Source organism: Aquirufa sp. 5-AUSEE-100C1 (assembly GCF_054558655.1).
Genome location: NZ_JBPXKO010000002.1, coordinates 115,343 through 230,685, shown reverse-complemented (window position 1 = coordinate 230,685; position 115,343 = coordinate 115,343). Strand labels below are relative to the sequence as shown.

Here is a 115,343-nt window from a genome sequence, read left to right as displayed (position 1 = left end):
AACTTATTCCCAGGATGCGGAAGCTTAGGTTTCTTGTTATATTCCTTTTTTCCTTCAGCAGCTTCGCACAAGTTGATACGCTTACCAACGTCGAAGTTCGAGCCTCCCGGCCCGAATTCGGCAAACAAGTCTTTTACCCCAGTGCCAATCTCACAAATCTCGGCGGTAATCTACTCGATGTCTTAGCGAACATTCCATCTATTTATGTAGCTGGAGACGGCAGCATTCAATACCGGGGAAGCCAAAGTTTGACCATCTATTTTGATGGGAAACCGTCGGGGATATTGTCCTCCTCGCGCGCTAATGCGTTAGCCCTTTTTCCGGCTGATCGGATCGAATCGATTGAAATTATCTCCGCCCCCGGTGCGAAATATTCCGCCGAAGGAAGTACGGGGATACTAAATATAGTCTTGCGGAAGGGTGGAGCTTCCCAACAAGTTCAAGCCAATCTCCAATGGGGAACCCATGACCAAATCGCGCTTTCCACGCGCTACGGAAATGGCATCAAAAAATTCAATTACTTCTTCGATTATAACTTCAAACAATCCATTCGCGATAATTACCAGTCACTCTATCGCGAGAATCCGAGCCCCTTTGGTTTCTCCCAAATCAATCAGGAGACCTTTGAGGTTAATCGGGATTATAACCATGCCATTCAAGGCCGAATGGAATATAGCCTAAATCCACGTTGGAGTTTAGGCGCTCAATGGATTGGTCGTTTGGCATCGGATCATAACGATGAAAAGCGCTTGAATCGTTCTCAATTCGTTCGCGCGCCTGACCGCTATTACATTCGAGATGCCGACAAACGCGGAGAAGATCGCGGGATGGATATTTTAGTATCCCTGCGTACTGTAGAAAAACAAAGAACCTCGGTGAACCTGGATTTCCTTTGGATACGGAATCAGGGTACCGACCAAAATGATTTCTTACAACGCTATTTTTATGAGGGCTTCGATACCCCAAATTCGAATATTGCGAACCGCATAGAGCAATCTTCTGCGATTAGTTCGAATTATACGTTGCTTTTTCAGGGAGATTGGGAGACGCAATATTCGAAAAAACTTCGCTTGGAATATGGTTTTAAAGTGACTGAACGACTTTTTGATACCGATTTTCGCTACGAGCGTTTACGGGGAACTTGGGAGCTGGATACAAGACGTAGCAACCAGTTTACCTATTTGGAACGCATTCAGGCAATCTATGGGTCAAGCCGATGGGTGAATAATTCCTGGGAGATCCAAGGGGGTTTACGTTTAGAGGCAACGCAGGCGAATTTGAATTACGTCCAATTGTTCCCATCCTTTTCGGCAGAGAAGCAAGTAAGTAAAAACCAACAAATCGGTCTGCGCTTAAATTCGCGCGTCAACCGGCCGTCGTATAAAGCCTTGAATCCCTTTATTTCCTTCGCAGATCCACTGAATTTGCAATCGGGAAATACGATGCTCCAGCCGGAAAGAACCTACTTGGTAGAAATCGAACATTCGTATGACCAAGGTACTTTTCATACGACGAATCAATTGTTTTACCGACGGGTCAATCAACTGGTAGGCCGGGTGAGAACTTTTCTCGAAGGGGATACGACCTTAACCCGCTTTGAGAATATTTCACATTCGAATACCTTGGGTTTTGAAAATATCAGTTCCTTTAGCCCCACCAAAAACTGGAAGGTCAACCTGACGAGTTCGATTTATCAGACCGACTTGCAAGGGGAAGTAGCCGAGATGAATTTGAACCTGAATCGCTGGAGTTGGAATGCCCGTTTGAGTCAAATTTGGAATTTATCGAAATCAATTTCCGTCCAACTGAGTGGGATCTACCAGTCGGCCCAAATTCACCCACTCGGAATTATTCAAGGATTTTACACAGTGGACCTTGGTGTTAAAAAGGAATGGAAAACGTGGGTGTTAAATGCTCGGGTGAACGATATCTTTGATACCCAACAAACCTTTTATGACTCGCGTCCTTTTGGTTATGTCAACGATTTGTTGAAGAAAAAAGAAACCCGAATTTTCTATGTAGGAATTGCCTTTAAACTGGCTCCTAAGAAAAATTCGGGTTTGAAAAATCGGAAAGCTGTCAATGAAGACGAGGCCGGGGAAGAGGATTAATTTGCTCCTTTGACACGTCCTTTTTCGGCATCTAAACCGGTTGACCGTTGACGAGCTCCTTTGATGGAAGCATTGCCAAATCGGTACGTAAAGTTCAAACGCACAACGCGTGAGTCATTTCTCGGTTTAACCAAAACGTCCAAGTCGGCATATCTGATTTTTACCTGCGGATTCGAGGTATACAAGATATCTTGTGCATTCAGACGAATAGTCGCGCGTTTCTTCATGACGGTTTTCTGAATACCCATATTAAGCGATCCTCCCGCACCGAAAATAAATGCACCTTCTAAACCGCCCGTGAAATAATTTCCACCTATTTCTAATTTAATATCCTTCGGTAAGGTAAAGGTATGGTTGCTCGAAATGTAAAATTGGTTATTTACGGGTGCAATAGCCACTGCGGATATCGTTCCAATTAATTCGGCACGATTAAAGTAAATATCTGAATTACTTGTCCACCATTTATTGATCGGTAATGGAAGGGAGACACCAATGCTATACGTCGTCCGTTTCGCTAGATTCGCCGTCGTTTGGAAGGTCTTGCGAGTTTCAGCTTCTTGCTTCAATAACTGGGTAATGACCTGGTCCGTATGGCTATAGCCAAAGGTCGTCGAAATGGCTCCCATATAGGTATGGGTGAATTCCAACGAGTTGGTCAATTGAGGCATCAACATCGGATTTCCCACGTTGTAGGTATAGTTGTCGAGGAAAAAGACAAATGGATTTAGATCGGAATAGCCAGGGCGGTCGATGCGCCGACTGTAATTTATCCCCAATGTATGCTTTTTAGAGGCCTCATATTGTAAGAAGGCGCTTGGGAATAATTGCAGGTAATCGCGGTGAAAGGTTTTGTCGGGCTCGCCGGTGTAGGATTTAGAGGTTCCATCGGCCAAGGTCCATTCTCCTCGAAGACCGATTTGGTAGCTCCATTTTCCGATGGCTCTTTCGGTATTCAAATAAACGGCATGGATTTGCTCCGTGTATACAAATCGATTGCTTTGGCCCGTTAGAAAATTATAGAATTCTGCCAGATTCGATTTCGCTCGGAATTGTAAATCATTATCCGTGCTTACCCAGGATGACTTCATTCCCATTCCCCATTTGGCCTTCAAGAAGGAAGGAATCACATAGTCGGATTTCAAGGAGTATTGGCTAATAAATGATTGCGATTGGGTGCGTAATAATGAATCGGGTTTGATCGGCAGGTACAAGGGGTTCACGTAGCGGGAGCGGTAGTTATTCCGACTGTCATCTACGAAGCGCGCATGGTCTAAATCGATCGTTAATTCCCGACCTGTAGAATCATACGTATGCTTGAAGTTGAAATTTGCTGCATAGTTGTAGAAAGGATTTTCCAAGGAATTGTAGGTATCCAAACGCGATAACACTTCATTGCGGTTATTCATTTGAACGGTTTGGTTTAACCCATCTGTCAATTGATTGTGGTTGTATCCACCGGAAACCAAAATACCCACCGTCGTTTTAGGTGAATAGTACCAGTCGACGCCACCTTTTAATTGAGAGCTTTTGTTTTGATTTGCATATTGAAAACTTTGTTCCCAGTTCTCTTGTTGGGCCGTAAATCGTCGCATCAAATAATTGCGCTCCATGTTGGGACGATTGACGACCGAGGCATTCCCAAACCAGTTCCATCCGTTATTGCGGTAGTTGATGTTGGCCCCCACCGATTGACGAAAAAAGAATCCTTGTGCCAAGGTCGCATTCGCGGACCCGTTCATGCCGATGTTGGCATTCTTCTTTAATTTAATATTGATGATACCACCGGTTCCTGCCGCATCGTAACGCGAGGACGGATTGGTCATAATTTCCAACGTAGAAATTTGATCCGCTGGGAGGTTGCGTAAATAATTCGCTAAATCATTTCCGGATAGGTAGGATAGTTTTCCATCGATCATGATGCTAGCGCCTGATTTTCCCCGCAAGGAAATGTTGCCGTCTTTGTCTACGATCACCCCAGGTGAGCGTTCCAATAATTCCATCGTCGTATTTCCGGCGGCCATCGCGGAGTTCTCGACATTGACGATCGTTTTATCCAGTTTTTTTTCGATGAACGGTTTCGTGGCACGCACCTCTACTTCGGCTAATTCACGGGAAAGGCTGACTAAAGTAATTACCCCTAGATCAATGTTTGATTCATCCGTCAGGGTAGGCAAACTTACTTTTTGGGGTGCGAAGCCCGTGGACTGAATGAGTAAAAAATAGTTGCCCGCTGGGATTTTATTGATTTTCCCCAAACCATTCTCGTCGGTCAAAAAACCTTTGTACAAGGTAGAATCGGGTAATTTTTTCAGGAAGGCACTCGCGAAGGGGAGATCTTGTTTGTTGGAATCTTTTAATTGGAAACTCAGGCTATTCTGGGCAAAAAGAGCGTTTGAAAAAAGAACTAAGAATACTAAATAACGCATATTGGCGGATTGAATAATTTAATTGATGAAAAATAGCAGATGCAAATTCCATCGAATCCGTTGCATGCCCAAGGAGATTGGGATGAGTGGCAAAAAAAAAGCCTGAATGAATCAGGCTTTTTTAAAAGAATTACAAAGGTCTCAATCGGAAGACCATGCCGGGATTTTCGGTTCCGACGTAGAGGAATCCATCGACGCCTTGCTCGACGTTTCGCATCCGACCGATGTTAACTAATACTTTTTCTTGTGTGATTACTTTGTTGTCTTTGATGACACAACGATTTAGGTAGTTGAAACGAAGCGATCCAACCATCAAATTACCTTTCCAAGCTGGATACTTGTCGCCTACCACAAAGGTTAAACCCGATGGGGCGATGGATGGAATCCAGTAGTTGATCGGTTGTTCCATGCCTTCTTTCTTGGAGATGGCCGTGATCGGTTTTCCATCGTAGTTGATGCCATAGGAGATAACAGGCCATCCGTAATTTTTACTAGCTTGAATAATATTAATTTCATCTCCTCCTCGTGGACCATGTTCGGTTTCCCAAATAGCACCTGTGAAAGGATTTAAGGTTAAGCCCTGCGGGTTCCGTTGGCCGTATGAGTAAACCGTCGGGTTAGCCGATTTGGCAAAAGGATTATCTGCCGGAATGCTTCCATCATCTTTGATGCGGTGAATCTTTCCGTTGTCGTTGTCCAAAGCCTGCGGGAATACTTTTTCCATGCCACGCTCGCCGACGCTGAAGAAAAGGAAACCTTTTTTATCGAAGGCCAAACGAGAGCCAAAGTGGTGGAAAGTTTTCGTATATGGTTTTGCTTCAAAGATTTCTTGCGCCTCCACCCATTGATTGTTTTTGATTTTACCGCGAACGATGGCTGTCGTAGTTTCGGTTTGACCAGCTTCTGTTCTGAATTTTGAATAGGATAGGTAAATCCAGCCGTTTTGCTCGTATTGTGGATGCAGGGTGATATCCAATAAGCCCCCTTGTCCTTTCGCCATGACAGCCGGTGTACCTGTGATGAGCGTTTTGTTTTGTTTTTGGTCAACCAAGTACAATTTACCCGCACGATCCGTAATTAGGTAATCTAGTGATGGCAATTGTGCAAATCCCCAAGGGCTATCCAAGCCTTTCGCGATCGTATCTAATTGAACCGTCATGCCTTCCGATTTGAAAATATTGCTGGTTGGCTTGTTCGCAAACTTATATTGCTCCACGCCCGCCAGGTTTTCCAGGATCAGGTCGGCTAGTTTTTCGATTTCCTGCGGACTTAGGACTTCTTTCCAAGTGGGCATACCTAATTCGGGATATCCATTCGTGATGCTAGCGATGATTTGCTCTTTTTTATTGCCGTGTTTCCACTGGCGGTCTACAAATGCCTCCACTTTTTCTCCGTGGCAGGAGGCACAGTATTGCGTATAGGTTTTCTCGGCAGGGCCGTCGATGGCGACTTGTTTCGCCGGGCTTTTGCGAAGCGACATGATGGAAACGGCGCTGATGGATAGAAGGGCGAAAAGGATAATTCTTTTTTGCATGGTAAAGGGATTTTAATCTAGGCTAAAGGTAATTATTTTTTAATTAGGTGTTAACCTGATATCCGGATGGATTGTTTTTTGTGGAGATGCGATACTTCGCGTCTTTTTGTTTTTTTGTAGAGACGCGATACTTCGCGTCTTTTTGTTTTTTTGTAGAGACGCGATACTTCGCGTCTTTTTGTTTTTTTGTAGAGACGCGATACTTCGCGTCTTAGGTAGTTAAATGATGGATTGACTAGACGCGAGGTATCGCGTCTCTACAGGTTTTTATGGGGATTGACTAGACGCGAGGTATCGCGTTTCTACAGGTTTTTATGGGGATTGATTAGACGCGAGGTATCGCGTCTCTACAGGTTTTTATGGGGATTGATTAGACGCGAGGTATCGCGTCTCTACAGGTTTTTATGGGGATTGATTAGACGCGAGGTATCGCGTCTCTACAGGTTTTTATGATGGATTGACTAGACGCGAGGTATCGCGTCTCTACTATATGCCTCTGAAAATATTTTGGTCGCAGTTTTTTGTATCTACATCGTAGATTTTTTGTCAAAGTGAAAATTACCTTTATTATTGTATCAAATTATTACAATAGCTAAACCTGTAAACATGAAAAAGTTATTTTTAGCATTAGGCCTCTGTCTAATGGGCGCTTGGAATGCGAATGCGCAAATTACCTTAAGCAAAGAGGTGGCCGTTGTGCCAACCGAATCCGGTCAGGTACGTGGTTACGTACATGGTGGAATTTATACGTACAAGGGAATTCCTTATGCGGAAGCGAATCGTTTTGAGGCGCCACATAAGCCAAAAGCATGGAGCAATGTGCGTAGTTCCTTAGTCTATGGTCCGGTAGCACCTTTGTTGAACCCAACCACCCAAGTACAAGATGAATCGGAATTCGTGTTCGATCACTCATGGGGATATACGAATGAGGATTGCATGCGTATCAACGTTTGGACTCCGGGAATCAAGGATGGTAAGAAGCGTCCAGTGATGTTTTGGATTCACGGGGGTGGATTTACGGCAGGTTCTGCGGAGGAATTGAAGTCCTATGATGGAGAGAATTTAGCGAAAAAGGGGGATGTAGTTGTCGTTTCGATTAACCACCGTTTGAATATTTTGGGGTATTTGGATTTGTCGGCCTATGGCGAGAAGTATAAATATTCGGCCAACAACTCCGTATTGGATATGAAGGCGGCTTTGGAATGGGTGAAAGCAAACATCAGTCAGTTTGGTGGAGATCCGTCGAATGTGACGATTTTCGGTCAATCGGGTGGAGGCGCGAAGGTAAATACTTTAATGGCTATGCCATCTGCCAAAGGTTTGTTTCACAAGGCAATTAATCAGAGTGGGGCATTCCGCGGAACGATGTTGGATAAGTCGACAACCCAGGCGATTACCGCTGAGGTCTTAAAGGCATTGAATATTTCGGCGTCTAACGTGGATTCCTTGCAAAAGATTCCATTTGATAAATTAGCCAGTGCAGGGAATAAGGCCTTGCAAGTAGTGGCGGCGCAATTAAAAGCGGCAGGAAAACCCGTTGGAGGATTTGGTTTGAGTTGGGGCCCAAGTGTCGATGGTGATTTATTGCCCTATCAATTGTTTTCGGATGAGGCGATGAAGTTATCGAAAGATGTGCCATTACTGATTGGAACAGTGAAGAACGAATTTATGCCTTCTTTGATGCGCAATATGTCCAATGCGACCCAAGAAGAAGTGGAAGCATACCTGAAGAAAACCTATGGTGAAAAAGCGGAGGCTGTCAAAGCTGCTGTTCGTAAGGCGTATCCGAATGATACCAAACCCTCGGATTTAATGGACGTGGATATCATGTTCCGTCCGGGTGCTGTGGTTCAGGCGAATTTGAAGTCGGCCTTAAACGCTGCCCCTGTTTACATGTATTTATTTACTTGGCAATCGCCTGTGATGGATGGAAAATATAAGTCGATGCACTGTTTCGAATTACCTTTCTGCTTCAATAACATTGCGCGTTGCGAGAACATGACCGGTGGAGGCAAGGAGGCGTATGCCTTAGCGGATAAGGTGAGTCAAGCTTGGATTAATTTTGCTCGGATGGGTAATCCGAATCACAAGGCCTTGCCAACTTGGCCAGCGTATAATGCTTCGGCTACGCCAACGATGCATTTGGATAATAACTGTGTGGTCAAACCCCAATTGGATAAGGAGTTGTTTGAGTTGACAGCAAATTAAATTAAAAAGAGACGCGGCATTCCGCGTCTCTTTTTTTGTTTTTTGTAGAGACGCGATACTCCGCGTCTCTTTTTTGTTTTTTGTAGAGACGCGATACCTCGCGTCTTAGGTAGTTGTATGATGGATTGACTAGACGCGAGGTGTCGCGTCTCTACAGATTTTTATGATGGATTGACTAGACGCGAGGTGTCGCGTCTCTACAGGTTTTTATGATGGATTGACTAGACGCGAGGTGTCGCGTCTCTACGTTTTTTTTAGACGCGAGGTGTCGCGTCTCTACAGGTTTTTATGATGGATTGACTAGGCGCGAGGTGTCGCGTCTCTACGTTTTTTTTAGACGCGAGGTGTCGCGTCTCTACGTTTTTTTTAGACGCGAGGTATCGCGTCTCTACAGGCAATTCGCAAACGAGATTGCGTATAACCTAACAATTCAAGGTATGTGTCCGATAATATTTAGATTCATAACTAAACAGATGTGCTTAGAAATAATGAATTGCCCTCACGCGATACAACTCATTCTTTCGAGCTTCGCGGTAGCTACCATCGATGAATAATTGCAACCAGGCAATGGTTTGATCCGTAATGGTTTGCCCTTGGTATTCGGTCGAGGACCAGTAAAGATCCGTTTTATCGATTCCTCCTATCTTATCAGCCTGTAAGTAGATTTGGTGTAATTCATCCTTGCTAGGCAGGAACCAATTGGTGTATCCGGCATAGGTATAATTTGCGCAGAGCCGTGCGGCGGAGTTTGGCGTATTACACATTCGAACGATTTCGGCGGAATTGGCAAGGCCTGCACCGATGTATTCGTTGCGTGCTTTGGTGATGAATAATCCGGGACATCCCCAATACGTCGATGTGGATACATCTTCTGGGCTTACCACAAAACCATGTTGTTCGCCCTTGACATAGCCTGGGTCATTCTCTTTGAAGAAATAGGCAATGATTCCGCCTTGGTGAAAATCCCCTATTTTTAAGGTCGAGGTGATTGGCGTCGCCGGTTGGCCCGGTACCGTGGGAGTCACCGGTGCGACTGGCACACTGGAAAGCGTTTTAAATGTGATTGGGGTACCATAAGAGACGCCTTTGGTATTGATGGCATAAGCCACGATATAATAGGTCTTATTTTCGGATAGGTTCCCCAGGAAATAGGTAAAGGGCCCTTTTCCAATCGCCACGGGGTATTTCAGGTTTTTGATGCTTGGGTTGGGGACAATGCTCACACAGAATCCTTTTTCAGTCACTGCCGTATTTCCTTCCGACGTCACGGATCCTGTCAGCACTGCGCCACGAAGACCTATGTCGGTTACCGAAACCGTCTTAACCGTTGCATACGTGTAGTCGCCGGTGGTAAAGGGGATGGGCGCTCCATAGGCCGTTCCTTTTTTGTTTGTGGCGAAGGCACGCATGTAATATTGGACGTTCGTCTTTAGATTGGTCACGACTAAACGATAAGCGCCGACATCCCCAGGAATAATGAACTTTTGGCAATCATTCAGTTCTTCGATGCCCGGGCAGAGTAGGAAACCACGTTCTGTGATGCCAGATCCACCGTTGTCAAAAACTTCCCCTTGAAAATTAGCTGTTGCGTTGGTCACCTCATTGACGTTGATGCTTCCTACTTTGGGTAGGCTGAAATTACCTGTTTTGAAACTGAGAACTTCTCCATAGGAAATCCCCAGTGCATTGATCGCGTAGGATTTAACATAGTAGGTCGTATTTTCATTGAGTCCATTGAGAAAATTATCGAAGGGGCCTTCGCCTTTTCCCGAAACAACTTTGTAGTCTTGAATGGTGGGGTTGGGGGAGATGCTCCAGCAAAATCCGCGTTCAGTAACTACTTTTCCGCCGTCGTAGCTGACGATACCGCCTACTTGACAGGAATTGATGTAGACGTTTTTGATTTTGTCTGTACTAACTTCCGGTAGGGTATATTCTTTGGTAGTAAAGGTTTTAGTCAGTCCTAGGGAAGTGGTTTCTGAATTTTTGGCAAAAGCGACGAACGAATAGAGCGTTTCAGCACTTAGGCCGGTAAGGAGGACGGCAAAGTCACCTTCGCCCGGGCTGGCACTCACTTTGTGCTTTAATAGTTCTTCGGGTTTATTATGATCGGCATAAAAAAATCCACGTTCCGTTACGCCCAGAATGTTTTCAGCGGCATTGAATCCTTGAAGTGTGACGGTAGTTGCACGGGGATTGATGGCCTCCTTGGTTTGTACGTTCGGGGCAATGGGAAGTGATTCCTTTTTGCATGACACAAAAAGGCCCAGTAGGCTTAGCCAAAAAAATAATTGTTTAGAACTAGGTATACCCATAGGTCCTTTGGCATTTCGCCAAGGAATATTTGAGCAAAACTACGTAAAAAAAATATTTAATGATGAATATCAGGTCAGACCAACGCTATTTAACAAATGATAAATAATAAATTTGTCTTGTTGTATTTATTTGCAATTGAAGCTTCGTCATATGAAAATATACGTTGGCTCCGTGTAAAGATAAATTAGAACTAGGATTACGGAAATCCTCCCCGAGATTCAGGGAGGATTTTTTATTTGATATTGATAAACAGTTCGCAGATGTTCACCGACAAGGCTTTGGCTATTTTATATACTTGAAAAATACTCGTATTTATATGACCTAATTCGATTCTACTCAATTGAGTATATTCCATATTAGCCTCTGCAGCGAGATTTTCGATTGTCAAGCCCTTCTTGATTCGGATTGTTCGGATATTCAATCCGACCAACTTACTTATTTCTTTTTTGCTTGATTCCATGCCACAAATTTGACATAGTAGATTTAGCCTTACAATGTCAAATCTGTGGCATGGGAATGGGTGGTTTGATTGCTAAATATATTCCAACTAAAGAATTAGCTTTTATTTTCTATTAACTCGATCAATAACTTTGTATTTACCTGACTGTTTAAGCTATACGTTTTCGATCTTCGATCAAGTTCTGTTGACTGTCTTTCTATACATTCATTTATGTTAAAAATCATTTTGAGCTTCATATTTAATTCTTTTAGGAATAAGTGCCTACGTTGTCTTTGATTTTCTTTAGAGAGTTTCTCTATTCGTAGGATTTCATTTGTTTCACCCACCGATAGCTCATCGTTTTCGCTTTCTAGTAGGCGTTTTATGAATCTGACTTCGAGGATATCAAAGTAGATCGAAATGGTGTTTTCTAAACCAGAGGGATTTGAAAAATGGGGTGTTTTTTCTGCCCACTGTGGAGATGTTTTCTCCTTGTTGACTTCGCCCTTTTTGAATTTAAATCCAAAAGTTAAGCCTACTGCGAGTGCTAAAATTGCTGTTACAAATATTTCCACGTCTTTAATCTATTTTGTTAAAGCTTCTATGCTTGGCTCTAATCTAATATGTCATATTTGCTATAATATGTTATATCAGTTATAACAATACATAACTTATTTAACGGTCAATAATTTAAATTTTGGTACAAAAAGTCATTTATGTTATAATGGTTATTGATGTATTATGTCCCTCCTGATTTATTTCCTTTGAAGTATCTAGTTATTCTTGATTCCCGCCAAGTCTTCTAATGCTGGCTCAATGGGACTCAGGACGGCGAAGCCGTGTATTCCTAGTTCTAATTCTACTATTTAAATCGCTGCGCATGTGTTCTAAAAATTTAGTACTTCTCTTTGTACTACTACTTATTTTGAGTTCTTGCGGTATTAACCGAGAGCTGGCTTACTTCAAAGGCCAACAAGACACAACCCTCGTGATGGCTCAACATTCCTTTGAGCCGACTATCCAACAAGGTGACATATTATTTATAGGTATCAGCAGTTCTGATCCCACCAGTTCAGCGCAATTCAATAGTGTGAACGCAGTTCCGGCCAACAATGCGGCGGGAGCTAATTTTATGACACAGAGTGTTACGCCAGGCTTACTGGTTGATAATCAAGGTACTATACAATTGCCTAAAATCGGTAAGCTACATGTAAAAGGACTGACAAAATCAGAGCTCACCCAGCAAATTCAAATTGCACTTATTCCATTTCTGAAGGACCCGGTTGTTAGCATTCGTTTCATGAATTACCGGGTGACGGTTCTTGGGGAAGTAGTTCGTCCTATGACGATTAGTGTCTCTAACGAGCGTATTTCCATTTTAGAAGCACTAGGTATGGCTGGAGATTTAACCGCCTATGGTAATCGTAACAATGTTCTAATTATACATGAAAATGAAGGAAAGAAAGAATTTCATCGTGTCAATTTAAACCGGATGGATTTATTTCGATCCCCTCATTTTTACCTACAAAGCAATGATGTGGTTTATGTAGAGCCTAATAAGGCAAAAGCCTTCTTAGGAAGCGAAACGTCGGTCTATCTGCCGGCAATCATCAGCAGTGCGACGCTTCTCGTACTGGTTATCAACAATTTCTTTAAATAGTATTTCATGCAATCTGAATTCGATGATTCATTTTCAGTGAATCAATCTCAGGACGGCAATTTGTTTACCCAAATAGCCCAAACCTATTTACCCTTTTGGCCCGTTTTTGTAATTACCCTTTTCTTAAGTGGGGTAGGAACCTTCTTTTACCTGCGATATACCATTCCGGTTTATCAGGTCAATGCCAAATTACTCGTGAAAGATGATAAGAACGGGGCGGGTGCTGCACAGATGTTGGACGCCTTTGATATTTTCGGAGATAAAAAGGTCGTGGATAACGAAATTGAAATCATTCAGTCCAGTCCTTTGATGGATCAAGTAGTTCGTGACTTAAATCTATATACGACACAAATCCATCAGGGGAACGTGATGGATAATGAATTATATGGGCGAAATGCACCGTTAAAAATCACGGCTCTACACAAGGATTCCGTAGAACAAGTTCGTGAGGCGATTCCTGTGGAGATTAGTTTTGCCGAAAAGCGCTTTAGTATCCGGGGTAAATCTTATCCCTTGGGTTCCTTTGTTCGGATTAATGGCCAGCGGTTTTTGGTGGAAAAGAATCCCAATTTTATTCTACCTCGAAATGCACCTAATCCTTTTCCGATTTTACTGGAAACACATTCGGTTGGGCAAGTTTCCAATTCTTTGCTTGCTTCCTTGAAAGCGGAGGCGAGTACAAAAAAATCAACGGTTATCTACTTGAGTATGGAAACTACCGTTCCTGCCAAAGGACGGGATGTGTTGAACCAGCTGTTTAAGGTGTATGATGAATTTGCGATTGAGGATAAGAATTTAGTGGCTAAAAATACCTTGCGATTTGTGGAGGGTAGATTAGGCATTGTCTCCAACGAGTTAGAACAGGTAGAAGAAAACATCAAGGATTACAAGACCCGTGAGGGAATCGTGAATATAAGTGAGCAAGGAAAATTATTTCTGGAGTCGGTCAAAGAAAATGACCAACGAATTTCAGAGATCGGAATACAGTTGTCGGTCTTAGCCGATATCGAATCCTATGTGACGGCCAAAAAACCAAGTACTGCGGTCGTCCCTTCTCTGATGGGAATTAACGATGCAACCTTGGTTCAGCTCTTGACTAAATTGTATGAGACTGAATTACAATTGTCACGTGTCTCGAAGGTAACCGGTGGACAGTCTGATTTGCAGGAACAATTGCGCGATGAAATTGCGGCGTTGAAGCCCTCGATTTTAGAGAATTTAGGAAATATCCGGAAGAACTTGGTGACTGCTCAAAATAATTTACAAGGGAAGTTGAAGGAAAGTAATTCGATGCTCGGCGAAATCCCATCCAAGGAAAAGGCTTTGGTGGAGATCAGTCGGCAACAGGTAATTAAGAACACCATTTATACCTTTCTTCTCCAAAAGCGAGAGGAATCCGCCCTGTCATCCGCATCGGCCATAGCGGACAGTCGGGTAGTGGAACCCGCCGTGGTATCCGAATCTCCGATTAAACCCAAGCGAAACATTATTTACTTGATTGGATTGGCGATTGGATTGGGATTGGGTGTCTTGTATGTCTTATTTAAGGAGACGTATAACCCGAAGGTCTTGTTCCGCTCTGATATCGAACGACGTGTTCAGGCTCCGATACTAGGGGAGCTGGCACAAGGGGAAGCGGATCAACACATCGTAGTGAAGCATGGACAGCGGACAATCTTGGCGGAGCAGTTTCGGATGTTACGGACCAACTTGGCTTATTTGGGTTTGAATCAGCCCAAAGGCAATGTCATTCAGGTGACCTCATCGATTTCGGGGGAGGGGAAATCCTTTGTGTCAGGAAATTTAGCGGCTACGATAGCGTTGACAGGTCGCTCGGTTTTGATCATGGAGTTGGACTTACGTAAACCCAAGGTGCGACAATATTTTGGGTTGGCGAAGGGAGTCGGAGTAACGGATTATTTAATTGATTTGACCACAGAAGATGAGATTGTTCAAGAGGTTCCAAATGTGGAAAATCTTTACTTGGTTTCTGCGGGTTCGATTCCGCCGAACCCGACGGAATTATTGGGTGGAGAGGCCTTTCAGCAATTGATGGAACGATTGAAAGAACGTTTTGATTACATCGTGATGGACACCGCACCGATCTCCTTGGTGACGGATTCGCAGGTACTAGCCCATCATGCCCAGGCAACCCTTTATGTATTGCGTCATAATTACACGACCAAAAATTATTTGGATTTCATTCAACAGCTCTTTGTAGCGAAGAAATTCAATCAGTTGAACCTAGTCTACAATGGACTCAAGCCGCGTGGAGTGAAGATGTATGGGAAGGGGTATGGATATGGATACGGTTACGGCTATGGATACGGTTACAGCTATGGATATGGATACGGTTATGGATATTATGCAGAAGACAAAAGTGCCAAACGTACCTTATGGTCAAAGATAAGTCGATCCAAAAAATCGTAGTATGGATATTGTAAATGTATTGTTGTCTGGGGGAGTCGGTAGTCGCTTATGGCCATTATCGAGAAAATCTTGTCCCAAACAGTATTTGCCAATTTTTGAAGGCAAGTCCTTATTTGAACTTTCCGTTGAACGCAATGAGCCTATTGCCAGTCACACAATCATCGTAGGTAATGCGTCAACGATGCATCTTGCCAAGCAATTCATTAAGTCAAAATCAAAGAAAAACGTACGATTTATTACGGAGTCAACGCCAAGAAATACGGCCGCAGCGATTTGTTTGGCCTGTTTGGATTTAGCGCCGACCGATATTGTTTTGGTATGCCCATCGGATCACATGATTGGAGATTCGAAAGCTTATTTACAAGCTATACACAAGGCTTATCAATTGGCGTGCAAGGAATATATTGTGACCATTGGTATTGCTCCAAATAATCCTGAAACGGGATATGGATATATTCAATACAAAGGCAATGATGTCATGGCATTTCGAGAAAAGCCAAGTTTGGAAAATGCCACGCATTACCTTGAATCTGGCGATTATTTATGGAATTCAGGTATATTTTGTTTTCAGGCGGGTCTATTTTTAACGGAGTTAGCTAACTATGAGCCAGAAATTTTTACCAAAACAAAGCAAGCATGGGCAGCCCAAGAAGAGGGTTTTGTACCTGTGGAGTATATGGATCAAATACCAGCAAAAAGTGTTGATTATGCTGTTATGGAAAAGAGTCAACGCTTGAAAGTTGTTGCGGCAGAAATGCTCTGGTCAGATTTAGGGTCTTTTGACTCCATGTGGGATTATCAAGAAAAAAATCAGCCAGCGGAAAATGTAGATAATTCAAATTTTGTGATTACCAAATCCCCTAAACATATTGAATTGATTGGTGTTGAAAATCTTATTGTCGTGGAGACTGCGGATGCCATCTTAGTTGTTCCTAGGTACCAGAGTCAAGCGGTTAAAGTGGTTTATGAACGACTAGAGCATAAAAAATCAACCTTAATAGATTAGCTTATTTTTGAATAAGATGAAAATGTATAAATTAATATAAAATATCATGGGAAAAAATATAACTGCAATTGTCCCTGTACGTGCAGGAAGTAGAAGATTAAAAAATAAAAACATTTCTCCTTTCGCGGGAGTGAATTTACTATTATTTAAACTAAACCAGTTGAAAAAAGTTAACGAAATAAACAAAATTATAGTTTCCTCCGATTCTGATAAAATGTTAAATTTTGCGAAGGATATGGGGGTTGGGACTCACAAAAGAGATATTGAATATTGTGATGAAGAAACTAGATCTTTTGGAGAAGTGGTAAAGCATATTGCAGAATCGGTTGAAGGTGATCACATTTTATGGGCACCATGCACGTCACCATTAGTATTTCCGAAAATTTACAAAAATGCAATTAATAAGTATTTTGAAATTCTTAATGAAGGTAAATTTGATTCATTGATTTCCGTTGAACCATTTAGGAGGTATATGTGGAATGAAATTGGACCATTAAATTATGAATTAGGATTAAATCACGTGCCTTCACAACAATTACCAAAATATTATTTTGTAAGTGACGGAGTACTTCTTGCTCCGAGGAAGAAGATGATCGAGTGGTCATATTTTCATGGACCTAATCCTTATAAGTTCGAACTTGATAAAAGAGCCTCTATAGACATTGACGATAGATTAGATCTTGAAGTGGCTAAAGCATGGTTAGATCTTGATGAAGCCGTTTATGACGAAGATCCATATTTTTTATAGCTAGATTTAGATTTGATCATTTGAGTACTTTTCGTTTTTATTACCCAAAAGTCGAGTAAATCGTCTGTGAAAATTATAAATACACAATAATTAGAGCACATTGTAATGTAGATATTTTAGAAAATTAGATTTAGAGTAAAGAGGCAAAATAAAATTATTATTTAGTTAAATGAGGTTTATTTTTAATTAGGAATTCAAGAGGCTATTTTTTTACTTTAAAATATAGTTTGAATTAAAAATTAGTAAATCTCGTGTCTCGTTAGAATTGAATAACATTTAAATGATATTGGTGTTTGCATTGGTATTTAAATATTTTCATCTAAAAAGTAAAATTGATATTTAAAATATCCATCAACTATAAACAAGATAATATAATTGAAATCCAACTCAAAAATCATTGCGAAAAATACCTTTTATTTATATATAAGGATGCTATTTAATATGGTAGTTTCCTTGTATACTTCTCGAGTTGTCTTGCAAACTCTAGGTGTTGAAGATTTTGGTATTTATAATTTAGTTGGCGGATTTGTAATTATTTTAATTTTTTTAAATGGCCCAATGTCAATGACTACAAATCGTTTTTTTCATGTAGAGAAAGCGTCTGGAATTATTGAGAATATTAATAGGACCTTCAATGTATGTCTTTCGATTCAAATTATAATCTCGCTGCTAGTTATTTTTATTGCTGAAACTGTTGGATTATGGATTTTGAATTATACACTAAATATACCTGCAGATCGAATGTTAGCTGCAAATTTTGTTTTTCAGTTATCTGTAATTACAGCTGTTTTTGATGTATTAAGGGTTCCATATAACGCTATGATTATTGCAAATGAGAGAATGACATATTTTGCGTTTTTGGGTATTTTTGAAACAATCGCAAAGTTAAGTATCGTATATTTTCTTCTAGCGTTTCCCGATAGTGACAAATTGATGTTCTACAGTTTATTACTAATGTTAGTAAACATTATTACCAATATTTTTTATTACAGATATTGTAGAATAAATTTTCGGGTAGAAACCACTATAAAAAGGTACAAGGATACTATTCGTTTGATGGAATTGACATCTTTTTCTAGTTGGATGCTTTTGAGTCAGCTTACTGCGTTAGGGGCTAATCAAGGGCTAAATATGATGATGAATATTTTTAATGGAGTGATAATAAATGCTGCATTGGGTATTGCGACTCAAGTGAATGGAGCAATTTATTCTTTTGTGGGAAATTTTCAGATGGCATTTTCTCCACGAATAATTCAAAGCTATGCATCAGGCGAATTTGAAATAAGCAAGAAAATTGTCTTAAGTACTTCTAAATATTCTTTTTTTTTGTTGGTTATAGTCTCTCTACCATTTCTGATTTTCACCAAATCAATTTTAATTCTTTGGATAGGAGATGAACTACCTAACTATATAGAAAGTTTTGTACAAATTATTCTTTTTTGTTCATTTTTAGATGCTTTAGCTGGCCCCTTTGCTATTTCAGCTCAAGCGATAAATAAAATTAGGGAATACAGTATTCCACTTGCATTGTTTAATTTATTAACTCTTCCAATAGCATATGTATTATTAAAAATGGGTTGTAATCCTACAATTGCATTTGTATTGAAGTTTTTTATTTCTTTTTTAATACAGATATTTAGATATTATTTTATAAACAAGTATTTGCATTTTCAAAGGCAACAGTTAAACGATTATTTTTTAAGAGTAGTAATCGTTTTTGCATTTATAATCCTTACGATACTTTTTCGAAAAGAAGATCAGGCTACTTTTTTTCAAATAATTTATAGTTCAATCATAATTGAAGTTTTATTTTTTGTTATTATTTTATCTACAGGATTAAATAAGGAAGAGCGAATCTTAATGAGATATTTTTTAGTAAATAAATTTAATCATTATGTCAGATGTTAAGTAACACATATTTAAATGCTTGAATTCAAACATGTTTAAAAGTGTAATTATTTATTGTAAAAAAAAAAGTGATTCTTTAAAAATTAAAGTATTAGCGCTTTTATATAATAGGTCAACAGTAGAAAATTTCAGATTCTCCGATTACAAAAACAAAACTATAGCAATAGTTGGTCCTGCAGCAACCGCATTGGAGAAAAAAAATGGAAGTTATATTGATAGTTTTGATATTGTAATTAGAATTAATCGTAGCATAGACAGATATATTGAACAAGCTGCTTTTTTAGGGAATAAAACAGACGTCCTATTTAGTGGTTTAGATGAAGATCCTTTAAACGGATGTGGAGAAATTAAACCAGTTGAATGGATTCAAAAAGGTGTAAAAAAAGTTGTTTTCCCGTTGTATGGCAGAAATTTTAATGGCGTTCTTAATAAATTCATTGCTAACAGTAAAGGAGAATTAAAAATTAGTTGCATAGATAAATTTATGTATGCTGAAATTTTAAAAGATCTCGGGGGCTATCGACCAACCACAGGATTTGCTGCTCTCTATCTAATGTCAAGAGCTGAATATAAACAATTATATATAACCGGCTTTACTTTTTATAGAACACCGTATCAAGATGAATATAAAATTGTTGATAGTATTGAAGATTTTAAGAATATTATCGATAAAAATAAAATCCATAATACTGAATATGAATATGAATGGTTCAAAAAAAAATATATTACATCTCCTAATATGATGATAGATGATGGGTTGAAAAAAATTTTATTTTGATTATAAGGCAATGTCTAAGATAGCACATGAGATGGACAATGATGTTCAGGTAAATATTGAGTTTAATCTGTTTAATTTAAAATATGATCATACTTTATAGTTTATTCGCGTTTCTAATCTTAGTCTTGTTAAATGACTTTAAGAAGGGTGTTTTATTATATGCTCCATGTAAATTGTTTTTTAATTCCAATGTACATTTAGTAAAGAATCCCGACTTGTCCTTCGATTTGGCAGTTTGTTTTGTTATAATTTTACTATACCTAGTCAACTATAAACAAAGATGGGAAAAAGAATACTTTCCCTTAGAAAAAACTTTTTGGTTATATAGTTCACTTTATATTTTAAATTGTTTTCTACCTGTAATTGTAGTTGGTAATATCCCTAGGGTTATAATTAGTATTATTTTATTTAGTTATGTTTATTTTTTATGTATCCAGGACAAGAGAGATTTAAAGTTTGCAATAAAATCATATTTAGTTTTTTCTCTGATATTGTGTGGTAACGGTTTGATTGAGTTGTTTTTCAGTGTAAATCCACTTGATGAATATATACAGTCTATTGCAATTAAAAATGTGGCATTTTTCTCTGAGAATGATCTTTCAAGATTTATTGAAGGCAAACGAATACGTTCATTTATACCCCATGCAATAAGTTACGGTGTCGTATGTGTAGCTTTTATTTACATGATATTATATTTTTTACTTATCAAATCGAAAGTATTGCGACTAAATCTTTTAGTATTTTCTTCAGTAGTTTTGCTGCTTTCTGGAGTTTTGACCTGTGGCTCCAGAACACCAATAATTGGTTTAATTCCATTGGTCTTTTTTTACAATGAAATAATTCAAGTTTTAAGGAAGAATTTTCTATCGGTTGTGTGCGGAATAATATGTATATCATATTTTGTTTTTGATTATATATTATTCTCAATTCAGAGTCTAATCAATCCTATATTCGCAGAACAAGCAGGAGGTTCTGACTCAGAACTTAGGATGACCCAGTTGGAAACTACTATTTATTATTTCTCGCTTTCTCCAATCCTAGGAAATGGACAAATGTTTGACATGTCAAAGGTTGGTAGTAAAGAAATAGGAGGAGCAGAGTCAGTTTGGTTCCCTCTTTTAGCGCAGTCTGGCATAATTGGATTTTTAGCATATATTTCAATTTATATAGGATTGTTTAGCGTAACGATGAGATTAAAATACAAATGGATGATTATAGGCTTCGTTTTATCTTGGCTATTAATGCGTACAGCAACTAGCCTTGTTGGAGTAGGAGATTCGATACTGTTTTCGATATTTTTTTTGATGTATAAACATGAGAAACTATTGGCAATTAATCCAGTTTTAAATAAAAAATATGCCTAGAATAACTATCATTGTTCCAGTTTATATGGTAGAAAATTATATTCAAAAATGTTTAGAAAGTATTTTTGAACAACAAGTTGAATTATCCTTTTTTGAAGTGCTAGTTGTTAATGATGGAACTAATGATAATTCAATGCAAATAGTCCATAAGTTTGCCGAAAAATATAGTAACCTTTTGGTGATTGAACAAGAAAATCAAGGACTTAGTGTGGCTCGCAATTCTGGTTTAGATAGAGCTAAAGGTGAGTATATTTGGTTTGTTGATAGTGACGATACTATTTTGCCCGATGCTTTAAGTTACATTGCTTCTGAGATAAATCAAAACGACAAAATTGATGTTTTTGCCACAGTTTTACAAACTTGTAGAGAAGATAACGGAAAAATGGATTTGGAATATAAGCCAAATCTAAGTGTTACGTCAGGAAAAGATTATATGTTTAAAAATAATAATGCTAATTGCGCAGCTTGTCCAAGATATATTTTTAAAAAAAAATTTTTGATTGAAAATGAGCTCAGATTTATGCCAGGTGTATTCCATGAAGATGGAGAGTTCTGCTTTCGTATGCTTTACTTGGCAGATTCCCTTTTAATATTGCCAAGGCCTATATATTGTTATCTTCTAAGGTCAAGCGGTTCTATTACTAGCTCAAGAACCATGAAAATGAATTATGACTTAATAAGAATATATGAAGCACTTGAAAAGTTTGCCGCCCAAAATCAAAATAGTAGTGACTATTGGCTTTTTAAAGCTAAGATATTTACTTGCTTGAAAGATACTATTTGCTTTTCTCGAAATGAGATTTTTACTAATGATTTTTCTGAATTTTATGATCAGAATAAAAAATTGATTACCAATAAGGCTAGAGAGATTGCGCTAAGGCCCAATCAAGTAGGTTGTATGAATTTTTTTATGGGAATGCAGTATTGGATTATTCCAAAGTTGGAAATTCAAATAAAGAGTTTTTTGAAAAATAAAATTTATAAAAAAATATAAGAATTATTAATTCAAAATGATTTTTTTCTGTTTAAATAAGTGATATTTCAAGGATTTTTTAAAAATAGACTGGTTATCACATTCTTGTTTTTGATATGATAGAAGAATATTTACAAAATTAAATTGAATATAAAATTTTTGTCCTTGATAGAGGTTTATAAATTTAGCTCTTGAAGCAGGATTTACAATTATTAAAGTTTAATGAAAATTCTTAAATAAAATAGAAATAAATATTTAATTATACTTTATAGAAGATTCAACTTTCAATTTAGGAGTTTTTGAAATTGAGAATTTAAATCAGGTAAATGTAGAAGACAATGTGTTATACTGCTTCAAGTGCATTGTTTTAAAAGTTAAAATAAAAGTTGCCTTTTCTGTAATTTGATAAAATCGTATCGTTTCAAAAAGTACCCCCGCCGATTCTATCTCCGCCGTTAATTTAACTTAAATTATTTATTACAAATAATTAATGAAAATCTTATATTTCGGAGGAGGTTTAGGGAACCAGATTTTCGAATATTTCTTTTACAAATATTTGTCTGAGAAGTATCCAAATGAAATTATTTATGGTGTCTATCCTCAATTTAAATTTAGTGAACATGTATCTGGATTAGAAGTTGATAGAGTTTTTGATCTAAAACTTCCTCCAACTTCGTGGTTAGTTAAAATTATTATTGTCATCTTATTTGTTTATAAAAAAATTTCCCCAAATAATCGTTTTGTAAGTTTGAATCCTTGTGAACCAAAATTAAATGCTTTTGTATTTAATGCTTTTAAAACGGATAAATCTTATTACGAAAATAATGCAAAATTGATACGTTTTCGAAAGTTTGAGCTTGGATCAGAAAATGAATCTATAGTAAATAAAATGCATTCATCAAACTCTGTTTCTATACATATCAGACGTGGGGATTTCTTATCACCGCAATACTTTGAAAAATTAGGAGATATAGCAACAAAATATTACTATGATAATGCAATTGAGTATATTATAAATAAAATTAATGATCCCATTTTTTTTGTTTTTTCAGATGATATTGATTGGGTTAAATTGAACTTAGAAATAGAGAATGCTATCTATATAACATGGAATACTGATAAAAACAGTTATAAAGACATGTACTTAATGACTCAATGCAAGGCTAATATAATTGCCAATAGCACTTTTAGTTATTGGGGAGCTTATTTGAATGAAAATAATCCAATTGTTTGTTTCCCTAAAGAATGGATTCGTTATGAAGACTATCCGAATATTTTTAAAGATTCTTGGATTGGTCTACCTTCAAAATAAACATTTTATCTTGAATTAACATTTAGGATTATAACTCTCATTAAGGTCTCTACATGAAATTATCTCTATGCGCATCCTTTTTTTGATGAAAAACTATACAATAGGTGGAGTAGAGGTAGTAAGTCAAACTCTTGCGAATAAGTTTATTGTTGAGGGGCATGAGGTTTCTTTTGTTGCATTTGAAAAACCTCCTGAATTGCTTAAAAAAGATTTAAATAAGGAGATTCAAGTTCACATTTTAGATTCACCATTATATTCAAAATACAATATTTATAAATTAAATGATATTATTGTTTATAATAGTATTGATATAATTATAAACCAATGGGGGCTACCCTATGGACCAACGTGGCTTGCACATAAAGCAATAAAAGGTACACCTGTCAAGTACATTTCTGTTCATCACAATGTTCCCAATAAAAATAATAGACTTGTAAAAGTTGAAAATGACATTGCCACTTCAAGTGGTTTTTATAAACATTTTTTAAAAATAAAAAAAAAAGGAATTCATTTTATTACTGCTAAAAGCATGCATTATGTCTATTGCAGAAGTGATGCCTATATTTTACTTTCACAGAGTTTTATTCCCATTTTTAAGAGATTCATCAATTTAAATGATTGTAATAAACTAGAAGTAATCGCAAATCCTATAACGATTGATGTTAAGAACTTTGTATATAATGAATCGGATAAACGAAGAGAAGTAATTTATGTTGGACGCTTAGACTTTAATCAAAAAAGAGTTTGTAGGATAATAGAAATATGGAGCTTAATTGAATTGCAGTTTCCTGACTGGAAACTAACTTTGATTGGTGATGGCCCTGAAAAATCAAATCTTATAAATCAAATCAATGCTTTGGGATTGAGGAATGTTGCTCTTAAAGGATTCCAGAATCCAAAGGAGTATTACAAGCGAGCCTCTATTCTTCTTCTTACATCAGAATATGAGGGCTTCCCTTTAGTAATTGCAGAATGTATGCATTTTGGTGTTGTTCCTATTGTTTATGGAAGCTATCCGGCCGTGTATGATATAATAAAATCAGAGGTTGATGGAATTGTAGTGAGTCCTGATGAGAACGGTTTTAATGTAAATTTGATGGCTCAAAATTTGGAAAAAGTAATGAAAAATAAAAGTCTATTACATAATATGGCTAAAAATGCTATTAAAACTAGCAATAGATTTTCTTTAGATAAAATTTATAATATTTGGTTGAACCTATTTGAAAAGGTATTTAGTCAAAAATAATAAAATGAAAACCAAAATTTTGCTTCAATTAAAGTTTTTAGTTGTACAATTTTTGAATTCAACTATTAACTTATTTCCTGTTTCATTAAGGTCATTTTATTTAAAATTATTTGGCATAAAAGTATATAGACATTCCAGTATACATCGTAATGTTAAGTTTTTCCATATAGGTAATTTTAAAATGGGGAAAAATTCAACTGTTAATTTTGGTTGTTATTTAGACAATAGAAGAGGTATATCCATCGGGAATAATGTAGGAATAGCGCATGATACCAAAATTTATACTTTAGGACATGACTTAAATGATCCACATTTTAAAACAAAAGGAGCTTCTGTATCTATTGAAGACAATGTATTTATTTTTTCTAATTGCTTGATTATGCCAGGTATTACAATACATGAGGGCGCGATTATTTTAGCTGGAAGTGTTGTAACCAAAGATGTTTTTCCATATACCATTGTTGGAGGAAACCCTGCTAAGTATATAAAAGAGAGATCAACTGATATTAAATATTCATTGGATTATAATTATTGGTTTGCATTATAATTACTTATTTAATGGATAAAGTTCAATTATTCAACATAAAGATTTGTTCTATTACGTTAAATGACTTATTACACCAACTAAAAAAGGGAGTATTAATTACCCCCAACGTCGATCATTTGGTAAAACTTCAAAAAGATTACGATTTTTCATGCTGCTATCAAGCCGCTGAGTGGGTAGTTTGTGATAGTCAAATAGTAAATCTTGCGGCTAGATTTCTAGGAAAAGGATTTAAAGAAGTTATACCAGGTTCTTCATTTTTACCTGCTTTTTACACCTATCATAAATCAAATAAAAACATCAGTATTTTTTTATTAGGCTCAGCACCGGGTATTGGAGAAGTTGCGATGAAGAACATTAATAAAAAAGTGGGTTGGGAAATAGTTATTGGGGCTCATTCCCCTTCATACGGGTTTGAAAAGAATGAGAAAGAATGTACTTATATTATAGATATTATTAATAAATCTGGTGCCAATGTTTTAGTTGTTGGTGTTGGTGCTCCTAAGCAAGAAAAGTGGATTATGAAATACAAATCTGAAATGTCAAATATTAATATATTTATGGCATTAGGCGCTACGATTGACTTTGAAGCTGGTAATATAAAAAGAGCTCCCAAAATAGTACAGAAATTATATTTAGAATGGCTTTACAGATTGTTGAGTGAGCCAAGACGTTTGTGGAAGCGTTATTTAATTGATGATTTTCCTTTTTTTTTCTTAGTAGCAAAGCAAAAGCTGGGTTTATATAAAAATCCTTTTTAATGAAAAATATAATATTGGTGAAATTCAATAACCTTTATCTATTCAACTTAGCTAATTGAATTGCTTCCATTTATATACAGTTAACCAAATTGAAATTCTTGTAAATAGGTTCAAAGAGATCTTGAATTCCATTTACCCTTTCTACTTTTTTGGGGTTTATAATAAGCATAATTTATTTATGCGACTTTTTAATTGTAAATGTGTTACATGGTTATTTACTCTTTGTAGTATTAGTTCTAGGAATCCGATTAGTTCATGTATAATGAAGTATTCAAGTTTCAATATTAGGAGTTATTGGCAATTCACAATAATCGACGCGAAGGTGAAAGGGGGGAGCTATACATGAATACTTTTATCTCGTTTCGAAAGAACCTAATCGCTTATGGAAACGCTACTTGCTTACGAATTCACGCTTTATTGCCTTGTTTCTGAAGTCCTTCTTAACAGGAATCCATTAAATTGAATAGACATGTTTTCTTGGTTTAAAAAACAGACCCTTCAAGCCGCGGCTCCTTGGGGATTGCGAGTTGACATACACAACCACGTCCTACCGAGCATCGATGATGGTGCTGCAGATCTGGATCAAAGTCAGTTCCTGCTACAAGGCTTAAATTCCTTGGGTTTCCAGGAGGTCATTGCCACACCTCACATCGCGGCGGGCATTTATCTGAATACCCAAGAAACGATTTCAGATGCCTATTCACAGGTGACAAAAGCTCCTTGGGCGGAAAACCAATTGATCAAAGGATTTGCGGCGGAATACATGATGGACGATTATTTTGACCGACAAATTACCAAGGGCTTGATTTGTTTGCCCAATCCTGGACAGAAGAAATATGTGTTGGTCGAGCTGCCTTACATGGATCTCCCGCTGCATTGGCATGATTCCATCTTCGCGATGCGGAAGGCTGGCTATTTGCCCATTTTGGCTCATCCGGAACGCTATGCCTACATCAAACCGGGTGTTATGTTGGAGCGTTTTCGTGGGACGGGTTTATATTTTCAATTGAATTTGCTCTCTCTCAGTGGCTATTATGGCAAAGAGGTAGCGAAACTTGCGCATTTCTATTTACGAGAGGGTTTGTATGATTTTGCAGGCTCGGATGCGCATCATGCGAATCACATTCGTGGTTTGCAAGCCATGGCGGCGGATCCAGTACTTTCCAAATTGATCGCGGAATATCCATTTCAAAATAATACAGTTTTTGCTTCGGCAAATCATGAAGGCTAATCAACGTTTTTTAGGCAGTATTTTACTTCTTTTGGCAGATTTAGGCTGTTTTGCCTTGACGTATCAGTTGGTCGATTATTTCCAACGAATTTATCCGCAGCCAGGCCTACGCTTTTTAGATCACCACAATATCTGGATCAATGGAAGTATTTGGGTTTGTGTTGCTATTTATTTAGGTGTTTATCGGTCGTACATGCAGTATACTTTGGATGTACTTTTGCGTCAAACCTGGCGTGCTATTCTTATTCAACAGTTCATTGTTGCCTGTATTTTGAAAATGAATACGGGACATTTTTTCTTTGAAGAGGTGATATTTATAAAAATCGGACTCCTTCTTTTTTTCTTGTTTTTTGTCCGATTGCTCCTGATTCGAATCGACTATTACATTGAAAACAAGGCGAATCATTTTAATCGCATCGGGATTTTTGGAATGAGTTTGGAGGCAATACAGTTGGCCTCAAAATTTGAAATGCAATACCACGGCCAAAAATTTGCCGGGATCATTGAACAGGATAAGGTATTGAGCCATTCAGATTTAGAATTGCCAGTATACATACAGGTATTGCGTGCGATTGATTATGCCTACGAGACCAATATTCGTGAATTATTTATTTGCGTACCCTCGCATTACATTCACGATTTAAATTACATCTTTCATGAGGCAGAGAAGAAATTTGTCAGGCTGCACATCGTTCCCTCTGCACGAGATTCCCGTCAGTGGCGCTATCCCATCCATCGAGAGAAGGATTTTCGATTTATTTCGCATCGAAAGAATCCATTGGATAATATGGTAAACCGACTGATCAAACGAGGCTTTGATGTCCTATTTAGTCTGTTGGTTATCGTCCTTGTTTTGTCCTGGCTATACCCCATATTAGCGATTTTGATCCGCTGGCAGAGCCCGGGCCCCGTGATTTTCAAACAGAAAAGAACCGGCCGAGGTAACCAGGTATTCTGGTGCTACAAGTTTCGTAGTATGCGGGTCAATACAGACAGTGATCGCCGACAAGCTGTGAAGGATGATCAGCGCCTCACGCCAATCGGTTCATTTATTCGTAAGACGAGTTTGGATGAATTTCCTCAGTTTATCAATGTCCTCTTGGGGGATATGAGTATTGTCGGGCCTCGGCCGCATATGATTTACCATTCGACAACCTATCAAAAACTCGTAGAGGGTTTTACATTTCGCCACTTTGTTAAACCAGGGATTACGGGTTTGGCTCAAATAAGTGGGTTAAGAGGAGAAGTTAACGGTGTAGAAATCTTACAATCACGAATTCACAAGGATACCGAATATATTGAAAATTGGGACCTTGTCTATGATTTGAAAATCTGTTTTCTGACGATTTATTTCCTCATCGTGGGGGATGAAAATGCCTATTAAATAATTTATTGATTCATTATGATGTTCATTTATTTTGCCTCGGGTCTCTTGGCCGGCTTCTCGTTTACGGCCTTTTTATTAATCAAGGAATTGTACACACTCAATAAACGCAATCAGGTACAAGCCAATCAAATTATGCGTTTGGAGCAACTGAATCAATTATTAAGTTCACAGATTTCGGAGGAGCTTAGCCAAAAAAATCCTTCCAAAACGACCCTAGAATTATGATGTTATTGGTCTGGTTACACTGTTTGGTGCTGGGTATGGATACCACCGCACACATTGAACTAGAAGCGAAAGTTCTAGCATCTGATTCGAAGCAAACACCCTTTTGGATGCGAAGCTTGAAATACGGTTCTGTACCGATGGAAAACCCGGGTATAGGGTTGGGCGTCAAAATGTTTCGGAATTATCAACTGCAAAAAAAATACGATTGGAAATATGGCTTGGAGCTGAACGCTTGGGGTGGCCAACAAAATACGGTCATGTTGACGGAGGCCTTTGTTAGTGGGCGACGCGGGAATTGGGAGTTATGGGCCGGAAGAAAAAAGGAAGTCTATGGCCTGGGCGATACAACGCTTAGCTCAGGATTTTATGCCTGGTCTGGGAATGCCATTCCCATACCCAAGGTTCAATTTGGTACCCCTGGCTACATAAATATATTTCATAAATGGATAGGCCTAAGTATGACTTATTCTCATGGCTGGTTTGACAACACGGGCCCCCTAGAAAATGTCATGTTACATCAGAAGAGTTTATATGGGCGAATTGGTCGGCCAGATTCCCGTATTAATTTATTTGGAGGACTTAATCACCAGGTACAATGGGGAGGCAATCGGATTGTTCCACTTACAACAAAACGCGCGATTAATGTATATCCAAGTAGTTTAAATGCCTATTTCTATGTTGTGACGGTGTTGAAAAATCGGAATTGGGTTGAGGTGGACCCCAATACAAGTTCTGATGATACTGAAAATCAGTATGGGAATCATTTAGGCTCGATCGATTTAGCGGCCCGATATCGTACTTCTTGGGGGCATATTTTAGTCTATAAGCAAACCGCTTATGAACAAGGGGCTGTTTTTAATTTGACGCCGGCGGATGATGGATTAACGGGGCTATCAGTTCGGGTGAATGGTAATCATTTAATTGAAGGGGTATTAGTGGAACACCTTTACACGGGTAATCAGGGATTATATCGTTCATGGATTGCCAAATTCTTTAATACCATTGATTCCCATTATGGAGAAAGAATTGAGTACATGTATAATGCAGCAAGATCGACAGGATGGTGGTACAAGGATGATGAAATGGGTACTCCCTTAATCATGCGCGATTCAAAGACAATGCAAGGTGGGACTAAATTTACTTATAATGCGGTAAATACGCTTTATCTAGGAATTCGTGGACATATAAATGAAGATACGGATTGGCTATTGCGTGCCTCACATGCTAGTGCCACGCATTTACGTCCATCCAGAACTCCTGTTCCAACTTTTCGTCAGCGCTCCTACAGTTTACGCGTAAACCACAGGAGGAGTGAGGCAATTAACTATGGATTTGAGTTTGCCTATGACCAAGGAGACCAGCTGGAAGGTAGTGTCGGATTGTTAGTTAGTCTAAAATATATCATCAATTAAACTAAGGTATGAGTTACAGCAAAATTGCTTATTTGGGAAAGTTTAGTCAGTATTCAAAATCGGAATTGATATTGAAATTAGAAGGATATAAATATCAGGTAATCAGTCAAAATGAAAATAGTGAGGTGCTTCGATTTGAAGGGGAGCAAACGATCATTGACTTACGATTCGATTTATCCGGAAAATTTATTGAAATGGTCGCAGAAATTTGGCAGGATGTGCCTATGACTTACCATAAATATAAGTAAAGAGAGTAGTAGAATTCTGATTGTCTAAACCCACCTGAATTTTTCGGGTGGATTTTTATATGTTATAACTAATTTGAAAGAATGGCATGTATTCTTATCTGTATTTTTGGGTGTAATAAACTTAAGTCTATTCAGTAGACATCGAAGGTATTATAGAACTAGGATTGTCTAAACCCTCTTCGATTTTCGAAGAGGGTTTTTTAAGATGAAGCAAAAAGTATTTCTCATTTGTGGTCGCGAAAATCTTTCGGCAGATGTTGATTTTCTACTGAATTTTATTTCTTTTTTGAATGAAAAAGGTTTTCAAGTTATCCATGAAATTGAATTCAATGGATTGGGTGATCAGAGTCAACATATACCCCAATCAAGTCTTGGAAAAATTCTGAATTTAGGGATTAATCATAGCAAAAGAATCCTAATCACACGCTTTCAGCGATTCATTACTCCGTTTACCATTTACGTGCGAGCCAAAAGAATAATCCAACGTTTAAACAAAATGAATCCAGAGAATCATGAAGTGTATATCGTGGGAAGATCTGCAGGCGCCATTGTGGCCACCTATGTCGCTCAGAAAATACCCATAAAAGCCATTTTCGCTATCGGATATCCATTTATTCATCCGATTTATGGGGAGCAACGTTTTCGGTTTAGGCATTTGGCTCAGTTTCAAACGCCTATGTATATCTTTCAAGGTGTCTCAGACGAATACGGTAGTGGCCCTCAAATCATGCAAATTCCCATGTCTGAGAAGATTCATGTTGATTATTTTGAAACCAACCACGATTTTAGGTTATCCGTCTCAGACTGGCTCGTATTTACTTCCCGCATTGAAAAATATACCATTTAGCTGCTAACTTTCCCAATCGCACAACTCACATAGGATTTAGCCTCCTTGAAAAGGGTGTTATTCCCTTTCTCCGGATAACCCATGCTGTCCATTTTCTTGATGTAACTAGCTCGGTCTAAATGTTCTCCCTGGATAAGAATTTTTTCCTCTTCGAGCGTGATTTCGACCGACTTGACCCCTTTGAATTCCAATAAGGCCTTTTTGATGCCGCTCATGCAGCCACCACATTTGATGTTTTCAACGAAAATTTCGAGCGTTTCCATGGTGTTCTTTGATTAGTGTATTCAAAGATAGCTACTTCATGAAGGGGATTCTATGACCTAAGTCACCTTATAAAATTGCTTTGATTTTCTCCTTGACTCCTTTTTTTAGGCGGTAGGTAATCAGGCGCTTGTCTTCTGTCGAAGCGGTACGTTCAATCGCGTTTTTGATATTGTAGTAGAAGGCCAACTTCTCATTGACCTGTTTAATGGTCACGAAACGAATGCGACGCTGATTCTCTTGTGATTTATTGGCGCAATCTAAGATTTCATTGAGTTCGTTGGTCGGAATATAATTATCCCCCGATTCGACCAATGCCTTGAGTAATTTGCGTTCTAATTCGTCGAAGCTAGGCTCAATCTTTCGTTTTCTCGTATATACCCAAAAAATAATCCCAAATAAAATCAACAGTCCAGCTCCGCCTAGGTAATAAGGACTGTAGTCGGGCTCGTAAAATCGCCCCATGTAGGTGGACTTTTTCAGTAGTTCATTAACGGGTATAACAGAGAGTGGTCCTCGGTGGGCAAAGTGAAAGTATTTGATCGTATCGCCGCTGACAAAATGATCCCCACTCGATTCGAAGTAAGTGGAATTATCTTTATACAGATAGACTTCATTTTTTTTAGGATCAATGATGTAGGCACGATCACGTGCTAAATGAACAAAATGAGTCCCATTCCAGAAGATGGCTCGATGCTCCTTCAGCGGTAGGGCGGATGAAATATTTCCCAAAATTTCCCAAGATTTGGTGGCGAAATTAAAGCGTTGAATTTCCCGTGGGTAACTTAGTTTTTCGTCCTCTAAAAAGTTTTTATGTATGGATCCGCCCGAATAAAATGCATCCTCGGAGGCTGAGTATCCCAAAAAACCTGACGATATCATTTCGGGGCCTAGATTTTTAGGTCGGAGTAATTCCCATTCTTTACTAACCTTCTCGTCGAAATAAGTGATGTGCTTATTGTAGGACCAAAACCCCTCTCCACCGATGGAATACAAGGTGTTTTTACGGATAAAGCGTATCGCACCAAAATTGTATCCACTGTGCAATGTGCGGTCTACGCGTTTGAGCGTGGCAGTCTGGGTGTCAAAATCATATACCAGCCCTGTTCCCTGAATGACTAAGCGGATCGTATTTTTTGAGATGAAAAAATAATCTGCATGATTGGGTTTGGCTACCAATGTGGTAAAATCTTGCTCATCGATCAATATCGGACGAATCATTGCCCAAGCGTCAGAGCTTACTTCCTGCTCAAATTGTCTTGTATCTAAATTGATTCGTTGGCGTAAATTTTGATGAGGAGGTAGCCAGTTGATTACGTGTTCAAGTGCAAAACCAGAGGAATAAATTCCCAATAAGCAAAAAAGTAGGATGCGCTGAAAGTATGTTTTCACGTAAAATAATTAATGGAACAAAAATAGAAAATATGATTAAGAAACAACTCAAACCCGTAGGATGAATTTCTTGAAATAACGCGAATAACATTTTTTTATCAAGCTATTTCGTCACGAGAGGCTAACTTTAGTTTATATAAATCTTCTCTTTTCTCATTTATGAAAAAAGTTTTTTACCTTTTTATAGGCTTTTGGCTGAGTGCTTGCACCAAAGAAATCCTTACCCACAAACTCAGCACGGATGCAAGTCCCTTGAACGGGGGTAGCGTTACGCCCCCAAGTAATTCATTTGAGCATGGCCAACAAGTTTCTTTGAATGCCACGCCAAACGGTGAATATGTTTTCAAAAATTGGCAGGGATCGCTAAGTGGAACAACGAATCCGACGAGCCTGTTGATGGATGCCGACAAGCAAGTCACGGGCGTTTTTGAGAAAAGACAATACCCCTTAAACCTGACGATTGAAGGAAATGGAACGGTGAAGGAAGAGGTGATTGCCGTGGCCAATCAGGCGCAATATCCGTCTGGGACTACGGTTAAATTGACAGGCAGGGCGAACCCAGGTTCAATTTTTAGTGAGTGGAAGGGGGATAAAACGGGGACAGATTCGGTGTTAACTATTTTAGTTTCCAAACCCTTTTCATTGGTGGCTAAGTTTATGGATAAGCCTTTAATTCCTGCCATAAATACTGATTTGTTTCCAAATTTGAATTGGAACGATCATGCAGCCGGTAAGAATGCTCCCTATGATTTCAATAATGATCAAATTCCTGATATTGTTTCCTATCGTCGTGTTTCTGAGAAGTCTATCCTCCCATCAATTTTTGAGATAAAAGATTATACGGGTACAAGTATATTTTCATTTGATCTAAAAGCTTTCAAACCTGCCGCTAGAGATTCTTTGCAACATATCATGGTCGATTATCAGGATTTGAATAATGATGGATTTTATGATTTTGGACTATCTTACATGGGCGAGTGGTGGACGGGCCAACCAGGGGCACCGGGAAGTAAGGCAAATTACATTGGGAATAATATCTACCTATTATTGTCAAAAGGTAAGTTTCAATTTGATGTGATTGAAATATTAGATGAGCCCAATAAGCCTTTATCATTTAATATTTCTCTTTTTGATTGGGATTTCGACGGGAAACAAGATGTGCTTTTATCAGATTATAATCATGGCGATTACCTAAAAAATCTGGGAAATAATCGTTTTGAGAGACGCAAATTAGGCCCTCCTCTGTTTAATCAATCCGTTTCAAATAAATTGGATTTTGATGGCGACGGTTTGTTAGATTATGTCAATTTGTATATCAATCAAATTGATGAGAATGGAAATTACACTTCAAAAGATATGTCCCAAACGCTCAGTGTTATGAATAGCAAGGGTGTGTCAAATTTCCCTGTCGTAGGTAAAACGCTTAAAAAATATATTTACATGACCGGTGATATCATTTCAGTGGAGCGTATTGCCATGGTTGATGGGGATGGTGATGGAGACAAAGACCTTATCGTTGGAAGCTGTGAAGTGAAACCGAATTCTCCCTGGTATTATTTGCAGGAGTATTTTGAAAATACAGGTAAGCAATTTGAATACCGTCCTAACTACATCGAAATTGATAAAAAGCTAATTGGGGAATTGCAGGTTTGGACTGGGGATGTTGACAAAGATGGTGATGTGGATTTGTTTTATCCTACCTATCGAAAAAGTCAATTAAATGGTGTTAATGGGGCTTATTTTTGGTGGGAGAATACCAAAAAGGGCTTTAAAATAAATAAGGATTTTTATTTGAAATACTAATGAAGAAAATCATTCTAACGAGCCTCTCTATTTGCTTATTCTCCTGTACCAAAGAAATCCTCACGCACAAACTCAGCACGGATGCAAGTCCCTTGAATGGGGGTAGCGTTACGCCCCCCAGTAATTCCTTTGAACATGGCCAGCAGGTTTCTTTGACTGCCACGCCAAACGGTGAATATGTTTTCAAAAATTGGCTAGGGGCCCTGAGTGGAACGACGAATCCCACGAGCCTATTGATGGATGCCGACAAGCAAGTCACGGGCGTTTTTGAGAAAAGACAATATCCCTTGAACCTGACGATTGAAGGAAATGGGACAGTGAAGGAAGAGGTGGTCGCCATGGCAAGTCAGGCGCAATATCCGTCGGGAACATCGGTTCGTTTGACGGCACAGTCAAGTGAAGGTTGGATATTTGGAAATTGGAAAGGGGATAATACGAGTAAAATTAACCCTTTGGAAATCATTATAAATAAACCGTTGAATTTAACGGCTCAATTCAAACCAATTCCTTTTGATTACCTGAAACCCTCATATGAATTAAGACGAAATACTCAATGGCTTGATTACTATGAAATTCCCAAGCAAAATCAAGTCGATGTAATGTCACCTGGGGGTAAATCCTATTTGGGTGGCGTAGCTATGGCTGATTTTAATGTTGACGGGTATTTGGATGTTGTCATGGCGCCTGGGATTAATCGAAATCAACGAATACCGATTGAAATGTATTTATTTGACCCTTCGAGTAATTCCTTTAAACTAAATCGAGATGTAGTTTTATCGAATACTGGGACTGATTCAATTATAAAAACGTTGATTGGTGATTTTAATGGTGATCAAATTCCTGATGTGTTTTTTGCAGATTCGGGATCTGAATATGGTCCTATGCCCGTAGGCGGTTGGCCCGGCGAATACCTCAGTATCGCGCTGAGTGACAAGCAAGGAAAGTTTAACTTTCAAATTCTTACCCAATTTCCTAAAAACTTTTATCATGGCGCATGTTCAGGAGATTTTGATCGCGATGGGGACTTGGATATATTTTTACCTGCAGATTGTTCTTTTTTAATCAATGATGGGAAGGCAAATTTTATTCGCTCGTTAGAAATCTTTACCTCCCCTGTGAAGGCGATTATTTCATGTGAAATGTTGGACGTTGATAAAGATGGCTTTTTGGATTTGGTTGTAGGTGGACAGAATACTTATGCCGACCTAAGGGGCTTTATTGACGCAAATCGAATCTATTGGGGAAATGGAAAAAACTTTGACAAAAATCGTTCATTGGCCTTACCCGAACTGAAAGGTTGGGATTTAACGCTTGATATCGGTATGATTGATTTAAATCAAGATTCTAAGGACGAGCTTATTTTATTGCGTACAGGAGATAGTTCTGGAAATGGTCCACAATTCTATATGGGCTATTACCTGCAAATTTTATCAGGGGATAAAAATGCTTATAAAGATGTGACTTCCGACTTAGTAAATGTCTATACAAGTTCGGTCGGTCGTAACATCCCAAGTATTGTTGTTGGCGATATTAATCGGAATGGTTTAATCGATATCGTCCATCCAGATAAAGGGACATCTTATGGATCTCCCAATAATAAGAATTCGGCTATTTTTTGGGAGAAGAACAATGCTGGAAAGTTAATTAAATAGTTAAGGTCTTGATTATTTAAATCTTTTTAAATTCTTTTGACCATGAACAAACGCCAATTCCTCAAATCATCCCTCGGCCTCGGGCTTATGCCTTCCTTGGCCCAACTACTCGCACAACCTGCAGCGGCGGATGACGAGGCGTTTTGGGCCCAGGTTCGAAAAGCCTATCGCTTGAAACCGGATTACATTAATTTGGAAAATGGCTATTACAACATTCTTCCCGAGGAAACGCTCGAGAAGCACCTAAATCACATTCGCGAAATCAATTACCAAGGTGCCTATTACATGCGCACCACCCAATTTCCGGACCGCAAAGCCATGTCTAAACTCGTGGCCGATATCGTTCATTGTTCACCGGATGACCTTATATTAACTCGAAATACCACAGAGTCCCTCGACATGATTATCGGTGGATATCCTTGGCAAGCCGGGGACGAAGCGGTTTTTGCGATTCAGGATTATGGTGCCATGCAGGATATGTTTGCGCAGGTGGCTCGCCGACAAGCCATTGTGCTTAAAAAGATTTCCCTTCCTTTACATCCCAAAAATGACGAAGAGATTGTTGACCTATACGCATCAGCAATCACGCCCAAAACCAAATTGCTCATGGTTTGTCACATGGTCAATGTGACAGGCCAAATCCTTCCCATCCGAAAGATTTGCGATATGGCCCATGCGAAAGGCGTGGAGGTCATGGTGGACGGGGCCCATGCCGTGGCACATATAGAATTCAATCTGCCCGATCTACATTGTGATTATTACGGGGCAAGCCTTCATAAATGGTTGGCCGTTCCGCTGGGCGTCGGTATGTTGTACATCAAACCCGAACATGTCTCGAAAATTTGGCCCGTCTTTGCCGAAAACGAACAAGCCGCAAAAGGCATCGAACGCCTCAATCACCTCGGAACCAATCCTGTACACGCCCATTTAGCCGTGAAGGATGCCGTTGATTTTTACCGCCAAGTAGGACCTGCGCGCAAGGAGGCCCGACTGCGTTATTTACAGCAGTATTGGACCCGTCAAGTCCGTCATCTCCCAGGTATTTCAGTGAATACCCCCGCAGATCCCGCAAGACATGGAGCTATTGCGAATGTGGGTGTCGGCCGACTAAAACCCGCCGAACTCGCCAAACGCCTCTTAGAAGAATTTAAGATTTACACGGTAGCGATTGATGGCAATGACGTACATGGTTGCCGGATCACACCCAATGTCTTCACAAGTACCGCGGAATTAGACCAATTGGTTCGTGCGCTGAAGGCTTTGGCCTAATAAAAAGGCAGCTCTTTCGAACTGCCTTTGAATTGATTATTTCCCTTTCTTTTGGGCGGCCATCCATTCCATGATGCTGACCGGTTTGCCGTTGATTCGAACTGCGGATCCATCCAGATCCGTGCGCGGTAGATTCTCATGCAAATAAACCCAAGACCAGTGTCCATTGTATTGGAATCCTGACCCTCCATAAAAATTGGTGATGTCATTCACATGATCGTAATAGGTGAAGTGAACATTTTTTGCTCCCATGCCACGAAGGCGATTAAATACCGGCACCACGGTCAAATCTGGGATCGTTGTCATGTCGTCCTTTGCATGCACAAACCAGATGGGTACATGTTTGATTTTCTGTAAATCCGCATCCGCAATGTATTCAGAACGATACGCTAAGGCGCTGATGTATCCCGCTGCGAAGTAATCCGGGTATAATAAAATCAATTTCAAGGCCATGTAACCTCCGTTTGAGCAGCCGCCAACATAAATACGAGTCGGGTCGATTTGTGGGTTGGATTTCACATAGTCCTTAATCAAGGCCATCAAACCTTCGTTGTAGATGTCATTATCTTTTCCTTGCGTGCCTACGCCTTGCGTATTGTGCATCCAGGCACCTGGACATTGAGGGGATAACACATAGGCCCCATCAAATAAGGCCTGTATTGCCGGAGAGGCATAATTTGCCGCCTTGTTTCCCAAAAGCGGGATGATTGGGTCTGTTCCCCCTTCACCTCCGCCGTGCAACCAGATGATTAAGGGTGCCTTTTCTTTCGCCACTTTCGGGCTAAAGGTCGCGTAGGACATGGTTAATTTTTCATTGTAGGTGAACTTCTTGGTCAAATCGAATTGGTCCACCAAAGGCATGATTTTGCCCGTCGGGGTATCCCAAATTTGTTGGCTTTTCGGATGCAAGACCGTCATGGAATAATCTACCCAAACATTTCCTTTGCCACGGAAATATTGAATCGGGGAGGAGAGTGGCATTTGAGGTCCTACGGCTAAAACGAGCGTGATGTTTTTGCCTGTCTTAACGCGATTTCCTTGTTCATCGGAAATGTATGCTGTCACAATTTCGCGTTTATTCTGATCGTCATTGATCGCACCCAAGGATGATTTTCGAGATGCGAATACCTGAAATTCGGATGGGTTTACTTTAGACGTTGTGTCTGATAATTGCAGGATGACTTTGTTGACGCCGGCACCCCAATCGAAACCCTCAACGACCATTTTGTAGGTACCTGTGGGTTTGGCATAGGCGAATAATCCTATCAGGGAAAATAGGAGGCATAAGGTAATTTTTTTCATTGTTGTTTAGATTTAGGTAAAGACCAACAATGATAGTATTTAATACAGATTAATCAAAAAAAAGCCCGCGATTCGCGGGCTTAAATTAAAAGACTTGATTGACCGTGACGATCAGCGAGGGAACGGCTGGTCGGGAAGGGGATGTGGTCGCCGGTGAGAACGCCAGGTAAACCTGTGGGTTGCTGACGCTCCACATGAGTTGGACTTCATCTCCCGCTGCCAGGTTTTGGAAGAAATTCCAAGAAGCTACAAACGCGGCTGTATTTACTCCCCCGGAAATAATCAGGTTTGTTGCCGAAGCGGGTACATCCTGTCCATTTTTGCGTAGCCAAATTTTCACCGATTGCGCGGCTGTTCCTGAACTCCGATCGATTTGAGCGGAGAATTGAATGTTGTAAACGCCGGCATTCGTAAATCTTAATTGCGAATTATTTTGCACGGAGACATTGGAAGAGAAATCGGTATTGCTCAATGTCATGGCTGTGGCCGAATCGGCTGCCACGGCGATTTGATTGCTTAAATCAAAGAAGCTGCCGTACGCCGCAGTTCCAAAGGCTCCTGTTCCGTTTCCGCGGATTAAACCGGTAATGCTGCTCACGCCCGTTCCTCCATTGGCCACGGCAATATTGCCTGTCAATTTGGATGCTTGTAAGGAGGCGATTTTGGCATCCGTCACATTCGCATCTAAAATCTTAGCCGTTGTGATTGAACTGTCCGCGATGGCGCTTGATCGAATCGCATTGGCGGCAATCCGTGGGCTGGTTGCTGTACCTGTTAAATCGCCGGCTAATTGAATACGACCCAATTGGACCGTTGTGGCATTCGGAGTTGTTTGCGCATCGATGTAAGTTTTAACCGCCCGCTGTGTAGGGTAAAGGGTATCACTCGCAGCCACCCCGCCCAGGGTGATGGCCGTGCTCCGATTGGCAATGTTTTCTTTTAAGTCCAATTTGGGTACGGTGGGTGCCGTGGAGGTCCCCGATAAATCGCCTGCTAGTTGGATTTTCCCTTGGATAAGCGTAGTTGCCTCAGGGGTAGTTTGTGCATCGATGTAGGTCTTCACCGCTTTTTGTGTCGGATACAATTCATCGCTGGGTGCGCTAGCACCTAAGTTGACCGCCGTCGATTTGTTGGCCACATTCTCCTTTAAGATCAATCCTGGAACCGTTGGCGCGGAGGCAGTCCCCGCCAAATCACCGGCCAGTTGAACCTTCCCTTGAATTAAGGTCGTCGCTTCGGGGGTTGTTTGGGCGTCGACATACGTCTTAACAGCCTTCTGTGTGGGAAACAAAACATCGCTTGTATTAGCGGCGCCTAAATTGGCCGCAGCACTTTTGTTGGCCGTATTTTCTTTCAACAATAATCCGGGTACGGTGGGGGCGTTGGCGCCTCCCGACAAATCACCGGCTAATCTAACTTTACCTAATTGTACCGTGGATGCCTCCGGGGTTGTTTGAGCATCTACGTAGGCTTTAACAGCACGTTGACTCGGATATGCGGCATCGGATGAATTCGCGCCGCCCAAACGGGTGTCTGGAGATTTGTTTTGGAATCGTTCGTAGACAAATGGAATGTTTGAAATCGTCGTATTGAATTCGCTTCCTTGTGTGGTTAATTGGTCTAAACGGCGATTTTGGATGTCGTTTAGCGTATTGATGTCGGTGATCGACTGATTGATGATGGCCACTTGGGAAGTCGTCTGGGAATTCGTCGTCAAGATGCCTTGAATATCCTGCTTGTTTTTGGTGATATCGGCCTTTAGGGGGTCCAAATCCTTGATTTTGGCTACCTGAATATCGTCCGTAAATTGAGATAGTTTGGTGGGTGCCGAGCGAACATTTTGGTAATCTACGTTTTCCGCGTACAAGGCATAAGCCGAATAGGTCAGGCTTTGTGTGCTTGCGGTTACGAAGGTTTTTCCTTGGTCAAAACTCACGTCGACCTTGAGTTTTTTGGCATTGGCATCCCAAATGACCGCATCAAAGGTGTTATATTTTGCCGGGGCCGTCGGGATTTTGCTACCTGCTCCAATGTTTAGATTGACTAAGCCATAGGCATCCGTCTTGGTACATTGCACCTCTTGGTATTCCAATTGGTCCGTTTTGCTTAGTAAACTAAACTTGATGCAAACATCTCCGGAACCATAGGGAAGATTCGAAACCGAATTTCCAGGAACATCCAAGGGGTTGGGATTGATGATGACGGCTTGATAATTGAGGCTTTTGGTTTGGGCGACACCCGTAAATGCCAAAAGGATGAATGCGATGATGCGTAAATTCGATGACATGCTTATGGGTTGATTTTAACGCCTAATGAAAAAGTGTTTGGTAAATAACGCAGGTGATTAACCGGATAATCGGGCTCTTTGACCGAGCTAAGGGATTGAAATTTCACAAAACCACTAACGAACTTGCTCAGGTGATGGACCAAGGCGATGGAATATCCGGAGTAAATACGGATTTTAGTGAATTGAGGTTGCTCGTCCAAGGTCATGTATTGATTATCAATCAATTGATTTCCGTTCCACATTTTAGCTACCGATACGATACCTTTAATGTCGAGGGATACGGCTTGGTTGATCGGTATTTCAGGGCCAATTTCACCGATCATACCGATGTGGTCGGTTTGATAATTGAGTGCTAAACCTTGCGTCGTACCCACGGAATTATATTGATTGTAAGTAAATCCGAATGCATATTTAATTTTGGGGATGAAGAGCGGATTGTCGTCTTTTTCGGTGTGACCAAGCAAATTGGAGATCTTCCAAAGTACGTTTTCGCGTTTCAGTTGGACGTGGAGACCGGTGCTGGGTTTGAGGTAATCGACGATGACGCCGTTGAGATTTTGGTATTGGTATTGGGTGGCGTTTCCGCCGACTTCAAATACCAATTCTTGCGCATTCGCTTGATTAACAATAAGGCAAGCGAGCATTAGGAAAAGTATCCGCATGAATGTGTTATAACGTTTAACGAAGATACAAAATTTATTTGTGCCCTAGGCCTCTCTACCCGATGATTTTCCGGCAATGTATCCGGTTGTCCATGCCGCCTGAAAATTAAATCCTCCGGTTATCCCATCGATATCAAGCACTTCGCCGGCAAAATAAAGTCCTGAGACTTTTTTACTTTGCATCGTGTTGACATCAATTTCCGCAAGGTCGATTCCGCCCGCTGTGACAAATTCCTCTTTGAAGGTGGTTTTGCCTTGTACTTCGTATCGGTCGTTGATGAGCGTATTAATGAGTTTATTGGCGTTTTTGCCTACTAAATCGACCCAACGAAGGTCGGGTTGGATGCCATTTTTCTCCAACAAATACATCCACAATCGACTGGGCATTGGAAAGGGGTTGTGATTTTGGAGCATTTTAGCACCATGTGCCTTTTGGATTTCGCTGAATTGAAGTCGGAGAGACTCTTCCTTCATCTCATCAAGCCAATTGACGAGTACTGCCCCCGTATATTCTTTTTCAGCCAAGATTCGGGCTCCCCAGGCGGACAATTGAAGAATGGCCGGACCACTCATGCCCCAATGGGTGATGAGGAGTGGGCCGATGCCTATCAGCTTTTGTCCTTCGATGCGTACGCGCGCCTTTTCCACCACTAAACCCATGAGGGCTTTGATGGGTTCCTTTGGCATATTGAAGGTAAAAAGGGACGGGACGGGTGGAATGATATTCAAACCAAAAGATTCAATGCCTGCAAACCAGGTCGATTTCGGTTGGCCCCCCACGGTGATAATGATGCGATCCGCTTTTTTGATCCCTTGATTGGTGTTGATTTCGAATCCTGTTTTGGTTTGTCGGATTTGCTCGACACTGTGGTTAGTCAGCAGTTCAATATTCAATTTTCGGGCTTCTTGTAGGAAGCAATCGATGATGCTTTGGGACTCGTTGGAAAGCGGAAAGATGCAATGATCTGGATAGGTTTTCAGGGCAACGCCGCGCGATTCAAACCAATTTACGGTGGATTGGGCATCGAATTGTTCGAAGGCTTTCCGAAGGAATTTTTCACCACGCGGATATCTTTCGGATAAGATACGGTTGTTAAAGGTCGCATTGGTGACATTACAGCGTCCGCCACCGGAAATCTTCACTTTACCCAGGAATTTGCTTGTCTTTTCCAAGATGCAAACCTGTGCTTGGGGAAAATGTTCTTTGGCGGAGAGGGCAGCAAAAAATCCGGCTGCACCCCCACCGATGATGGTGATATTCAAGGTAATGTGTGCTAATGAACTGCAAGATACGGAGGCTTGCGGCAAAATTATATTATTTTGAAGGAATGATTAGAGTGACAACAGAAGATTTAGGAATCCGTATACGCCCATTTTTAATGTTTGCATAAGTCAAATTTTTATCCTCGCTCGTCGTATAGGTCTTGGCGTTATTGAAGCTTGTGTTAATTTGAAATTCCTCTCCGGTATTCACGATGACGAACACGATCGACCTATCATCTTTAAATCCGGAAATGTAAGTGTTTGCTCGATTTAAATTTACGTCGATTCTTTTCATACCCGGACGTATAAAGCGGGCATAATTTCCCAGGGCCCACAGCGTTTTCGAATCATGAAGATCTGCATCGAATTTATTGCCATCATTTTCACCTTTATTCGTGCCATTGAAGGTGTAAATTAATCCGTCCTTGTAGTCGTTGGCACTGACGGCCAACCACCAGCTCCAGGATGTCGCCTGGGCAAGCGTCAGATCCGCATGGATGACCTTGGCTATGTAAAGAGCGGTCTTCATGCCTAAGTCTACGCCATTGCCATTGATTTCTCCTGCATTATCGCCCAAGATACAGTATTCCGATTGCCAAAAGTCGACGCCTGTTTCACGGGCTTTTTCAGCCACGCTTTTGCGAGTTTCAACCAATCGGTTTTCGGGTGAGGTGGTAAAATAACTATGACCACTGATGATGGGAGCTACTTCTTTTACATCCCCCAGGTAGTCGGGTGCCTCTTTTCCAAAGAAGTTTTCGAACTGATTGTCTTGATTTGGGCGATTGCTTTTTGAATCGGTCAAATAGTTCAATTGCCCTGCTTCGGGTATCACGATTTTGGTGTTGCCTATTTTTTCGGCCAATTTTCTTGTCGCCCAGGCCAGATCCGAATTGTTGATCGGAGTACCTTCCTGTGAAGCCTCGCCTGATTTTCCTGGTCCCCAATCCCATTGGGGTTCATTAAATGGACTGATGTAATCGAATTGAAAATGCTTGGATACCGTAGCAACAAACGATGTCCAGTCATCGATTTTTGCTTTGTTGAAATTCCAGTCGGCCAATTTTCCACTACCAAAGGCGAGCCCATTGCTCGTCATTTGCACCGGCGAGGAATTCAAGAACCCCAAGGTATAGGGAACTCCGTATTTTTTAGCCGCCTTCAAAAACCATTGCTGTCCGATCTGCTTATTCCAGTCATACCCGCTCTCGGTAATAAAACTTTCCGCCCGTCGCCATTCCGATTTGATTTTACTTTTTTCGCCTTGTTCAGAACTCCCCGCTCCGATGTTGAAACGCCACAGCGATAATCCAATTCCTTTCGGATTTCCTTTATTATCCGTATCCAGGTTAAATAGCCATTCGGCGATTTGTTGCTTTTTGCTTTCGGGGTAGTATTTGCCGACTATGGCTATGGACCAACAGTCGGACGCCCCAAAACTATGCATCGTTTGGTAGGTCTTATTGGAATTGAATGTAATGCTTTGGCCCAAGGCGTTCAGCGTCACAAACACAAAAAAACAAGTCAGAATTTTCACCAGGTTTATCGAAAACGGGTTGAATCAATCACCAAGCAGAGTCCTGCCTGAAAGACCACCAAGGCTCCCGTTCCATACCAAAACCATTCGCCGCCTTGCGATTTGCTAATACCCGCATCGATGGCCATGGAAAGTCCGCTTCCCGTTAATAACAAGCCGGATACTGCTTGAATGATCCAGCGTTTTGTTGATTTAGTTGACATGTTTGATTGCTTTTAGAAGTTCATCATAAGCCCCTTTTCGCTGATAATTTTCATCGAAAAGCAGCGGATATTCTTTGGGTCTCTTGAAATATCCTCGCAACCAAGTGTCTTGGTCGCCCACATTCCAAAACGTGATTCCATATTGTTGGGAACTTGGTATTTGTTGATAAGTCTTAAACAGGAGATTAAATTTAGCGATTTGCGCTTTTTTCGCCGTTTCATCATAAACAAATTCCGCTTGATTTTTCGGGTTCACCGCGATGTCCAGTTCGGAAAAATGGATCTTCAGACCTGTCGCGACCGATTGTTTGATGACCTTTTGGAGTTCCTCGTCCTTTGAATCGATGTTGATATGCATTTGTAAGCCAAGCCCATGAATCGGAATGTTTCGCGCTTTTAAATCCTTGACCATGTCTAGAATAGCCTGCATTTTTTTCGGCTTGCCATCTTGCCCATAATCATTGTAAAAGAGAACGGCATCGGGGTCGGCTTCATGCGCCCATTGAAAACTCTTCGCGATGTAATCCGGAATATGCTCCGCCCAAATCGAGGGACGTAAACTTCCATCATCCAAGAAGGATTCATTCACAACATCCCATCCGGCTACTTTACCCTTGTAATGTTTAGCCACTTCCTGAACATGGTTTTTGAGCATTGCTTCCCAGGCCTGCGCGTCTCCTTGGAATTCCTTCATCCAAGTCGGCACCTGATTATGCCAAACAAGCGTGTGGCCATGAACTCTTTTTTTGTTTGCCATTGCATAGTTGACGATTTCATCCCCCTTCGAAAAATTGAATCGATTTTGTTCCGGATGAACCATCATCATTTTCATGTGATTCTCGGCGGTCACGGAATTGAATTCGCTAATCGCTCGAGAACGGTAGTTGGGCATATTCTCCAATAAGCGTGGATTCAACGATGCCCCCAAGGGAAAATGGATTTGGTCTTTTAAATATTGTTCTTGTCCCCTGGAAATTAGGGTCATGAACAAGCTAAGGGCAAGCAGGATGTTTTTCATAGCATAGGTCTTTCCGCAAGATAGAGATAATTGGGAAAAAGCTTGAAAGTCTGTGTCGGCTTTTGAGATAACAATTTGCTATTCTTTAACTTCTTGTTCAATGATATCAATTAAATTTTGGCCCTCTTTTTTGAGTTTCTCTTCAAAGTACATGACGACATAATTGCTTTTATCCATGGAGAAAAAATGAGACATCATGATGTTTAATTTTTGAGGTTCTTCGCTCATTAAGGGTGGGTTTTGCCGGGGCATCAGGTTTGATTGATAATTACTTACATTTCCTCCAGCATATTTCATTAATACGTTCACATCAAATATTTCGGCATTGGCTTTTGTATATTCTCGGAGGTAATTCATTTCGCCTTCTTGGAATTTTTCGATGGCAGCAATCGAGTTTTCATAATGTTGGATAGCTTGAATGATCTCGGGATTATGAATGAGTCGAAGCCCACCTGCATTTCGCATCAATTGAAACCCGGCATCTGTTCGCTCAAAAAGATAACGAACATGTAATCGTCGTCCATTGTAATAAAAAGGACCTGTATCCTTCTTGTATTCATCATTTTGATAACTCGTTGCGAATTGTCGGCAAATTTTGGCTCGAATATTTCGGTAATATAAATTGGAGTCGACCATTTGCTTGTCCATTCGCAGATCCTTAACGATCAATTGGAGAAATTCTTTTTCCCGCTGGCGTTCAATAAAATGTTCTCGATAGTTCTCTACAAAAAATCCAAGTGTGACGGCTAGAAAGAGCATTAGGAATTCAGATGCGTATTCCTTCCATGTTTTGGGAGCGTGGTGTGGGTGATGTACTTCCATGGTGAAATAGTAAGTAGGCCATTTAGGCCTACTTATGTTAAAATTATTTTGATGATAAATCGGGCTGGAAAGTCATGTACACCGTCTCATTCTCCACGATGTAATTACGCATAATCGCGATGTCACGCTCGTAAGAACCCTTGCCATAAATCTCCTCGTAGGATGCTTTCAATTTGGATGGCTCATCCAATTCTTTCCATCCATTCGGAAAACGGCGAGAAAAGATCAGACGGGCAGCTCCAGAAGTTTGGTACGTCGCGATTTTTATTCCTGCTTTATCCCATGCCTTTGGAAGGCGTTTGATGACATCCCAAAATTCCTGTGCAGGCGCATATTTTAAGGTCAATAAATTGGAGCGGATTTTCGCTGAACGCTCACTTGGGCTGGAGTTGCTGTAATCGGCTTGATAGGTAATGATGTCTCCGCCAGTGATACCCTCTAAATGGGGAGAAACTTTGAGGTAGAAATCATTGGCTGCCTCTGAGTTATTTAATAAAGAACCCATTTCATCGCGTTGTGCCCAAGAGGTGCCTACATTGTAAAGTGCCATGACCTCATTGTGGTGGCTTCCGCCGGAAAGGTTAAAGAAGGACCAAGCGTACGGAGTTCCTACTTTACGGAATTTCTCCGTATGTGCTTTCATGGCTTCATTGAACGCGCCACGGTGACCCGGCTTGATTTTGTAGTACTGAAAATTAGCGGTATTCGCTTGTCCGAGTACGGATCCTGCCCAAAGGCATGCGATGCTTAGAATAATTAGTTTTTTCATAAAAAATGATGGGTTTGGTTTGATGCCTGAAAATTACGTTTCCTAAATGACTGACATGAAAATTCGGGAAGCTACTTTGTCTTGTTTTCTACAAAATTTGTCTATATTTCCCTTAGACATTCTATAAAAGCATACCAGGCCATGTTCGATTTTGTTCCTTATCTTTCTTTTCTCACGAGCGGAATCGGTCTGTTTTTCATCTTTTACTTGTTGGTTCGCTTTGGACACATCAAGAAAGTTTACGGATTGATCTTTGTCATTTTCGCCTTGGTCTTTTTGGAGTTTTACATCTATGCCTTGACTTCAAAGCATATTTATAAAATGGTATTTATCCTTCGAACACCGAATATACTGCGCGCTTTCTTACCTATCTCCTTGTTTTTTTACGTGCAAAGTATGCTGCATCCGAATCGCCCGATTCGACGTATCCAATATTTGCATTGGATTTTTCCACTGGGGGTATTGATTGGGATTATGCCTGATTTATTGCTTTCGGCTCCGGAAAAGGTAGCTATTTTAGATGCCTATTATGCGCATAATAACTCGTTTATCAGTACACCTTCGGGTTGGATTCCTGCGGGTTTTGTGCAACCCGTCTCGATCATCGTCGGAATTACGTATGGTTTTTGGTCGCTATTGAAGATTTTTCAGGCCAAAAGGAATTTAGGAGAACGCTTTGCCTATGTGAACCGACAAACCTTGATTTGGCTGAATTTATTAAGCGGAGCGCTGACGGTTTATTTCTTGTTGCAGTTTTATCAATACATCAACTTGTTTTTAAACCATACCTTCGATCCGCCCTCGCAGGTCATCAAATGCATCGTGGGAATTGGTTTGTTTGCGTATTTCATTTCGACGCCCAATGTCCTCGAGAACATGGATGGGTGTATTTTGGAGTCGGACGAAATACCGGGTGAAAATGAGCCCATTTTACCGAGTTTATTGGAGGTTCATTCCCATGATAAGCTAGCGAAACGATTTGATGAGATGTTGAAGGGCCAACAAGTTTATTTGAACCCCGAATGCGATTTGTCGAGCATGGGGAAATCCATGGATATGACGGGGGCAAAATTGTCTAAATCCATCAAGACCTATTATGGCTTGACCTTTGCTGAATTTATCAATCGATTGCGCATCCAATACTTCTTGGATCAAAGGTCGAATTTTAGTCAGTTTACGATGGAGACCTATATTTACCAAAGTGGTTTCTCTAATCGATCAACCTTTTATGCGGCATTCAAGAAATATGTGGGGGTGAATCCCAGTTTTTATTTGAAGGAGTTGAAAGCCTAAGGATTGTTCCCAAATCCTTTTTGGGAACAATTTCTTGCCTCGATCAGGTCGAATTGAATCCAGGTTTACCTAGCTTCCACCATTCAATTCATTTTAAACCCCAAAACAATGAAAAAAATTATCATGATGGTCGCTGTCGCGACAGCTTTATTTTCCTGTGGACAAAAGCAAGAAGGTGCCGTTTCAGCAGCAGATGCAAGTAAGGATCCGCTGGGAGGTACGATGATCAGTACGGATGAAAAATCACAAGCCATTCAAAAGCAGATCGAAGCCTATGCTGCGCAGGATACGAGCTATACTGCTGATGTTTATGCCGACAACATTCGTGTTTATTACCCAAGTGACACCACCGCGGACATTACGGATAAGAAGGCTTTTTTGGCTGATTTCAAAGGCCAATACAAGAACTGGAAGGATGTTAAATTTGATCGTGTTCGCGTAATTACGTTGAAATTAAATAATGGAGAAACGTGGACGAACATTTGGGGAGTGATGTTGGCTAAGGGCGCATTTACCGGTAAGGATATTTTGATTCCATTGCACCGCGCGATGCTTTGGCAAGGGGATAAAATCGTAAGCGACATCCACTTATATGATACGAAATTGATCATGGAGGAGTTGGCCGCGAGAGCTGCTGCAGAGAAGAAATAAGTTAGGGTTTATTTGAAAAAGGGAGGGCTTGAGTCCTTCCTTTTTTGTTTTTTGGACAAGCTTGATTGAATTCAAGACAAAGTTTAGGGACTTTATTGCTCGCGTCCACTCGGAAAGTTGAAAATTGGGTCATTCTTTAACCTTAAATAAATTATTACAACATGAAACGAGTTAGCCTGTTTGTATTTTCGATTTTGATGGCATTTCAATTGTCCGCGCAAACAACGGAAAAAACCTATTTTTTACTCAATGAAAGTAGAGTCTTGGACACCGACATCTACAAGAAGAATTATCCTGCCATCCGAAATTGGTGGATGGAGGCTACCAAAGGAATTAGCTATAATTTTGCTGCCCATACGTCTGAATCCGGAAGAACCTATGGAATGGTCTTTGTGCGGGGCGATGAGAATTTGGGGAAATACATCGGCCAGCGCGTAGCTTTATCCGATAAAATTGCGGTTGCCTTGAAAGCTGTCACAGATGAAAATACGGCCAACCGTTCTCAAGCGATTCAACGGTCTATTTGGCAACAATCCATCAATACCTCGGTCATGGTTGCTGATTTCAAAGTAGAGAATTATGATTTTCGTAAGATCGTTCTCTTTACTGTTCCTTTCGACAAGATGGCTGAATATGAGAAATTGATTGAGCAAGCAAATGCCGAGGATAAGGCCATTGGTATTTCGTATAACTACATTATCTATAAAGCGGTAGATGGTTATCCAAATAACACGTATATGATGATTCTTCCGGATAAATCTCGTTTGGATTACTATACACATCAAGAAGAACGAAATGCCAAGCGCAAGGGCAATGCTAAGTTGGCGGCCATCAACAAGAAAGCCAATCAATTACGCACCACCATTCGCATGGATCATTTAAGCAGAGTACCTGTCCAATAAACAGGATTTAATTCTTGGTTCTAAAAATAAATTAGCATTTTTGAGTACTTCCTAATCATTGAGTGGATACTTTATTTCACTCAATGATTCCCTTTTCAAAACTAAACCCAGCTATGAAATATTTTCAGTTTAGAATTGTTCCCTTTTGTCTTTTCATTTTAACCGTATTTACGGGATTTAGTCAAAACTTCCAGTCGCTCGATCAGTACCTGCAAAAAGAAGTACAGGCCCAAAAACTCGTTGGCGTACATGGTCTCGTCTTTCATAAAAATAAAGTTGTTTACGATAAATTCTATGGAAAGCGCGACCAAGAAAATCAGGTTCCCATGAGCGGGAAAGAGATTTATTATCTGCAATCCATGTCCAAACCTGTCATCACCGTTGCTCTCATGACTTTGTATGAGCAAGGTAAATTTCAGCTCGATGATCCGGTGGAAAACTACTTGCCCGAATTCAAGAATTTACGGGTTGTGAATGATGTTAATAAGGGCATGGCCAGTGGAAATGTAGCTGCGAATAGCAAGATGAGCATCCGCCAACTGATTAGTCATACTTCTGGGATGTCACATGGCATCACCCAAGTGAAAATGGATCGGGATATTTGGGATACTATTTTATTTGATACAAGTTTAACTACCATCCAGAAGCGAGTAGCAGCTTTGGCGAAGATTCCTTTATCCTATCAACCGGGCACGAAATGGAATTATTCCTTTGGACCTGATGTTGCCTCCCGTTTAATTGAGGTATTATCTGGTCAAACAACGGATGCTTATCTCAAGAAGACTATTTTCCAACCCTTGGGTATCAAGGAAATGGGCTATAACCTGAATCCCGAGCAGCAAAAGCGTGCCATGATTCTCTATGAATTTCAAAATGGCAAGAACTTAGTTCGCGCTCAAATGCAGCCTCAAAGTTCCGGGGTGACCGTTTTTGCCGGAGTAAATGCCCTTTGGGGTACGATGCAAGATTACTTGACTTTCGCCAAAATGCTGTATCATGAGGGTGAATTAAACGGGAAGCGCATCCTGAAAAAAGAAACGCTCGATTTGATGCGGACAGACGTGACGGCCGAAATTAGTCGCAAGCCGGATCAAAGCTCACGGATTTATAAAATAGCCAATGGGATTTCATTGGATGAAGATGGGAGTACGAACCTAGAACCGGGTTATGGATTCGGTTTGGGATTTGGGATTTTAGTTAATCCAGCGGTGGCCAATAAAACGAATGTCTCAGCTGGCGAATATTTCTGGAGTGGAGCGAATTCCACCCACTTTTTTGTCAATCCCAAAGATGATGTCATTGGTATTTTCATGACGCAGATTGGGGCCTTAACCACTCCGAATCCCTATCAGTTTTATTTTGGGGACGAATTCCGAAAAGGAGTATATGCAGGAATAAAAAAGGCTGAAACGAAAGTCGTAAGCTTAGAGCCTGTCAAGGCGTCCGAAGTGAAAGCCTTAGGATTTGACCCAAAGGTATTGGATGATTTCCAAAAGGAAGTTGGCCGGTCGATCGATCAAAAGGAAATCGCGGGAGCTGTGACGCTCATTGCACGCAAGGGAAAAATCGTACACTTCGAGGCAAAGGGAGAGTCGCAATTGGAGACACATATCCCCATGAAAAAGGATGCCATTTTCCGTTTGGCTTCCATGACAAAACCCATTGCTACGCTGGCACTTTTACTCTTGATGGAGGATGGCAAGTGCAAGCCCAATGATCCCGTGAGTAAGTACTTGCCGGAATTCGCGTCCCAACAGGTTCTGTTGTCCAAGGACAGTGTCGATGGAATTTGGATGTACAAGACGCGAGAAGCGTCTAAACCGTTGTTGATACGTCATGTTTTGACTCATACCACGGGCCAACCGAGTGCTTATGGTGGAAATATGCCCGAAGCCTATGCGGCAATTACCAAGAATGCCTATTCCAGCGATATCGCGCACTATGTGAAGAACTTGGCTAAATTACCCTTAACCCACGAGCCGGGTGAGGGATGGATTTATGGTCCGGGGCTATTGGTGGCAGGCCGCTTGGTGGAGGAATTAAGTGGAATGCCCTTCCAGGATTATGTTCAGAAACGCATTTTAGATCCCTTGGAGATGAAGGATACGCACTTTTATTTGGAGCCAAAAGATGCCCCTCGATTTACGTCGTATTACCAACCGGATGGCAAGGGAGGCTTGGCCTTGATCGATCCAGGTTCCGAGAAGAGTATTCGAATTAGTGGGTCAAAGACTTTCTATTCGGGATCAGGAGGCTTGCATTCGACGGCGACAGATTATTTCAAGTTCTGTCAAATGGTCATTCAAGACGGTGAGTTTAATGGGGTTCGCATCGCGAAGCCCTCGACGATTGCCTACATGAAGACAGATCAGACGCCTGTGAATTTGGAGGCGGCGATTACGCCAACGGACGATTTGAAGAATAATGGATTTACCTTCGGTTATGCGATCAAGCGGAAGGATGTTGGGAGTGATCCCCGACCAGCCGGTACGATCCATTGGAGTGGAGCTACGGGTCCTATTTTCTTTATTGATTTAAAACATGAGATGGTCGCGATGGTCTTATATCAGCGTCCATCCGCATCTCCCGTCAAAATTAGGACGGAATTCAAAAACTGGGTAATGAAGAGTTTAACGAATTAATCTGATGAGAAAATCGATCTTTTTGTTTTTAATGATTTGGGCAATTGTCACACAAGCTCAGATCCCTTATGGTTCAAATAAGGCTGTAGGTAAACGGATTCAAGTTGGGGATATCTCTATGTATTACGAAATCTATGGAAAGGGGGAACCTTTGATCTTACTTCATGGAGGTTTTGGCTCATCAGAAATGATGGGAGGAATGATTGCGGCGTTCTCCAAGAATTACCGCGTCATTGCGGTTGATTCGCGTTCTCAAGGAAGAACGACCGACAGCGATGAAAAGGAATTGAGCTATGCCCAGATGGCCTTGGATGTTAACGGGTTCATGGACCAATTAAAAATAAAAAAGGCCAAGTTTGTGGGTTGGAGCGATGGAGGCGATATCGCACTCGAATTGGCTTTGATTCATCCGGAGAAAATTGACAAAGCAGTCATTATGGGGGCAAACTATTTAGGGGAATCCAAAGGTGTGTTTTTAGGTGTAGATACAACGTGGAAGATGAATCCTAAGGATCCACTGTTTGCCAAAACGAAAAAGCAGATGGCTCAATATTTTTCTACCTATGAGCGTTTAGCACCCAATAAAAGTCGAATCGAAGCATCCCGAAAGAAGGTGACTGATAATGCATTTAAAAATCCCAATATCACCTTGGCGCAATTGAAATCTATTCAAGTGCCATTTCTTGTCATGGCGGGTGATCATGATATGTTTACCCTAGAACATACCATTTCGCTCTATCAACATTTACCTCAGGCCTCCTTGTACATTGTTCCGGATGCTACGCATATTTCGCCCTTTGAGGAACCTGAATTAGTGCATTCCGAAATACTGCGTTATTTAGCTAAACCCTATCGGCGGTTAGATGCCTTTTATTTTTGGAGATAAATTAAGTTCTGTTCAATAAGCTAACAATTAAATTTTTGACGCTCATCATTTCATCCGGATGGCTAGATGCAACAAAAAGTGTTAGGCTTACAATTTCTTTGTTGCCGATTACGGGTTTTCTTGAGTTTTTAAATAGTAGTTTGTTTTTATTTAGAAATAATAAAAAACAGGCTGCAGCAATTCGCTTGTTGCCATCCACAAATGCATGATTTTTAACAATAAGGTAGAGCAAAACAGCAGCTTTTTCCTCGATTGAGGGGTAAGCATCAACTTCTTCAAATCCACGATTAATTTGATTAATCGCACTATCGAATCCGTTATTGCTTTTAATGCCGAAAAGGGATGAATGTGTCTTAATTTTCAAATGGTTCACGATTTCCTTATATTCATTGTAAGTGGGAAACGAAGTCTCCCGACTACTATTTCCAACTCTATCTAGAGCCTCATGATCATAATCATCTAGTAGCTGTAAACCTTCGCTAAATGACTTTAACCAATTCAATTCTTCTTTTTTGTTGATTTTTTCTTTGATGGAACGATTTAAAATTCGAATTCCATCATGTAGTACTTGAATCTCTTTGTTTTTCTGTTCTAGTCGTTTTTCATTAAGCGCGTATCCCACAATTAAATAATTTTTTAATCGCTGTGTCGCCCATTGACGAAATTGTGTTCCTCTTTTAGAGTTGACTCGGTATCCAACTGACAATATCACATCTAGGTTAAAGTATTCAATAATGTAAGATTTTCCATCTGTTGCAGTTGTTGCATTTTTTGCAACAACTGCATCCCTGGATAATTCCCCGCTTGAAAAAATATTTTTAAGATGCCTTGAAATAACTGATTTGTCCTTTTTGAATAGTGCCGATATTTGATTAAGATTTAACCAAAATGTTTCCCCTTCAAATGAAACGTCAATTTGTGTGTTTCCATCGGGAGACGTGTAGATTTCAATTTGTTTTTTCATGGTGGTTAGTTTTTTATCATTAAACGAAGGTTGAATGGAAGTGGTATATTCCCTATTTTACTTTATCAACTTATTGAAATCGACCTAGGGCGGTTAGCATTTTACCTCCTTTTTTCTATCTTTAAACCTTACCTGAATCAACACGATGAAAAAACTTACTCTACTATTATTTTTCCTTGCCCAAATTTTAGTGGCCCAGGTTCCAAGCCCCAAATCGCATTTTGGATTTTCCATTGGGGACAATTATCATTTAGCCACATTTACGCAGACAGAGGCCTATTTCCAGAAAGTAGCCAAAGCCTCCCCGCGTGCGAAATTGCAATCCATCGGAAAGACCGAAGAGGGTCGGAATCAATACATGTTGATTGTTTCCAGCCCAAAAAACATCAAGAACTTGGCTAAATACAAGGCCATCTCCCAGCGTCTTGCTCGGGCAGAAAATCTCACTGAATCTGAAGCGAAGGCTTTAGCCAAAGAAGGTAAAGCCGTTGTCTGGATCGATGGGGGTTTGCATGCGACCGAGACGGTAGGAATTCACCAATTGGTCGAATCGATCTACCAGTTTACGACGCGCACCGACGAGGAAACGATGCGGATTTTAGACAATACCATCATCCTGTTTGTACATGCGAATCCGGATGGACAGGAGTTGGTCTCCAACTGGTACATGCGCCAAAAGGATACCCTCAAGCGTTCCACGGAATTCTTGCCACGTTTGTATGAAAAATACATCGGACATGATAATAACCGGGATTTCTACATGATGAATACGAGTGAGGCGGCAAATATGGCGCGCCAACAGTACATTGAGTGGATGCCGCAAATACTTTATAATCACCACCAAACTGGTCCGGAAGGTACCGTAGTGGCGGGTCCTCCATACCGTGATCCCTTTAATTATGTCTACGATCCTTTGTTGGTGACCGGCATCGACGCCCTCGGTGCAGCCATGAGCTCTCGCTTAAATGCGGAGGGAAAACCGGGTTATACGATGAAGTCGGGGTCAGTCTATTCCACCTGGTGGAACGGTGGTCTCCGTACGACAGCCTATTACCACAACATCATTGGACTACTAACGGAAATCATCGGTAGCCCGACGCCACAGAATATTCCTTTGGTGCCTAATCGTTTGATCCCGAATTCGGCGACGCCATTCCCGATTACACCTCGTAAGTGGTTATTTAAAAACTCGATTGATTACTCGTTGTCGCTCAATTATGCCGTATTGAATTACGCGACACGCTACCGCGAAGAGGTCTTGATGAACATTTACAAGATGGGACGGAAGTCGATCGAATTGGGCTCGCAAGATTATTGGACACTTTCGCCCAATAAAGTTGAGCAATTAACCAGCATCGCTGGAAATAAATTAAAAACGAAGAGTGATAGTTTGTTTGCCGTGGTCTATAAAAATCCGGCCACGCGTGATGCCCGGGCTTATATCCTAACAGCGGATCAATCAACGACGCAATATGCTTTCGTCAATATTCTGATCAAGAGTGGAATTCGGGTGGAGCGTGCAACGAAGGATTTTGTGGTGAATGGGAAGACTTATCCGAAGGGATCTTATGTGGTGAAAACGAATCAGGCCTTCCGTCCGCATGTGATTGATATGTTTGAGCCGCAGGATCATCCCAACGATTTTCAATATCCAGGTGGTCCGCCGGTACGTCCTTATGATTCAGCGGGCTGGACACCGGCTTTTACCATGGGGGTTCAGTTTGATCGTATCTTGACGGATTTGGAGGCGCCTTTGGAGACGATTCCGTATGGACAATTGCAGGCTGCGACGCCTACTTTTGTTGCCGGAAAATACTATGCCTTTTCAACGGCCGATAATGCCTCGTTTACACTGTTGAATGCCTTGTTGAAGGCCGGCATCGAAGTAAGCAAGTCGAAGGAGTTCTTCTACCTAGCACACAGCGATGCGGCCGCGTCTATTTTGGCCAAAGCACAGGTTAAAATTACAGCCTTGGATAAAATGCCAGCGGAATCTGCCCATAAATTAGGAACAAAACGCATCGGTCTATGGGACGTTTATGGCGGTTCGATGCCATCGGGTTGGTTGCGTTGGATTTTGGAGCAACATCAGTTTGATTTTAAATTGGTCTTTGCGAAGGAAATCGATAAGGGAAATCTTCGGTCTAAATTTGATGTTTTGATCTTTGTTCGTGGAGCCATTCCGGGATTAAAGGGAGAAGCCGGTGCGGGCGAGTATGTGCCCAAAGAACCGGTAGAGTCGGAGATACCGGCAGAATACCAAGAGACTTTAGGGAAGTTGACCGCTGCCAAATCCATCCCGAGTTTAAAGGCCTTTTTGGAAGCTGGGGGTGATATCATTACGATTGGAACAAGTGCTAATTTGGCCTATCACTTGAACTTGCCGGTGAAGAATGCCTTGGTGGAGGTTGTGGCTGGCAAGGAAAAGGAATTGCCGGGTGAGAAGTTTTATATTCCGGGGAGTGTGATGCAGGTGTCGGTGGATAATTCGGTGAAGGCCAACTGGGGTATGACGCCCAAGGCGGATATCTATTTCAGCGCAAGTCCGGTGTTTCATTTGTCTGCGGAGGCGATTGCGCATGGGGAATTGATTCCATTGGCATGGTATGCTTCGGATAAGACCTTGCGAAGCGGTTGGGCCTTTGGTCAAACGTATTTACAGGATGGTATCGCGGCCTTTCAGGCGAAAGTAGGGAAGGGTAATTTATATGTATTTGGGCCGGAGGTTACCTTTAGAGGCCAAACGCATAACACGTTTAAGATGGTGTTTAATCAATTGTATGAGAGTCGGTAGACCTATGTTCAACATAAGAAATTTCGGTTTTGTCTTTTTATTGGGGATTGTTTCCTCGCTGTCTGCGCAGAAACCTTCGGTTTATTATCCATCAGCTAAAAATTGGGAGCACAAGGCTCCCAGTTTTTTTAATTTGGATACGGCCAAGTTGAACGATGCGATTCGCTTTGCCCAAAGCACGGAGAGTAGTTTGCCGAAGAATTTATGGCTTTCTCAGGCGATGCAATATGGCAAGGAACCTTTTTCGGATCCGATTGGGCCGATGGCTGACCGCGGTCCGGCGGCGGGCTTGGTAATCTACAAGGGCTATATCGTTGCCGAGTGGGGGAATCCGTCTTCGGTGGAGATGACGCATAGCGTGACGAAGAGTATCCTTTCTTCGGTGGTGGGTTTGGCTTATGACAAGGGATTGATTGGTTCCTTGGATGACAAGGTCTATACCTATTTGCCACCGGTGGAGGTCGCCAATACGGAAGGGGTACAGGCTTCTCAAAATCCGATCGCGAAGACTTCCTTCATTTATCCATTTGAAACCGAGCATAATCGAAAGATTAGTTGGGAACATTTATTGCGCCAAACGAGTGATTGGGAGGGAGTCTTGTGGGGGAAACCGGATTGGGCGGACCGACCGTCGGATAAGATTGCGGAATGGACGACACGCAAGCGTTTTGAGCCGGGTACGGTGTACAAATACAATGATACGCGGGTGAATGCGTTGGCCTTAGCGGCAACTTTAGTTTGGCGGAAACCTTTACCGGAGGTATTGCGGGAGAATTTGATGAATCCTATTGGTGCGTCGAATACGTGGGCATGGACGGGATATAAAAATGCCTGGATTGTGATGGATGGCAAGTTGGTTCAATCCGTGAGCGGAGGCGGACATTTCGGTGGCGGGATGTTTATCAATGCCTATGACATGGCGAGATTAGGTTTGTTGACGCTGCGCAAAGGAAATTGGAATGGCAAACAGATTTTATCAGAGGATTGGATTAAAAAATCCACGACACCCGGAACGGCGAATGTGGGTTATGGCTTTATGAATTACTTTTTGAATACGGATCGTAAGTTATATCCTTCGGCGCCGGCGACTGCCTATGCACATATTGGAAATGGTACGAATGCCATCTATGTGGACTCGGAGAATGATATTGTGCTGGTTGCTAGATGGATTGAAGATAAGTCTTTGGATGGCTTTATCCAACGGGTGTTGGGGGCTTTGCCAACTAAAAAATAATCAGCGAAACATTTTAATTCCTTGCTCGAGAACATAATTGGCCTCATCATCCTTAAACGGAATGATTTGTTGGGAGGTCCAAACCTTCTCATGCATCAGATAAGGTTTTAGGTAGTTGAACGCTTTTCCGAGACTCGCGCCGGAGGGACTTTGGTAGTTCCAAAGGTCAACTTGAATTTGCTGAGCGAACTCGGCTAGTAGAAAAAAGCCTTCTAGATTCATGACACAATAGCCCAAAGATTTGGTGCGTGCCATTTCAAAGGGTTGAGAGCCGTCGGACTTGATTTGGGATTCGATCCGCTTTTTCGTCATCTCCAATTGTTTTTTTGCCAAATCTTTTTTTCCCAAATAGATGGCATAATTGACCACCTGTACGTCGTAATAGGTCCCGTGATTATTATGCTCGTCGGCCTCATCTTGTCCAATGGGACTTTCCAATAACCAAGTTAGGTAGTCCCGAAACCAGGTTTTTAGGGCTAGCTCTTTATCCTTGGTCCAAGATTTCGAACCACGTAGTTTCTGGGAGGCATCTGTGATTTTATACAATAGGCGTGTTTCGATGATGCCTATTCCCCGCCCGGTATTGATGCCCGGGATGCCTTGTCCAAAATTCAAATGAGGCGTCTGTTTGGTGGCAGGGGAAATAAACCAGGTGTCGATTAAACGGGTCGCCCAGGCAGCATATTTTTCCTCTTTGGTTTGTTGGTAGGCTTGAGTCAACGTAACCACATCCTCCGTCATCCAATCCATCTCTTCGGAATCGGAAATCAAATCGATTTCTGGGTTTCGCACGCCGTCCCGACGAATATAGGGTTTGCCATCTTTTTTCGTTGTATCTGGCCACCAATAGGGACCTTGGCTCATGTAATCGTGCTTATCGCCGCTGGGTGGGATCTGCACTTTATCCATGACCGAATAGACTTTGGCTTGAATAAGGATGGCGTCAGCCATTTTGGTGAGCTCACTTTGTGCGAGACAGGGAAGGTAGATGAAACCCAATAGGATAGCTATTCCTTTTTTCATGAGAAGGATTTTCCTAAGAAAGCCAATGGCTAAGTCCTAATACTATGTTTAGGTAAATTATTTTAGTTTGAAACTGAAAATATCTGATTTGACGGAAATAGCGCCATCATTGCTAATCACATACCAATAATAAATTTTCCCTATTTCCAGTTTTACCTCCTTGACGGGGGTTTTGGAATCAAAAGAACTACCCACAAGTTTTTGATTACTATTTAGCGTATCGATGCGAATCGAATAAGTCAATATATCTTTGTCGGGATCCTCTGAAAGCCATTCGAATTTCACAGTTCCATTCGCATTCAGATTAATTGTCGAACCAGGTACTGGGTAAATGGCTTTTGCAGAAGTAGGGGCCCGATTTATTTTGCCGTCCCCGGATAAATAGAATTTCCAACTTGCGGATGTAACCGACTTGCTTCCTGGGTTGGTGGCGATAATGTTCCAGGAATAAGATCTGCCACGGGTAAGACTGATGGTTTTGGATGTGCCCGTAATATCGATGATGCTGGATATTTTTGCGTCCAACAAATCGGTAATCTGAATCTCATACTTAGAAGCGTTCTTTGCGGCCTTCCATTTGAACTCAACATCAGCCTTGTCTAAATTGGTCGTCCCCGTTTCACAATTTTTATTGTTTTCAGGGAGCTCAAGGCTAAATTCTCCAATTTCGAGAACAGGAGGTGGGGTACTGGGTTGGGCTGGGGTTGGGGCAATGGAATCGCTTTTGGAGCAACTCATTCCGATGAAAACGATGTATAGTAGAAAGTACGCTTTTTTCATGATTTAATATTTGACTAGTTTACAGACCGTTCTAACCGTATTTCCACTTAGTTTGATTAAATAAGTGCCTGTGTTCAAATTGCTTAGGTCTAAATCTAGCATTCGGGTATACGGTATCGTTTGATTGGTTTGAAGGATCATGGAGCCCATCATATTGTTGATTTTAACCTCGACAACAGAATCGTTACCCGGGATGTAAATTTTAACAGGGCCGGGTGTCGGGTTAGGTGAAACGTTCACCTCTTCAGATAAAAATATTTCCTCATTGTAGGCACCTTGGCAATCTTTATTGGTGGTAATTCGTAACGAATTTAATCCCTTGATTAGGGGTAATTCTATTTTCGATTGGGTCGATTCTTTTTGATCCCCGTTTAGATTAACGAAATAGGTATCTGATCCACTGAGTTTAATGTTGAGAATCGATTTGGATGAATCCACAGAAGTGATGGCATTTAATGCCGCAGGCTCCCCAATTTTTACCTCATATTTACGCTCATAGTTTTGCACACCATCAACTCGGAGGGTAATAGTGTAGGAGCCAACAGAGAGATTTTCAATTTTTTGGGAGTAATTATTTGCCTTGTTTAGTACGCCCGCATTTGTATCCCCAATTAAAATGGTGTAAGAGAAATTCTTGTTTGTGGTACTAATTAAGATTGAACCGTTCTTTTGACCAATACAAGAAGTCGAACTAGCGGTAACTGATATTGCATCTGGCGAAAGCGTAAATACTTCACATCCATTGGTGTCAACCATGGCTCCGAGCGGGGTGTTTAGGCATTTGTCTTCTTTGTCCAAAACGCCATCCATATCATCGTCGGCATATTCTTTGGTTAGCCCTACCTGGTTAAAGTTCCTTGTAAGCACATCTTTTAAGGTGGCATTATCCCCCCCTAACCATTGTTCAATGACCGATGCATAAATCTGTCTAAAATCGAATTCAGCATCCAAATTATCTTCCCAGGTCATTTTAGGGTCAATTTTTGGGTTTTTGCCAAGTACATTGGCATTTAAGTTATTGCCGAAAATCATCATCGGAAAGGCTGTACCGTGATCTGTACCACCGCTTCCTCGTGAAGCAATTCGCCGTCCAAATTCCGAGTACGTCACTAGCATGATGCGGTCTGAATCACCGGTTTGATCCAAACATTTCATTAACGCAATGATGCTATCATTTACATTTGTTAAAAGATTGGCGTGTGGCCCTTTTGTGTGATCATCCTGAGATACTTGGTAGTCATGCGTGTCAAAACCACCAATCGTGGCATGGTAAATCCGGGTATTTAAGCCTCCCCGAATTAATCTGCTCAACTTGTAAAATTGGCCACCCAAATCCCCATTGGGAAATTGAATGTTGTGATTTCCTTTGATGTAAGCATCTCTTACGACCGAACTGTACAAATTCGATTGTTTGGCAATAATCTGAATGTAATTTAATTTATCCCCGGTATAGGTATTCGGATAGTCGTTATCAAATTCGTTGACAATATTATTAATGTTTTCGGGACTTCCTGGAATAAAGCCAGGAAAGGAATTGACCCCTGTTAATAATAACGAATTTGAATATCCCAATTCGATGGCTAAGGGGTCAGGATACTTACTATTAGGATAAGATTCTGGGAATGCAGGGTGCTCATGTTCAGCTAATCTGCCTAACCAACCGGAGGTTACAAATTGGTTAAAATCGGACGCAGATTGCCAAATATCAGAGGATCTAAAATGAGAAAAATCGGCTGTCGTATACCCAACGTTTTGTATAATTTTAAGTCTTTTTTCATCAAAAAGCACTTTCATATCCTTGAATTCGGGATGAAAAGCTAAATCATTTTTCCCGAGTTGGATTAATCTCTTTTCAGGAATGATCACATGGGGCCGAACCTTATCAAGGTTTGCGTATTGGTCCATCGGCGTAATCATATTAAGCCCGTCATTTCCCCCGTTAAAATTCAACACGATTAATATTTTACCCGGATCGACCGTATTTTCTAAAAGTGCATATTTTTTAGATGCTTCCAAATAATTGAAGTTTGGAAGTATAGCCCCTGCAGCAACAGCATGCGAAAAATTATGGATAAAGTCTCTTCTTTTCATCTAAAAAACATGTATTTCGTTTAAATCAAAGATTTGCGATAATATTTGTCCTACCCGACCAAATAAGGTATTATAATTATCATAATTAGGGCTATTTTGGAAAGCTCTAACCGCATCTGCCCAATAATAATCAGGTAAATTATCCCCAAGTATGGATTTTTTGATTCGAATAAAAGCCTTTTCATTTAAATCAATACCCGTGATCAACTTCGCTAAGTCACGTATGAATGAATTTATATCAGTGGGATCTTTGGTTTTCTTCAGCAATACATTCAGATCAAATCGCAATTGGGTTCGATTTTGAAAGCCAAAACCATTTCGTGCAATCGTTTCAGCTAACTCTTTTCTTCTTTTAATCGAATCTGAATTAACCCATACCAAATCGTAGACAGGTTCTTGGTAATACGCCTGCCAGCCAGATACGCTCGGAGGACTTCCAAAGGAATAACCTTGTCTCCCAATATATCCAGACTTTGCTTCTCTAAATATATTATAGGACCGATAAGTTGAATCTAAAAATTTGGATTCAAAGCGTTTTCTATCCTCATCAAAATATGAGTTGTAGATTTTATTTTCTTCATAACGGGTCATGTGCCCTTTTATCATATCAAATTCTTTAAACAAGCCCATGGAATATTCCATGGGAGATTTGATCATGGAATTGTAAAATTCTTCCGCAAAGAAATAGTCACTTTTTAAAAGCACTTTAAGGGCCTCTGCCAAGGTATAATTGCTTTTTCTTAAAACTGCCGCTAGCGGCTTAACGATATTTTCCTCCACATAGTCATTCAAAATCGGGTAAACAAAAAACTGAACTAATCTTCTCGACAAGTGAATTGCTACCTCGGGCGTCTCAAAAATCATGTCAAAAAACTCCTTCAATTCAATCTTTCCTCCATCAGGTCCTTTTTGGCCTTTAATCAATCGATTGCCATAAAATGCTGAAAATTGCTTATCACCCGTGTCGTGATTATTTTCGTTGTAGTTATTTTTGGTCACATAGCCCTCATCCGCTAAATTTTCAATGTACCAAGAGTCCCAACCCACTAAGAGTCGGGCGGCTGCTTTGACATCAGATTCGGTAAATTTTGAAAAGGGTCTTTTTCCTACAGTGAATAGTTCTTGTACTTCTCGGGCAAAATTTTCATCCGGAGCCTCCTTCTTGCTGAATTTTAAATTTAGGAAATACAGCATATTATCGGAAAGTGTTACATCATAGATATAGTCCTTGTAGTTTCTCCAGGCGCCATCGTAGGTTAGCTTATGGCTGTAATAAAGTGCTTTGAGACGCACATTATCTTCTTTGTAGGGAGTTAGCGTATGTAAAAATAAAAATAATCTACCGGCTACGGTGGTTGGCTGCGAATAGAAATTCGCATAGGTCCAAGTGTCGTAAGCACTTTGCCTTTCTGTACTAGCGAATTCAGGAGGAAACCCTTGTCTTTCATCGCGTGAAAGTGCTTTACTGATAAAGGGTGCACCCGGTTTGACGTCGTCAACTAGATATTTTTTCTTGTATTCTTCAGGCGGGAAATCGTGGTAATAATTATTGACCGGCTCGCCTAATTCAGGTTTTTTGAAAATCAAATCAATGGCCTGGTCTAAATTCAAACCATCCAAATCCTTCATGTGGCGATCTGCATAGCCTACCAATACCCGGTTGAGCAGATGCCTTTTTTGTTTGTAGCCAAATTCACCCGTATATGGATTGATCGTTTTTCTGACTTCTGCCGTTTTGTTGCGAGAATCCAATAAAGGTTTTAGGTCAATATTATCTTTAAGAAATGCTTCATAGGCATTTGTGCCTTTTTGTGTATTTTTCGGGATGGTTGAATTTAAATCCATGAATGAGTATCCTTTAAACTTTAAATGCGAATTAGGTTGCCTAATACGTAGGCTTATTAACTTATTGAACACAATCAATGAACCCGTATTAAGTTCCTTCAAATAAAATTGTAATATTTTGAAACTTAGGTCAGTTTTATTTTTCAAGTTTCACGCGAATGAAATGAGAAGAATTGTATCTGTTGTTTTTTGTTCAATGAAAGCTAATCAAAGCTCAAAGCATTTTCTATTTCTAATGCGTTATATGCGTTATTTGTACAATTAATTATAAAATTTTAACTCGATACTTTTAATGACACTTGTGCGATTTGTTATTTAAAGCTGGACTGCTTTTGATGGGGTTTAAAACTAAATTTTTTTGGATTGTTTATAATCGGTAAACTTGGGCCAACAAAACCTTTCTTTTGCAGTTAGTATTCATATGAAAAAAATCGCCCTTCTTCTCCTTTTTGCTTTCCCCATCTTTGCTCAGACGAAATCAGATTTAACGGGAGCTGCTAACCTGTTTGACTTGAGCTTTACGACCCAGGAATTGGATACCCTGTATTCGGATGTGGTGGATAATTTAGCCAATTACAAGGCGATGCACGCGCTTTCGTTGAATAACAATGTCCCCTTAAGTCTTTGGCAAAATCCCAAATTGCCCGGCATGAAGTTCGACCAGAAGCAAGGTCCCATAGTATGGCCAACTGTTCGCGCGACAATGCCTAAAAACAAAAACGATTTGGCCTTTTATTCCATTGATCAATTAGCTTTTTTGATTAAGTCGAAGCAGATTTCTTCCCTTGAATTAACCCAGTTTTTTATCGAGCGAATCAAGACACACGGCCCTACCTTGCAATGTGTGATTAGTGTGCAGGAAGAGATGGCGTTTGAGCAGGCGAGACAGGCCGACAAAGATATCAGGGCTGGGAAATACCGTGGTTTATTGCATGGAATCCCTTATGGCTTAAAGGATTTGTTTGCGGTGAAGGGAACCAAAACGACTTGGGGCGCGGCGCCCTACCAGGATCAGGTTATTGATGAGGACGCTTACGTTTATACCAAATTGAAAGAAGCAGGTGCGGTTTTCGTGGCCAAATTTACCTTAGGAGCTTTGGCCATGGGGGATTATTGGTACGGCGGTCGGACCAAAAACCCATGGAACTTGAATTACGGCTCGTCGGGTTCGTCTGCAGGTTCCGCCTCGGCAACGGTCGCTGGTTTGGTGCCCTTTGCGATTGGGACTGAAACCTGGGGAAGTATTGTGTCACCTTCCACGACCTGTGGAGCCACAGGCTTACGGCCGACCTTTGGAAGTATCAGTCGGTCCGGCGCCATGGCTCTCAGCTACAGCCTCGACAAGGTGGGCCCCATTTGTCGATCCGCCAATGATGCCGCCATTGTATTTCATTATTTGCATGGAACAGATGGCAAGGATTTGGCAGCTGTTAATATGCCCTTTAATTACCAGGTTAGCCGTCCGGTAAAAGGCATGAAGATCGCCTATGCGAAGAATTATTATGATAAGATTAAAGATACTACTCGAAATGAATGGAAGGTTTTGGCTGATTTGAGAAAGCAAGGGGTTCAGTTAATTCCGGTCGAGTTTCCGGATGAGAAGGCTTATCCATTCAACATCATGGATGTGGTCATCGGGGCGGAATGTGCCGCTCAGTTTGATGAGATGACGCGTAAGAATATCGATGACCTGTTGACTCGTCAAACCAAAAACGACTGGCCCAATCAATTCCGAACCGCTCGTTTTGTGCCTGCCGTAGAATACATCAATGCGCAACGTCACCGCTATCTTTTAATGCAGAAAGTGAATGAAGTCGTTTCGCAATACGATGCGATTATCTGCCCTTCGAGGGGAGGAGGAAACCAGTCGGCCATCACCAACCTCACCGGCCATCCCGTGGTTTGCGTGCCAACGGGTTTTGATGCGAAGACCAACTTGCCTACCGGGATCTCATTTGTGGGTAGATTGTATGATGAGGGTACGATTTTACGAATCGCCAATTTTTACCAGGAGCATACGGGGTATGAGGAGCTGCATCCGAAGGGATTTTAATTGTTGAGTATGTTGAAAATTGCACATAGTCCCATATACGCCCACCCACTGCCTGAGGGTCATCGATTTCCGATGTTGAAGTATGAGTTAATCCCCGAGCAATTGCTGTATGAGGGGAGTATTCAATCGGATCATTTGTTTGTTCCTTCGATTTGTTCGGCTGAGGATATCTTGTTGACGCATGAGGCGGATTATTACCAAAGGTTAATTGATCAACAATTAAGCCCGTCGGAACAACGCGTTATTGGTTTTCCACAATCCCCAGAATTGATTCAACGCGAGCTGATGATTACGCAGGGAACGATTGATTGTGCGCTGTTCGCTTTGGAAAATGGCTGTGCGATGAATGTGGCGGGGGGTACACATCATGCTTTTGCGGACCGCGGGGAGGGTTTTTGTTTGTTGAATGATATGGCGGTGGCGGCCAATTGTCTATTACAAAGAAAGTTGGTGCATAAGGTTTTAATCATCGATTTAGACGTGCATCAAGGTAATGGGACGGCCAAAATAATGGAAAATGTTCCTGAGGTATTCACCTTCAGTGTGCATGGAAAAAATAATTATCCGTTTCGAAAGGAGCAATCCAATTTGGATATTGGCTTGGAGGATGGGACATCGGGCAAGGAATATTTGGCGATGTTAAGCTCGGTCTTGCCTGAATTAATGGATCAGGTGGAGCCGGATTTTGTTTTTTATTTGGCTGGGGTTGATGTATTGGCGACGGATAAATTAGGGAAGTTCAAGTTAAGTTTGGAGGAGTGTAAGCAAAGGGACAAGGTCGTGTTGGATTTGTTGCACAAAAACCGGATTCCAGTGGCGATTGCCTTAGGCGGGGGATATTCCCCAGATATTAAGGATATCGTGGAGGCACATGGCAATACGTTTCGCTTAGCATTGGATTTGTACGATTAGTTTCGCATAACCTGCTTATTTTCAAAACATTACAGGATGTATCGTGGTTGATTAATAAAATGAAAATATATGAAAGTGATTTATGTAGTTGTGGGGATAAGTATTGTCATTCTATTAATTCAATCATTCAAGTTGATGAGTAATAGCTTGAAAACCGAGAATCAAAAATACCGAACCGTCCTAAAGGATGGCCAAATGGAAATTAGATATTATCCATCGGCCACCTTTGCCACGATTTACAGTGCCGAGACGGAATACAAGGCTTTGGCAAGCAGTGGATTTCGAAGATTAGCAGGATATATTTTTGGCGGGAATGATCAAGCTCAGAGTATTCCGATGACAGCTCCGGTACGGATGGAAATGGGTAGCAAGGGGTCAAGCATGAGTTTTGTGATGCCCGAACGTTTTTCTGAGAATAATTTACCCAAGCCGAAAGATTCAAAAATTCAGATTCAGAAATCGGCTCCGCAATATGTGGCCGTTATATCATTTAATGGCTATGCGAGCGATGAAAAGATCCGAGAGCATCGTGATTTACTTTTGAAATTGATCCAAGCGAAGGGGATTCAGATTGCTGGAGAATATTCCTTTTTGGGCTATAATGCACCGTATCAATTTTGGGGGAGGAGAAATGAGGTGGTGATTCCGGTGTTGTGGAAAGAAGGTTAAGACACACACTTAACTATCAAATCGCTTAAAACGCGTTATTCGTCTCAATTCGATGAAATGGGGTATTGAGATAAGCCAATTTCTTTACACAAATTCGTAAATTACCTCGATTAACCTAAAATTAGCTATGAAAAAACACTTTATTAAAGCAATGGCCGCTTTGTGTGTGATGATTTCTCTGGATTCAATTGCACAGGAAGTAGGACAAGTCGATAAGCTTGTCTCACCAGAAATCAGTTCAACAAATGACGTAACTTTTCGCTTGAAAGCGCCATCAGCGACATCAGTCAAATTATCAGGTAATTGGATGCCGATGGTACCGAATGCGAATGGGCAAGGTGCATCTCGCCAACTTGTTGATTTAGTGAAAGATGAAAAAGGGGTTTGGTCGGCACAAGTAAAAGCTTTAGCACCGGAGTTGTATGGATACACATTTATCGTGGATGGGGTGACAACCTTAGACCCTGCAAATTTAAAAGTAGCGCGTGATGGGACTTTCCGTACGGAGAGCTTGTTGTATGTTGGCGGAGCTGAATCAGATTTATATTGGGCAAAAACAGGGCCTAAAGGAAGTGTTCACCAAATTTGGTATGATTCAAAAACCTTGAGTTTGACACGTCGTATGATGGTTTATACGCCACCGGGATACGAGGATTCCAAAGAGGCATATCCCGTTTTGTATTTGTTGCACGGTGGAGGAGGAGATGAGGAAGCTTGGCCGACATTAGGTGTAGCTCCCAACATTTTGGATAATTTAATCAATGCCGGAAGAGCAAAACCGATGATTGTGGTAATGACAAACGGAAATCCGGGACAAGCGGCGGCAATTGTTGCCACGCCAGCGATTCCTGCATCGAATCTGCCGGTAGGGGGCATGGGAAGTATGTTGTTTGAAAAGAGTTTGGTGGCAGATGTTATACCTTATATTGAAGGTCATTTTCGAATTAAAAAGAATAAAGAAAATCGTGCATTGACAGGACTCAGTATGGGCGGATTACAAACGATGAATACGAGCTTTGAGCATCCGAATCTGTTTAATTACATAGGAGTGATGAGTATGGGATTTGCGGATATGAGTCGTTTTGGAATTAAGGTGGATCTCTCGAAAAGGGATGAGCAAATCGAGGCACTAAAAAAATCCAATCCGGCCTTGTATTGGATTGCTTGTGGTAAAGATGATTTCTTATATGAAAGCGTGGTTACGATGAGAAAGGAATTGGATAAGCATACATTCCCTTATAAGTATCGCGAAAGTGGGGGCGGTCATACGTGGACAAACTGGCGCATTTATTTGACGGAATTTGCTGGAATGATATTTAAGTAAATTGATTTCTACCTGCAGGAAAGCTCGAATTCTTTGGGATTCGGGCTTTTTTTGTAGGTGGTCATAAAAATACCACCTCGTTTGAGGTGGTATGATGATTTCAATTCGAATTAACCCAACTTAATTCCCCATTCGGCGTTCATGGAGCGTCCCAAGAGTTCATTCGCTTGTTTGTCGGTGAATTGTTCTTTTTTTGGATTCCACTCCAAGGATTTTTGGGTGGCATAGGCGATGTTACCGATGTTGCAAATGGATGCGGTTCGATGCCCGATTTCCACGTCACAAATAGGTTTTGATCGATTACGAATGGATTTGATGAAATCCTCGTAATGATTTTCGCTCTTGTAGACATGTTTTTCGTTGGGCCCAATTACCCGGTCTTTTAGCTCGGGTTTGGAGGTTTCGAGTTTTCGCCGTTGGACCCGGAGGGTTCCTTCGGTTCCAATAAACTCGATGGCATTGTTCCATTCCCAGTTTTGATGGGTCATAGTGATGCCATTCGCGTAGGTGTAGGTGAGGAATTCGTTTCCGTTTGTTTTGGGTGCATCTACGCGGATAGGGCCGCTAGCATCCATGTCGAGTGACCACTGGACGATATCAAACATATGTGCTCCCCAGTCGGTCATTCCACCACCTCCAAATTCCTTGTATTTACGCCAATTCGGAAATACGTCTTTGGAGATCGGTGGGGCTAATTCGGAATTGAAAACCACAGGGGCATTGGGTCCAAGCCATTTGTTGAAATCCAAACCCGAGGGAATCTCTTCGGCGTTTAGGTCGTAAGCGATTGGGGGCGGGCCAACGTTCACTTTGATGTTTTTTATTTCTCCGATGTATCCGTTTCGGATCAACTCGGCAGTTTGTCGAAACTCTGGCCATGAGCGTTGCATGGAGCCAGTTTGGAATACACGATTGTATTTTCGTGTGGCATTGACCATGGCTCGACCTTCTTTGACGGTCAATGACAGAGGTTTTTCGCAATAGATATCTTTTCCGGCAGCGGCAGCGCGAACCGCCATGGCGGCATGCCAGTGGTCGGGACTTGCGATAACAACCGCATCAATTTGTTTCAGGGCTAGTAATTCCCGAAAGTCCTGATATACAGGGATGTCTTCGTATTTTCCCAAGCTAGGGGTTTTGGTGTAAGTATCTTTCACTCGATCTAAGAAGGCGTTGGCTTTCGCTTGATATACTTCTGAAATCGCCTGAATTCGAACTTGACCCGTATTTAAAAAATTGTTACCTAAACCTTTAGCTTGTTTTCCGGTGCCGATAAAACCGAAGTTAATGATGTCGCTCGGTGCTAAATAGGCGCTTCCATCCGATTTTTTTCCACCTAAGACATGGCGGGGAACGATGAAAAAGGAACCGAGTACTAGGCTGGCTTGGGCGACAAAGGCACGCCGGGGGAGTGCTTGATTAGATTTATTTTTCATTGGTTGAGATTTAGGATAGATAAATGTAATGGATTTTTTCTTAAATCAGGAAGTCTTTCATTTAGAGGAACTTACCATGGCTCAACCGATGGGCATGTTGACTTGAATTTTCCAATTCGAGTTTGATTTTTTAAAAAAATACAAGCCTCGCCCTTGGAAGATGATTTCGTTTTTGTGATTGTATCGGGAGTATTTCGCATCGATGTATCCCTCTGAATCGGAAAGTTGGACCCAATGGATAGTATCCGTCTTCGAATAGGCATATCCATCTTGTAATTTATGCTCCCTTATGAATTTCATAGCTTCAAGAAATGAAGCTTTATTTTCAAGAATGATAGGTTGCTCAAAAAGTAAGGTGACAGGGAAGTGAAATTGTGTGCCCAATTTTTCATAATCAGCGTCAGTAAATGCTTTCAAGTATTCTTCCCACTTCAAATAGAAATCATTTTCAGTCATAGAATTAGTCATTTTAGTAACTAAAATAACAAAATTCTATTTATGGTACTATTAACATTATGTGTGAAAATGGAAATTTTAAGCTAATTAAATGCAGAATATTAACGATTGTTTAAAATTAAGCAAAGTCTAAAAATGTTCGAAATCCCCTCTTCTGCTACCCACTTTGGAATACCTGGTGTAAAATAAATATGATTTTTAGATTTCTATTTTCCTCTACTATTAAGAATAGACTTCTATTTAAAATGATATTAATTACATTAAAGTTTTGATAACTTTAACTTATTATGTTGCTCGTAATTGAACCAAACTTAGTCAAATATGCAAATGAAGTTTTTCGCTAAGTATATAATTGCATTGATTTTTACTCTTTCAATACTATTTTCATATGAAATTAATGCTCAAAGGAAGTCCAGTTTTGTAAGTCCATACATAACTAGAAAAGGTAAATTTGTTAGTGGACATTATAGAAGTTCATATAATTTTAGACCCAATGCTTACAAAAGCCGCATGCGTAGTAGGATTTATTATCACACAAAAGGTAAGTATTTAAGAAAGCTAAGATGGTAACAGAAGAAGAGAAAAATGATGAAGTAGTCTTTGGGGGGCTTAGTTTTGTAATCCTGATTTTATCATTTTACGTGCTAATTTCTCTGGTTATAACTACGTTTTTTAGTGTCACTCCTGAAATTCAAAAGATTTTAGCTCAAATTGATAACTTTATCTGTATCGTCTTTTTAATCGAATTCTTTTACAGATTTTATAAAGCACCAAGTAAATTACAGTTTTTAAAGTGGGGTTGGATTGATTTAATTTCTAGTATACCCTTTATCGATTTTTTGAGAGTAGGGAGAGTTTTAAGACTATTAAGACTTCTTAGAATATTAAGAGCTTTTAAATCAATAAAGCATATCGTTGAACATGTCTATAAGGATAAATCAAAAGGTTTGTTGTCAACTGTTGGTGTTATAGCCTTTTTGATGGTTCTGTTTTCATCTGTAACCATACTTCAAGTGGAAACAGCACCTAATAGCAATATTAAAACAGCTGAAGATGCCTTGTGGTGGTCATATACTACGTTGACTACTGTCGGCTATGGAGATAAATATCCAGTAACTACGGAGGGAAGATTTATTGCCGCAATACTTATGACTACGGGTGTTGGTCTTTGTGGTACTTTCGCCGGTTATATTGCTTCTATTTTGCTTGCTAAAAACGAAAAATAGAGATCTTCAATTAGAAGTTAATATCCTCCTTCTCGATTGTAGTTAATAATTCCTTTGTAATCTTATCACTTTTTGCAATCCTGTTGGATAGATTCTCGATTGATTTTTCAAATATGTTTCTGACAAATCTACCATTTCCAAAACTCTCATCTCTTGAGTTGTATGCTGATTCGAATTCTGATATTAAATATTGTTCAGCCTCGCTACTAATTGCATAATCAGATCCCTGGCACATTTTCTTAAAGATACTCATCATGTCTTCAGGTGCAAAATCTTCAAAATGGATATATCTATTGAATCTAGATTTTAATCCAGGATTCATGTCAATAAAGTCTTTCATTTTATCTGAATACCCTGCAACGATAACGATCAGGTTATCTCTATTGTCTTCCATTCTTTTCAATAACGTAGCAATAGCTTCCTTACCAAAATCTTCTGAACTACCTGTAGACAAGGAATAAGCCTCATCAATAAACAACACTCCCCCCATAGATTCATCTACAAGTTTATCTACTTTAACGGCTGTTTGTCCAACATATTCAGCTATCATCCCAGCTCTATCCGTTTCTACTAATTGGCCAGTGTCGATTACATCCAATGACCTAAATATATTCGCCAAAACGCGAGCTACTGTTGTTTTTCCAGTACCTGGTGATCCTGTGAAAACGCAATGGTAAGAAATATCATTTTGCTTTAAACCATGCTTTTCTCTTTCTTTTTGGATTTTCACAAAGTTCACGAGAGAGTTTACCTCTTGTTTAACTCCATTCAAGCCAACCATGTCGTTTAGCTCCTTAATAGCCGATTCCAATGTGGGCTTATCCATATTCTTTTCCATTTTTTTCTTACGTGTCTTCTGTGAATTTTTGGGATTTAGCATCTTGAAAATGCCATTTAATGCCTTTTCCTCTTCTGGAGTAACAACATTATCTGATTTGGTTAACAATGATGCTAATCGGTATAAAAATGAGCTATACTCGTCACTTTGATTAAAGTTTGATAGTCTTAAAATTGATGGTAACGAGAAAACTTCTTCTTCTTTTTTATTGTTGATACTAACGCTGATTGGGTTATTATTTTTACCAAAACCCAAACATGTTGAATAGACTTTGTTGAGTTTGCTATTATCTGAGTTGTCAATAAGTTGTTCAAAACTTTGATCATTTATAAAACTTGCATCCTCTCCAAGTAATTCAGCTGAGATTGAAACCAAAACTGCCTTTTGGATTTTGTTATCTCCAAACTCTTCATAGAGCAGATTATATAGCTTTGAAATATCAAACAACATACAAAATTGAAGAGTCTCTTTGTATTCCTGCATTTCACCTTCTTTAGAGTGTTTTTTTAGGAATTCATTTACTTCTGAACTATCTAGTAATAGGTTGTAGAGTTTAGTAATTTGTTTTTTAAGGTCTCCAATTAGACTCCAATACTCATCTTTGTTTGTTAATTCTAGGGCACTGTTTTTTGAAGTGTTTTTAAGGTTTACAATGGTTGAATTTGAAGACATTAACTTGAAAAGTGAGTTATTGCCATGAATCAATTCATATTTAGAATACAAACAAATGGGTAATGCTGGATTATAGGAATGTCTTTGATCAGCAGTCCCATCTTTATTTACATATTGGTAGGTGTAGCTTTCAATTGTAAGATTTGAGGTGTCTTTTTCAGTTTCAATGAAGCGAGATTGATTGCATTCTAATAGCAAGTTTTTGTATTCAACTAGTTCATAATCTTTCGTTTTAACAATCATTAATATTTCAGGAAAGAAGAAGTATCCAATATTATTGATTGTTAAGTTGGGGATTGAAACATTGCACTTGATATTTTGATAAGGTAAAGAATCAAACGAGGGTTTAATTTCTACCCTATTTATGGAGTTTGATGCTCCTGAGCTCTTTTTGAGATTATGATTTTTCTCCTCTGATGCAATTACCCATAAGTAGTTGTTATGGATTATTTGTTTGAATTGTTCAGATATCGAATTAAATGCGCTGGTGGATTCTTCGTCATATTCAAGAATAACAGTACGCAATTTTGTTATGTAGAACTTAAGAATAAAATACGATAAAAGGAGTATTCCAATTAAGCTAGCAAAAGCCGTTTTGTAGTTTTCCGAGTCAAGAGAATATCTTTTAATCACAACTTCTTTCAAAAGTGATTTCTCTAGAAAGCAATCACTCTTTTTTACAACACCTAGTTCACCGAAAGCTGATATTTTATACCATTTCGAATCTACAGAGTCAATCAGATCAAATTTTTGGCCGTAATCTAACTTGCTTAATAGGTCTGATTTTTTAAGTTTTCGTTTAGTGGTTGCTTTAGTTTTGTATAGACTTGCATCAAAGTTGTTTATGTTAACAACTGTTTTGTAAGACTTTTCTGTTTTGATGACTTTGTTTTCATAGTTGAAGATGAATACAAAGGTTCCTATTATCAATATAGCCCAAGCGGGAATTGCCCATTTAAACTTATTTTTTTTTGCTATAATCTCTTTGATTGAATTGCTTAAAGTCATCTTATATGATTGGGAATTTCCTGAATTAAGACTTAAGCTATGCTTTTAAAGCAATAATTGCAAATGTAAGTGACCCAAAATAGAAGCCTGTTTAAAATTAATCAAAGTTTGCTTTGATCTAATTTCCCCCTCTCGTTATACCCACTTTGCTACCCCAGCCGTAAAATAAAAAAAACCACCTCGTTTGAGGTGGTTTCTGTGGTCCCACTAGGATCATTTCGATTTCATTCCCTTGCCTACGTTTTCTTTAAAATGCGTACTCGTTTGCTTTAATTAGTGTTTTTAATGAGCAATTAAAGGTAGATAAAAGTAAGTAAAAGTATAAAAACTTGTACCTAAACTTGTACCTTGCAGAATATATCAGCATCAATATGGCTACAATAAAAGTATTACTTAAGAAGAATAAGGGTAATAAGGAGACAGGTAATTTTCCATTATATGTTAGAGTTCATAATGGTAAAACCGAATGGACTTCTCTAGGAATAGAAGTACCAGAGCATTTATGGGATGCGAGTAAGGAACAGGTTAAAAGTAAATTCCCCAATTCAGCGCGGATCAATCACATGATCATAAAGCGCAAATCAGAAATTCAGGCAAAAATAATTGAGTTTGAAGATGATCCCAGTGCAAATAGGCGTTCTGTTAAGAAAGCTTTGGCTAAAAAAGTATCTCCTTCTTTTATTGATTATTTTGAAGAATATGTCCAATTGCTGGAGCAGGAGAAAAAGGTCGGTACTTTAAGAAAGGTCAAATCATTGCTTAGGAAATTTAAGGAATTCATTAAGGTAACAGATTTGTCGTTTGCTGAATTTGATCTAGAATTACTTAAAAAGTACGATGCCTACCTAAAAGGATTGGGGAATAAGCAAAATACAATACATGCTAATTTGAAGGTCTTTAGGAAGTTGTTTAATGATGCAGTCCGTGAAGACGTGATAGAAATCCAACATGATCCATTTCAAAAATTTAAAATCAAGAAGGAATCAGTAGAAAAGATTTTCTTAACTGAAGATGAATTAACGGCTTTTGAAGCAGTTAGTGTTTCCAGTCCGACAGTCAAAGTACATCAGGATATGTTTGTATTTGCTTGTTATGCAGGGGGGATTAGAATCTCTGATCTATTGAAGCTTCGTTGGGAGAATTTTGATGGAACCCACATTCATATTTTTATTCAAAAGACAAAGAATCACTTATCGATTAATTTGCCAAACAGGGCAAGGGAAATTATTGCAAAGTATAAACCAAGTGGGAAACCTGTGGGATACATTTTTCCCGTACTTAAAAATGATGATGACCATAGTGATCCGCAGATTTTACTTAAGAAGGTTACTTCAGCAACAGCTTACGCTAATAAAAGTTTGAAATCTTTGGCTAAAAGTGCTAAAATTACCAAAACTGTTACATTCCATTCAAGTAGACATACTTTTGCTACAAGGGCTTTAGCAAAGAAGATGCCAGTGACTCATGTTTCAAAGATTATGGGACATTCTAATTTGCAGGTTACTATGGGATATGCTAAGATTGTTAATAAGGATTTGGATGAGGCTATGAATTTATTAAACTAGAATTATGAGCACAGGTAGAATTATTGAGAACGCTTTAAATAAACTGAATATTAGATGGTATTGTGAGAAAAAGGAAGAATTTATGAATTCGCCTTTTCGAGAAGAAGATTTTCTGTTTAATAATGATAAAGTCTACAGAGATAAAATTGACGCTTCATTTGATAAGGAAACAGGTGATTTTCAGATAAGTTCTATCAAAAAGTTGGAAGTACCTGATGTTGATATTGATATTACTTTACTTGATTTTGTAATTAATAGTAAAGATTACTATGAAAAGGTTTATAAACGTTTTAATCAGGATGGTAATGTTGAATTTCATCCAGATGATTCAACGATAGATCCAAGGCTTCTTGTTTTCCTAGATATAAAAAAAATAGATGATATAACTACCTTGGCTAAAAAGCTAGCTATTGAGGTATATCAATACTTTGAAAAAAATATAGACAAAGAATCTGTTATTAAATTCTTGAGTAGTGCAAGCGATCTGCTAGCATCAAAACTAGATGACCATAAGTTTGAGATCGATATTGCCGATTATAAGACGCCTTATTTTGACACATTTAATAACGTTTTGTCTGAGCTTACTATCGACAAAGTGGAATCCATTGCATTTAATAAAAGTGAAGAAGGACTTCGTTTTGATTTGAATCTTGAGCAAATCACAGCGTTACTTTATTTAATGTCAAATGCAAATTTCTTTGAGTCAGAAGAAGAATTAAAAGGGTTTGCGGTTAAGTATTTTAAGATTAAAGACAATCTAGGTAATTATACAGATATCGATTATCACAAATTTAAGGATCGATTCAATAAGCAGTCTAATAAAACACATAGAATTAGTGCTTTAAATAAAATAAAGGATGATTTGTTTGCCTCATTTGATAAGATTTTAGAATCAAAGGGCGAATAGAATTACTTGTAATTTGTTTGAAAGAGTGTGCGTTAAAATCTACGCACACTCTTTTTTTTTGTTCATTTTTCTTTGTGATGTCAACGAAGGAATCGAAACGGCTTGCATTATAGTGTGCATAGTGTAAACCGTTTTGCACACCGATTTCTTGGTGGTAAGTTGATCAAAATGATCGCTTTATTTCATTTTAATTAATATAAACATGAACAAACAAGTAAGCGGCCCAAATGAAATGGGTCGAATTTTTACAACAAGTGAACTCTCAGTATACCTGAAAGTGTCCATTAGGACATTACAGAAATGGAGAGATATCGGAGTGCTAAATTTTTCTGCCGTGGGCAAGAAATTTTATTACACCTCTGATGATGTAAAATCTATGTTACACAATTTTAAAACCAAGAATCATGAATAATAATTATCAATCGATAGTAAAATACTATGATTATCTCGTAGTAAAGGCTTTAACTATTGAGTCTGCAATTGACTTATTAACACTAGATAACCCGGATTATTTAATTAATCCCAAGGATGCTTCTGCATTACTGGGTTTATCTCGAAGTCAGATATATCAATTGTTGAAGCAAAAAAAACTAAAAGGGTATAAGATAAATAAATTTTGGATGATTCATTTTTCCTATATTAATGAGTACATAGAGAACTATGTTTTACCTAAAATGAATTCTAATATTTTTCCAGTGTTAACTAAAAAGAGGGGTAATATCTGATTACCTCTCTAAATCAGAAATGGAAAAGAACAAAGATCTGAAGTTAAACTCTAGGAGTTTGGCTCAAACAGAAAATCACGATCAAGTAAATGATTTAGTGATTAATCACGAACAAGTATTAGAGTCCTTATTAGGGCAAATTAAACCAATCGACTTTGCATTAAAAGCGGGTGTAGCTACGGGAGATAAGATTGCCAAACAGGATATTGTAGTTATAGCTATTGATGCATTGATTGATTTGTCGAAGCAGCACAAATGGGGAATTTTAGTTCAGAACAGTCAAGTCTCTGTCTATAATGGAGCGTATTGGAAAATAGTCGAGCCCCCAGAAGTAAAGCAATTTCTCGGGAAAGCAGTCTCTCTAATGGGATTTGCTGATTTAAAAAGTAGATATCACACATTTGTAGATGATTTATATAAACAGTTTCAGAGCGCTGGATATACACCACAAAGAGCGGTCTTTGGAGAAAATATAAAGATCAATTTCAAAAATGGCACTTTAGAGATTATGCAAAATGGGGAATTGTATTTCAGAGAGTTTGTAGCCGAGGATTACTTTTTTTATCAGTTAGCCTTTGACTACGACCCTTCTGCTACTACCAAATTATTTAAGCAGTTTGTGAATCGAGTACTAGTTGATGAGAAGGAGCAAATGATTCTGTCTGAATACTGTGGCTATATTTTTATCCGTAATAGTACTTTGAAGCTTGAAAAAGCTCTGATATTATATGGAAATGGTGCAAATGGTAAATCCACTTTTTTTGAAGTGTTATATGCATTATTACAAAACGAAAATATTTCAACCTTTTCTCTTCAAACTCTTACTAATGAATCAGGGTATCAACGGGCTCAAATTCAAAATAAGTTGCTGAATTACGCCTCTGAAATTGGTGTGAAAATGGATAGTACTATTTTTAAACAGTTATCCTCAGGGGAGCCTGTAGAGGCAAGACTTCCATATGGGAATCCATTTATTATAGAAAATTATGCGAAGTTGATTTTTAATACTAATGAGTTGCCTAAGGAAGTTGAAAATAATCCTGCGTTTTTTAGAAGATTTATTATACTAAGCTTTGATCAGACGATACCAGAAGCGGAGAGAGATCCTGAAATGGCACAAAAAATCATTAATTCTGAATTGCCAGGTGTATTTAATTGGATAATAGAAGGCATGAAACGATTATTAGCTCAAAAAGCTTTTTCTGATTCTCCAAAAAGTCAGAGGGCTTTGGAAGATTATAAAAGACAATCAGACTCTGTTGCAATGATGATTACAGAAATAAATTATCATCCTGGTTATAATAAATCAATAACACTTAAGAAATCGTATGAATATTATAAGACGTACTGTGCCGATAGTGGTTTTAAGCCATGCGCAATTAATCGGTATTCGGATCGATTAAGAAAATTAGGTTTTGCAGTTGAAAGGAATAAACATGGTAACTTGTTGTTTTTTGAAAACTTTTTGAATGATGATGCATCTGATACATTATCTACACCCTTTAATGACCAAAACGAAGATGACGAGATTTGGCAACTCTAATTAGGATAGTGTAGGTAATGTAGGTAATGTACCATTTTTTGAAATCTTTTTTGATCCACTTTAAGGGTCTTTATGTTGAGGTTACCCCTCAATGCTTAGTTTTCACCGTTGGAGGACAATAAAGTGATTTCAATAAATTGATACAATAAATAGCTATAAATAATTATTGTGTGTGTATGTCTTCTAGGTACCTGTGGTGTCTATCCCCTACTTTCATTTGGGAGGTAGACACCCCCCTAGGTCTATTCTTGACTTAGAATTACTCACATTAAATAATAAACATTATGGTAATTGTATCAGATTACATTGAAAAAGTAAGTACAACAACAGGCGAATCATTTGTTCTACTAGAGCTATCAGGTGGAATTGAGCTTGTTCAATCCCAAAACACAGGTAAGTTTTATGCTACTTCTCGAAAGTGCAGGATTCCTTCCACTTTCTCTGTTGATGTAGCTAAACTGATGGTTGGTCAGCAGATAGAAGGAGTTGTAGTACGAGTAGAAACAGAACCTTATGAATATATTAATAAGGTTACTGGAGAGATGATCGTATTAGCCCATTCTTATGCTTATCGTCCTAAAGGAAGTATGGAATTGATAGGAGAAACAAATCTTGAAGTTGTAAGCGAAGGAGAAGGCATCAAAAAGCCAAGACTAACTCGTTAACATAGTCAAAAATCGTAATTACAAGGGGTGTAGCAGGTTGCTATGCCCCTTTTTTCATTTATACCTAAACTACATATGTTATGGAATTTCAAACTGCCCAAAGAAAACGGGCTAAAATTAAGATGGCTATTCAAGGTCATAGTGGTAGTGGTAAGACATATTCTGCCTTGCTTGTTGCACACGGATTATGTCAGTCTTGGGAAAAGGTGGCTGTGATAGATACCGAGAACGAATCTTCTCATCTATACGCTAATCTAGGAGGATACAAGGTGCTTGGTATCTCAGCACCGTTCGAACCAGAGAAGTACGTAGAAGCAATTGATTTCTGTGTGGCTTCAGGGATAGAGGTGGTTGTTATAGATAGCCTGACCCATGAGTGGGAATGTCTATTGGATTACCACAGTTCGCTTTCAGGTAATTCATTCACCAATTGGAATAAGGTAACACCGCGGCACAATGCATTCGTTCAGAAGATCCTGCAAGCTCCAGTTCACATCATTGCTACGGTAAGAACCAAACAGGATTATGTCCTAACAGAAAAGAATGGCAAAACCATTCCTGAGAAGGTAGGACTTAAATCTGTACAGAGAGATGGATTGGATTACGAGTTTACGCTCGTGTTTGATTTAGATAATAAGAACCTGGCACACGCTAGCAAAGATCGAACAGGACTATTCTTTGGAAAGCCTGAACATAAGCTAACCGCTACCACAGGAAACATCATCTCCAAATGGTGTATGGAGGAATTGGAACCTCAAATTGATTACGTGAAAGATCGGATAAACAATGCTTCCACCATCATCGAATTACTGGGTCTATACAATCAATTTGCCCAGTTTAATGACCTGCTTTTGCCTTATTATGAGAAGAGAAAGCAAGAGCTAAGACAAGCTAAAAATCGTGCCTTAGAAGGCAACTTAAACCCCATTCCAAATGAACAACCAACTAACAGTTAATCCATCCATAGAGGTGGAAGAATACGCTTCCTATATCGAAATAGAGGAGCAAATAATTGAATCTAGTAGCTCTGCATTTATAGGAGCTAATACCATCGAGGTAAAACTGCAAGAAATTCAACGACAGCATATTATACCCGTGTTTAGTAAGGACAATGAACCATTGATTAGCCACGGAGATTTCATTCAGACCACCAACGACGTGATTAATCATTGTTTTAAAGGAGAAGATATTCTCTCTCCTAGCATTCGTGTTTCTCATCCTATCAAGGGAAGAACACCAGAAGCACGATACAAACCAGCAAGTCAGCTAGAGGATCACGAAAGAACCATCTATTACGAGAGGGCCATGTTTGTATTCGAGATACCCAGCATCCAAAGAACCATTGATGGGCAGACGTTAAGCCTAACCATAGGGGGAGTTAAGTGCTACGGGGATGATAAGCTAAACAACAAGAAAGGTTCTGCAGAGCACTTCAAGATCTTTATTGGGTTCTCTGTAAAGGTGTGCAGTAACCTTTGTGTTTGGTCAGATGGAGCAGAGATAAAGCTAGTGGTTAGAAGCCAAGGAGAACTAATGGATGCCATTATGACGATGATAAGCCATTATAACCCTGAACAACACTTAAGAGCTATGCAGCGGCTTACAGAACACAATCTGACCGAGGCTCAATTTGCACAGGTTTTAGGACGCGCACGCTTGTATAATTACCTTCCAAATGAGGTTAAGAAGCAGATACCACTTCTCTTGTTTACAGATACACAGCTAGGTTCGGTTGCGAAGGACTACTTTCAAGACCACAGCTTCTGTCGCAATGATACGGGAGATATTAACCTTTGGAGGATGTACAATCTATTTACAGGTGCGAACAAGTCAAGTTATGTGGATAGTTTCTTAGAGCGTAGCGTGAACGCATTTGATTTCACACTCCAGCTTCAATCAGGACTTGCAGGTGGTAGCACAAATTGGTACTTGAATTAGTATGGCAAAGAAACAGCAAGTCGAGTTTCTGCATCCTAATGTACTGCTAGTTATCACTCCGAAAGGTATCATCCTAGAGCTCTATACTCCAATTAGAGCTGAGATCGTTAGAAATGTGAGTAATCTGCCCAAGGGAACCAAGGTGTACATTGATGCGATAATGCAGAGTACAGAACACAAGTTACTTTACCTCATAGCAGGAAAGTGGTACCCCTATATTTATTTAACGGTAGGTTAGTTTACTCAATCACAAAGCCATTTGAAGCAATTCAAGTGGCTTTTTTAATACCCCAACGAAACGGCGTCAAATCTGACGTTGTGTCAAATTTGACCATTAACCAATTTTAGACATGAAACTAAAGAAGGAGGAATTCGTATTAAAAGTTGGTTCCAAGATTCGGGAATTGCGTATGGAAAAAGGTCTTTCTATAGAAAAGTTAGCTAATAACGCTGAGATAGAAAGAAAGCAATTAAGTAGAATAGAGCTAGGTGAGATAAATACAAGTATATACCAAGTATATAATATTTCGCATACTCTAGAAGTGCCAATAAACGATGTATTCGATTTTTAATTTTAAGGAGTCCAGAAACCAACCAAACGGGGCGTATCCGAAAGGCCAAATGAGTAGGTGAAAATTTATTATTATAACAATGCTTCAGTCTAAGCTTTCACAAATTTTTGCGATTATTTTCTTTTTAATATCAATTAATAAATCTTATGGTCAAGATATTGATTCATTAACTTATAGCATGACACAAGATGAAAAGGTAACTCAAAAAATGGGCTGGTTTTCACCAACAGAATTAAAAATTTATGTTGATTCAAAAGGAAATAAAATTAAACAAGGTGATACACTTTTTGTTGGATCTCCTTCTAGTAGTGGAACATACTCTGTAGGTGGAGCTATTTCATCAAATAATGTGAATTCTCCTGCTGTATTATCCAGGAATGCTGGGATTTATATGTTCGTTCAAACTGGTGAATACTTAAGAAACACAGGAGCAGGCATGTTGAAAAGTGAAGTTGGATCTGTTTTGATTGTATCTCAGATTGGAGCAAAACATACTAGAAATTCTAAAAACTCTCCGATGGATATTTTTATCATAGCAAAGAGTGTTAGAGCTCAAAAATTTCTTGGGAATGATAGAAGAATTATTACGAATTATGAAAAGGCATTGGAAGTAGAAGAAGTATATCTCAAAAATCGAAAGATGACAAAAAAGGAAGCTTTAACTATCTTAAAAGAGAAAAAAGAATTGTATGATTTAGGAGTACTTTCCAAAGATGAGTTTGATAAAATAAGGGAAACACTTTCGCCAATTCTACTAGGTCAATAATAGATCAAATATTTATTTATAAGAGTTGATCCCGGCCTTATTCATGAAACTGGAAAATTCATTTAACACCTTAATATTACTTTTGTTTCCATTAGTGATGCTATCTCAAAATTCACTCAGGCTCAACTGTAATGCTACTCAAGTGACAGTTGTAAAACAAAATCTTTATGAAAGTACACCTGAGGTAACTATGCGTGATTGCAATATTTCTTTTATTTCCCAGAACAACTTCTTGATAATGTATGATCAGGCAAGGTCACTATATACATTTGAAAAATTAGTTAGAGAAGAAAATTCAATGGGAGCTAAAACAATGGAATGGAAAGCTAAAGATGAAAATAACAGATCATGTAAAATAATACTGTTTAGGCCAAGCAATTATTCAGGTATAATTCTTTCCATTTTTTACCCAAATATCAGCTATACATACAATACAGATTGTATCATCGAATAAATAGTTAACTCGATACTACTTTATAAATAGATAGCTTGAAGGATTAGAATGTATGTCTTAATTGGCAGAAATCTTGCAGAGGCTTAATCAAATAAATCTAGGTAAGCTAGTCTTAATATGGTAATAACTTTATTGTAACCACTTGATCCTTGCAAACTACTATGAAAAGTTATATTTCAATTTTAAGTCTACTTTTTCTACCGCTATTTACTTATTCTCAACATAAAGAGGAGCCTCAAAAAGATTATAAATATATCCTTACTTCATTTAAGGTTTTTGGGGAAGATCTACCTTATCTAGGGACTATAAATGAAGCGAAGTTTTTCTTTCGGCCAGTTGGTCAAAATGACCTATATTTTATCATTGAGTCGTCAAAAGATTCTAAACTTATGTATGCTCGATTGAATCATTTAGATTCAGATTCCTATTTTCCTAATGACGCAACATTTGAGAAATTGTCGAATTATGCTTCTCATAAAGTGGAGTTTATTGAATCTCCTTGGAAAGAACTTGGTTTAAAATCAGGAATGTTACATATCACATCGATAAATCTACCACCAAGAAAAATATTAGCATATCTGTATCTAGAATTTCCAACTGGACTTAAAGTGATTAAGCTCAAAGGGGTTTATGAAGGAGATTTAGTTCAACCCTCTAAATAATGCTGATCGTTGTAATTAACTTTATTCCAGCTAAATGTCTCTATGAAGTTAAATAACTTTTCAGGAATGAATTATATACGAAAACAAAACCTCGAAAATCTACATTAGGTTGTTTCAACCATTGAAATTTACTCAAAAGAACTTCTACAAAAATGAAAAATTATTATAAGATATTATTTTTTATTCTAGTCTTAATCAATTTTGAAAACATATGTTTGGCCCAAAAAACATTTAATAAAAAAAAGACAGAGGGAATGACGTTTGGAGAATATTTAGAAAGTTTAGAAAAAGATAATAGTAATGCATCTAAACATGATACCGAAACTTGGATTCTCGAAAAACTAAATACAATTACACCTAAAAATTACACTCTAAATACCCCTAAGCTCGGCTCTGAGTATAGTTTAATTCCAGAATATATTGAAACAAACTATTTTAATTATAATTATTATTTTGACTCACATTCTCTAAACATAACATATCAGGAACAATCTTCAAATGGTAAAGTATCTGTTATGAAAATTTCCATACCAATTTTTGATATAGACTATATAGATATACAAGGTCAATTTTTATCAATAAGTACTCATAAAGATTCAATTAAGAAATTTGATATAAGTCGAAATGAAAAAACCGTCACGTCTTATTTTCAAACGGCATATAAAAGTAACCAAGAAACAGATATCTTAGTTAGATTAAAACAGGCATTTTTACACTTAAAAAAATTTTATAAAAAACCAGTGACCAATGAACCCTTTTAACGAAAAGATAAATTCTATTAAAAAAGGTTTATTTCTTCAATTCTAAACTGATTGTTATTTAGTGCCACTTACAATTGCTCCAGTATTCAGCTGAATAGTACGCCACGTTCCTGCCCTTATCTTCTACTAAGCAAACGTTGTTGTTTTCAAAATTAGTAATTTTTTATCTCCCACAAAGTCTTCTCTGATGTTGTATTTCTAGCATTTGTTTTCAACCTTTTAATAAAGAATATGACGATTTATTGGAATTTGCGTAAAACTAGGATAGCTTTATATTAGCTATCATCTGCTTGAATTAAGACGAGATTAAATGAAGTTTAACCAGTTTAACGAAGACTCCCGAGTAAAGTTACCTACGATACTACATTTGGTCGGTTTGGGTTATGAGTACTTGTCACTTAAGAGTCAAGTCTGGGATGAGTCGACTAATATCTTTACTGATATATTTTTCAGTTCTACCAAGCGTTTAAATCCTGAAATGTCTATTGGAGATATTGATCGATTATATGCAGAGTTATCTCTTTGTTTAGAAAATGATGATTTAGGCAAAGCGTTCTATGAGAAGTTAATTGCTAAATCGGGTACTCGAATAATTGACTTTGAGGATTTTAATAATAACAGCTTTCACGTAGTTACAGAATTGACTTATAAAAAGGATGATGATGAATTTCGTCCGGATATAATTCTACTAATCAATGGGTTGCCTTTGGCATTTATTGAAGTAAAGAAACCGAATAATCAAGATGGTATTCTAAAAGAACACGAGCGCATTCAAACTCGTTTTCAGAATAAGAAATTTAAAAAGTTTGTGAACATGACCCAATTGATGGTGTTCTCAAACAATATGGAGTACGATAATAGCTCATCAATGCCTATAGAAGGCGCATTTTATGCGACTTCTTCTTACAAGAAACCCATATTCAATTACTTTAGAGAGGAAGATTCTTTTGACCTCGATAAGTTGATTTTGCCAGTTAGTGATGAATTAGAAACTGAAATCTTAAAGGATAACAATAAGGTAGCCATCAAGCATTCAGCGGAATTTATTACCAACAAAAATCCTGATACTCCAACTAATCGAATTTGTACATCGTTATTTCAGCGTGATCGATTATCCTTCCTGCTGCAATATGGTTTGACATATGTGAAAGAAAATAGTGGATTGCAGAAGCATGTTATGCGCTATCCTCAGTTATTTGCTACCAAAGCAATAGAGCATAAATTGGATGAAGGGGTTAAGAAAGGGATTATTTGGCATACTCAAGGTAGTGGTAAAACAGCATTAGCTTATTATAATGTCAGGTATCTGACAAATTACTATCATTCAAAAGGAGTCGTTCCTAAGTTTTATTTCATCGTCGATCGGATTGATTTGCTTATTCAAGCCGGTAGAGAATTTAAGAGTAGAGGATTAGTTGTTCACAACATTAATTCTAGAGAGGAGTTTTCGCGGGATATTAAGTCGACCAGCGTAATTCACAATAACTCAGGAAAACCTGAGATTACGGTAGTTAATATTCAAAAGTTTGAGGATGATTCAAGTGTTATAAAAAACAACGATTACAACCTGAATATCCAGCGTGTATACTTTTTGGATGAAGTTCATCGAAGCTATAATCCTAAAGGGAGCTTTTTGGCAAACTTACATGAGTCTGATTCAAACGCAGTAAAAATTGGTTTAACGGGAACGCCATTGATAGGGAATGAATTTAACTCCAAATCTTTATTTGGAGGTTATATTCATAAATACTATTATAATTCTTCGATTGCTGATGGCTATACATTAAGACTTATTCGAGAGGAGATTGAGACTAAATATAAATTAACGCTCCAACAGGCATTAGAAGATATTGAGCTGCTTAAAGGAGATGGAGATAAAAAGCTTGTTTATTCTCATCCAAAATTTGTAGAGCCGATGCTCGATTATTTAGTGAAGGATTTTGAGAATACGCGTATTGCTATGAATGATACTTCTATTGGTGCAATGGTGGTTTGTGATTCTTCAGACCAGGCGAAGCAGATGTTCGAAATTTTCGAAGATAAATACGCTGATTTTTCTGAGAATGACGCATACTCAATGGCCGCAGAGCCTAAAGTTAGTTATGGAGAAAAAAGAGAAAATGATAGAAAGGTAAAATCAGCTGCCTTAATTCTGCATGATATAGGCTCAAAAGAGGATCGGAAAAAACAGGTTGAGGAGTTTAAAGAGGGTAAAATAGATTTGATATTTGTGTATAACATGTTATTAACGGGTTTTGATGCTCCTAGGCTCAAAAAGCTATATATAGGCAGAGTGATAAAAGCTCACAACTTATTACAAACACTTACCAGGGTAAATAGGACGTATAATAATTTCAAATATGGGTATGTTGTAGATTTTGCTGATATCCAAAAAGAGTTTGATAAAACGAATCGGGCTTATTTCGATGAATTGCAAGAGGAGTTAGGGGATGAAATGGAGCATTATTCTAACATTTTTAAAAGTGCCGACGAAATAGCAGCCGAGATTCATCAAATAAAGGATGTTTTATTTCATTACAATACGAATAACGCTGAAGTATTTTCTCAGCAAATATCTCAAATAGGAGATAGAGCGCAGATTTTGGGTCTGGTGAAAGCCTTAAATAATGCTCGAGATTTATACAACATCATTCGATTATCAGGAAATCATGAGCTGCTTGATAGACTTGATTTTCATAAGCTTTCACAACTAGCAAGAGAAGCTAATAATCGATTAGCCCTCATTAATACAAAAGAATCATTAGAGAATAATGTAGATACTAGCAATTTGTTGAACGTTGCATTAGAGGATGTATTTTTTGCTTTTGTGAAAGTCAAAGAGGAAGAAATGATTTTAGCGGATCAATTGAAAAATATTCTACAAAGAACACGTGAGTCTCTTGGAGGCAATTTTGATCAGCGTGATCCTGAATTTATTTCTTTGAAAGAAGAGTTGGAACGCCTATTTAGAAAGAAAAATCTGAATGAGGTGACTAAAGAAGAAATGGAGCAAAACATTAAGCAACTTGAAACACTTTTCCAAGCTTCAAAAGAATTGGATAGAAAAAATCAGTTGTTAAAAGCTAAGTATGATAACGATGCAAAATATGCGCGATTACATAAACGCTTAATGGAAAAGGATCCTCTTACAGAAAGTGAAAGTAAGTTATTCGAAGCGTTACAAAGTCTAAAGAAAGAAGTCGATAGTGAAATCGAACAGAACTCAAAAATGATGGAAAATGAGAGTTATGTTGAAAGGCTTATGATTCGATTAGTTGTAGAGCAATTAAAAAATAAGCATCAGCTTCCGCTTGATGCCAAGCAGGCAAAAGTAATCAATGGCATGATGGTCAAAGAGTATATGAATGAATTTTACGGAAGAGTAGCCTAAATACAATATGACAACAACAGTAACATTTGAAAGACAAACCAAAGCCCTGATTGATGACCTGAAGAGTGTGTGTGCAAATTATGGTTTAGGCAATGACGGAAATGAGTTTAAAATAATCACTCAGGTCTTCCTTTATAAATTCTTAAATGATAAGTTCGTTCACGAAGTAAAGCAGCTGGATTCAAATCTTGCGAATGCCGAAAATTGGGAAGTTGAGCTAAAGAAATATACAGCAGATGATTATGAGATGCTCATGCTTCAATTAAGTGAAAGTGCTGCTCGTTTAAAGCCTAATCAGTTTATTTCAAGCTTATTCGAACGTCAAAATGAAGCTAATTTTGCAGAAATTTTTGATAACACCTTATTAGATATTGCTAAAGAGAACAGTGATATATTTTCGGTAGTAACGGATGGTGGAGAGAAAATTGTATTGTTTGAAAACATCAGTAAATACGTTACCGATAAACGCGATGACTTTTGCAAAGCTATTATCAATAAACTAATTGGGTTTAGCTTTGAGCATATTTTTCACGAGAAATTTGACTTTTATGCTACGATCTTTGAATACCTAATTAGTGATTATAACTCGAATAGTGGAGGAAAATATGCTGAGTATTTTACGCCTCATGCCGTTGCAAAAATTATGGCATCATGTTTAGTTACTGAGGAAGTTAAGGATGTCACTTGTTACGATCCATCTGCTGGTTCAGGTACATTATTGATGAACTTAGCCCACGCCATAGGGGAAGATAAGTGTACGATTTATTCTCAGGATATTTCTCAAAAATCCTCTAATCTATTGCGGTTAAATCTTATCCTAAATGATTTAGTGCATTCAATCCCCAATATTGTAAAAGGGAATACCATCTTGGAGCCTTATCACAAAGAGGCGAACGGTAAATTAAAACAGTTTGATTTTATCGTTTCTAATCCACCGTTTAAATTAGATTTTAGCGATTATGTAGCTGATTTAGATACAAAGGAAAACAATGAACGTTTTTTCGCTGGAATGCCTAATGTGCCAAAAGCAAAGAAGGAGGGGATGGCTATTTATCCCTTGTTTATTCAGCACATTGTCTTTACACTGAATCATAGGGGTAGGGCGGCCATTGTAGTTCCCACGGGATTTATCACGGCCCAAAGCGGTATTGAAAAGAAGATTAGAGAACGCCTAGTTGAAAAACAGATGCTTCGAGGTGTAATCAGTATGCCTAGCAATATTTTTGCTACGACAGGCACGAATGTATCTATCTTGTTTTTAGATAAAGCCAATAAAAAGGGAGACATTGTGTTAATGGATGCATCTAAATTAGGAACGACTGTTAAGGAAGGGAAAAACCAAAAAACATTGCTTTCAGAAGCTGAAGAACAGTTAATCATTAACACATTCAATAAGCATGAGGCGGTGGAAGATTTTACTGTGGTAGTTTCTTATGACCAAATCAAAGAAAAGAACTATAGCTTAAGCGCTGGGCAATATTTCGATGTAAAGATTGAATACACCGATATCTCGCCTGAAGAATTTGTATCTAAAATGGACTCTTTTGAATCCAATTTGAGCAGCTTGTTTTCTGAGTCGAAAGAGCTAGAGAATGAAATTCAAAAACAGTTAAAGGGATTGAAGTATGAATAAGGTTAAACTTAGTTCAATTATTGATATTATTAGTGGTGGAACTCCAAAAACTGATGTAAAACAATATTGGGAAAACGGAACAATTGGTTGGTTGTCAGTTACTGATTTTAATAATGATTTGCGATATGTTTATTCAACAGAGAAAAAGATTACAGTAGAAGGTTTGAATAATAGTAATACCAAATTACTTAGAAGAGGGGATATTATTATTTCTGCAAGAGGTACTGTTGGAGCGTTAGCTCAGATTGGTTTGCCAATGTGTTTTAACCAATCTTGCTTTGGGATAAGGGGAAAAAAAGGAATTGTCGAAACAGATTATTTGTTTTACGCTCTTAAAAACTATGTTTCCAACATAAAAAAAAGAAGTCAAGGTTCTGTTTTTGATACAATTAATCTTAATTCTTTTGATTTAATGGAAATTGAAATTTCTGAAGATTTAAATGACCAAAACAAAATTGCCTTTGTTCTTTCTGCATTAGATTCCAAAATCGAACTCAATAATCGGATTAATGCCGAATTAGAATTGATGGCCAAAACCATTTATGATTATTGGTTTGTTCAGTTTGATTTTCCTAATGAAAATGGGAAACCTTACAAATCAAGTGGAGGTAAAATGGTTTGGAATGAGGAGTTGAAAAGAGAAATTCCTAAGGGATGGGACGTAGAAAAAATTAATTCAATTGTTGAAGTAAAAGATGGTACACATGATTCCCCAAAACCGCAAAGTGAAGGTTTTCGGTTAATTACTTCTAAAAATTTACAAGTTTCAGGTTTAGATTTTGAAAATGCTAGCCTAATTTCAGAGGAGGATTATTTGTCAATTATTAAAAGAAGTAATGTAGAAACTGGTGATATTTTATTTTCAATGATTGGAAATATTGGCACTGTTTATAAGGTTGAAGAGAAAGAAATAAATTTTACAATTAAAAATGTCGCATTATATAAAACCTCCCAAAAGGAAGAATACAAAAATTATGTTTGCATGTTTCTAAAGTCTATTGATATGAATAGATATATGAAAAATGTAATTTCTGGAAGTATTCAAAAATTTATTGGATTAAATAGATTAAGAGAAGCCCCAATTTTGTCCAATGAAGTATATATAAAAAAATACAATGGAATAACATCTTCAATTTTTGAAAAACTTGAAAATATTAAACTCGAAAACCAAAAACTCAGAGAACTCCGCGATTGGCTTTTGCCAATGTTAATGACCGAGCAATTGAAGATATATCACGACTAACTTAATTGTTGTAAACATAAATTCAATCACAATTTAGTACTCAAGTTCCATAAAAGTGAACAAAAGATTAGTTTAATAAATAAATTTTTCAACTTACACTTGCTGTTAATCAAAATTTAGATACCTTTGCAGTGGAAATAACTTTTACAAATAAGAAATTAGAGAAATTGGTTAACGATGACCGGAAGATGCTTAAAGAGTTAGGCAAGATACAGGCCACCATTCTCCGTCGTAGGCTTACTCAATTGGAGGATGCCACCAATTTGGAAGAAGTAAGGCACTTACCCGGCAACTACCACGAACTTAAGAACAACCGGAAAGGGCAATGGGGCTGCGACTTAGACCAACCGTACAGGCTGGTTTTTACACCCCATGAAAACCCTATCCCTACTAATAAAGACGGCCAGTATATCTGGTTAGAGATAACAGGTGTAGAAGTTATTGAGATTATAAACTACCACAAAGAGAAGTAAACATGGCCAATCAAATTCATTACCTTCCGCAATCAAGACCCCATCCTGGTGAGACATTAGAAGAAAAATTGATAGAAATGGAAATGGGGCCCAAAGAGTTTTCCTTGCGTACAGGCAAGCCAGAGAAGACCATAATAGCCGTACTGAAGGGAAATAGTTCTATTACCCCCGATATGGCAGTTCAGTTTGAAAATGTAACCAAGATCCCGGCCAACTTCTGGATGAACCACCAAAGGTCGTATGATGAATACATTGCTAGGGTAAAACAAAATGCTATTATTGAAGAAGCTGTGGAATGGGCAAAGAAGTTTCCCATAGCTGATATGATTAAAAAAGGCTGGTTGCCTAAAGTAAGTAACATTCATGAAAAAGTTGTGGAAATGTTGGCTTTCTTTGGTTTTGCTAATCACACGGCTTGGGAAGACTATTATTTCAAACAACAGTTGAAAGTGAATTTCCGAATATCATTAGCTCAAACCAGCGAGCCTTATGCCATTTCTGCATGGCTCCGTAAAGGTGAGTTACAGGCAGCCGAACTTGATGCGAACAATTATTCAGAAAAAAAGTTTAAAGAGGCATTGCCGGAGTTAAAGTCCATCATGGCACAGCATCCAAAAGATTTCTTTAACCAGTTGCAAAACATTTGCCTCGAAGCTGGTGTTAAAGTAATTCATACCCCATGTATAAATAAAGCACCGATCAGCGGTTCCACTCGCTGGCTAAACGATACTCCTTTCATTCAGTTAACAGGCCGTTACAACCGTAACGACAGTTTCTGGTTCACATTCTTTCACGAAGCTGGGCATATTCTTTTACATGGTAAAAAAGATATTTTCTTAGAGAAAGTTGATTATACATTGAAAAACCTTGAAAAGGAACGGGAAGCAGACGATTTTGCAAGTAAATGGACTTTGACTGATAAGGAGGAAGCAGAAATACTAGCTGAAGCACCTCTTAATGATGAAGACTTCAGAAAGTTTGCAAAACAGTTCAACACACACCCTGCTATCATTATAGGAAGGCTTCAACATAAGAAACTAATTCCATATTCTATAGGAAGGAAATATTTTGAACCAATAATATTTGAATAATTAGACACTATCCCGTAGAGAGTGTAATTAAACAATAGGTGTTTAGGATTTTCGTTTAAATTCGGGCCTAAATTCGACCATTTATTACAAAACTGTTTCAAAAAAAATGTCCAAGTATCAAGGGGTTTGTACAATACTTAAAATAACGAATTATGATATTGTACAACGTGATGGAGTATATTATTTGAGGAAAAAGAGCTAACTACTAATTTGGAATTGGTATTAAATGTCATATCAATTGTTTAAAGATAAAATTGAGGAGTAGTATATCTCGTTCAAGGTGGTTGAGTAAAAGTGGTTTTATTTGGCACCATACAATTAAGTGAATAGGTAGAAAATGCCTTTTTTTAACGTTAATATTCTAATTTATTTCGTTCTGCTTCTTCATCCATTCTTTTAGCATCGACTAAGTATTCTAGCTTCAAATGTTTAAATATTTCTGCAACATTTGGATATTTGTTTTTATAGTCATTCTCTAACTTTTCAAAAAATATTGCTTTTTCTCTTTCGATATTTCCACCGTCAAAAGCCCCTCTTGCTGATAAGCCTCGCTTGTTGAACATTGCAGATGAATAACCTCTTTTTAAACTGACGGTATTTATTTCTTCAATAATATGAAATATTTTTTCCTGTGGCCATTCGTTAATATTTTCAGGGTATTCAGCTAATATTTTTCCGATTTCGGAATCAGCAACTTCTAATCGACTTACTTTTTCTGCTAGCAATCTTGTTTTTGTAATCCAATTTTTCAATTCCGTTTCATCAATAGAATTATCTTCTTTCATACCCGGAATTTTTTTCCATGAATGAAGCAAATGATATGCTTGTTTTGCTCTATTTTGAATAGCCTCTTCTGTAATACCTTCTCGTTCTCTTTCCAATGAGTTTTTGTCTTTAGGAATGTAAATCCACTTTAAAACCTCAATAAAAAAATCTGGATTGTTTGCCAATTCTTCCTCTAACATCTTGGGATTTCTTATTGTTCCATATGAATCTAAAATTGGAAGATAAAGCCACTCCAAATGAATGAGTGTTGATTTCTCAATATCTGTACGCCTGTCAAGTTCTTCAAAAATTCGTACAATTTCATAGTCCCGGAAACGTGGCATTTCAAGTGCTTCGTCTTCTGCTGCTTTTTTCAATATCTCTGAAAGCAGATTACTTGAAATTACGTTTACGAAATGTGAAGCAATATCTATTGCAGAAAAGAATCTTTTGTATTTCAGAAGCATTTCAATTCCAAATGTTTTTTCTTCAACTGTAATTTGATGAAAATGAGGATTGATGTTTTGCCAATATTCATTTTGTATTTCTTCATCTAATGAAGCTACAAATTTCCACAATTGTTGATTTTGATTTAGTGGAATAAGCACATTTGAAAGTGCTTTATTGCTAAACTTCTTTTTTTGTAATTCTTTAAATAAAGTTTTTCCCCATTCAAAGTTTTCAATAATTGATTTACGATAGATAAAGCTGTGAGCAAAACCAATGAGATTTTTATCGTCATATAAACATTCACAAACTATAATAACATCTTTCTTATTAGTGATTACATCTGCTAAAGCACCACCCAAAAACCAAAACTCTTTTACTTGTTTTCGTAATTCTAAGGTTGCGTTTAAACCTAATTCTTTAAGAAAAACGGTTACGGCTGTTTTTCTTGCTTCATCAATACTCTTTTGTTGTTGATCGTATCGTTTTTCTGATTCATTGGCATCATATTTCAAACCTTCTGGAAACTCTGGCCAATGTTCGTTGAAAAGCCAAATGTATTTGTGGATAATGTCTGTTGGTTGAAGTTTGTTGTACAAATTTTCTAACCGTACTAACTCGGATTCAGATAAAGTCCAACTGGAATCAGGATTAGACCTGTGATGATTTAAAATTCCCCGGATCGTTTTCCAAGTTGAAAATTTTTCCTGTTTTATATTTGGGCAAACTTCATCAGCCCAATCTAAAACTCTTTTTCTGTCATTTGGCGATAGATTAGTTATTCCTTTAATGAGTTGAGAAATTTTTTCATCGTCATTGTCAAAAAGGTTTATAAGTATTTCTATTACTTCAGAATGGGTATTCGATATTTCTTGATAAGTGTAAATGAGATTGGTATTTTTATTAAACATTCGCCAACGCATTTTATTTGTTAAATGTGCTATGCCGTGATGTTCAGGAAGCATTCTAAGTAATAGAGACCAACCTAATTCGTTTTCATTTTTGGTAATGTATTTTAGAATTTCAATTCTTTCATCATAAGATGCGAGAGTTTGAAAATGCCAAGGTTTGAAAATTTCTGAAATACTATTTAAGGGTCTGTTTGATAAACTACCGCCTGGGTCAAGTCTTGAAAGTTTAAGCAGTACCAAACTCACATCTCTTAAATATTCAGGCAACCAAGCTAAATTTTCAAGTGCCCACAACAAACCAGTATGGTGACTTTTTTTGTGAAATAAACCTTCTTCTTCTTTGAACATATCAATTATTTCGGGTTTTTCTTTTGCCAATGAATTTTTTACAGCTTTAAGAAAACTTTCAGGCGATGCCTCCGAAATAAGAGGTAATTCGTGATTAAGTGAAATCCATATTTCTCCACTTGAATTGTTGAGTAAATCAAAAATAATTTTATTAACCCAATTTTGAGGATTATCAAGATTGGGGAAATTTACTGCATTCATTTGTCCAACTAATATTAAAGATTGCGTTAGCCCTTCTCTTGACCATTTCGAATATTTGTTTTTCTTGTTGAAATAAACAGCGAAACTGTTTTTTTCCTCAGGTTCGATTATTGGATTTCCATTTTCGAATGCTAATGCATAACATTCTTTAATGTTCTGAAAGTCTTTAGATGAAAGTTTATATGATAGTGCTGTCCACAAATCGAGAGGAGAAGTTAACCTCCAAGTTTCACCTATTTGGATAATGGGCGATTCTTCAAAGTTTTTCCATTTGTTAAGGATAACTAAAAAGTCATTATATTTTTGCTCAGAAAGCTTTTCAATTAGTTCAATATCTCCAACAAATGTTTCGTTCCATCTCCCAAGTATAAGAGCTGGAATTATTTCACGGATATTTTCTTTCTCTATCCATTTTGATTTGAAGTGTGGAAATCCAAGCAGTTTTTTAATTATTGTAATGTTTCTGGCTGATTCCCTAGAAAATTTCTCAGCAGCTTCTTTTGGTATGCCACTCTTTATTAGTGCATTGATCTGACCATCTCTATCAATTGTTGGTAGAATAATTGTTTCTTGATTAAAGTCATCTTCTGCACCAAGAGGAACTAAAACATGGTTTCCTTTTGATACAGCTAAGTAATGTGTTTGTGTTTCATCGAATCTTGGAATCAGATTTAAAGTTGAGTTTATATTGTTTCTAACAATTCCGCGAAAATTCCCTTCAGTATCAACGACTAATGCTTTGGAAAAAAATCGGTCAAACTCCTCTGGTGGGAATAATTTTGCTGAAGCAATTATAAATGCAATTGCTTCAATCTTTGTTGATGCTTTTATTCCTTTGATTGTTGGTTCTCCTTTTAACGTTGATAATAATAAGTCTTTTTCATATTCTCTTCCTGCTACTACACATTCTGGGGAAAGAACCATTCTGTTTGGGCCCATTGACCATTCTTCCCAGAATTCGTCAGCTGTAATTATTCCATCAAATGGATATGTTCCAACTCCATCTTGCGAAGCAAGCCAACGGGAAACAGAATAGGCATTTTCGAGCCATTGCTCTAAGTCTATTGAATCAAATACCTTAACATCTTTCCAATGATTTTCAGCTTTTTTTGTTGCAATCCATTCTTCCTTTTTTGTCCAAAGTCTGGGTGTAACAAATATGAAAATAGAATCGCTTGGTATATATCCTATTGGATTCTTCTTTCTTTTTTCATAATCATTATTGGCTTTTCCTTTACAATCAGACGAAGTTCCAAATTCCCACAAAGAAGTTCCATTAGGCACATATGCCGTTTCGGTTTCACAATTTACAATCGCGTCCCAACCTCCAATATAAGTAGCACTTCCTGAAGGAAGATTTGCTTTTGTGCTTGAGGGCGTTGTTGCTCTTATCAATCTTGAAATTAAATAAGGCAGAAAAGCTTTTGAAAACGTTGTATCTGCCCAATTTTCAAGATGATTTCTGGTTACTAGTTTCATTATCTTTATTAATGTACCAATTACAAATTGCGGTTAATTGCTCGTTATTTTTTAGATTTGCTGTATTAGGTTTTGTTCCGGTTTGAAGTTGCTTAAATATCTCTGATGCTATGCTGTTTTGTATTACAGCAACAATGAAAAAAGTATGAGGTGCAGTTTCTTCTCTTGAAAAACTCATCCGTATTCTGTTCAAAGCAGAATTTGCTGTTTTCCAGTGTTCGACAGTTCCTGCCGGGTCAATACTCTTTTTAATTTTACAAAATGCAACATATTATTTGTAGTCGTAGTTATTTGATTTTTTTTACAAGTATATCTATATTTCGAATCTCAGGAAGTATAGAATTGTTTAAATTATTTTTTTCGGTTACTAAGTCTATCTGAGATTGGACACTCGAAGATGTATGGGCAAATTGCCCTCTTTTTGAACCGAAATTATCCATCGTATTCAGCCAAGAGGGATCAATTTCGCTCGACTCAATTCCAATTGGTAATAATATACTCAATAAATTTGTTGATTTTATTCCATGGTTGCCGATCAATTTGTTTAGATAATGTCTAGTTACTAAAGATATTCTGTAATCAAGTTTGTCCTTATCGGTTTTCTTCAGATTATTCCAATTTATTTCTTCAGTACAATAGGACATAATTGCTAGAAGACAGTTACTTTTTGTTCTTTTCGACATCCATTCAGAAAGAGCTTTTCTGACTTTGGAATCAGCAATATCTTCAAAATAAGATTCAATTTCTGCATGAGATAAGAGAACATAGCTCCTTATCATATCCGACTCTTTTTTTGTATAATTGCCATTTATTTTGGGTGCTGGAAGCAAATTGCATTCTAGTTGGCTAATTCGAGACAGCAATTTATTGTATCTTTCAGAATTTGCCATTTCATAACATATTTGTTGTAAACTGTCCATTAATATCAATTTTGGGAACCTCAACTTCAACTTCCAAAATTTCTGAGAGAGCTTCACCCCAAGTTGTTATTCTTTTAAAAGTGTTTTCAATGCTCTTTGTTGTATGTTCAAATGATTTAACAAAATCAGGATCATTTTCACATAATTTTTTGAATGACTCTAATATTTGCTTCTTTTTACTTTTCGATTCTTCTAAGATTTTACTGTTACTAAAAAAGTAAACCATGATATCAAACACCGCTCTATTGAAATTTCCTTGGAATGACTCGCCATTCCATTTGCTAAAAGCGTCTTTTTTACTGCCATACATACTAATTGTGAAATCAATGGCGAAATTGAGTCTTTCCGCATCTTCTTTTATTCGTAATTCAGCTTCGTTCCATTCATTGTTTAAATAATTGACAGTTTCATCAAATGCTTTCTTTAAATTGCCATTGTAATTCTTTAAATAGTATTTATTGGCAAAATATCTTATCACCATTTCTACATCACGCATTCTGTAATCAGGTTTGGTCAAATTAAGCATTGCCTTTATTTGCTCGCTGTTTATAGAAAATTCATCGGCAAAGTCAATAAATGGTCCTGGGTGCAGAGCTTGTCTTAACTCTTGAGGGCTCAATTTGATACTGCCTGTATTTAGTCTTAAAAAAACCGTATATAAAAATTCTTCATTGGGCCAATTTTTTAATACGACAGTTCTTATACTCTGATTCTCTAGTTGGTTTAACTCTTCGAAAAAATCTGGGTTTTCTTTAATGTTTTTATATGTTTTTCCGTTTAACTGAGTCAATATTTCAAGACCAGAAAGCCTTAATGGTTTGAATTCGTCATTTAGTTCGATTGAAAAAAATCTACGAATTGTCAACAACCTTTGTTTTCCGTCAATAACTATGTATTTCCCTCTATGTTTAGTTTTTTCTGCTAGTATTATTTGAGGTATTGGAAGGCCTAAAATTAAAGACTCGATAAATCTACTTTTAGCTTTATTTGACCAAGCATCTCTACGTTGAAATTTTGGAAATAAATCAATGTTATTTTTTAATAGCTGCGAGTTTACTGTTTCAGTCGTCCAATCTGTTCCCCAAATAACAGCTTGACTAAAAGTAGATTTTTCTTGTTCTATATCATCTTCATCTTCTGAACCTATATCTTCAGGAATTTGATAAAGTGTATCTTCAAATTCTTCTTGTTCTATTTTTTCCATTTGTATTGTTATTTTTAATGTGCTCCAATTTATTTATTTGCATGAATTGTATAATTTAATTTAATAAATTCTAATTGTAACCCAACAGAAATATTCAATAACAAACTTAATTGTTAGCAGTATTTCTACCCAATGTTAGGGATTAAACCACTATTATCATAAACTCAAACAAGTTTTATAGATAATAAATGCTTTATTGTGTAATCAAAAGCAAATGGAAGTAGGAGAATGAAATGAGTTGAAACTTGTACCTATATTGTACCTGTAAAATAAAAATGCCCATAAATCATTGATTTACAGGCATTTGAATGTAATGTATGTGGTCCCACTAGGATTCGAACCTAGGACCCCCTGCTTGTAAGGCAGGTGCTCTGAACCAGCTGAGCTATAAGACCATTCCGTGTGAATCGGTTTGCAAATATCTACTTTTTATTTTTTTTATGCAAATAGGGTCTTAAAAAAAGTTGATAAATTTTCGTCTAAATGCACTTTTGATTGATTATCTGCCTGAAACACACCATCTTTACGCTTCAATATTTTTTTACATGGAATCATTATTTAGTCTGGATAATCTGATCAGTTTATTCACCTTAACCTTTTTGGAGATCGTCTTGGGAATTGATAACATCATTTTTATCTCCATCACCGCATCACGTTTACCTAAAGTAGATCAGGCCAAAGCCCGTAACATCGGTCTTTTTCTCGCCATGATCTTTCGGGTTATTCTTTTGTTCGGAATTTCTATCCTTATTTCGCTTCAAAAACCCTTTGCGCACATCGATTGGGGATTCCTTAAAATGGCTCCCAGTGGTCAAGCCATCATCTTGTTCGTCGGCGGATTATTCTTGCTCTATAAAGCCACCAACGAAATCTTCATGAAATTAGAAGGGGAGGAGGAGCACATTGCCCAATCCGGTAAGGCGGTCAACAGCATTGCCAAAGTCGTTACCCAAATCGCCCTAATCAACCTTGTCTTCTCGATCGATTCGATCTTAACGGCTATCGGCTTGTCCGATAACATGGGAGTTATGATCATCGCCGTAATTGCCTCTGCCATCATCATGATGGGCTTCTCCGGTCCGGTAGGTCGTTTTGTGAATAATCACCCGTCTTTGCAGGTTTTGGGCCTCTCATTCCTCATCATGATCGGTTTTATGCTCATCGCCGAAGCCAGCCACGATTCCGAACTCAGCATCCTCAATAACAGCATCGGTCAAATTCCGAAAGGATACCTGTATTTCTCCATCGCCTTCTCCTTGTTCGTGGAATTCATTAATATCCAAATGCGCAAGCGCTCCAAGAAACCCGTTGAGATTCATGATTTGAAGAACCAGGCGGAAGAGGAGGGGATCATTTAGACATTAGACTTTAAACCTTGGGAATGCTATTTTAGAGAAGACAAAAAAAAGACGCGAATTATCGCGTCTCTAAAAATTCGGGATTTAACGTTAAACGTCTATCGTCCAACGTCTAATTTATTTCACCTTCTTCGCTTCACCCAACAACTCCTTAGCCCCTCCCTGAGGTAAGCCCAAAATCTTCTTTTTAATCTTTCCTGAGGCATCTAAAAACAAGATGGTTGGATAACCCTCAATCGGATACATATTTGCCAAAGCTGGGCCTTCACCCGCTTCCATATCCACTCCAATCGAGACAAAATGCTCATTGATGTAATTGCCCAACTCCTTATTCGGGAATACCTTGTTCTTCAAAACCTTACAAGGTCCACACCACGACGTATAAGCGTCTAACATGACCATTTTCTTCTCCTTCTTTGCCTTCGCCAACGCCTGACGAAAACTTCCCTCAAAGAAATTGACCCCATCGCCTTCCGCAAATGCAGGCAAGGTTAAAAGGGCAATAAATAGAATACTTAATAGCTTTTTCATGGTTTTAAAGTCGCTAGTCGCTAGTCACGAGTCGCTTGTTATGTTAATTTAATATCTCTTAGTTCTTAACTCTTAGTTGTACGAGTTAAGCATCACCGGCATCACCAACAGCAAGATATCCTCCGCCTCATCCTGATCCGATGGGATAATTAATCCCGCCTTGTTTGGCTCACTTAATTTAATGTCAACAAACTTCGAAGATAAATTACCCAATAATTCCGAAATCAATTTCGCATTGAATCCAATCTCCATGTCCTTGCCCGCATAATCACAAGCCAAAGCCTCATTCGCCTCGTTCGAGTAATCCAAATCCTCTGCGGAAAGGGTCAACTTATTGGCCGTCAACTTCAAACGAATCTGGTGCGTCGTCTTATTAGAGTAAATTGAAATACGCTTTACCGAACTCAAGAACTCCAAACGATTAATCGTCAAGATCTCATTGTTTTCCTTCGGAATCGCGTTCTCGTACTCAGGGAAACGCTCGTCGATGATCCGACAAATCAACTGAAAACTTTGGAAACTGAAGAAGGCATTCGATGAACTAAATTCAACCGTCACCGGTGTTTCATCCGCCGGTAATGTTGATTTCAAAAGCGATAAAGCCTTCTTTGGCAAGATCAACGAGCTACTACCCTCCGTTTTCAAATCCGTTCTGCGGTAACGCACCAAACGATGTCCGTCCGTCGCCACAAAATTCGTATGATCCCCCATCATCTGAATCAATACCCCCGTCATCGCCGGACGCATGTCATCATTCGAGACCGCCAACAAAGTATTCGCAATCGCCTCACCCAAGGTCACCGCCGATAAGGAAATCGACTGATTTTTCGCGACCTCCGGAATACGTGGGAAGTCGATCGGATTCTCACCGCTCAACTTAAACCGACCATTCTGTGTCGCAATCTCCGCACCAAATGTTCCTGCATCCGCACCGATTGTTACCGGTTGCTCAGGTAAGCTACGCAAGGTCTCCAACAACAATCGTGCCGGTAAGGCAATCGATCCATTTTCAAATCCCTCAACCTCCACCGTCGTCGTCATCACCGTCTGTAAATCCGACGCCGTCAACATCAATTTATTGCCCTCCAACTCCACTAAGATGTTTTCCAAAATAGGAATAATTGGATTGCTCGCTACCACACCATTAATGGCTGAAAGTTGCTTCAATAAGACGTTCGAGGCTACTAAAAATTTCATTGTATTGCTTGTTGGGTTAATGTTGAATTCAGACCTTGAAGTTAAATCAATTTGACTACAAAGCCAAGTGTTATGCTGCGTATTTACGCTTACGGAATACAATTACCAAAAGACTGATCAAAAGCCCAAAGAACACCGGAACCGCCACATTCAATAGCTGGTAATATCCCCGCTTCTCCTGAACCTTCGCCTTGTCCAAAGGCCGCAAACGGATGTCTTTATTTCGCGCCAATAAGGCGCTTTGGTCATCCAATAAATAATGAAAGGCATTCAAAATAAAATCCCGATTAGCGAACAGATGCTTCGAAAATGGATCATAACCCAATCCCGCAGGCCCCTTCGTACTCGGATCAATATCATTCAATGCCAAATCGCCATCACCCACCACAATCAATCCTCCCTCTTGATCGCCCTGCGCCACAAAGCCCTTCGACAAACTATCCGGTGGCAAAGGACGATTCACAAAGATCGACTTGAATTTTCCCTCCAATAAATACGATATCACCTGCGAACCCGATTTATATTGCTCCGGATCAAAATCCTTGCCCGATGAGGAAAAGGGTAGGGTAGCCGGTGCCTTTTGGACTTGCGTATAGGGACTCGTCGCCAACAGGGCCGTTTTCTTTAATCCGCTACTTCCCGACACCGTATCGATACTCGATACAAAACGTCCGTAAATTGCATCTAAATTCTTCGTGATGACCGACGATGGATTACCTGTCAACAAAGGGAATGCCGGCCATGGCATCAATTGTATATTGGCCTTGTCTCCAAAGTTACCCACCTGCAAAGGGATCATCCCACTCAATTGGGCATCCTTCACCATATTGGCATTCAAACGCAAACCATAACGAAATAACATCTCATTCAATCCCACATCCATCACCGATGTGACCAATCCCTGGCCTTGGATCGTATCTATATGTATCCCCTCAAGAAAGAATATGCCCTTTCCTCCCTTCACCAAAAATTGGTCAATTTTATATTGGTCATCCACACTGAATTTCCGATTCGGCTGTATCACACATATCGCATCCAAGCCCTCCAAGGTTGCCGACGCGCTCAAATCCACCGGATACAAATCATACGACTTTCGCAATGACGCGATCAAACCCAATTGCTTGATGGCCGGAACCTTACTGTAATCCAAGAAAAAACCAATCTTCTTACGATCCGTCTGCGTCAAGGTTTGGATCCCTTGCATAATCTCGTATTCGAGGCCTTCGACCGACTGGTTGAGCACTTCTTGCGGAGTGGCTAATTGATTGCCCTTTAACAGCAATACACCCGCTTGTTTATCCCCTTTTTCAATCACCAAACCTGGAAAGACCATTTGCTGCACCTGCTTGCCCCCCTCGTTATTGACGATATTGGTGGGCGGTAATCCCAAGGAGTCCAATAAAAAGATTTGTTCCTCACGAGCCTTCGAATCCGGGAATTCCTCATAGATGTTGACCGTCTCAATCGTGATCGTTTGCGGACTATTTCGCTGAATGTCACGCAACATATCCAGACTCGCTTTTTGGAGCCGTTTGAAGCCACCTGGGAGGTCATTACCTGCAAGGTATAATTTGATGCGAATCGGACCATCCAGCGACTGCAAGGTTGAAATCGTGGATTCGCTCAAGGTGAATTTTTTCTCCTCACTCAAATCCCATCGGATGAGGACATAGGGGCTCACCAACAGAAGTATTATTCCTGCAACAACCCAAATCATCCACGTCCGTATTTGCTTTTTCATGGCTTGTAAACAAGAAAAGCATCCCTTCCAGAATGCTTTTCTTGTCTTGGAAAAGGTCTATTAATAGAACTTGTAACGCTTATCAACAATCTTGGCATTTTCCTTGATTGCCTCATTGATGTAGAATGATGAACGCTGAACACCCATCATCTGCAATTGATTCTTGTATTGCGAGTAATCCGCTAAGGCTGGAGCTGCTACACCACCTGTTTTCTCAGCGATAAACACACCGTTATCTCCTACGAATACGGAACTACGCTTGCCATTTTTCAAACCAGCGATACGACCCAATGCAATGGCATCTGGACCCGCAGTGTTTAACATACCACCCGCTAAGGTTTGATCTTGTACCGTTTCTACCAAAGCTCCTGCACCATACTTCTGTGCGATCTGCTCCAACGTACCTTTGATACCCGCTAATTTCTTCGAGATTTGCTCTCCTTTCAATTGGTTACGTACCAAAGCCGTTAATTCAATACGGTAATCCTCTACCTTCACATTGTCTTTGTCTGTCTTTCCTGTCAAGTAAGCTACGATGTATTGGTTGTCTTGCTCAAATACTTTCTTCGAACCATCACCTACCGCCGTGTTCTCATCAAAGGCCCAACGAACGATTTCACGTGCATTGGCTAAGTTGTTCACCGCCGACGAATTCTCTTGTAAACGATCCGCACGCATCATGATGATGGATTTGTCTTTCTTCAAAGCCACCTCAAATGCCGCTAAAGTTCCATTCGCATTGGCAAAAGCGTCCGCTTGCGTAAATACCTTGTCTAAAGTAGCTTGCGTTGGAGCAATTGCCTTATTGATCGCCGCTAATTTGTAGCTCGTATTTGATTTAGCATCCGTTACTTTCACAATGTGGTAACCGAATTCCGTTTCAACAACGCCAGGCATTAAACCAGTTCCGTTAAAGCCAAACAAAGCTTTTTCGAATGATTTAACCATCGAACCATTGTTCTTGAAATAGCCTAAGTCACCGCCGTTTTGCGCTGTGCCATCCATGCCATTCATTTGTGCTAAAGTTTCAAAGCTTCCGCCTCCTTTAATCTGCGTCAAAATCGCCTCTGCACGTTGCTTCGCTTGGGCCTTCGCTGAATCCGACTTGTTTGCTGGCGTAATCAAAATATGACTTGCACGCATCGTGAATAAGGAATCTTTCTTCACACCGCCGTATTTGTAAATTGAATAAGTTAATCCTTCTTTAAAAGGACCGTAGATACCACCCACTTGGAAAGTTGGCAACATGGTTTTCACTGCCGCTGGAATTTCAGCGTATGGCAATAAGTAAGGTGTACGAACATCTGAATTCAACATGGCAAATGCCGAGTCATTCGGAGCAACGGCTAAATCCTTTGCCAATTTCTTGATTTGGTTGTAGAATTCAACCGTATCTTGCTTCGTTGGAATAACTGGGAATGTTGCATATTGAATCGAACGTGTGTTCGTTCCTTTAAATTGATCCTTATGCTTTGCCAAATATTCTTCCAATTGAGCGTCAGTTACCTTGATGGTCGTATCTGGAACTGAAAAGAAAGGAACAAACAAGAAACGCGCATTGAATTTCGCATTTTGTGATTGGTATTCTTTCGCTGCATCAGCTTGTGTTACGTAATTAGATAAACGTAATAAGTTTTCGTATTTCGAACGGATACGATCCTGAGAGATTGATTTCTCAAATGCCGCCCAAGCTTGTTGCTGTTGTGCTGGCATCGTCTTCAAGTTCTTTAAAAATTGAATGACAAATGTCTTGTCAAATTGACCCGTTTGTGGATTCGTAAATTGCTGACGTACTGAAGGGTGAATGTAATTTCCTTGAACCATATCAATCAATTCCTCCTCAGAAACTTTCAATCCCAAGGCATCGAATTCTTTCTTGTAAGCGATATCCAAAATGAATTGGTTCCAAACTTGGTCACGAATAGACGCCGCCTCTTGCTCAGATGGGCCTTTTCCTGTTTGTGCTGTGTAGTTGGCCGTTGCCTCCTCCACTTTCTTCTGGAAGTCCTGAATCATGATGCTTTCGCCCGCGATCTCACCTACTTCTTGTGAACTTGAACCAAATAAGGATGATTTACCTTGAAAGATATCCGCTCCCACGAGAAACAACACTAAACTGATCGCGATAGCCGCTGCCGCAATTCCCGATTTCTCTCTAATTTTTGTAATTAATGCCATTGATACTATTATCTAATTGTTTTGTACGCTTTGTATTCTTTTATTTTCCCGACTTTGTCTTGAACAAAAGAAACGCAAAATAATCACATTTCTAATGAAAAAGCAAGTCGAAGAGAAACTAATCTAGCCTTTTAACACGCTTTTTAAACTTTCTAAGAAACGATCCGCAATTGCCCGGTCGATTGCCAAACTTGGCAACAAACGAAGCGTATGTTTCCCCGCATAGCCCATAAAAATATGATGTTCATGCAATAGGGCATCCCGAACCGGTCCTACAGCCGCCTCAAGCTCAATTCCAATCATCAGACCACGTCCGCGAACATCCGTAATTCCGGGAATTCCAACCAATTCTTTTTCAATATAGGCTCCAATTTTCGTCGCATTTTCTAAAAGTTTTTCCTCTTCGATAATGTCCAAAACCACATTCGCTGCCGCGCATGCCAAATGATTTCCTCCAAAGGTTGTTCCCAACAAACCATAACTTGCTTGAATGTGCGGGGCAATTAACACACCACCAATCGGAAATCCATTGCCCATGCCTTTCGCGGTCGTCATCATGTCGGGATGAATGCCCGCGTATTGATGCGAGAAAAATTTCCCCGAACGGCCATAGCCACATTGTACCGAATCCAAAATTAATTGCGCTCCCGTTTCATCACAACGCTGTCGCAAGGCTTGCAAAAATGGTGTTGATGCCACTTGAATTCCGCCTACACCTTGAATTCCTTCCACAATCACCGCCGCCGTTTCTTCCGTAATCACCTCATTCAATCCCTCGATTTGATTAAAAGGATGGAAGCTAACATGGGAAGTATCGTTGATCGGTGCCACAATGCTCGGATTGTCCGTCACCGCCACGGCACCCGCCGTACGTCCATGGAATGCCTTGGTAAATGCCACGACCTTCTTGCGACCCGTGTGAAAAGACGCCAATTTCAAGGCGTTTTCATTTGATTCCGCTCCTGAGTTCGTTAGAAATAATTGATAATCCGGGTAGCCCGAAATACGACCTAATTTTTCTGCCAATTCCTTTTGGCCTGAAATCACGATCGAATTCGAGTAAAAACCGATGTTCGATAATTGCTCAGTCATCTTGGATACGTACGTCGGATGCGAATGACCGATCGAGATCACTGCATGTCCGCCATATAAATCCAAATATTCCTGTCCATTCTTATCCCATAAGGTACTTCCCTGGGCTTTCACCAGTTCAATGGGGTAGAGTGGGTATACGTCAAATAAATTCATATTCTTTATTTTTAATAGCCCTAGGCTTCAACCTAGGGGATTCCCCAGGTTAAAACCTGGGGTTAAGTTTATGTTTTTTAGACGCGAAGTGTCGCGTCTCTACAAAAAATGTCTAACGTCGGTCGTCCACCGTCAAATTAGACGCGGAAGTATCGCGTCTCTACAAAAAATGTCTAACGTCGGTCGTCCACCGTCAAATTAGACGTGAAGTGTCGCGTCTCTACAAATAATGTCTAACGTCGGTCGTCCACCGTCAAATTAGACGTGAAGTGTCGCGTCTCTACAAATAATGTCTAACGTCGGTCGTCCACCGTCAAATTAGACGCGAAGTGTCGCGTCTCTACAAATAATGTCTAACGTCGGTCGTCCACCGTCAAATTAGACGCGAAGTGTCGCGTCTCTACAAAAAAATATCGTCCAACGTCTAATGTCCAACGTCTAAAATCCTATCGCCTTCAAATCCAATCCAGCCGTTTCTGGCCAGCCCAACATCAGATTCATGTTTTGTACGGCCTGTCCGGACGCGCCCTTGATTAAATTATCAATCACCGAACTAATGAGTAATTGCCCATCATGAACCTCCAAATGCAAAAAGCATTTATTCGTATTTACCACTTGCTTGACATCCACGGCTTGTGGACTCACAAAGACAAAGGGAGAATTCGCATAATAGTTCTCGTATAATTCAATCGCTTCTTCTTGGGTTCCGGCATAAGTTGTATATACATTCGCCATAATTCCGCGCGAGAAATTTCCTCGGTAAGGAATAAAATTCACTTTCGGTACCGGGTTTTTAGCACCCAATACCATTCCGATTTCCGTTAAATGCTGGTGCGTAAAGGCCTTGTAAATACTGATGTTATTATTTCTCCATGAAAAATGACTCGTTGAAGAAAGCGCCTGTCCCGCACCGGTCGAACCTGTAACGGCCGACACATGTACATCCGAAGTCAATAATCCCACTTGTGATAAAGGCAACAACGCTAATTCGATGGAGGTTGCAAAGCAGCCTGGGTTGGCGATTTTAGTAGCCGACTGGATTTTTTCCTTTTGGAATTCCGCCAAACCATACACAAAACCCTCGGATTCATCCCGGAAATCGGTACTTAAGTCCACGATTTTGGTATGCCAAGGAATGTCGTTAGCCGCTAGAAATTTCTTCGACTCACCATGTCCTGAACATAAAAATAATACATCCACTGGACTCAAATCGGCACAAAAACGGGCATTCGTGGAGCCAAGCAAGTCGGTATGCACATCCGAAACCAATTTACCCGCTTGCGAATTCGACATGATGCATGTCAAATGCACATCCGGGTGATGCACCAAAATGCGTAATAATTCGCCTCCTGTGTAGCCTGCAGCTCCTACGATTCCAATTTTTGCCATTAGTTCGATTGGTTTACTTTCCGGTGTATCATCGTTTGGTTCGATACGATTTTGGAGAAACCTCTCACATCGTCGCCCGACCATGCCTTGTTCATTTCGCCATAAGCCCCAAATGCCGACGACATCAAGTCAAATTTCGACTCGATTCCCGTCACTTGGAATTGATAAGGCGATAAGACCACATGTACCGTTCCCGTTACATTGTCTTGCGTATCTGCCAAGAAGGTTTCAAAGTTCCGCATAATCGGATCCAAGAATTGTCCCTCGTGCAATAAAGTACCATACATATCACCGATGTTCTGCTTCCAGTACAATTGGTGTTTTGTCAATACATGCTTTTCTAATAAATGGTGAGCCTTGATAATAATCAAAGGTGCTGGCGCCTCAAAGCCCACACGGCCTTTAATTCCAATGATCGTGTCACCTACGTGGATGTCCCGACCGATCGCATAAGCCCCCGCACGTGCCGTCAATTCACGAATCGCGTCGACTGAACTCGGGTATTTTTTGCCATCCAGGCCTACTAATTGGCCATATTCGAATTGCAAGGAAATCTTTGATGGTTTCGTCTCGGTCAATTGCGTTGGCCAGGCCTCTTCTGGTAAGTAGCCGTCTGAAGTCAAGGTTTCTTTTCCACCCACCGAAGTCCCCCAGAGACCTTTGTTGATCGAATAAGTTGATTTATGCCATTCCTGCACGACGCCCTTCGACTTCAAGAAGTCGATTTCCGCCTCACGGGATAATTGTAAATCACGAATAGGCGTGATGACCTCACATTCAGGAGCCAAGATGCGGAAAACCACGTCGAAGCGAACTTGGTCATTTCCTGCACCCGTGCTACCATGTGCGATGGCTTTGGCACCTAATTTTGCCGCGTATTTAGCCACGGCTGTCGCTTGGAAAACACGTTCTGCCGATACGGAAAGGGGATAGGTATTGTTTTTCAATACGTTACCAAAAACCAAATACTTGATGCAATCTTGGTAATATTCTTCAACAACATCTAATGTCACGTGAGACGTCACACCCAAAGAATAGGCTTTCTCCTCGATGGTTTTCAATTCCGCTGGTGAAAATCCACCCGTGTCTACCAAAGCTGAGTGCACTTCCATGCCGCGCTCTTCGGTTAAGTATTTGACACAGAAAGACGTATCTAAACCCCCACTAAATGCTAAAATTACTTTCGGCTTGCTCATATTTTATTTGGATTTTCCTTTCTTGTGAAAAGGCATTAATAATTTCTCTTTAATTTTTTTCAATTGCGTGAAGTCGGCAATATTCTTTAAAAAGATCCACTTTTCATCCGACTCGGGTTTTGGACTTGCCTGATTCGGATCGTAAATCATACCGGTACACAAGCAAATCTTACGTTCTGTTCTTGTTAGAATATCGTAGTTGACGCATGATTGACATCCCTTCCAAAAATTATCATCAACCGGCAATTCCGAAAAGGTGGTCGGCTCATAGCCCAAATCCGAGTTGATCTTCATCACCGCCAAAGAAGTCGTGATCCCAATAATCTTAGCATCGGGAAAACGTGTCCGTGACAATTCAAATGCCTTGGATTTTACAGCTTTGGCTACTCCATATTGTCGGTGGCTCGGTTTAACGATCAAACCCGAGTTGGCCACAAACTTCCCGTGCTGCCATGTTTCAATGTAACAGAAACCCACAAATTCACCTGTCACATCGTCTGTGGCGATGATGGCTTTGCCTTCCGACATCTTTTCTTGGAGGTATTCGGGGGTACGTTTCGCAATCCCGGTTCCGCGTGCTTTGGCAGATTCTGCCATCTCATCGCAAATGGATTTCGCTAGGTCAAAATGGGCTTGACTAGCGATTTGAACAGTATATGAATTCATGAATGGAATCAAGTATAAATGAAACAAATAGGTAAATCAATCTTGCAGGGGACTATACCCTGAAGATGAATCTTCGTCGTCGTAGCGAGGAGATTACGTACCCAATTGAATTATTTATCTTCATGTTCTTGATAAACCGCGCGATTAAACGCTAATTTTGTCTAGATATAGGGGGCAAATTTCAGTAATTCAGCGGGGAAATCCCAATATTCACCCGATTATTTCATGGAAAATGATAATTCTTTAACAGCGGAAGCCTTAATCTATGCCTACACTTCCGGCGTTTTTCCCATGGCCGAGCGGGATGGTACGATTTATTGGTACCGCCCGGATCCCCGTGCCATCATTCCCATTGATACCTACAAACCCGCTAAATCCTTAAAGCCTATTTTGAATCGTGATCAATTTGAGATTCGGATTGATACGCAATTCGAGGCTGTCATGCGTGCCTGTGCTGCTCCTCGGGCGTATGAGAAAGAAACATGGATCTCCGAAGAAATCATTCAGGCTTATGTCGAATTATTCAACATGGGTTTCGCGCATTCGGTGGAAGCTTATGAGGATGGGAAATTGGTGGGAGGTTTGTATGGTGTTCACATTGGGTCGGCTTTCTTTGGGGAATCTATGTTTATGTTGGTCTCCAATGCGTCGAAAGTCGCTTTTCATTACCTAATCGAAATTCTTCGGGCCAACGAGTTTAATTTGTTGGATACCCAGTTTATGAACGACAATGTTCAGCGCTATGGCGCAATTGAGATCAAGCGAGCGGAATATGAAAGACGCTTATCCCGGGCGTTATTGCGGGCCAGCGAATTTAAATTGACGGTCAAATAGCCTAAATTTCAACAGAAAGGCCTAAATTGGGTAAATTTTCAGATTATGTCGAAGCCGATTCTCGTAATTAAGTTTGGTTCCTCTTCCATCACCCATGCGAATGGGGAGGTGAATGAGCAGACGCTCGAGAAGATTGCGGCGCAGGTAGCTAGTCTCCAACATGATTATTCGATCGTCTTGGTTTCCAGTGGGGCAGTTGCCGCTGGAAAGGCAACCCTAAAACATTACAAGGGCAGTTTGTCGGAACGCAAAGCCGCCGCTGCCGTGGGGAATCCTTTATTGATCGCCAAATACAACCACTACTTTCAAAAGTACGGCATCTCGATCGCTCAAAGTCTTTGCGAACGCCATCACTTTTCGAAACGGGAGTCATTTTTGCAATTAAAGGAAACCTATCAAGAACTTTGGCGCAATGACATTATTCCTATCGCGAATGAAAATGACGTGGTAAGTAATGTGGAATTGAAGTTTTCGGATAATGATGAATTAGCCACATTAATTGCGACGGGATTTGGGGCAGCGAAATTACTTATCTCGACATCCGTTGGGGGATTATTGGATGCCGAAGGTCAAATCATTCGACATGTGGCAGAAATCGATTCCTCGATTTTGGGTGTGGTAAGCACGGACACATCGAGTACCGGTTTGGGTGGTATGATATCTAAGTTGACCTTCACGCGTTTGGCGACTCGTATGGGGATCAAGGTGGTTATTTTTGGTCTGGATCAGTCGAATGGAATCGTAGATGCCTTGCATGAAAATATTGGTACAGTTTTTGAGGCGCAGGCGGCCACACTTTCTGCCCGACAAAAATGGTTGGCCTCCGGAAGTGTCATTACGGGTCGTATCGTTTTAGATAAGGGAGCCGTGAAGGCCATTCAAAATCGTAAGAGCTTATTGTCGGTCGGTGTCCTGGAATACATCGGCGAATTCGAAAAAGGGGAGGTCGTAGAAATCCTTGACCCAACGAAAAATTCGGTAGCGATTGCACGCACACGTTATTCGAAATCTGATCTTATTGCGTCTGTGGAGAGCAGAGAGGTGGCGAATGCGGATGATATTGTTGTCTATTAGACATTAGACTTTAGACGTTAGACTTTGGAACTTATCTTGTAGAGACGCGATACTTCGCGTCTATTAGTCGATAGTTTTTGGACGTAGACTTCAGAAACTTATCGCTCATATATCAACAAATTGATAAATTGGGAATAATCTCAACTTTTATATTCATATTTATTTGAATTCGCTCTTTCTTTGATCATGAAGGAAAAAGAAAGGAAAGTTGAGGATCTGCTGGTTTGGCAGCAAGCCATTTTGGTGGCGAAATCGATTTATCGCAGTTTTGCTGATTTAGCTGATTTTGGTTTTCGTAACCAAATTCAACGCGCATCAATTTCTATTTCCAATAATATTGCTGAAGGATTCTATCGAAAATCAGATCGGGAATTTAAGCGTTTTCTTATGATTGCGTTGGGCTCTCTTGGCGAGCTTAAATCGATGCTAGTTATATCTCTCAACTTAAACTACATTCGCAAGGAGAAACAAATTGAATTAATGAGTCAACTGAATCAAATTGGTAAAATGATTAACTCATTAATCAATTACCTGATAATTGCTATTGAGCGCAATAAATGAAAAAGACGCGAATTTCATCGCGTCCTTACTTACTTTCACCAACGTCCAACATCTAACGTCCAACATCTAACGTCTAACGTCTAACGTCTAACGTCTAACCTACCACAACCGCTCTCCCGCTTTCCACATCCGCCTCCACGGCCTTGTATTTAACGTTTTCCTTGATGCTTCCATCTTGGTATTGAACGGTTACGCGTTGGTTACGGTCGGCGATTTTAATCGCTTGGCGAGGTGCTACGCGTTCCGCTTGGCCTGCAGATGGGTCGTGATAACCGGGTTCCTCTTGAGCTCCGGCCAAACCTCCCAATAAGGAAGATAAAGCCTCATCCTTGCTCATTTGCAATTTAGGAGCTTTTTCTTTCGGGGCTTTAGGTGCCATTTGGTTGGTCGATTGAGCTGCTGGGATTTCTGCTTTAATCACAAAGCTGATGGTATCCGAGTTGACACGCGCTACAAAGCGTTGGAATAAATTCACCGCCTCAAATTTGTAAATCAATAGGGGATCCTTCTGCTCAAATACCGCATTTTGTACGGATTGTTTCAAGTCATCCATCTCGCGTAAATGCTCCTTCCATTCTTGGTCGATCAGCGTCAAGGTGATGAATTTCTCCATCTCGGAAATCACTTCTTTCCCTTGAGTAGAAATGGTCTTAACTGCATCTACCACAACTCCCGTCACCATGTGACCGTTTGAGATAGGAACCTGTATGCCTGAGAATCCTTGACGCTTTGCTTCCTCCGCGACTTGAATCACTTGCTGGGCAATGATTTCATTCTTCGACTTGTAATGCATTTCTGCCGCCAAGAACAATTGCTCCGTGCGCTTGTCTACCGGAAGACGATTAAATTCTTCGGCGGTGAATGGTGGTTCCATGCCCAACAATTCAATGACCTTTAATTCAAGTTCCTCGTAATTCGAATAGCTTGTCGTGATGTCTTGGCAAACATCGAATAGAATATTGATAATGTCGAGAGATAAACGCTCACCCAATAAGGCATTTTGACGACGCTTGTAAATCGCATTACGCTGGTAGTTCATCACGTCATCGTATTCCAATAAACGCTTACGTATACCAAAGTTGTTTTCCTCTACCTTCTTTTGCGCGCGCTCAATCGAGTTAGTAATCATCGAGTGCTGAATCACTTCGCCCTCTTCCATACCCAAACGATCCATCACCTTCGCAATACGATCCGAACCGAATAAACGCATCAAGTTATCTTCCAAGGATACGAAGAATTGAGATGATCCCACATCTCCCTGCCGACCGGCACGACCACGTAACTGGCGATCGACCCGACGGGACTCATGGCGCTCCGTACCGATAATCGCTAAACCACCTGCGGCTTTCGACTCAGGGCTCAACTTAATGTCGGTACCACGTCCAGCCATGTTGGTGGCAATGGTTACCTTGCCCGACTGTCCTGCTTCCGCAACAATTTCCGCCTCACGTGCGTGCTGCTTCGCGTTCAAAACATTGTGTTGAATCTTACGGATATTGAGCAATCGGCTTAATAATTCCGAATTTTCTACGGAAGTTGTTCCGACAAGCACCGGACGGCCTGCGGCAACTAATTCCTGAATTTCTTCCGCAACGGCATTGTATTTCTCACGAACAGTGCGGTATACCTTGTCCTCCTGATCTTTACGTTGGA

The 115,343-nt window shown here is 39.5% G+C and carries 93 protein-coding genes, 1 tRNA gene and 1 pseudogene (2 of these 95 running past the window's edge); 57 read left to right on the top strand and 38 right to left on the bottom strand.

All coding sequences use genetic code 11. The features are described from left to right. A protein-coding gene (locus ACMH5P_RS04840) for a DUF4956 domain-containing protein (RefSeq protein WP_459493202.1) crosses the window boundary here: on the top strand, positions 1-28 show its end. It extends 569 nt beyond the left edge of the window; the window shows 28 of its 597 coding nt (coding positions 570-597); its start codon lies off the left edge, out of view; its stop codon occupies positions 26-28. Further along, positions 15-2,111, top strand: a complete 2,097-nt coding sequence (locus ACMH5P_RS04835) for an outer membrane beta-barrel protein (protein WP_459493201.1) — start codon at positions 15-17, stop codon at positions 2,109-2,111. The genes ACMH5P_RS04840 and ACMH5P_RS04835 overlap by 14 nt, the downstream gene beginning before the upstream one ends. Here ACMH5P_RS04835 and ACMH5P_RS04830 read toward each other — a convergent pair. Together ACMH5P_RS04830 and ACMH5P_RS04825 are read right to left on the bottom strand one after the other, a co-directional pair. Continuing rightward, complete coding sequence (locus ACMH5P_RS04830) at positions 2,108-4,537, bottom strand: TonB-dependent receptor (RefSeq protein WP_459493200.1); 2,430 nt, start codon at positions 4,535-4,537, stop codon at positions 2,108-2,110. The two genes, ACMH5P_RS04835 and ACMH5P_RS04830, sit on opposite strands and share 4 nt — an antisense overlap. Before the next feature lie 130 nt (positions 4,538-4,667). Beyond that, positions 4,668-6,071 carry a PQQ-dependent sugar dehydrogenase gene (locus ACMH5P_RS04825; RefSeq protein ID WP_459493199.1) on the bottom strand — a complete coding sequence of 468 codons (1,404 nt, stop codon included), beginning with the start codon at positions 6,069-6,071 and terminating at the stop codon, positions 4,668-4,670. 606 nt (positions 6,072-6,677) lie between these two features. Here ACMH5P_RS04825 and ACMH5P_RS04820 point away from each other — a divergent pair. Next, positions 6,678-8,279: a carboxylesterase/lipase family protein gene (locus ACMH5P_RS04820; RefSeq protein ID WP_459493198.1), complete on the top strand. Its 1,602-nt coding sequence runs from the start codon at positions 6,678-6,680 to the stop codon at positions 8,277-8,279. Positions 8,280-8,758: 479 nt separating this feature from the next. Here ACMH5P_RS04820 and ACMH5P_RS04815 read toward each other — a convergent pair whose 3' ends face one another. The 3 genes from ACMH5P_RS04815 to ACMH5P_RS04805 form a co-directional block, all read right to left on the bottom strand. Continuing rightward, the gene (locus tag ACMH5P_RS04815) at positions 8,759-10,537 is read right to left on the bottom strand and encodes an Lcl C-terminal domain-containing protein (protein ID WP_459493197.1); all 1,779 of its coding nucleotides are present in this window, start codon (positions 10,535-10,537) and stop codon (positions 8,759-8,761) included. 290 nt (positions 10,538-10,827) lie between these two features. After that, positions 10,828-11,055 carry a helix-turn-helix domain-containing protein gene (locus tag ACMH5P_RS04810; RefSeq protein WP_459493195.1) on the bottom strand — a complete coding sequence of 76 codons (228 nt, stop codon included), beginning with the start codon at positions 11,053-11,055 and terminating at the stop codon, positions 10,828-10,830. Between the two features lie 95 nt (positions 11,056-11,150). Further along, the gene (locus tag ACMH5P_RS04805; protein ID WP_459493194.1) at positions 11,151-11,609 is read right to left on the bottom strand and encodes a hypothetical protein; all 459 of its coding nucleotides are present in this window, start codon (positions 11,607-11,609) and stop codon (positions 11,151-11,153) included. 416 nt (positions 11,610-12,025) lie between these two features. Between ACMH5P_RS04805 and ACMH5P_RS04800 the strand changes: the two genes are divergently transcribed. The 18 genes from ACMH5P_RS04800 (at position 12,026) to ACMH5P_RS04715 (ending at position 31,114) form a co-directional block, all read left to right on the top strand. Continuing rightward, positions 12,026-12,694, top strand: a complete 669-nt coding sequence (locus ACMH5P_RS04800; protein ID WP_459493193.1) for a polysaccharide biosynthesis/export family protein — start codon at positions 12,026-12,028, stop codon at positions 12,692-12,694. A gap of 6 nt (positions 12,695-12,700) precedes the next feature. Further along, positions 12,701-15,124: a GumC family protein gene (locus ACMH5P_RS04795; RefSeq protein ID WP_459493192.1), complete on the top strand. Its 2,424-nt coding sequence runs from the start codon at positions 12,701-12,703 to the stop codon at positions 15,122-15,124. Position 15,125: 1 nt separating this feature from the next. Further along, a complete protein-coding gene (locus tag ACMH5P_RS04790) occupies positions 15,126-16,130 on the top strand; it encodes a mannose-1-phosphate guanylyltransferase (RefSeq protein WP_459493191.1) in 1,005 nt (334 codons plus the stop codon). A gap of 46 nt (positions 16,131-16,176) precedes the next feature. Further along, positions 16,177-16,878 carry an acylneuraminate cytidylyltransferase family protein gene (locus tag ACMH5P_RS04785; RefSeq protein ID WP_459493190.1) on the top strand — a complete coding sequence of 234 codons (702 nt, stop codon included), beginning with the start codon at positions 16,177-16,179 and terminating at the stop codon, positions 16,876-16,878. A gap of 441 nt (positions 16,879-17,319) precedes the next feature. Then, positions 17,320-18,786 (top strand): MATE family efflux transporter, encoded by a 1,467-nt coding sequence (locus ACMH5P_RS04780; protein ID WP_459493189.1) that lies wholly within the window; start codon positions 17,320-17,322, stop codon positions 18,784-18,786. Positions 18,787-18,817: 31 nt separating this feature from the next. Further along, positions 18,818-19,564 (top strand): glycosyltransferase family 29 protein, encoded by a 747-nt coding sequence (locus ACMH5P_RS04775; RefSeq protein WP_459493188.1) that lies wholly within the window; start codon positions 18,818-18,820, stop codon positions 19,562-19,564. Positions 19,565-19,779: 215 nt separating this feature from the next. Beyond that, entirely contained in the window at positions 19,780-20,928 is a 1,149-nt protein-coding gene (locus tag ACMH5P_RS04770; RefSeq protein WP_459493187.1) for an O-antigen ligase family protein, read from the top strand. After that, positions 20,921-21,922, top strand: coding sequence for a glycosyltransferase (locus tag ACMH5P_RS04765; RefSeq protein WP_459493186.1), 1,002 nt, complete (start codon positions 20,921-20,923; stop codon positions 21,920-21,922). Before ACMH5P_RS04770 ends, ACMH5P_RS04765 begins: the two co-directional genes overlap by 8 nt. 469 nt (positions 21,923-22,391) lie before the next feature. Next, the gene (locus tag ACMH5P_RS04760; protein ID WP_459493184.1) at positions 22,392-23,213 is read left to right on the top strand and encodes an alpha-1,2-fucosyltransferase; all 822 of its coding nucleotides are present in this window, start codon (positions 22,392-22,394) and stop codon (positions 23,211-23,213) included. 85 nt (positions 23,214-23,298) lie between these two features. Then, positions 23,299-24,459: a glycosyltransferase gene (locus ACMH5P_RS04755; RefSeq protein ID WP_459493183.1), complete on the top strand. Its 1,161-nt coding sequence runs from the start codon at positions 23,299-23,301 to the stop codon at positions 24,457-24,459. 4 nt (positions 24,460-24,463) lie between these two features. Further along, positions 24,464-25,006 carry an acyltransferase gene (locus ACMH5P_RS04750; protein ID WP_459493182.1) on the top strand — a complete coding sequence of 181 codons (543 nt, stop codon included), beginning with the start codon at positions 24,464-24,466 and terminating at the stop codon, positions 25,004-25,006. A gap of 11 nt (positions 25,007-25,017) precedes the next feature. Further along, positions 25,018-25,764: a WecB/TagA/CpsF family glycosyltransferase gene (locus ACMH5P_RS04745; RefSeq protein WP_459493181.1), complete on the top strand. Its 747-nt coding sequence runs from the start codon at positions 25,018-25,020 to the stop codon at positions 25,762-25,764. Between the two features lie 469 nt (positions 25,765-26,233). Then, complete coding sequence (locus ACMH5P_RS04740; RefSeq protein WP_459493180.1) at positions 26,234-26,995, top strand: tyrosine-protein phosphatase; 762 nt, start codon at positions 26,234-26,236, stop codon at positions 26,993-26,995. Beyond that, a complete protein-coding gene (locus ACMH5P_RS04735; RefSeq protein ID WP_459493179.1) occupies positions 26,985-28,379 on the top strand; it encodes an exopolysaccharide biosynthesis polyprenyl glycosylphosphotransferase in 1,395 nt (464 codons plus the stop codon). Before ACMH5P_RS04740 ends, ACMH5P_RS04735 begins: the two co-directional genes overlap by 11 nt. An 18-nt stretch (positions 28,380-28,397) precedes the next feature. Then, positions 28,398-28,607, top strand: coding sequence for a hypothetical protein (locus tag ACMH5P_RS04730; RefSeq protein ID WP_459493178.1), 210 nt, complete (start codon positions 28,398-28,400; stop codon positions 28,605-28,607). Continuing rightward, positions 28,604-30,019, top strand: a complete 1,416-nt coding sequence (locus ACMH5P_RS04725) for a capsule assembly Wzi family protein (RefSeq protein WP_459493177.1) — start codon at positions 28,604-28,606, stop codon at positions 30,017-30,019. The genes ACMH5P_RS04730 and ACMH5P_RS04725 overlap by 4 nt, the downstream gene beginning before the upstream one ends. 8 nt (positions 30,020-30,027) lie before the next feature. Continuing rightward, a complete protein-coding gene (locus tag ACMH5P_RS04720) occupies positions 30,028-30,267 on the top strand; it encodes a hypothetical protein (RefSeq protein WP_459493175.1) in 240 nt (79 codons plus the stop codon). Between the two features lie 205 nt (positions 30,268-30,472). Continuing rightward, complete coding sequence (locus ACMH5P_RS04715; protein WP_459493174.1) at positions 30,473-31,114, top strand: alpha/beta family hydrolase; 642 nt, start codon at positions 30,473-30,475, stop codon at positions 31,112-31,114. On the opposite strand, the gene ACMH5P_RS04710 is transcribed toward ACMH5P_RS04715, so the two are convergent. Together ACMH5P_RS04710 and ACMH5P_RS04705 are read right to left on the bottom strand one after the other, a co-directional pair. Next, entirely contained in the window at positions 31,111-31,377 is a 267-nt protein-coding gene (locus tag ACMH5P_RS04710) for a heavy-metal-associated domain-containing protein (RefSeq protein ID WP_459493173.1), read from the bottom strand. The two genes, ACMH5P_RS04715 and ACMH5P_RS04710, sit on opposite strands and share 4 nt — an antisense overlap. A gap of 67 nt (positions 31,378-31,444) precedes the next feature. After that, positions 31,445-32,767, bottom strand: coding sequence for a hypothetical protein (locus ACMH5P_RS04705; RefSeq protein ID WP_459493172.1), 1,323 nt, complete (start codon positions 32,765-32,767; stop codon positions 31,445-31,447). A 159-nt stretch (positions 32,768-32,926) separates the two neighbouring features. Here ACMH5P_RS04705 and ACMH5P_RS04700 point away from each other — a divergent pair, with 159 nt between their 5' ends. From ACMH5P_RS04700 to ACMH5P_RS04690, 3 genes are read left to right on the top strand one after another with little or no spacing between them, the layout of a single operon-like run. Continuing rightward, complete coding sequence (locus ACMH5P_RS04700; protein ID WP_459493171.1) at positions 32,927-34,570, top strand: InlB B-repeat-containing protein; 1,644 nt, start codon at positions 32,927-32,929, stop codon at positions 34,568-34,570. After that, positions 34,570-36,222, top strand: a complete 1,653-nt coding sequence (locus ACMH5P_RS04695; protein ID WP_459493170.1) for an FG-GAP-like repeat-containing protein — start codon at positions 34,570-34,572, stop codon at positions 36,220-36,222. The genes ACMH5P_RS04700 and ACMH5P_RS04695 overlap by 1 nt, the downstream gene beginning before the upstream one ends. A gap of 42 nt (positions 36,223-36,264) precedes the next feature. Beyond that, positions 36,265-37,491, top strand: a complete 1,227-nt coding sequence (locus ACMH5P_RS04690; RefSeq protein WP_459493169.1) for an aminotransferase class V-fold PLP-dependent enzyme — start codon at positions 36,265-36,267, stop codon at positions 37,489-37,491. A gap of 36 nt (positions 37,492-37,527) precedes the next feature. Here ACMH5P_RS04690 and ACMH5P_RS04685 read toward each other — a convergent pair whose 3' ends face one another. The 9 genes from ACMH5P_RS04685 to ACMH5P_RS04645 form a co-directional block, all read right to left on the bottom strand. Then, a complete protein-coding gene (locus ACMH5P_RS04685) occupies positions 37,528-38,793 on the bottom strand; it encodes a prolyl oligopeptidase family serine peptidase (RefSeq protein ID WP_459493168.1) in 1,266 nt (421 codons plus the stop codon). A gap of 85 nt (positions 38,794-38,878) precedes the next feature. After that, the gene (locus tag ACMH5P_RS04680; protein WP_459493167.1) at positions 38,879-41,080 is read right to left on the bottom strand and encodes a hypothetical protein; all 2,202 of its coding nucleotides are present in this window, start codon (positions 41,078-41,080) and stop codon (positions 38,879-38,881) included. Positions 41,081-41,082: 2 nt separating this feature from the next. Further along, positions 41,083-41,724: a hypothetical protein gene (locus ACMH5P_RS04675; RefSeq protein ID WP_459493166.1), complete on the bottom strand. Its 642-nt coding sequence runs from the start codon at positions 41,722-41,724 to the stop codon at positions 41,083-41,085. 63 nt (positions 41,725-41,787) lie between these two features. Continuing rightward, a complete protein-coding gene (locus tag ACMH5P_RS04670; RefSeq protein ID WP_459493164.1) occupies positions 41,788-43,050 on the bottom strand; it encodes a BaiN/RdsA family NAD(P)/FAD-dependent oxidoreductase in 1,263 nt (420 codons plus the stop codon). A 7-nt stretch (positions 43,051-43,057) separates the two neighbouring features. Beyond that, complete coding sequence (locus ACMH5P_RS04665) at positions 43,058-44,542, bottom strand: glycoside hydrolase (protein ID WP_459493163.1); 1,485 nt, start codon at positions 44,540-44,542, stop codon at positions 43,058-43,060. Between the two features lie 5 nt (positions 44,543-44,547). Then, entirely contained in the window at positions 44,548-44,745 is a 198-nt protein-coding gene (locus ACMH5P_RS04660; protein WP_459493161.1) for a hypothetical protein, read from the bottom strand. After that, positions 44,735-45,763 carry an endo-1,4-beta-xylanase gene (locus ACMH5P_RS04655; RefSeq protein ID WP_459493160.1) on the bottom strand — a complete coding sequence of 343 codons (1,029 nt, stop codon included), beginning with the start codon at positions 45,761-45,763 and terminating at the stop codon, positions 44,735-44,737. Before ACMH5P_RS04655 ends, ACMH5P_RS04660 begins: the two co-directional genes overlap by 11 nt. Positions 45,764-45,841: 78 nt before the next feature. Beyond that, positions 45,842-46,585, bottom strand: a complete 744-nt coding sequence (locus tag ACMH5P_RS04650) for a hypothetical protein (protein ID WP_459493159.1) — start codon at positions 46,583-46,585, stop codon at positions 45,842-45,844. Between the two features lie 43 nt (positions 46,586-46,628). Beyond that, on the bottom strand, positions 46,629-47,354 hold the full coding sequence (locus tag ACMH5P_RS04645) for a hypothetical protein (protein WP_459493158.1): 726 nt from the start codon (positions 47,352-47,354) through the stop codon (positions 46,629-46,631). Between the two features lie 141 nt (positions 47,355-47,495). Between ACMH5P_RS04645 and ACMH5P_RS04640 the strand changes: the two genes are divergently transcribed. From ACMH5P_RS04640 to ACMH5P_RS04620, 5 genes are all read left to right on the top strand, one after another. Beyond that, a complete protein-coding gene (locus ACMH5P_RS04640) occupies positions 47,496-48,647 on the top strand; it encodes an AraC family transcriptional regulator (protein ID WP_459493157.1) in 1,152 nt (383 codons plus the stop codon). Positions 48,648-48,755: 108 nt separating this feature from the next. Beyond that, complete coding sequence (locus ACMH5P_RS04635) at positions 48,756-49,298, top strand: nuclear transport factor 2 family protein (RefSeq protein ID WP_459493156.1); 543 nt, start codon at positions 48,756-48,758, stop codon at positions 49,296-49,298. A 161-nt stretch (positions 49,299-49,459) separates the two neighbouring features. After that, positions 49,460-50,200 (top strand): hypothetical protein, encoded by a 741-nt coding sequence (locus tag ACMH5P_RS04630; protein ID WP_459493155.1) that lies wholly within the window; start codon positions 49,460-49,462, stop codon positions 50,198-50,200. Positions 50,201-50,313: 113 nt separating this feature from the next. Next, positions 50,314-52,842, top strand: a complete 2,529-nt coding sequence (locus ACMH5P_RS04625) for a serine hydrolase domain-containing protein (protein ID WP_459493154.1) — start codon at positions 50,314-50,316, stop codon at positions 52,840-52,842. A 4-nt stretch (positions 52,843-52,846) separates the two neighbouring features. Next, positions 52,847-53,728, top strand: a complete 882-nt coding sequence (locus ACMH5P_RS04620; RefSeq protein WP_459493152.1) for an alpha/beta fold hydrolase — start codon at positions 52,847-52,849, stop codon at positions 53,726-53,728. A 1-nt stretch (position 53,729) separates the two neighbouring features. On the opposite strand, the gene rhuM is transcribed toward ACMH5P_RS04620, so the two are convergent. Then, positions 53,730-54,692: a RhuM family protein gene (gene rhuM, locus ACMH5P_RS04615; protein WP_459493151.1), complete on the bottom strand. Its 963-nt coding sequence runs from the start codon at positions 54,690-54,692 to the stop codon at positions 53,730-53,732. 145 nt (positions 54,693-54,837) lie between these two features. Here rhuM and ACMH5P_RS04610 point away from each other — a divergent pair, with 145 nt between their 5' ends. Both ACMH5P_RS04610 and ACMH5P_RS04605 read left to right on the top strand, forming a co-directional pair. After that, the gene (locus ACMH5P_RS04610) at positions 54,838-57,486 is read left to right on the top strand and encodes a M14 family metallopeptidase (RefSeq protein ID WP_459493150.1); all 2,649 of its coding nucleotides are present in this window, start codon (positions 54,838-54,840) and stop codon (positions 57,484-57,486) included. A gap of 4 nt (positions 57,487-57,490) precedes the next feature. Beyond that, the gene (locus ACMH5P_RS04605) at positions 57,491-58,720 is read left to right on the top strand and encodes a serine hydrolase domain-containing protein (protein ID WP_459493149.1); all 1,230 of its coding nucleotides are present in this window, start codon (positions 57,491-57,493) and stop codon (positions 58,718-58,720) included. On the opposite strand, the gene ACMH5P_RS04600 is transcribed toward ACMH5P_RS04605, so the two are convergent. From ACMH5P_RS04600 to ACMH5P_RS04585, 4 genes are read right to left on the bottom strand one after another with little or no spacing between them, the layout of a single operon-like run. Further along, positions 58,721-59,743, bottom strand: coding sequence for an alginate lyase family protein (locus tag ACMH5P_RS04600; RefSeq protein WP_459493147.1), 1,023 nt, complete (start codon positions 59,741-59,743; stop codon positions 58,721-58,723). 57 nt (positions 59,744-59,800) lie between these two features. Further along, positions 59,801-60,523, bottom strand: coding sequence for a hypothetical protein (locus ACMH5P_RS04595; protein WP_459493146.1), 723 nt, complete (start codon positions 60,521-60,523; stop codon positions 59,801-59,803). Between the two features lie 3 nt (positions 60,524-60,526). Further along, on the bottom strand, positions 60,527-62,614 hold the full coding sequence (locus ACMH5P_RS04590) for a DUF1501 domain-containing protein (RefSeq protein WP_459493145.1): 2,088 nt from the start codon (positions 62,612-62,614) through the stop codon (positions 60,527-60,529). After that, positions 62,615-64,459, bottom strand: a complete 1,845-nt coding sequence (locus ACMH5P_RS04585) for a DUF1800 family protein (protein ID WP_459493144.1) — start codon at positions 64,457-64,459, stop codon at positions 62,615-62,617. A gap of 421 nt (positions 64,460-64,880) precedes the next feature. Between ACMH5P_RS04585 and ACMH5P_RS04580 the strand changes: the two genes are divergently transcribed. The 4 genes from ACMH5P_RS04580 (at position 64,881) to ACMH5P_RS04565 (ending at position 69,417) form a co-directional block, all read left to right on the top strand. Further along, on the top strand, positions 64,881-66,512 hold the full coding sequence (locus tag ACMH5P_RS04580; RefSeq protein WP_459493143.1) for an amidase: 1,632 nt from the start codon (positions 64,881-64,883) through the stop codon (positions 66,510-66,512). A gap of 9 nt (positions 66,513-66,521) precedes the next feature. After that, a complete protein-coding gene (locus ACMH5P_RS04575) occupies positions 66,522-67,424 on the top strand; it encodes a histone deacetylase family protein (protein ID WP_459493142.1) in 903 nt (300 codons plus the stop codon). Positions 67,425-67,493: 69 nt separating this feature from the next. Then, the gene (locus tag ACMH5P_RS04570; RefSeq protein ID WP_459493141.1) at positions 67,494-68,093 is read left to right on the top strand and encodes an SOUL family heme-binding protein; all 600 of its coding nucleotides are present in this window, start codon (positions 67,494-67,496) and stop codon (positions 68,091-68,093) included. A gap of 127 nt (positions 68,094-68,220) precedes the next feature. Further along, a complete protein-coding gene (locus ACMH5P_RS04565; protein WP_459493140.1) occupies positions 68,221-69,417 on the top strand; it encodes an esterase in 1,197 nt (398 codons plus the stop codon). A 110-nt stretch (positions 69,418-69,527) separates the two neighbouring features. Here the strand turns inward: ACMH5P_RS04565 and ACMH5P_RS04560 are convergent, their stop codons facing one another. Further along, on the bottom strand, positions 69,528-70,853 hold the full coding sequence (locus ACMH5P_RS04560; RefSeq protein WP_459493139.1) for a Gfo/Idh/MocA family protein: 1,326 nt from the start codon (positions 70,851-70,853) through the stop codon (positions 69,528-69,530). A gap of 81 nt (positions 70,854-70,934) precedes the next feature. Then, a complete protein-coding gene (locus ACMH5P_RS04555) occupies positions 70,935-71,309 on the bottom strand; it encodes a hypothetical protein (protein ID WP_459493138.1) in 375 nt (124 codons plus the stop codon). 563 nt (positions 71,310-71,872) lie between these two features. On the opposite strand from ACMH5P_RS04555, the gene ACMH5P_RS04550 reads away from it, so the two are divergent. After that, positions 71,873-72,535 (top strand): potassium channel family protein, encoded by a 663-nt coding sequence (locus ACMH5P_RS04550; RefSeq protein WP_459493137.1) that lies wholly within the window; start codon positions 71,873-71,875, stop codon positions 72,533-72,535. A gap of 10 nt (positions 72,536-72,545) precedes the next feature. On the opposite strand, the gene ACMH5P_RS04545 is transcribed toward ACMH5P_RS04550, so the two are convergent. Continuing rightward, complete coding sequence (locus ACMH5P_RS04545; RefSeq protein WP_459493135.1) at positions 72,546-75,053, bottom strand: AAA family ATPase; 2,508 nt, start codon at positions 75,051-75,053, stop codon at positions 72,546-72,548. A gap of 371 nt (positions 75,054-75,424) precedes the next feature. On the opposite strand from ACMH5P_RS04545, the gene ACMH5P_RS04540 reads away from it, so the two are divergent. The 17 genes from ACMH5P_RS04540 (at position 75,425) to ACMH5P_RS04460 (ending at position 93,442) form a co-directional block, all read left to right on the top strand. Then, positions 75,425-76,618 (top strand): phage integrase SAM-like domain-containing protein, encoded by a 1,194-nt coding sequence (locus tag ACMH5P_RS04540; protein WP_459493134.1) that lies wholly within the window; start codon positions 75,425-75,427, stop codon positions 76,616-76,618. A 4-nt stretch (positions 76,619-76,622) separates the two neighbouring features. Then, positions 76,623-77,525: a hypothetical protein gene (locus ACMH5P_RS04535; protein WP_459493133.1), complete on the top strand. Its 903-nt coding sequence runs from the start codon at positions 76,623-76,625 to the stop codon at positions 77,523-77,525. 202 nt (positions 77,526-77,727) lie between these two features. Beyond that, positions 77,728-77,937, top strand: a complete 210-nt coding sequence (locus ACMH5P_RS04530; RefSeq protein ID WP_459493132.1) for a helix-turn-helix domain-containing protein — start codon at positions 77,728-77,730, stop codon at positions 77,935-77,937. Continuing rightward, positions 77,930-78,250, top strand: a complete 321-nt coding sequence (locus tag ACMH5P_RS04525) for a helix-turn-helix domain-containing protein (protein WP_459493131.1) — start codon at positions 77,930-77,932, stop codon at positions 78,248-78,250. Before ACMH5P_RS04530 ends, ACMH5P_RS04525 begins: the two co-directional genes overlap by 8 nt. Positions 78,251-78,308: 58 nt before the next feature. Then, entirely contained in the window at positions 78,309-79,793 is a 1,485-nt protein-coding gene (locus ACMH5P_RS04520) for a DNA primase family protein (protein ID WP_459493129.1), read from the top strand. A gap of 284 nt (positions 79,794-80,077) precedes the next feature. Next, positions 80,078-80,458: a hypothetical protein gene (locus ACMH5P_RS04515; RefSeq protein WP_459493128.1), complete on the top strand. Its 381-nt coding sequence runs from the start codon at positions 80,078-80,080 to the stop codon at positions 80,456-80,458. A 122-nt stretch (positions 80,459-80,580) separates the two neighbouring features. Beyond that, positions 80,581-81,414, top strand: coding sequence for an AAA family ATPase (locus ACMH5P_RS04510; RefSeq protein ID WP_459493127.1), 834 nt, complete (start codon positions 80,581-80,583; stop codon positions 81,412-81,414). Then, positions 81,392-82,396 (top strand): DUF3871 family protein, encoded by a 1,005-nt coding sequence (locus ACMH5P_RS04505; RefSeq protein WP_459493126.1) that lies wholly within the window; start codon positions 81,392-81,394, stop codon positions 82,394-82,396. The genes ACMH5P_RS04510 and ACMH5P_RS04505 overlap by 23 nt, the downstream gene beginning before the upstream one ends. Before the next feature lie 350 nt (positions 82,397-82,746). Beyond that, entirely contained in the window at positions 82,747-82,968 is a 222-nt protein-coding gene (locus ACMH5P_RS04500) for a helix-turn-helix transcriptional regulator (RefSeq protein ID WP_459493125.1), read from the top strand. 79 nt (positions 82,969-83,047) lie between these two features. Next, complete coding sequence (locus tag ACMH5P_RS04495; RefSeq protein ID WP_459493124.1) at positions 83,048-83,734, top strand: hypothetical protein; 687 nt, start codon at positions 83,048-83,050, stop codon at positions 83,732-83,734. A gap of 43 nt (positions 83,735-83,777) precedes the next feature. Continuing rightward, the gene (locus ACMH5P_RS04490) at positions 83,778-84,188 is read left to right on the top strand and encodes a hypothetical protein (RefSeq protein ID WP_459493123.1); all 411 of its coding nucleotides are present in this window, start codon (positions 83,778-83,780) and stop codon (positions 84,186-84,188) included. Positions 84,189-84,349: 161 nt separating this feature from the next. Continuing rightward, complete coding sequence (locus ACMH5P_RS04485; RefSeq protein WP_459493122.1) at positions 84,350-84,850, top strand: hypothetical protein; 501 nt, start codon at positions 84,350-84,352, stop codon at positions 84,848-84,850. 152 nt (positions 84,851-85,002) lie between these two features. Next, complete coding sequence (locus ACMH5P_RS04480) at positions 85,003-85,611, top strand: hypothetical protein (RefSeq protein WP_459493121.1); 609 nt, start codon at positions 85,003-85,005, stop codon at positions 85,609-85,611. Between the two features lie 310 nt (positions 85,612-85,921). After that, positions 85,922-89,002, top strand: coding sequence for a type I restriction endonuclease subunit R (locus tag ACMH5P_RS04475; protein ID WP_459493120.1), 3,081 nt, complete (start codon positions 85,922-85,924; stop codon positions 89,000-89,002). Between the two features lie 7 nt (positions 89,003-89,009). Then, entirely contained in the window at positions 89,010-90,635 is a 1,626-nt protein-coding gene (locus tag ACMH5P_RS04470) for an HsdM family class I SAM-dependent methyltransferase (RefSeq protein ID WP_459493119.1), read from the top strand. Beyond that, entirely contained in the window at positions 90,628-91,878 is a 1,251-nt protein-coding gene (locus tag ACMH5P_RS04465; protein WP_459493118.1) for a restriction endonuclease subunit S, read from the top strand. The genes ACMH5P_RS04470 and ACMH5P_RS04465 overlap by 8 nt, the downstream gene beginning before the upstream one ends. A gap of 475 nt (positions 91,879-92,353) precedes the next feature. After that, entirely contained in the window at positions 92,354-93,442 is a 1,089-nt protein-coding gene (locus ACMH5P_RS04460; protein WP_459493117.1) for a HigA family addiction module antitoxin, read from the top strand. Positions 93,443-93,795: 353 nt separating this feature from the next. Here ACMH5P_RS04460 and ACMH5P_RS04455 read toward each other — a convergent pair whose 3' ends face one another. From ACMH5P_RS04455 to ACMH5P_RS04435, 5 genes and pseudogenes are all read right to left on the bottom strand, one after another. Continuing rightward, entirely contained in the window at positions 93,796-97,593 is a 3,798-nt protein-coding gene (locus ACMH5P_RS04455) for a hypothetical protein (RefSeq protein ID WP_459493116.1), read from the bottom strand. Continuing rightward, a pseudogene (locus tag ACMH5P_RS04450) lies at positions 97,565-97,852 on the bottom strand (AvaI/BsoBI family type II restriction endonuclease); the annotation flags it as partial. The pseudogene ACMH5P_RS04450 and the gene ACMH5P_RS04455, both read right to left, overlap by 29 nt. 28 nt (positions 97,853-97,880) lie before the next feature. Beyond that, the gene (locus ACMH5P_RS04445) at positions 97,881-98,513 is read right to left on the bottom strand and encodes a HEPN domain-containing protein (RefSeq protein WP_459493115.1); all 633 of its coding nucleotides are present in this window, start codon (positions 98,511-98,513) and stop codon (positions 97,881-97,883) included. After that, positions 98,485-99,717 carry a GmrSD restriction endonuclease domain-containing protein gene (locus ACMH5P_RS04440; RefSeq protein ID WP_459493114.1) on the bottom strand — a complete coding sequence of 411 codons (1,233 nt, stop codon included), beginning with the start codon at positions 99,715-99,717 and terminating at the stop codon, positions 98,485-98,487. Before ACMH5P_RS04440 ends, ACMH5P_RS04445 begins: the two co-directional genes overlap by 29 nt. A 320-nt stretch (positions 99,718-100,037) precedes the next feature. Beyond that, a tRNA-Val gene (locus ACMH5P_RS04435) sits at positions 100,038-100,112 on the bottom strand. Between the two features lie 150 nt (positions 100,113-100,262). Between ACMH5P_RS04435 and ACMH5P_RS04430 the strand changes: the two genes are divergently transcribed. Beyond that, positions 100,263-101,075: a TerC family protein gene (locus tag ACMH5P_RS04430; protein ID WP_459493113.1), complete on the top strand. Its 813-nt coding sequence runs from the start codon at positions 100,263-100,265 to the stop codon at positions 101,073-101,075. A 117-nt stretch (positions 101,076-101,192) separates the two neighbouring features. Here ACMH5P_RS04430 and ACMH5P_RS04425 read toward each other — a convergent pair whose 3' ends face one another. The 8 genes from ACMH5P_RS04425 to ACMH5P_RS04390 all read right to left on the bottom strand — a co-directional run bounded on the left by ACMH5P_RS04425 (position 101,193) and on the right by ACMH5P_RS04390 (position 111,221). Beyond that, entirely contained in the window at positions 101,193-101,606 is a 414-nt protein-coding gene (locus tag ACMH5P_RS04425) for a thioredoxin family protein (RefSeq protein ID WP_459493112.1), read from the bottom strand. A 72-nt stretch (positions 101,607-101,678) separates the two neighbouring features. Further along, positions 101,679-102,803 (bottom strand): DNA polymerase III subunit beta, encoded by a 1,125-nt coding sequence (gene dnaN / locus ACMH5P_RS04420; RefSeq protein ID WP_459493111.1) that lies wholly within the window; start codon positions 102,801-102,803, stop codon positions 101,679-101,681. 70 nt (positions 102,804-102,873) lie between these two features. Beyond that, complete coding sequence (gene gldG / locus ACMH5P_RS04415; RefSeq protein WP_459493110.1) at positions 102,874-104,544, bottom strand: gliding motility-associated ABC transporter substrate-binding protein GldG; 1,671 nt, start codon at positions 104,542-104,544, stop codon at positions 102,874-102,876. 60 nt (positions 104,545-104,604) lie between these two features. Beyond that, a complete protein-coding gene (locus ACMH5P_RS04410) occupies positions 104,605-106,722 on the bottom strand; it encodes a peptidylprolyl isomerase (RefSeq protein WP_459493109.1) in 2,118 nt (705 codons plus the stop codon). 123 nt (positions 106,723-106,845) lie between these two features. Then, the gene (locus ACMH5P_RS04405) at positions 106,846-107,970 is read right to left on the bottom strand and encodes an aspartate aminotransferase family protein (RefSeq protein WP_459493108.1); all 1,125 of its coding nucleotides are present in this window, start codon (positions 107,968-107,970) and stop codon (positions 106,846-106,848) included. Positions 107,971-108,408: 438 nt separating this feature from the next. Beyond that, positions 108,409-109,359, bottom strand: a complete 951-nt coding sequence (gene argC / locus ACMH5P_RS04400) for an N-acetyl-gamma-glutamyl-phosphate reductase (RefSeq protein WP_459493107.1) — start codon at positions 109,357-109,359, stop codon at positions 108,409-108,411. Then, entirely contained in the window at positions 109,359-110,555 is a 1,197-nt protein-coding gene (gene argG, locus ACMH5P_RS04395; RefSeq protein WP_459493106.1) for an argininosuccinate synthase, read from the bottom strand. The genes argC and argG overlap by 1 nt, the downstream gene beginning before the upstream one ends. Positions 110,556-110,558: 3 nt before the next feature. Beyond that, entirely contained in the window at positions 110,559-111,221 is a 663-nt protein-coding gene (locus ACMH5P_RS04390) for a GNAT family N-acetyltransferase (RefSeq protein WP_459493105.1), read from the bottom strand. Positions 111,222-111,446: 225 nt separating this feature from the next. On the opposite strand from ACMH5P_RS04390, the gene aat reads away from it, so the two are divergent. The 3 genes from aat (at position 111,447) to ACMH5P_RS04375 (ending at position 113,690) form a co-directional block, all read left to right on the top strand. Then, positions 111,447-112,055 carry a leucyl/phenylalanyl-tRNA--protein transferase gene (gene aat / locus ACMH5P_RS04385; RefSeq protein ID WP_459493104.1) on the top strand — a complete coding sequence of 203 codons (609 nt, stop codon included), beginning with the start codon at positions 111,447-111,449 and terminating at the stop codon, positions 112,053-112,055. A 45-nt stretch (positions 112,056-112,100) separates the two neighbouring features. After that, entirely contained in the window at positions 112,101-113,129 is a 1,029-nt protein-coding gene (proB, locus tag ACMH5P_RS04380) for a glutamate 5-kinase (protein ID WP_459493103.1), read from the top strand. A 186-nt stretch (positions 113,130-113,315) separates the two neighbouring features. Next, a complete protein-coding gene (locus ACMH5P_RS04375; RefSeq protein ID WP_459493102.1) occupies positions 113,316-113,690 on the top strand; it encodes a four helix bundle protein in 375 nt (124 codons plus the stop codon). A 94-nt stretch (positions 113,691-113,784) separates the two neighbouring features. Here ACMH5P_RS04375 and secA read toward each other — a convergent pair whose 3' ends face one another. Beyond that, positions 113,785-115,343 carry the 3' end of a preprotein translocase subunit SecA gene (gene secA, locus ACMH5P_RS04370; RefSeq protein WP_459493101.1) on the bottom strand. It continues 1,801 nt past the right edge of the window, so the window shows 1,559 of its 3,360 coding nt (coding positions 1,802-3,360); the start codon falls outside the window, past its right edge — the gene reads right to left on this strand; its stop codon occupies positions 113,785-113,787.

Bases quoted from the DNA above. Each gene is read 5' to 3' on its own strand.
- ACMH5P_RS04835 (WP_459493201.1), top strand. From the start codon at position 15: ATGCGGAAGCTTAGGTTTCTTGTTATATTCCTTTTTTCCTTCAGCAGC.
- ACMH5P_RS04830 (WP_459493200.1), bottom strand. From the start codon at position 4,537: ATGCGTTATTTAGTATTCTTAGTTCTTTTTTCAAACGCTCTTTTTGCC.
- ACMH5P_RS04825 (WP_459493199.1), bottom strand. From the start codon at position 6,071: ATGCAAAAAAGAATTATCCTTTTCGCCCTTCTATCCATCAGCGCCGTT.
- ACMH5P_RS04820 (WP_459493198.1), top strand. From the start codon at position 6,678: ATGAAAAAGTTATTTTTAGCATTAGGCCTCTGTCTAATGGGCGCTTGG.
- ACMH5P_RS04810 (WP_459493195.1), bottom strand. From the start codon at position 11,055: ATGGAATCAAGCAAAAAAGAAATAAGTAAGTTGGTCGGATTGAATATC.
- ACMH5P_RS04800 (WP_459493193.1), top strand. From the start codon at position 12,026: ATGGCTCAACATTCCTTTGAGCCGACTATCCAACAAGGTGACATATTA.
- ACMH5P_RS04795 (WP_459493192.1), top strand. From the start codon at position 12,701: ATGCAATCTGAATTCGATGATTCATTTTCAGTGAATCAATCTCAGGAC.
- ACMH5P_RS04790 (WP_459493191.1), top strand. From the start codon at position 15,126: ATGGATATTGTAAATGTATTGTTGTCTGGGGGAGTCGGTAGTCGCTTA.
- ACMH5P_RS04785 (WP_459493190.1), top strand. From the start codon at position 16,177: ATGGGAAAAAATATAACTGCAATTGTCCCTGTACGTGCAGGAAGTAGA.
- ACMH5P_RS04780 (WP_459493189.1), top strand. From the start codon at position 17,320: ATGGTAGTTTCCTTGTATACTTCTCGAGTTGTCTTGCAAACTCTAGGT.
- ACMH5P_RS04775 (WP_459493188.1), top strand. From the start codon at position 18,818: ATGTTTAAAAGTGTAATTATTTATTGTAAAAAAAAAAGTGATTCTTTA.
- ACMH5P_RS04765 (WP_459493186.1), top strand. From the start codon at position 20,921: ATGCCTAGAATAACTATCATTGTTCCAGTTTATATGGTAGAAAATTAT.
- ACMH5P_RS04760 (WP_459493184.1), top strand. From the start codon at position 22,392: ATGAAAATCTTATATTTCGGAGGAGGTTTAGGGAACCAGATTTTCGAA.
- ACMH5P_RS04755 (WP_459493183.1), top strand. From the start codon at position 23,299: ATGAAAAACTATACAATAGGTGGAGTAGAGGTAGTAAGTCAAACTCTT.
- ACMH5P_RS04750 (WP_459493182.1), top strand. From the start codon at position 24,464: ATGAAAACCAAAATTTTGCTTCAATTAAAGTTTTTAGTTGTACAATTT.
- ACMH5P_RS04745 (WP_459493181.1), top strand. From the start codon at position 25,018: ATGGATAAAGTTCAATTATTCAACATAAAGATTTGTTCTATTACGTTA.
- ACMH5P_RS04740 (WP_459493180.1), top strand. From the start codon at position 26,234: ATGTTTTCTTGGTTTAAAAAACAGACCCTTCAAGCCGCGGCTCCTTGG.
- ACMH5P_RS04735 (WP_459493179.1), top strand. From the start codon at position 26,985: ATGAAGGCTAATCAACGTTTTTTAGGCAGTATTTTACTTCTTTTGGCA.
- ACMH5P_RS04730 (WP_459493178.1), top strand. From the start codon at position 28,398: ATGATGTTCATTTATTTTGCCTCGGGTCTCTTGGCCGGCTTCTCGTTT.
- ACMH5P_RS04725 (WP_459493177.1), top strand. From the start codon at position 28,604: ATGATGTTATTGGTCTGGTTACACTGTTTGGTGCTGGGTATGGATACC.
- ACMH5P_RS04720 (WP_459493175.1), top strand. From the start codon at position 30,028: ATGAGTTACAGCAAAATTGCTTATTTGGGAAAGTTTAGTCAGTATTCA.
- ACMH5P_RS04715 (WP_459493174.1), top strand. From the start codon at position 30,473: ATGAAGCAAAAAGTATTTCTCATTTGTGGTCGCGAAAATCTTTCGGCA.
- ACMH5P_RS04710 (WP_459493173.1), bottom strand. From the start codon at position 31,377: ATGGAAACGCTCGAAATTTTCGTTGAAAACATCAAATGTGGTGGCTGC.
- ACMH5P_RS04700 (WP_459493171.1), top strand. From the start codon at position 32,927: ATGAAAAAAGTTTTTTACCTTTTTATAGGCTTTTGGCTGAGTGCTTGC.
- ACMH5P_RS04695 (WP_459493170.1), top strand. From the start codon at position 34,570: ATGAAGAAAATCATTCTAACGAGCCTCTCTATTTGCTTATTCTCCTGT.
- ACMH5P_RS04690 (WP_459493169.1), top strand. From the start codon at position 36,265: ATGAACAAACGCCAATTCCTCAAATCATCCCTCGGCCTCGGGCTTATG.
- ACMH5P_RS04685 (WP_459493168.1), bottom strand. From the start codon at position 38,793: ATGAAAAAAATTACCTTATGCCTCCTATTTTCCCTGATAGGATTATTC.
- ACMH5P_RS04680 (WP_459493167.1), bottom strand. From the start codon at position 41,080: ATGTCATCGAATTTACGCATCATCGCATTCATCCTTTTGGCATTTACG.
- ACMH5P_RS04675 (WP_459493166.1), bottom strand. From the start codon at position 41,724: ATGCTCGCTTGCCTTATTGTTAATCAAGCGAATGCGCAAGAATTGGTA.
- ACMH5P_RS04660 (WP_459493161.1), bottom strand. From the start codon at position 44,745: ATGTCAACTAAATCAACAAAACGCTGGATCATTCAAGCAGTATCCGGC.
- ACMH5P_RS04655 (WP_459493160.1), bottom strand. From the start codon at position 45,763: ATGAAAAACATCCTGCTTGCCCTTAGCTTGTTCATGACCCTAATTTCC.
- ACMH5P_RS04650 (WP_459493159.1), bottom strand. From the start codon at position 46,585: ATGGAAGTACATCACCCACACCACGCTCCCAAAACATGGAAGGAATAC.
- ACMH5P_RS04645 (WP_459493158.1), bottom strand. From the start codon at position 47,354: ATGAAAAAACTAATTATTCTAAGCATCGCATGCCTTTGGGCAGGATCC.
- ACMH5P_RS04640 (WP_459493157.1), top strand. From the start codon at position 47,496: ATGTTCGATTTTGTTCCTTATCTTTCTTTTCTCACGAGCGGAATCGGT.
- ACMH5P_RS04635 (WP_459493156.1), top strand. From the start codon at position 48,756: ATGAAAAAAATTATCATGATGGTCGCTGTCGCGACAGCTTTATTTTCC.
- ACMH5P_RS04630 (WP_459493155.1), top strand. From the start codon at position 49,460: ATGAAACGAGTTAGCCTGTTTGTATTTTCGATTTTGATGGCATTTCAA.
- ACMH5P_RS04625 (WP_459493154.1), top strand. From the start codon at position 50,314: ATGAAATATTTTCAGTTTAGAATTGTTCCCTTTTGTCTTTTCATTTTA.
- ACMH5P_RS04620 (WP_459493152.1), top strand. From the start codon at position 52,847: ATGAGAAAATCGATCTTTTTGTTTTTAATGATTTGGGCAATTGTCACA.
- rhuM (WP_459493151.1), bottom strand. From the start codon at position 54,692: ATGAAAAAACAAATTGAAATCTACACGTCTCCCGATGGAAACACACAA.
- ACMH5P_RS04610 (WP_459493150.1), top strand. From the start codon at position 54,838: ATGAAAAAACTTACTCTACTATTATTTTTCCTTGCCCAAATTTTAGTG.
- ACMH5P_RS04605 (WP_459493149.1), top strand. From the start codon at position 57,491: ATGTTCAACATAAGAAATTTCGGTTTTGTCTTTTTATTGGGGATTGTT.
- ACMH5P_RS04600 (WP_459493147.1), bottom strand. From the start codon at position 59,743: ATGAAAAAAGGAATAGCTATCCTATTGGGTTTCATCTACCTTCCCTGT.
- ACMH5P_RS04595 (WP_459493146.1), bottom strand. From the start codon at position 60,523: ATGAAAAAAGCGTACTTTCTACTATACATCGTTTTCATCGGAATGAGT.
- ACMH5P_RS04590 (WP_459493145.1), bottom strand. From the start codon at position 62,614: ATGAAAAGAAGAGACTTTATCCATAATTTTTCGCATGCTGTTGCTGCA.
- ACMH5P_RS04585 (WP_459493144.1), bottom strand. From the start codon at position 64,459: ATGGATTTAAATTCAACCATCCCGAAAAATACACAAAAAGGCACAAAT.
- ACMH5P_RS04580 (WP_459493143.1), top strand. From the start codon at position 64,881: ATGAAAAAAATCGCCCTTCTTCTCCTTTTTGCTTTCCCCATCTTTGCT.
- ACMH5P_RS04575 (WP_459493142.1), top strand. From the start codon at position 66,522: ATGTTGAAAATTGCACATAGTCCCATATACGCCCACCCACTGCCTGAG.
- ACMH5P_RS04570 (WP_459493141.1), top strand. From the start codon at position 67,494: ATGAAAGTGATTTATGTAGTTGTGGGGATAAGTATTGTCATTCTATTA.
- ACMH5P_RS04565 (WP_459493140.1), top strand. From the start codon at position 68,221: ATGAAAAAACACTTTATTAAAGCAATGGCCGCTTTGTGTGTGATGATT.
- ACMH5P_RS04560 (WP_459493139.1), bottom strand. From the start codon at position 70,853: ATGAAAAATAAATCTAATCAAGCACTCCCCCGGCGTGCCTTTGTCGCC.
- ACMH5P_RS04555 (WP_459493138.1), bottom strand. From the start codon at position 71,309: ATGACTGAAAATGATTTCTATTTGAAGTGGGAAGAATACTTGAAAGCA.
- ACMH5P_RS04550 (WP_459493137.1), top strand. From the start codon at position 71,873: ATGGTAACAGAAGAAGAGAAAAATGATGAAGTAGTCTTTGGGGGGCTT.
- ACMH5P_RS04545 (WP_459493135.1), bottom strand. From the start codon at position 75,053: ATGACTTTAAGCAATTCAATCAAAGAGATTATAGCAAAAAAAAATAAG.
- ACMH5P_RS04540 (WP_459493134.1), top strand. From the start codon at position 75,425: ATGGCTACAATAAAAGTATTACTTAAGAAGAATAAGGGTAATAAGGAG.
- ACMH5P_RS04535 (WP_459493133.1), top strand. From the start codon at position 76,623: ATGAGCACAGGTAGAATTATTGAGAACGCTTTAAATAAACTGAATATT.
- ACMH5P_RS04530 (WP_459493132.1), top strand. From the start codon at position 77,728: ATGAACAAACAAGTAAGCGGCCCAAATGAAATGGGTCGAATTTTTACA.
- ACMH5P_RS04525 (WP_459493131.1), top strand. From the start codon at position 77,930: ATGAATAATAATTATCAATCGATAGTAAAATACTATGATTATCTCGTA.
- ACMH5P_RS04515 (WP_459493128.1), top strand. From the start codon at position 80,078: ATGGTAATTGTATCAGATTACATTGAAAAAGTAAGTACAACAACAGGC.
- ACMH5P_RS04510 (WP_459493127.1), top strand. From the start codon at position 80,581: ATGGCTATTCAAGGTCATAGTGGTAGTGGTAAGACATATTCTGCCTTG.
- ACMH5P_RS04505 (WP_459493126.1), top strand. From the start codon at position 81,392: ATGAACAACCAACTAACAGTTAATCCATCCATAGAGGTGGAAGAATAC.
- ACMH5P_RS04500 (WP_459493125.1), top strand. From the start codon at position 82,747: ATGAAACTAAAGAAGGAGGAATTCGTATTAAAAGTTGGTTCCAAGATT.
- ACMH5P_RS04495 (WP_459493124.1), top strand. From the start codon at position 83,048: ATGCTTCAGTCTAAGCTTTCACAAATTTTTGCGATTATTTTCTTTTTA.
- ACMH5P_RS04490 (WP_459493123.1), top strand. From the start codon at position 83,778: ATGAAACTGGAAAATTCATTTAACACCTTAATATTACTTTTGTTTCCA.
- ACMH5P_RS04485 (WP_459493122.1), top strand. From the start codon at position 84,350: ATGAAAAGTTATATTTCAATTTTAAGTCTACTTTTTCTACCGCTATTT.
- ACMH5P_RS04480 (WP_459493121.1), top strand. From the start codon at position 85,003: ATGAAAAATTATTATAAGATATTATTTTTTATTCTAGTCTTAATCAAT.
- ACMH5P_RS04475 (WP_459493120.1), top strand. From the start codon at position 85,922: ATGAAGTTTAACCAGTTTAACGAAGACTCCCGAGTAAAGTTACCTACG.
- ACMH5P_RS04470 (WP_459493119.1), top strand. From the start codon at position 89,010: ATGACAACAACAGTAACATTTGAAAGACAAACCAAAGCCCTGATTGAT.
- ACMH5P_RS04465 (WP_459493118.1), top strand. From the start codon at position 90,628: ATGAATAAGGTTAAACTTAGTTCAATTATTGATATTATTAGTGGTGGA.
- ACMH5P_RS04460 (WP_459493117.1), top strand. From the start codon at position 92,354: ATGGCCAATCAAATTCATTACCTTCCGCAATCAAGACCCCATCCTGGT.
- ACMH5P_RS04455 (WP_459493116.1), bottom strand. From the start codon at position 97,593: ATGAAACTAGTAACCAGAAATCATCTTGAAAATTGGGCAGATACAACG.
- ACMH5P_RS04445 (WP_459493115.1), bottom strand. From the start codon at position 98,513: ATGGACAGTTTACAACAAATATGTTATGAAATGGCAAATTCTGAAAGA.
- ACMH5P_RS04440 (WP_459493114.1), bottom strand. From the start codon at position 99,717: ATGGAAAAAATAGAACAAGAAGAATTTGAAGATACACTTTATCAAATT.
- ACMH5P_RS04430 (WP_459493113.1), top strand. From the start codon at position 100,263: ATGGAATCATTATTTAGTCTGGATAATCTGATCAGTTTATTCACCTTA.
- ACMH5P_RS04425 (WP_459493112.1), bottom strand. From the start codon at position 101,606: ATGAAAAAGCTATTAAGTATTCTATTTATTGCCCTTTTAACCTTGCCT.
- dnaN (WP_459493111.1), bottom strand. From the start codon at position 102,803: ATGAAATTTTTAGTAGCCTCGAACGTCTTATTGAAGCAACTTTCAGCC.
- gldG (WP_459493110.1), bottom strand. From the start codon at position 104,544: ATGAAAAAGCAAATACGGACGTGGATGATTTGGGTTGTTGCAGGAATA.
- ACMH5P_RS04410 (WP_459493109.1), bottom strand. From the start codon at position 106,722: ATGGCATTAATTACAAAAATTAGAGAGAAATCGGGAATTGCGGCAGCG.
- ACMH5P_RS04405 (WP_459493108.1), bottom strand. From the start codon at position 107,970: ATGAATTTATTTGACGTATACCCACTCTACCCCATTGAACTGGTGAAA.
- argC (WP_459493107.1), bottom strand. From the start codon at position 109,359: ATGGCAAAAATTGGAATCGTAGGAGCTGCAGGCTACACAGGAGGCGAA.
- argG (WP_459493106.1), bottom strand. From the start codon at position 110,555: ATGAGCAAGCCGAAAGTAATTTTAGCATTTAGTGGGGGTTTAGATACG.
- ACMH5P_RS04390 (WP_459493105.1), bottom strand. From the start codon at position 111,221: ATGAATTCATATACTGTTCAAATCGCTAGTCAAGCCCATTTTGACCTA.
- aat (WP_459493104.1), top strand. From the start codon at position 111,447: ATGGAAAATGATAATTCTTTAACAGCGGAAGCCTTAATCTATGCCTAC.
- proB (WP_459493103.1), top strand. From the start codon at position 112,101: ATGTCGAAGCCGATTCTCGTAATTAAGTTTGGTTCCTCTTCCATCACC.
- ACMH5P_RS04375 (WP_459493102.1), top strand. From the start codon at position 113,316: ATGAAGGAAAAAGAAAGGAAAGTTGAGGATCTGCTGGTTTGGCAGCAA.